At 66.2% G+C, this 87,284-nt stretch carries 74 protein-coding genes, 2 tRNA genes and 5 pseudogenes; 36 read left to right on the forward strand and 45 right to left on the reverse strand.

Features of this window, described 5'->3' with window-relative positions; genetic code table 11:
* Together DIE21_RS27280 and DIE21_RS38315 are read right to left on the reverse strand one after the other, a co-directional pair.
* Nucleotides 1-3,068 (reverse strand): annotated as a pseudogene (locus tag DIE21_RS27280) (hypothetical protein); the annotation flags it as partial.
* A 60-nt stretch (nt 3,069-3,128) separates the two neighbouring features.
* A pseudogene (locus tag DIE21_RS38315) lies at nt 3,129-3,446 on the reverse strand (ESPR domain-containing protein); the annotation flags it as partial.
* Nucleotides 3,447-3,916: 470 nt separating this feature from the next.
* Here DIE21_RS38315 and DIE21_RS27290 point away from each other — a divergent pair.
* From DIE21_RS27290 to DIE21_RS27305, 4 genes are all read left to right on the forward strand, one after another.
* Nucleotides 3,917-5,062, forward strand: a complete 1,146-nt coding sequence (locus DIE21_RS27290) for a homoserine O-acetyltransferase (protein WP_124500601.1) — start codon at nt 3,917-3,919, stop codon at nt 5,060-5,062.
* Nucleotides 5,059-5,667 (forward strand): methionine biosynthesis protein MetW, encoded by a 609-nt coding sequence (gene metW, locus DIE21_RS27295; RefSeq protein ID WP_006755281.1) that lies wholly within the window; start codon nt 5,059-5,061, stop codon nt 5,665-5,667. Before DIE21_RS27290 ends, metW begins: the two co-directional genes overlap by 4 nt.
* A 116-nt stretch (nt 5,668-5,783) precedes the next feature.
* A complete protein-coding gene (locus tag DIE21_RS27300; RefSeq protein WP_124500602.1) occupies nt 5,784-7,205 on the forward strand; it encodes an AmpG family muropeptide MFS transporter in 1,422 nt (473 codons plus the stop codon).
* Entirely contained in the window at nt 7,195-8,229 is a 1,035-nt protein-coding gene (locus tag DIE21_RS27305) for a M48 family metallopeptidase (protein WP_124500603.1), read from the forward strand. The genes DIE21_RS27300 and DIE21_RS27305 overlap by 11 nt, the downstream gene beginning before the upstream one ends.
* A gap of 54 nt (nt 8,230-8,283) precedes the next feature.
* On the opposite strand, the gene DIE21_RS27310 is transcribed toward DIE21_RS27305, so the two are convergent.
* Nucleotides 8,284-9,228 carry an AraC family transcriptional regulator gene (locus DIE21_RS27310; RefSeq protein WP_124500604.1) on the reverse strand — a complete coding sequence of 315 codons (945 nt, stop codon included), beginning with the start codon at nt 9,226-9,228 and terminating at the stop codon, nt 8,284-8,286.
* 229 nt (nt 9,229-9,457) lie between these two features.
* Between DIE21_RS27310 and DIE21_RS27315 the strand changes: the two genes are divergently transcribed.
* Entirely contained in the window at nt 9,458-10,510 is a 1,053-nt protein-coding gene (locus DIE21_RS27315) for an NAD(P)-dependent alcohol dehydrogenase (protein ID WP_124500605.1), read from the forward strand.
* Between the two features lie 102 nt (nt 10,511-10,612).
* Here the strand turns inward: DIE21_RS27315 and DIE21_RS27320 are convergent, their stop codons facing one another.
* The 5 genes from DIE21_RS27320 to gatC form a co-directional block, all read right to left on the reverse strand.
* Nucleotides 10,613-11,386: an exodeoxyribonuclease III gene (locus DIE21_RS27320; protein ID WP_124500606.1), complete on the reverse strand. Its 774-nt coding sequence runs from the start codon at nt 11,384-11,386 to the stop codon at nt 10,613-10,615.
* 50 nt (nt 11,387-11,436) lie between these two features.
* Nucleotides 11,437-12,276 (reverse strand): polyphosphate kinase 2 family protein, encoded by an 840-nt coding sequence (locus DIE21_RS27325; RefSeq protein ID WP_124500607.1) that lies wholly within the window; start codon nt 12,274-12,276, stop codon nt 11,437-11,439.
* Nucleotides 12,277-12,402: 126 nt separating this feature from the next.
* Complete coding sequence (gene gatB, locus DIE21_RS27330; RefSeq protein ID WP_124500608.1) at nt 12,403-13,875, reverse strand: Asp-tRNA(Asn)/Glu-tRNA(Gln) amidotransferase subunit GatB; 1,473 nt, start codon at nt 13,873-13,875, stop codon at nt 12,403-12,405.
* 4 nt (nt 13,876-13,879) lie between these two features.
* The gene (gene gatA, locus DIE21_RS27335; protein ID WP_124500609.1) at nt 13,880-15,370 is read right to left on the reverse strand and encodes an Asp-tRNA(Asn)/Glu-tRNA(Gln) amidotransferase subunit GatA; all 1,491 of its coding nucleotides are present in this window, start codon (nt 15,368-15,370) and stop codon (nt 13,880-13,882) included.
* 66 nt (nt 15,371-15,436) lie between these two features.
* Nucleotides 15,437-15,736 carry an Asp-tRNA(Asn)/Glu-tRNA(Gln) amidotransferase subunit GatC gene (gene gatC, locus DIE21_RS27340; RefSeq protein WP_124500610.1) on the reverse strand — a complete coding sequence of 100 codons (300 nt, stop codon included), beginning with the start codon at nt 15,734-15,736 and terminating at the stop codon, nt 15,437-15,439.
* 368 nt (nt 15,737-16,104) lie between these two features.
* Here gatC and DIE21_RS27345 point away from each other — a divergent pair, with 368 nt between their 5' ends.
* The 5 genes from DIE21_RS27345 (at nt 16,105) to rodA (ending at nt 22,408) form a co-directional block, all read left to right on the forward strand.
* Nucleotides 16,105-17,148, forward strand: a complete 1,044-nt coding sequence (locus tag DIE21_RS27345; RefSeq protein ID WP_004189550.1) for a rod shape-determining protein — start codon at nt 16,105-16,107, stop codon at nt 17,146-17,148.
* Between the two features lie 128 nt (nt 17,149-17,276).
* A complete protein-coding gene (mreC, locus tag DIE21_RS27350; RefSeq protein ID WP_124500611.1) occupies nt 17,277-18,344 on the forward strand; it encodes a rod shape-determining protein MreC in 1,068 nt (355 codons plus the stop codon).
* Nucleotides 18,341-18,853 carry a rod shape-determining protein MreD gene (mreD, locus tag DIE21_RS27355; RefSeq protein WP_009687274.1) on the forward strand — a complete coding sequence of 171 codons (513 nt, stop codon included), beginning with the start codon at nt 18,341-18,343 and terminating at the stop codon, nt 18,851-18,853. The genes mreC and mreD overlap by 4 nt, the downstream gene beginning before the upstream one ends.
* Nucleotides 18,854-18,962: 109 nt before the next feature.
* Nucleotides 18,963-21,248: a penicillin-binding protein 2 gene (mrdA, locus tag DIE21_RS27360; RefSeq protein WP_124500612.1), complete on the forward strand. Its 2,286-nt coding sequence runs from the start codon at nt 18,963-18,965 to the stop codon at nt 21,246-21,248.
* A gap of 11 nt (nt 21,249-21,259) precedes the next feature.
* A complete protein-coding gene (gene rodA, locus DIE21_RS27365; RefSeq protein ID WP_124500613.1) occupies nt 21,260-22,408 on the forward strand; it encodes a rod shape-determining protein RodA in 1,149 nt (382 codons plus the stop codon).
* 108 nt (nt 22,409-22,516) lie between these two features.
* Here rodA and DIE21_RS27370 read toward each other — a convergent pair whose 3' ends face one another.
* The 14 genes from DIE21_RS27370 to def form a co-directional block, all read right to left on the reverse strand.
* Complete coding sequence (locus DIE21_RS27370) at nt 22,517-23,293, reverse strand: tetratricopeptide repeat protein (protein ID WP_124500614.1); 777 nt, start codon at nt 23,291-23,293, stop codon at nt 22,517-22,519.
* Nucleotides 23,290-24,075, reverse strand: coding sequence for an HpcH/HpaI aldolase/citrate lyase family protein (locus DIE21_RS27375; RefSeq protein ID WP_124500615.1), 786 nt, complete (start codon nt 24,073-24,075; stop codon nt 23,290-23,292). The genes DIE21_RS27370 and DIE21_RS27375 overlap by 4 nt, the downstream gene beginning before the upstream one ends.
* Before the next feature lie 312 nt (nt 24,076-24,387).
* Nucleotides 24,388-24,840 carry a 6-carboxytetrahydropterin synthase QueD gene (queD, locus tag DIE21_RS27380; RefSeq protein WP_014895699.1) on the reverse strand — a complete coding sequence of 151 codons (453 nt, stop codon included), beginning with the start codon at nt 24,838-24,840 and terminating at the stop codon, nt 24,388-24,390.
* Between the two features lie 18 nt (nt 24,841-24,858).
* A complete protein-coding gene (gene queE / locus DIE21_RS27385; protein ID WP_124500616.1) occupies nt 24,859-25,491 on the reverse strand; it encodes a 7-carboxy-7-deazaguanine synthase in 633 nt (210 codons plus the stop codon).
* A 75-nt stretch (nt 25,492-25,566) separates the two neighbouring features.
* The gene (queC, locus tag DIE21_RS27390; RefSeq protein ID WP_124500617.1) at nt 25,567-26,301 is read right to left on the reverse strand and encodes a 7-cyano-7-deazaguanine synthase QueC; all 735 of its coding nucleotides are present in this window, start codon (nt 26,299-26,301) and stop codon (nt 25,567-25,569) included.
* 350 nt (nt 26,302-26,651) lie between these two features.
* A tRNA-Phe gene (locus DIE21_RS27395) sits at nt 26,652-26,727 on the reverse strand.
* 62 nt (nt 26,728-26,789) lie between these two features.
* Nucleotides 26,790-27,491 carry a response regulator transcription factor EsaR gene (esaR, locus tag DIE21_RS27400; RefSeq protein WP_124500618.1) on the reverse strand — a complete coding sequence of 234 codons (702 nt, stop codon included), beginning with the start codon at nt 27,489-27,491 and terminating at the stop codon, nt 26,790-26,792.
* Nucleotides 27,492-29,906 (reverse strand): sensor histidine kinase EsaS, encoded by a 2,415-nt coding sequence (gene esaS / locus DIE21_RS27405; RefSeq protein WP_124500619.1) that lies wholly within the window; start codon nt 29,904-29,906, stop codon nt 27,492-27,494.
* Entirely contained in the window at nt 29,896-30,486 is a 591-nt protein-coding gene (locus tag DIE21_RS27410) for a DUF4390 domain-containing protein (protein WP_124500620.1), read from the reverse strand. The genes esaS and DIE21_RS27410 overlap by 11 nt, the downstream gene beginning before the upstream one ends.
* The gene (rsmB, locus tag DIE21_RS27415; protein ID WP_124500621.1) at nt 30,483-31,871 is read right to left on the reverse strand and encodes a 16S rRNA (cytosine(967)-C(5))-methyltransferase RsmB; all 1,389 of its coding nucleotides are present in this window, start codon (nt 31,869-31,871) and stop codon (nt 30,483-30,485) included. Before rsmB ends, DIE21_RS27410 begins: the two co-directional genes overlap by 4 nt.
* Before the next feature lie 176 nt (nt 31,872-32,047).
* Complete coding sequence (gene htpX / locus DIE21_RS27420) at nt 32,048-32,905, reverse strand: zinc metalloprotease HtpX (protein WP_014895693.1); 858 nt, start codon at nt 32,903-32,905, stop codon at nt 32,048-32,050.
* A gap of 99 nt (nt 32,906-33,004) precedes the next feature.
* Nucleotides 33,005-33,643: a LysE family translocator gene (locus tag DIE21_RS27425; protein ID WP_124500622.1), complete on the reverse strand. Its 639-nt coding sequence runs from the start codon at nt 33,641-33,643 to the stop codon at nt 33,005-33,007.
* A gap of 110 nt (nt 33,644-33,753) precedes the next feature.
* Nucleotides 33,754-34,737, reverse strand: coding sequence for a methionyl-tRNA formyltransferase (gene fmt / locus DIE21_RS27430; protein WP_124500623.1), 984 nt, complete (start codon nt 34,735-34,737; stop codon nt 33,754-33,756).
* Between the two features lie 34 nt (nt 34,738-34,771).
* On the reverse strand, nt 34,772-35,275 hold the full coding sequence (gene def, locus DIE21_RS27435; protein ID WP_124500624.1) for a peptide deformylase: 504 nt from the start codon (nt 35,273-35,275) through the stop codon (nt 34,772-34,774).
* A 71-nt stretch (nt 35,276-35,346) separates the two neighbouring features.
* On the opposite strand from def, the gene dprA reads away from it, so the two are divergent.
* From dprA to DIE21_RS27450, 3 genes are all read left to right on the forward strand, one after another.
* The gene (gene dprA, locus DIE21_RS27440; protein WP_124500625.1) at nt 35,347-36,780 is read left to right on the forward strand and encodes a DNA-processing protein DprA; all 1,434 of its coding nucleotides are present in this window, start codon (nt 35,347-35,349) and stop codon (nt 36,778-36,780) included.
* Nucleotides 36,781-36,816: 36 nt separating this feature from the next.
* Nucleotides 36,817-37,197 (forward strand): thioredoxin family protein, encoded by a 381-nt coding sequence (locus DIE21_RS27445; protein WP_124500626.1) that lies wholly within the window; start codon nt 36,817-36,819, stop codon nt 37,195-37,197.
* Nucleotides 37,198-37,391: 194 nt separating this feature from the next.
* Nucleotides 37,392-39,989 carry a DNA topoisomerase III gene (locus tag DIE21_RS27450; protein WP_124500627.1) on the forward strand — a complete coding sequence of 866 codons (2,598 nt, stop codon included), beginning with the start codon at nt 37,392-37,394 and terminating at the stop codon, nt 39,987-39,989.
* Nucleotides 39,990-40,117: 128 nt separating this feature from the next.
* Here DIE21_RS27450 and DIE21_RS27455 read toward each other — a convergent pair whose 3' ends face one another.
* A complete protein-coding gene (locus tag DIE21_RS27455) occupies nt 40,118-41,167 on the reverse strand; it encodes a LysR family transcriptional regulator (RefSeq protein ID WP_124500628.1) in 1,050 nt (349 codons plus the stop codon).
* A gap of 423 nt (nt 41,168-41,590) precedes the next feature.
* On the opposite strand from DIE21_RS27455, the gene DIE21_RS27460 reads away from it, so the two are divergent.
* Complete coding sequence (locus tag DIE21_RS27460) at nt 41,591-42,604, forward strand: D-2-hydroxyacid dehydrogenase family protein (protein ID WP_124500629.1); 1,014 nt, start codon at nt 41,591-41,593, stop codon at nt 42,602-42,604.
* Between the two features lie 47 nt (nt 42,605-42,651).
* Here the strand turns inward: DIE21_RS27460 and DIE21_RS27465 are convergent, their stop codons facing one another.
* Both DIE21_RS27465 and DIE21_RS27470 read right to left on the reverse strand, forming a co-directional pair.
* Entirely contained in the window at nt 42,652-43,518 is an 867-nt protein-coding gene (locus DIE21_RS27465) for a patatin-like phospholipase family protein (protein ID WP_124500630.1), read from the reverse strand.
* An 8-nt stretch (nt 43,519-43,526) separates the two neighbouring features.
* Complete coding sequence (locus DIE21_RS27470) at nt 43,527-43,931, reverse strand: PaaI family thioesterase (protein WP_124500631.1); 405 nt, start codon at nt 43,929-43,931, stop codon at nt 43,527-43,529.
* A 191-nt stretch (nt 43,932-44,122) separates the two neighbouring features.
* On the opposite strand from DIE21_RS27470, the gene DIE21_RS27475 reads away from it, so the two are divergent.
* A tRNA-Lys gene (locus DIE21_RS27475) sits at nt 44,123-44,198 on the forward strand.
* Nucleotides 44,199-44,385: 187 nt separating this feature from the next.
* Nucleotides 44,386-45,435, forward strand: a complete 1,050-nt coding sequence (locus tag DIE21_RS27480) for a DUF3592 domain-containing protein (RefSeq protein ID WP_124500632.1) — start codon at nt 44,386-44,388, stop codon at nt 45,433-45,435.
* A 38-nt stretch (nt 45,436-45,473) separates the two neighbouring features.
* Here DIE21_RS27480 and DIE21_RS27485 read toward each other — a convergent pair whose 3' ends face one another.
* Entirely contained in the window at nt 45,474-46,088 is a 615-nt protein-coding gene (locus DIE21_RS27485; RefSeq protein WP_124500633.1) for a CGNR zinc finger domain-containing protein, read from the reverse strand.
* 81 nt (nt 46,089-46,169) lie between these two features.
* On the opposite strand from DIE21_RS27485, the gene DIE21_RS27490 reads away from it, so the two are divergent.
* A complete protein-coding gene (locus DIE21_RS27490; RefSeq protein ID WP_124500634.1) occupies nt 46,170-46,985 on the forward strand; it encodes an alpha/beta fold hydrolase in 816 nt (271 codons plus the stop codon).
* Between the two features lie 23 nt (nt 46,986-47,008).
* Here DIE21_RS27490 and DIE21_RS27495 read toward each other — a convergent pair whose 3' ends face one another.
* The 3 genes from DIE21_RS27495 to DIE21_RS27505 are packed head-to-tail and all read right to left on the reverse strand — an operon-like array spanning nt 47,009 to nt 49,241.
* Nucleotides 47,009-47,767: an amino acid ABC transporter ATP-binding protein gene (locus DIE21_RS27495; protein WP_124500635.1), complete on the reverse strand. Its 759-nt coding sequence runs from the start codon at nt 47,765-47,767 to the stop codon at nt 47,009-47,011.
* A complete protein-coding gene (locus DIE21_RS27500; protein ID WP_124500636.1) occupies nt 47,764-48,444 on the reverse strand; it encodes an amino acid ABC transporter permease in 681 nt (226 codons plus the stop codon). Before DIE21_RS27500 ends, DIE21_RS27495 begins: the two co-directional genes overlap by 4 nt.
* Before the next feature lie 14 nt (nt 48,445-48,458).
* The gene (locus tag DIE21_RS27505) at nt 48,459-49,241 is read right to left on the reverse strand and encodes an amino acid ABC transporter substrate-binding protein (RefSeq protein WP_124500637.1); all 783 of its coding nucleotides are present in this window, start codon (nt 49,239-49,241) and stop codon (nt 48,459-48,461) included.
* Nucleotides 49,242-49,568: 327 nt separating this feature from the next.
* Between DIE21_RS27505 and DIE21_RS27510 the strand changes: the two genes are divergently transcribed.
* Nucleotides 49,569-49,841, forward strand: a complete 273-nt coding sequence (locus tag DIE21_RS27510) for a hypothetical protein (protein ID WP_124500638.1) — start codon at nt 49,569-49,571, stop codon at nt 49,839-49,841.
* 89 nt (nt 49,842-49,930) lie between these two features.
* On the opposite strand, the gene phnY is transcribed toward DIE21_RS27510, so the two are convergent.
* Both phnY and phnA read right to left on the reverse strand, forming a co-directional pair.
* Complete coding sequence (gene phnY / locus DIE21_RS27515) at nt 49,931-51,385, reverse strand: phosphonoacetaldehyde dehydrogenase (protein ID WP_124500639.1); 1,455 nt, start codon at nt 51,383-51,385, stop codon at nt 49,931-49,933.
* 28 nt (nt 51,386-51,413) lie between these two features.
* The gene (phnA, locus tag DIE21_RS27520) at nt 51,414-52,652 is read right to left on the reverse strand and encodes a phosphonoacetate hydrolase (protein WP_124500640.1); all 1,239 of its coding nucleotides are present in this window, start codon (nt 52,650-52,652) and stop codon (nt 51,414-51,416) included.
* 210 nt (nt 52,653-52,862) lie between these two features.
* Between phnA and DIE21_RS37930 the strand changes: the two are divergent.
* The 3 genes and pseudogenes from DIE21_RS37930 to DIE21_RS27535 all read left to right on the forward strand — a co-directional run.
* Nucleotides 52,863-53,105, forward strand: a pseudogene (locus DIE21_RS37930) (putative 2-aminoethylphosphonate ABC transporter substrate-binding protein); the annotation flags it as partial.
* Nucleotides 53,071-53,292, forward strand: a pseudogene (locus DIE21_RS27530) (2-aminoethylphosphonate--pyruvate transaminase); the annotation flags it as partial. The pseudogenes DIE21_RS37930 and DIE21_RS27530, both read left to right, overlap by 35 nt.
* A gap of 112 nt (nt 53,293-53,404) precedes the next feature.
* Nucleotides 53,405-54,793, forward strand: coding sequence for an FAD-dependent oxidoreductase (locus DIE21_RS27535; protein WP_124500641.1), 1,389 nt, complete (start codon nt 53,405-53,407; stop codon nt 54,791-54,793).
* A gap of 103 nt (nt 54,794-54,896) precedes the next feature.
* Here DIE21_RS27535 and DIE21_RS27540 read toward each other — a convergent pair whose 3' ends face one another.
* Nucleotides 54,897-55,625, reverse strand: coding sequence for a phosphonate utilization associated transcriptional regulator (locus tag DIE21_RS27540; protein WP_124500642.1), 729 nt, complete (start codon nt 55,623-55,625; stop codon nt 54,897-54,899).
* 162 nt (nt 55,626-55,787) lie between these two features.
* Nucleotides 55,788-57,959, reverse strand: coding sequence for a phosphocholine-specific phospholipase C (locus DIE21_RS27545; protein WP_124500643.1), 2,172 nt, complete (start codon nt 57,957-57,959; stop codon nt 55,788-55,790).
* 229 nt (nt 57,960-58,188) lie between these two features.
* Here DIE21_RS27545 and DIE21_RS27550 point away from each other — a divergent pair, with 229 nt between their 5' ends.
* Nucleotides 58,189-59,097: a LysR family transcriptional regulator gene (locus DIE21_RS27550; protein WP_124500644.1), complete on the forward strand. Its 909-nt coding sequence runs from the start codon at nt 58,189-58,191 to the stop codon at nt 59,095-59,097.
* Between the two features lie 121 nt (nt 59,098-59,218).
* Here the strand turns inward: DIE21_RS27550 and DIE21_RS27555 are convergent, their stop codons facing one another.
* Entirely contained in the window at nt 59,219-60,859 is a 1,641-nt protein-coding gene (locus tag DIE21_RS27555; RefSeq protein ID WP_124500645.1) for an L-lactate permease, read from the reverse strand.
* A gap of 378 nt (nt 60,860-61,237) precedes the next feature.
* On the opposite strand from DIE21_RS27555, the gene DIE21_RS27560 reads away from it, so the two are divergent.
* Nucleotides 61,238-61,549, forward strand: coding sequence for a DUF4148 domain-containing protein (locus tag DIE21_RS27560; RefSeq protein WP_124500646.1), 312 nt, complete (start codon nt 61,238-61,240; stop codon nt 61,547-61,549).
* 80 nt (nt 61,550-61,629) lie between these two features.
* On the opposite strand, the gene gshA is transcribed toward DIE21_RS27560, so the two are convergent.
* The 3 genes from gshA to ada form a co-directional block, all read right to left on the reverse strand.
* Nucleotides 61,630-63,243: a glutamate--cysteine ligase gene (gene gshA, locus DIE21_RS27565; protein ID WP_185642847.1), complete on the reverse strand. Its 1,614-nt coding sequence runs from the start codon at nt 63,241-63,243 to the stop codon at nt 61,630-61,632.
* A gap of 477 nt (nt 63,244-63,720) precedes the next feature.
* Nucleotides 63,721-64,695 carry a DNA-3-methyladenine glycosylase gene (locus DIE21_RS27570; protein WP_124500648.1) on the reverse strand — a complete coding sequence of 325 codons (975 nt, stop codon included), beginning with the start codon at nt 64,693-64,695 and terminating at the stop codon, nt 63,721-63,723.
* A complete protein-coding gene (ada, locus tag DIE21_RS27575; protein WP_124500649.1) occupies nt 64,692-65,783 on the reverse strand; it encodes a bifunctional DNA-binding transcriptional regulator/O6-methylguanine-DNA methyltransferase Ada in 1,092 nt (363 codons plus the stop codon). The genes DIE21_RS27570 and ada overlap by 4 nt, the downstream gene beginning before the upstream one ends.
* Nucleotides 65,784-66,212: 429 nt before the next feature.
* Here ada and DIE21_RS27585 point away from each other — a divergent pair, with 429 nt between their 5' ends.
* Nucleotides 66,213-66,626, forward strand: a complete 414-nt coding sequence (locus tag DIE21_RS27585; protein ID WP_124500651.1) for a VOC family protein — start codon at nt 66,213-66,215, stop codon at nt 66,624-66,626.
* A 10-nt stretch (nt 66,627-66,636) separates the two neighbouring features.
* Here DIE21_RS27585 and DIE21_RS27590 read toward each other — a convergent pair whose 3' ends face one another.
* From DIE21_RS27590 to speG, 3 genes are all read right to left on the reverse strand, one after another.
* The gene (locus DIE21_RS27590; RefSeq protein ID WP_124500652.1) at nt 66,637-67,191 is read right to left on the reverse strand and encodes a YaeQ family protein; all 555 of its coding nucleotides are present in this window, start codon (nt 67,189-67,191) and stop codon (nt 66,637-66,639) included.
* 177 nt (nt 67,192-67,368) lie between these two features.
* The gene (sap1, locus tag DIE21_RS27595) at nt 67,369-67,716 is read right to left on the reverse strand and encodes a surface attachment protein Sap1 (protein ID WP_044848669.1); all 348 of its coding nucleotides are present in this window, start codon (nt 67,714-67,716) and stop codon (nt 67,369-67,371) included.
* A 510-nt stretch (nt 67,717-68,226) separates the two neighbouring features.
* On the reverse strand, nt 68,227-68,769 hold the full coding sequence (gene speG, locus DIE21_RS27600) for a spermidine N1-acetyltransferase (RefSeq protein ID WP_124500653.1): 543 nt from the start codon (nt 68,767-68,769) through the stop codon (nt 68,227-68,229).
* A 153-nt stretch (nt 68,770-68,922) separates the two neighbouring features.
* Here speG and DIE21_RS37355 point away from each other — a divergent pair, with 153 nt between their 5' ends.
* The 4 genes from DIE21_RS37355 (at nt 68,923) to DIE21_RS37935 (ending at nt 71,189) form a co-directional block, all read left to right on the forward strand.
* Entirely contained in the window at nt 68,923-69,093 is a 171-nt protein-coding gene (locus DIE21_RS37355; protein WP_006489933.1) for a hypothetical protein, read from the forward strand.
* 103 nt (nt 69,094-69,196) lie between these two features.
* Nucleotides 69,197-69,445, forward strand: coding sequence for a DUF2795 domain-containing protein (locus DIE21_RS27605; RefSeq protein ID WP_124500654.1), 249 nt, complete (start codon nt 69,197-69,199; stop codon nt 69,443-69,445).
* Between the two features lie 110 nt (nt 69,446-69,555).
* Nucleotides 69,556-70,914 carry a diguanylate cyclase gene (locus tag DIE21_RS27610; protein ID WP_124500655.1) on the forward strand — a complete coding sequence of 453 codons (1,359 nt, stop codon included), beginning with the start codon at nt 69,556-69,558 and terminating at the stop codon, nt 70,912-70,914.
* A gap of 149 nt (nt 70,915-71,063) precedes the next feature.
* Complete coding sequence (locus DIE21_RS37935) at nt 71,064-71,189, forward strand: hypothetical protein (protein ID WP_006750105.1); 126 nt, start codon at nt 71,064-71,066, stop codon at nt 71,187-71,189.
* 164 nt (nt 71,190-71,353) lie between these two features.
* On the opposite strand, the gene mnmE is transcribed toward DIE21_RS37935, so the two are convergent.
* Entirely contained in the window at nt 71,354-72,748 is a 1,395-nt protein-coding gene (mnmE, locus tag DIE21_RS27615) for a tRNA uridine-5-carboxymethylaminomethyl(34) synthesis GTPase MnmE (RefSeq protein WP_124500656.1), read from the reverse strand.
* A 337-nt stretch (nt 72,749-73,085) separates the two neighbouring features.
* Between mnmE and DIE21_RS27620 the strand changes: the two genes are divergently transcribed.
* The gene (locus DIE21_RS27620) at nt 73,086-73,523 is read left to right on the forward strand and encodes a helix-turn-helix domain-containing protein (RefSeq protein ID WP_124500657.1); all 438 of its coding nucleotides are present in this window, start codon (nt 73,086-73,088) and stop codon (nt 73,521-73,523) included.
* Nucleotides 73,524-73,643: 120 nt separating this feature from the next.
* Here the strand turns inward: DIE21_RS27620 and yidC are convergent, their stop codons facing one another.
* From yidC to rpmH, 4 genes are all read right to left on the reverse strand, one after another.
* Complete coding sequence (gene yidC / locus DIE21_RS27625; protein ID WP_124500658.1) at nt 73,644-75,305, reverse strand: membrane protein insertase YidC; 1,662 nt, start codon at nt 75,303-75,305, stop codon at nt 73,644-73,646.
* Between the two features lie 8 nt (nt 75,306-75,313).
* Nucleotides 75,314-75,580 carry a membrane protein insertion efficiency factor YidD gene (yidD, locus tag DIE21_RS27630; RefSeq protein ID WP_006750110.1) on the reverse strand — a complete coding sequence of 89 codons (267 nt, stop codon included), beginning with the start codon at nt 75,578-75,580 and terminating at the stop codon, nt 75,314-75,316.
* A 75-nt stretch (nt 75,581-75,655) separates the two neighbouring features.
* Nucleotides 75,656-76,117 (reverse strand): ribonuclease P protein component, encoded by a 462-nt coding sequence (rnpA, locus tag DIE21_RS27635; RefSeq protein WP_124500659.1) that lies wholly within the window; start codon nt 76,115-76,117, stop codon nt 75,656-75,658.
* A 15-nt stretch (nt 76,118-76,132) separates the two neighbouring features.
* Nucleotides 76,133-76,267, reverse strand: a complete 135-nt coding sequence (gene rpmH, locus DIE21_RS27640; RefSeq protein ID WP_004198824.1) for a 50S ribosomal protein L34 — start codon at nt 76,265-76,267, stop codon at nt 76,133-76,135.
* A 421-nt stretch (nt 76,268-76,688) separates the two neighbouring features.
* Between rpmH and dnaA the strand changes: the two genes are divergently transcribed.
* The 7 genes and pseudogenes from dnaA (at nt 76,689) to DIE21_RS27675 (ending at nt 87,012) form a co-directional block, all read left to right on the forward strand.
* Nucleotides 76,689-78,263: a chromosomal replication initiator protein DnaA gene (dnaA, locus tag DIE21_RS27645; RefSeq protein WP_221622400.1), complete on the forward strand. Its 1,575-nt coding sequence runs from the start codon at nt 76,689-76,691 to the stop codon at nt 78,261-78,263.
* A 170-nt stretch (nt 78,264-78,433) separates the two neighbouring features.
* Nucleotides 78,434-79,540, forward strand: a complete 1,107-nt coding sequence (gene dnaN / locus DIE21_RS27650; protein WP_006756934.1) for a DNA polymerase III subunit beta — start codon at nt 78,434-78,436, stop codon at nt 79,538-79,540.
* 193 nt (nt 79,541-79,733) lie between these two features.
* Nucleotides 79,734-82,208 carry a DNA topoisomerase (ATP-hydrolyzing) subunit B gene (gene gyrB, locus DIE21_RS27655; RefSeq protein WP_124500661.1) on the forward strand — a complete coding sequence of 825 codons (2,475 nt, stop codon included), beginning with the start codon at nt 79,734-79,736 and terminating at the stop codon, nt 82,206-82,208.
* Nucleotides 82,209-82,572: 364 nt separating this feature from the next.
* Nucleotides 82,573-83,070 (forward strand): annotated as a pseudogene (locus tag DIE21_RS27660) (tyrosine-type recombinase/integrase); the annotation flags it as partial.
* Between the two features lie 141 nt (nt 83,071-83,211).
* Nucleotides 83,212-83,664 (forward strand): hypothetical protein, encoded by a 453-nt coding sequence (locus DIE21_RS27665; RefSeq protein WP_124500662.1) that lies wholly within the window; start codon nt 83,212-83,214, stop codon nt 83,662-83,664.
* Nucleotides 83,665-84,155: 491 nt separating this feature from the next.
* Nucleotides 84,156-85,856 (forward strand): TIGR04141 family sporadically distributed protein, encoded by a 1,701-nt coding sequence (locus DIE21_RS27670; protein WP_124500663.1) that lies wholly within the window; start codon nt 84,156-84,158, stop codon nt 85,854-85,856.
* Between the two features lie 334 nt (nt 85,857-86,190).
* Entirely contained in the window at nt 86,191-87,012 is an 822-nt protein-coding gene (locus tag DIE21_RS27675) for a hypothetical protein (protein WP_221622401.1), read from the forward strand.
* Nucleotides 87,013-87,284 lie beyond the last annotated feature (272 nt).

Raw genomic sequence — 87,284 nt, forward strand, 5'->3', positions numbered from 1 at the left:
TTCAGGTTGCCCAGGTTCTCGTTCGTCGCGAACAGTTGCGAGCCGTTCACCGCGTCCGTGCTCGTCGACGACAGCTCAGCGGCCTTCACGTTCGTCAGTTTCGTACCGCCAGCGCCCGCCAGCGTCGCCGACTGGTAGTTCGGCGTACCGTCCGCGTTCTTGTCGTAGGTGATTGCAGCACGCGACTTGCCGTCTTCACCGATCAGGCCCGACGACTTCAGCTGCGACACGTTCACCGCATCCAGGTCGGCCTTGCCCGCCGCCACGTTCGACAGCGTCGTGCCCGCCTTGCCCGCCAGCGTCACCTTGTCCTTCGACGTGCTGTCGTACACCACCGCGTTCGGGTCAGAGCCGGCGTTCTTCGACATCGCGTCCAGCGCGTCGCCGACGTTGTTGTACGTCGTGTCGCCAACCTTGTACGTCGGCGCCTTGACGGTGCCATCGACATCGATGCCCGCGCCGCCGCCGAGCGCGTTCGTCACGCCCGTCAGCTGGCTCACGTTCACCACGTCGTTGTTTTTAGTACCCTTTGCGACGTTGACGATCTGGCGCTGGAGCGAATTCGACCCGACGGAGAGCGCATTGCCGCGATCGGCGACGGAATTGGCGCCCAGTGCGATGCCACCGTTATTGCCCGACGCCACACTCGCGTTGGCACCCAGTGCGATGGCGTCGGTTACGTTTTGCTCGATCTTCGCAGACTTGCCGAGCGCCATACCGTTCACGCTCCCGACCGCCGTCGTCGCCTTGTCGCCCATGGCGATCGAGCTCTTGCCCAGCGCCATCACGCCGTTGTTGCCGACTGCCACCGCGTTTTCGCCGTTGGCCTTCGCTCGAGAGCCGATTGCCAACGCGCCGGGACCATTCGTCGTGACCATGCTGCCGATCGCCACCGAATACGGGTGATCAACACCCGTCTGGGCGATACTGCCGATCGCCACCGAGTTGTCCGAACTCGCAACCGCCTGCAGACCGACTGCGACAGTATTGAGCCCGCCGGCGCCACTCCCTACGCCGATGGCCGCAGCCGTACCCAATTTGGGATCGCGCCCGTTCATCGATGCAATGCTCGGCAAGCTGCCGTCCGCGCCCAACCCTTCGATCGCGACGAAGCTGCCCGGCTTCGATTCGACGTCACGCGTCATCCGCGTCATCTTCACGTCGAGCTTCGTATTGGCGGAATTCATCGCGTCGGTCAACTGCTTCATGGTGACGGCATCCGAGTCGTCAATACCCGCTTCGACGTTGACGATCCGACGCTTGGAATCCACGTCGCCTACCGACACGGTATTGGCTGCCATAGCAACCGAGTTGACGCCGATTGCGATCGAGTTGGCCCCCGACGCGCGGGCACCCGACCCGATCGCCAGCGTATCGATGTTCGTCGCATTCGCTTGCGAGCCGATCGCCACGCTGTTCTTGCCCAGCGCATTGGCCTGCATGCCCGTGGCCCGAACCTTGATGTACTTCATGTCGAGCGTGCCGTCGCCGAGGTCCTTCTTGATCTCGTCCTTGACGTCGCTCATGCCGCTCTGGAGCTGGGCCACGTTGACTGCGTCGGTGGCGGCGGTGCCCGTCGCGACGTTCTTCAGCGAGACCGGGTTCGACGCACCCGTGCCGCCCAGCGTCACGCTGGACTTGTTCGTACCGTCATAGTGCACGGCGTTCGCATCCTCGCCGCCAGCCCCGCCCGAGGCGGCCGCGGCCTGAAGTGCGTCGCCGACGTTGTTGTAGGTCTTGTCGCCAACCTTGTAGGTCGGTGTCGACACGGTGCCGTCCGCGTTGACGGCCGATTGACCGCCGAGTGCCGACGCGACGCTCGACGATACGTCGTACAGCTGACTGCCGTTCACGGCGTCCTTGCTGGCCGATACGACCTTGCCGGCCTTCACGTTCGTGACGGTCGTACCACCCGTGCCGCCCAGCGCAACGGTGCTCTTGGTCGCGTCCTTGTACACGACCGCGAGCGACTCGCCGGTCGACGGATCGATCAGGCCGCTATCGGTCAGCGACTGCTCGACCTTGGTCACGCGGTTGTTGGTCGCGAACAGTTGCGCGCCGTTGACGGCGTCCGTGCTGTTCGACGCCAGCGTGGCCGCGCGCACGTTGGTGAGCTTGACCTCGGCCGAGCCGGTGCCGCCGAGGGTCACCGAATTCTTCGCGGTGGAGTCGTACTCGACCGCGTTTTCCGACCCGCCGCCCGACGCGGACGCCGCCAGCAGCGCGTCGCCGACGTTGTCGTAGGTCTTGCTGCCGATCGTGTAGGCCGGTTTCTTGATGTTGCCGTTCGCGTCGACCGCAGCGTTGCCACCCAGCGTGGCGGTCACGTCCTTGAGCTGCGCGATGTTGACGGCATCGGTCGCCTGCGTGCCGCGCCCGACATTGACGATCTGACGCTCGAAGCCGGCGGTACCGACCGATACCGTCTGGCTCCGGTCAGCCTCGGAATACGCACCGAGTGCCAGCGAGTCGGTGGCGCGCGCCGCCGCGCTCTGACCGATTGCGACCGCATTGTCCGCAGCCGCCGCAGCCTGCAAGCCAATCGCCGTCGTGCCGGTCCGCGTCGCCATCGACGAATCACCGATCGCCACCGAGGCGTCCGCCAGCGCCGCCGCCTTCCGGCCCAGCGCGTAGGCGCCCCAACCGGTCGCCTGTGACTCGAAGCCGAGCGCGACCGACGACTTGCCGGATGCATTGGCCGAGGCCCCCAGCGCAACCGCACCGAGTTCGCCCGTTGCCGATGCGCTGCCGCCAAGCGCGACGTTGTTGCCAGCCGCCGTCGCTGCGGTACCGATCGCCACCGCACCGCCGAGACCCGACGTAGCCGAGCGCGTTTTCGCGCTGCTGCCGATCGCGATCGAGTTCTCGCCCATCGCCGACGCGTTATCCGTGCCGTCGCCCTTCGCATTGATCTTCACGTAGGCGCTGTTGTCGGGCACGACTGCCCGGGTATCGGGCCCGCTTCGCTTGAGCGTCAGCGGATCATCCTGCTTGACGTCGGTCAGATGGGTCCGATCGTCGAGCGTCGGGTCTGCCGGGTCGACTTCGTCCGCGTACGCGGACCCCATGGAGGCAACGACCAGCGCAGTGGCCGCCGCGATTTTCGATTTCGCCGAGCGCGATGATTTCGAGCGCCCGCGTGCAATTTCCGATGCCGCGCACCAAGTGCTGGTCGAGGCGTTCCACACGACACGATACGACTTGTTCATACGAACTTTTCCTTTGGTAAACCTCTCCGCGACGCGCATCGAATTTGCACAGCCATATCGATGTGACGACTCGGCAAGAGCGGTGACAAGTAGCTCAACGCTTACGGCTTTCCGGGAAGAAATGCGAAACTGCATTCTGAGAAATCGCATGAACACAGATGAAAGATCATGCCGACAGCGCTGCCAAATCGCGCGTTTCAACCGGATACTGAAAGCTGGTTGAAACTCTATTGACATGCCTTCATCTCAAAAACAGGACGCGAACTAAATCAAATAAAATAAATTTAGAACTTGTACGAATTTCGTTTTATATTGAATAAACGTTACAGAAATTGAAGGATTTACCCGGTCACACCAGGCATCAAATAATTCGATATTTTCTGTATTAAAAAGTCGCGGCGGCAACGCGTTTCACGGGACAGCGGTGCCAGACGACAGGCGTCGGCACCTGCTTGAACGTGGCCTTCCGGACCGCTCGCTCGCCTGGAAAATCCGCTATACTTTGTGCCACCTGCCGCCCGCTCGGCGGCAGGTCGGAAGCGCGCCGATTTGCTGACTCGATTGCGGGCGCGCGAACCGGCCGGGGCCTTGATGCGTCCTTGTCCCGGCGGTTCACTACAAATGCGGCTAAAGAGGTCGTCAGCCGCGCACCTTCGCCTCCGCGCCTCGCCGACACCGTTTAGCCGCCCAGTCATAAGGCGGAACGAATGGAATCGATCGGCATCGTCGCTCCACAGACCATGCACTTCGCCGAACCGCTGCGCTTGCAAAGCGGCAGCGTGCTCGGCAACTATCAGCTCGTCGTCGAGACGTACGGCGAGCTCAACGCCGCGCGCTCGAACGCGGTGCTCGTCTGTCACGCGCTCAACGCGTCGCACCACGTCGCCGGCGTCTACGCGGACGATCCGCGCAGCACCGGCTGGTGGGACAACATGGTCGGCCCCGGCAAGCCGCTCGACACCAACCGCTTCTTCGTGATCGGCGTGAACAACCTCGGCTCGTGCTTCGGCTCGACCGGCCCGATGAGCGCCGATCCGTCGACCGGCAAGCCGTACGGCGCACGCTTCCCGGTCGTCACCGTCGAGGACTGGGTGCACGCGCAGGCGCGTGTCGCCGACGCATTCGGCATCGAGCGCTTCGCCGCGGTGATGGGCGGCAGCCTCGGCGGGATGCAGGCGCTCGCATGGAGCCTGATGTATCCGGAACGCGTCGCGCACTGCATCGACATCGCGTCGACGCCGAAGCTGTCCGCGCAGAACATCGCGTTCAACGAGGTCGCGCGCTCCGCGATCCTGTCCGATCCCGACTTCCACGGCGGCGACTACTACGCGCACGGCGTGAAGCCGAAGCGCGGCCTGCGCGTCGCACGGATGATCGGCCACATCACGTACCTGTCCGACGACGACATGGCCGAGAAATTCGGCCGTGCGCTACGCCGCGCGGACGGCGCGCTCGATGCCTACAACTTCAGCTTCGACGTCGAGTTCGAGGTCGAGTCGTACCTGCGCTACCAGGGCGACAAGTTCGCCGACTACTTCGACGCGAACACGTACCTGCTGATCACGCGCGCGCTCGACTACTTCGACCCGGCGAAGGCGTTCGACGGCAACCTGACGGCCGCACTCGCGCACACGCAGGCGAAATACCTGATCGCGAGCTTCTCGACCGACTGGCGCTTCGCGCCCGCCCGCTCGCGCGAGATCGTGAAGGCGCTGCTCGACAACAAGCGCACGGTCAGCTACGCGGAGATCGACGCGCCGCACGGCCACGACGCGTTCCTGCTCGAAGACGCGCGCTATCACAACCTGATCCGCGCGTATTACGAACGAATTGCCAACGAGGTGGGCGCATGAACCAGCAAGCGCTGAATTCCCTGTCCGCGCGCGCGGACTTCCGCACGATCGCGCGCTGGGTCGAACCGCGCTCGACGGTGCTCGACCTCGGTTGCGGCGACGGCTCGCTGCTCGCGCTGCTGATGGAAGAACTGGACGTAACCGGATACGGGATCGAGCTGAACGACGCGGGCGTGCTCGCGAGCGCGAAGAACGGCATCAACGTGATCCAGCAGAACCTCGAGGACGGCCTGCGCCTGTTCGAGGACCACAGCTTCGACATCGCAATCCTGTCGCAGACTCTGCAGACGATTCACCAGACGGCCGCGATCCTGCGCGAAACCGCGCGGGTCGGGCGCGAATGCATCGTGTCGTTCCCGAATTTCGGCTACTGGCCGCACCGGCTGTCGGTGCTGAACGGCCGGATGCCGGTGTCGAAGTCGCTGCCTTACCAGTGGCACAACACACCGAACGTCCGGGTGCTGACGATCGAGGATTTCGAGGCGCTCGCGCCCGAAGTCGGCGTGACGATCCTCGACCGCGTGGTGCTGCACGAAGGCCAACCGATTCGATGGGGAGCGAACTGGCGTGGTAGTCTTGCTGTCTATCGCGTCAAGCGCAGCTGAGCCGGGGAGCCGTTGACGGACGCCGACGGCCCGCACGCACGTGCGGCCGCGCCCCTGCGCTGCCCGCGCCGCCTGCGCTGCCGCCGCAATCAGTCAACGCTACCCAGTTCCAGTCCATGTCCAAAACGCCACACGAGGCGCCCGCGCTCACCGCCCACGAGGATCACCCCGGCTGGCGAGCCTATCTGAACACGCACATGCTGATCTGCGTGTTCCTCGGGTTCACGTCGGGTCTGCCCCTGTTCACGCTCGTCTACCTCGTGCAGGCATGGCTGCGCTCCGAGGGCGTGAACCTGAAGGAAATCGGCCTGTTCGCGCTGATCCAGTTCCCGTATACGTGGAAGTTCCTGTGGGCGCCGCTGATGGACCGCTACCTCCCGCGCCTGCCCGGCTGGCGGCCGGGCCGCCGGCGCGGCTGGATGCTGCTCACCCAGGTGCTGGTCGCCGGTGCGATCGCCGCGCTCGGTTTCGTGTCGCCGCGCGACTCGATCTGGACAGTGGCCGCGCTCACGACGCTCGTCGCGTTCTTCGGCGCAAGCTCCGACATCGTGATCGACGCGTATCGCCGCGAACTGCTGCGCGACACCGAGCAGGGCCTCGGCAACGCGGTACACGTGAACGCGTACAAGCTCGCCGCGCTGATCCCCGGCTCGCTGGCGCTGATCCTGTCCGACCACCTGCCGTGGGACGCCGTGTTCGCGCTCACCGGCGCGTTCATGCTGCCGGGCATCCTGATGACGCTCGTCGTGCGCGAGCCCGAAGTGGTCGGCGCGCCGCCGCGCAACCTGCGCGACGCGATCGTGCTGCCGTTCCGCGAATTCATCCAGCGCGACGGCTGGGCCGGCGCGCTGCTCGTCATCGCGTTCATCTTCCTGTTCAAGATCGGCGACACGATGGCGACCACGCTGTCGACGTCGTTCTTCCTCGACATCGGCTTCACGCGTACCGAGATCGGCATCGTCGCGAAAACCACCGCGCTCGTCGCAAGCGTCGCCGGCGGCATCATCGGCGGCGTCTGGCTCGTGAAGATCGGGATCGGCCGCGGGCTGTGGATCTTCGGCGCGCTGCAGATGGTGTCGACGCTCGGCTTCGCGTGGCTCGCGCAACTCGGCCCCGGCTCGCCCGTGCTCGCGGTGCTCTACGACTTCACCGTCTCGACGAGCCACGCAATCGCGTCGGCGCTGTCGGTGTTCGGCATCGCCGTCACGCCGCAGTTCAGCCCGATGACGGTCGCGCTCGCGATCGTCTACGGCGTCGAAACCTTCACGACCGGCCTGACGATGGCCGCGTTCGTCGCGTATATCGCGAGCACGACCGACCCGCGCTACACGGCCACGCAGTTCGCGCTGTTCACGAGCCTCGCGTCCGTGCCGCGCACGCTCGCATCGGCCGCGAGCGGCTTCATCGTCGCGAAGATCGGCTGGTTCGACTACTTCATCGTGTGCACCGCGCTCGCGATCCCCGGCATGCTGCTGCTGTTCAAGATCGCGCCGTGGAACGGTGTCGCGCGCAACGGCGAGGCCAGCCGTGCGCAATGATCGATTGCATCGCGTGGCACGCGTCGCCGCCGCACTGAGCGCCGGCATCGCGATGCTCGGCGCGGCCGGAAGCGCGCATGCGTCCGACGCCGGTGCGGCCGCGGCGGGCTCCGCGCCGGCTGCGCCGTCCACGCCGGCGGCCCCGGTTGCGCCGTCCGCCGCCGAAGCCGCGCAGCCGACCGGCGCGGCCGTGCCGGCGAAAGCCTATACGCCGACGCCGCAGCAGGTCCGCTACGGCAACGCGATCGCGTTCCGCACGCTGATCCCGTCGCCGCTGCTCGAGCAACTCACCGCCAACGAATATGCGCAGATCGTGCAGGCGGCCGCCGACAGCGACCGCCTGCTGCCCGCGAACCAGCCGCGCGTGAAACGCCTGCGCGCGATCGTGATGAAGCTCGCACCGTATTCGGTGAAGTGGAACGATCGCGTGAAGAACTGGGCGTGGGACGTCACCGCGATCCGCTCGCGCGACATCCGCGTCACCTGCCTGCCGGGCGGCAAGGTGCTCGTGTACGGCGGGCTGCTCGATCGCGTGCGCCTGAACGACGACGAGTCCGGCGTGCTGCTCGCGCACGGCATCGCGCATGCGCTGCGCGAACACGCGCGCAGCAATTTCAGCGCGACGTCGCAAACGTCACTGCGAGCGGCTACGCTGCCGCCGCTGTTCGGCGTCGGCGATCCGCTGCAGCAGGAGCTGAACCTCGGCGCACGCCTGCAGACGCTGCGCTACGACCCGACCGACGAGACCGAAGCCGACGTGATCGGCGGCGACATCGCCGCCCGCGCGGGCTTCGATCCGCGCGCGGCGATCACGTTGTGGGACAAGCTCGCGGCGGCAACGCGCGCGAACAGGACGTCGGGCTTCATCTACATGCACCCGTACGGCGCGGCGCGGCGGCAGGATCTGCTGAACCGCCTGCCGGACCTGATGCCGCTGTATGCGAAGGCAATCGGCAAACGGGTCGACACGCTGCCCGACTACGCGGGCATCAACGCGCAGCGGCGCAAGGTCGTGCGGCGCTGAGCGCCGCGGCCGGCGGCTTCCTCGTCGGACATCGCCGGCGCGTGACGCCGGGCGCTATGCGCCAACGTCCGATTCGACCGGCCGGCTGCCGCTTTCGTGCATCCAGCGCACTTCGTCACCGGGGCTGCGGCCGAACAGCCGCTTGAACTCGCGGCTGAACTGCGACGCGCTCGCATAGCCGACCCGCGCGGCGGCAGCCCCCGCCCCGACGCCGTCCTGCACCATCATCAACCGCGCCTGGTGCAGCCGCGCGGCCTTCACATACTGCATCGGCGACGTCGCCGTCACGTGCTTGAACTGCGCGTGGAACACCGCGAGGCTCATCCCGGCCTCGCGCGCGAGCGTCTCGACGTCGAGCTCGGCCTTCAGGTCCGCGTGGATGCGCCGCAGCGCCTTCGCGATGCGGCCGAAATGATGCTGCTGGACGAGCGCCGCGCGAATCGCGTCGCCCTGCGCGCCCGTCAGCACGCGGTACGCGATCTCGCGCATGATCGCCGGCCCGAGCACGCACGTGTCGTGCGGCGACGCGAGCGCTTCGAGCAGCCGCACCACCGCGTCGGCGAGCGGCGCGTCGAGCGGTGTCGAATAGACGCCGTGCGGCTCGCTGACCGCCGCGCCGAGGGTCTCGTCGAGCAGGATCGCGAGTTCGGCGATCACCGCCAGATCGACACGGATCGAGATCGCGAGAAACGGCTCGTCCATGCTCGCGAAGGTCTCGCATTCGAACGGCAGCGGCACCGACAGCACGAGATACTGCTGCGCGTCGTAGACGAACGAGCGATCGCCGAGATAGCCGAGCTTGCGGCCCTGGCACACGACGATGATGCTCGGCTCGTACAGCGCCGGCATGCGCGGCGCGGGACGGCTCACGCGGATGAAGCGCACGCCGTCGAGCGCCGCCAGCGTGTCGCCGTCGTTCGGCGCGAGGCGCGCATGCAGCTCGATCATGCGGCGCCGCACACGCTCGCCCGAATCGTCGAAAAGGGGCTGGAAGCTCATCGGCGTCGTCCTGTCCGGCAAGAGAATCTGGCTTGCAATGTAGCACCTTGAAAGCGTTTTGACGGCCGTTCGCACGCAATTCGAGAGGAATAGGCAAATCTTCGAGACCTTCGTGTATTTCGCCGACGCGGCCCGCTCCTTACGATGGGCACCTGTCTCGCCGCGTCGCCACATGATGCGGCGGCAGTCTGTTTCACCGGATGTTTTTCCCGGACAAGGAGCCCCCTGCATGAGCACAACCTACGCTTACGCGGCGACCGATGCGCGCTCGCCGCTCGCCCCGTTCGAATTCCAGCGCCGCGCGCTGCGCGACCTCGACGTCCAGATCGAGGTGCTCTACTGCGGCGTCTGCCACTCGGACCTGCACCAGGCCCGCAACGAATGGCGCAACACGATCTACCCGGTCGTGCCGGGCCATGAAATCGTCGGCCGCGTGACCGCGACCGGCCCGCAGGTGTCGCGCTTCAAGGTCGGCGAGCTGGTCGGCGTCGGCTGTCTCGTTGATTCGTGCCGCACCTGCCCGAGCTGCGCGGAAGGCCTCGAGCAGTATTGCGAGAACGGCTTCGTCGGCACCTACAACGGCCAGGATCGCGTGATGGGCGACGTCACGTACGGCGGCTATTCGACACAGCTCGTCGTCGACGAGGCGTTCGTGCTGCGCGTGCCCGAGACGCTGGACCCGGCAGGCGCCGCGCCGCTGCTGTGCGCGGGGATCACGACCTACTCGCCGCTGCGACAGTGGAACGTCGGCCCCGGCAAGAAGGTCGGGATCGTCGGCCTGGGCGGCCTCGGCCACATGGGCGTGAAGCTCGCGCGCGCGATGGGCGCGCACGTCGTGCTGTTCACGACATCGCCGTCGAAGATCGAGGACGGCAAACGGCTCGGCGCGCACGAAGTGGTGATCTCGAAGGACGAAGCGCAGATGAACGCGCACCTGAACAGCTTCGACTTCATCCTGAACACGGTCGCCGCGCAGCACGACCTGAACCCGTTCCTGCACCTGCTGAAGCGCGACGGCACGATGACGCTCGTCGGCGCACCGGAGCACGACCACCCGTCGCCGCAGGTGTTCAACCTGATCTTCAAGCGCCGCCGCCTCGCGGGCTCGCTGATCGGCGGGATCGCGGAAACGCAGGAGATGCTCGATTTCTGCGCGGAGCACGGGATCACGTCGGATATCGAGACGATTCCGATGCAGCAGATCAATGCCGCTTACGAACGGATGCTGAAGAGCGACGTGAAGTACCGGTTCGTGATCGACATGGCGTCGCTCAAACAATAAGCGGCACCCCAAGCGAAACGGGCCGCATGTTCGACATGCGGCCCGTCTTGCATCCGGCGACCGGATGGCTCGGCAGCTACGCGCGCTGCGTAGCGCCGAAGGTCACTTCTTGTAGTCGTAATCGACCGTCAGCGGCGCATGATCGCTGAACTTGATGTCCTTGAAGATCGACGTGCTTTTCGCGGTGCCGGCCACGCCCGGCGTCGCGATCTGGTAATCGATCCGCCACCCGACGTTCTTCGCGTACGCCTGGCCGCGGTTGCTCCACCACGTGTACTGCTCGGGACGCGGGTCGAGCGTGCGGAACACGTCGACGTAGCCGACATCGTCGAACAGCTGCGTGAGCCACGCGCGCTCTTCCGGCAGGCAGCCCGAGTTCTTCTGGTTGCTCTTCCAGTTCTTGATGTCGATTTCCTTGTGGACGATGTTCACGTCGCCGCACAGGATCACCTCGCGCTTCTTCTTCAGCTCGGCGAGATGCGGCATGAACGCGTCCATGAAGCGGTACTTGGCCTGCTGGCGCTCTTCGCCGCTCGAGCCGGACGGCACGTACACCGACACGACCGACAGCTTGCCGTAGCGCGCCTCGACGTAGCGCCCCTCGGCATCGAATTCGCTGCTGCCGAAGCCGATGATCACGTCATCGGGCTCGTGGCGGCTGTACACGCCCGCGCCGCTGTAGCCCTTCTTCTCGGCGTGGTGGAAATAGCTCCTGAAGCCGTGCGGCTCGACGAATTCGGCCGGCAGGTCGTCGGCCGATACCTTGATTTCCTGCACGCACACGCAATCGGCGCTCTGTTCGCCGAGCCATTCGAAGAAGCCCTTCTTCGCGGCGGAGCGGATGCCGTTCAGGTTGGCGGTAATCACTCGCATCATGTCGGGTTCCGTAGTTCAGTTCAGTTCGATGTGTTTTACAGGATCGCAGCCTAGCTGATCTTCACGCCTTCGAGCTCCGGCTTCGGCGGCGGGAATTCGAGCTTCATGTCGGTCATCGTGCGCAGCAGCAGCTCGGCGATCATCACGTTGCGATGTGTTTTCGAGTTCGCCGGGATCACGTACCACGGCGCATGCTCGGCCGAGGTCGCGGCGAGCGCGTCGCGGTACGCCGACTGGTACGCATCCCAGTGCTTGCGCGCATCGAGATCGGAGATGTCGAACTTCCAGTGCTTGGTCGGATCGTCGATGCGCGCCTGCAGCCGTGCGCGCTGCTCGTCCTTCGAGATGTGCAGGAAGCACTTGACGATCGTCGTGCCGTTCTCCGCGAGCATCGCCTCGAAATCGCGAATCTGCCGGTAGCGGCGCTCGCATTCCTTGTCGTTGATGAGCTCGAGGACGCGCGGCACGAGCACGTCTTCATAGTGGCTGCGATTGAAGATCGCGAGTTCGCCCGCGGCCGGCACCTGCGCGTGCACGCGCCAAAGGAAGTCGTGCGCGGCCTCGATCGGCGTCGGCGCCTTGAACGGCACGATCCGCAGGCCGAGCGGATCGACATCGCGAAACACCGCGCGCACGGTGCCGTCCTTGCCGCTGGTGTCCATCCCCTGCAGCACGAGCAGCACGCGCTTCTTCTGCTGCGTGTGCAGGCGCTCCTGCTGCACGTCGAGTTCCGTCGACACGGCGGTGAGCCGTTCGCGGTCGGCGTCCTTCGACCCCGACGAGAACGGCTTCGCGGCCGGATCGAACGCATCGAGCCTGAATGCGGCAGCTTCCTTCTCGCGCGTGCTGTACGGCACGCGGAAATCGTCGAGCGACGGTTGTTTCGCCATTCGTTCCTCCGTTGGACGGTGCGATGCATACGCTCACACGATAACGCATGCACCAAAACGACGGGCCGCCCCGAACGAATCCGGCGGCGGCCCGTCGTCAGGCGCGGTTCAGGCGCGCGGCCATGTTCAGCCGAGCTTCTTCTTCAGCAGTTCGTTGACCTGCTGCGGGTTGGCCTTGCCCTTGGTCGCCTTCATCGCCTGGCCGATCAGCGCGTTGAACGCCTTTTCCTTGCCCGCGCGGAATTCCTCGACCGACTTCGCGTTCGCCGCGAGCACTTCGTCGATGATCGCTTCCAGCGCGCCGGTGTCGGAGATCTGCTTCAGGCCCTTCGCGTCGATGATGCGGTCGGCCGCGGCTTCGTCGTCGGCCTTCTCGTCCCAGATCGTCGCGAAGATTTCCTTCGCGATCTTGTTCGAGATCGTGCCGTCGGCGATGCGCTGCAGCACCAGCGCGAGCTGCGCGGCCGAGACCGGAATCGCGTCGATCTCGATGCCGTCGCGATTGAGCTGCGACGACACGTCGCCCATCAGCCAGTTCGCGGCGATCTTCGCGTTCGCTGCGCCGGCCTTCGCGACCACGGCCTCGAAGTAAGCGGCCATCGCCTTGCTCGACGTCAGCACGCCGGCGTCGTACGCGGACACGCCGTACTGCTCGGCGAAGCGCTGCTGCATCGCGGCCGGCAGTTCGGGCATCCCGGCCTGCACGCGCTCGATCCAGTCCTGGCCGATCACGAGCGGCATCAGGTCGGGATCGGGGAAATAGCGGTAGTCGTGCGCGTCTTCCTTGCTGCGCATCGAACGCGTCTCGCGCTTGTCCGGATCGTAGAGGCGCGTTTCCTGCACGACTTCGCCGCCGTCCTCGATCAGATCGATCTGGCGACGCACTTCGTAGTTGATCGCTTCTTCAAGGAACCGGAACGAGTTCAGGTTCTTGATCTCGGCACGCGTGCCGAACTTTTCCTGGCCGACCGGGCGCACCGACACGTTCGCGTCGCAGCGGAACGAGCCTTCCTGCATGTTGCCGTCGCAGATGCCGAGCCACACGACGAGCGCATGCAGCGCCTTCGCATAGGCCACGGCCTCGGCCGCGCTGCGCATTTCCGGCTCGGTGACGATCTCGAGCAGCGGCGTGCCCGCGCGGTTCAGGTCGATCCCGGTCATCCCGGCGAAGTCTTCGTGCAGCGACTTGCCCGCATCTTCCTCGAGGTGCGCGCGGGTCAGGTTGACCGTCTTCTCGTACGCCTGCTTGCCGGCCTTTTCGTTGGCGGGCACCTGGATCGTGATCCGGCCGCCCTGCACGACCGGAATCTCGTACTGGCTGATCTGATAGCCCTTCGGCAGATCGGGGTAGAAATAATTCTTGCGCGCGAAGATGCTGCGCGGCGCGATGGTCGAGCCGATCGCGAGGCCGAAGCGGATCGCACGCTCGACCGCGCCGCGGTTCAGCACCGGCAGCACGCCCGGCAGCGCCAGGTCGACCGGGCAGGCCTGCGTGTTCGGCTCGGCGCCGAACTGCGTCGACGCGCCGGAGAAAATCTTCGAGACGGTCGACAGTTGCGCGTGCGTCTCGAGACCGATGACGACTTCCCATTGAGTCATATATTTACGCTCCAGCCGGAACTTGCTTGTGCCAGTCGGTCGCGCGCTGGAACGCGTCGGCGACCTGCAGCATCCGGGCTTCGTTGAAATAGTTGCCGATGATCTGCAGGCCGACCGGGCGCTTCGCGTTCGCGCCCGCGCCGAAGCCGCACGGCACGCTCATGCCGGGCAGGCCGGCGAGGCTCACCGACAGCGTGTAGATATCCGCGAGATACATCTGCACCGGATCATCGCCCTTCGCGCCGAGATCCCATGCGACCGTCGGCGACGCCGGGCCCATGATCACGTCGCAGGACTTGAACGCTTCCTGGAAATCGTTCGCGATGATGCGGCGGATCTTCTGCGCCTGCAGGTAGTACGCGTCGTAGTAGCCGTGCGACAGCACGTAGGTGCCGACGAGAATCCGGCGCTTCACCTCGGGGCCGAAGCCTTCGGCGCGCGACTTCTTGTACATGTCGAGCAGATCGCCGTACTGCGCGGCGCGGTGGCCGAAGCGCACGCCGTCGAAACGCGACAGGTTCGACGATGCCTCGGCCGGTGCGATCACGTAGTACACGGGGATCGACAGTTCCGTCTTCGGCAGCGACACGGGCACGAGCGTCGCGCCGAGCGCCTCGTACTGCTTGAGTGCCGCGTCGATCGACGCACGCACGTCGTCGGCGAGGCCGTCGCCGAAGTACTCGTTCGGCAAACCGATGCGCAGGCCCGCGAGCGGCCTGGCCGCGTCGTTGCCGGCGGCCCACGGCTGGCCGACGTGGCGCGTGAAATCCTCGTCGTCACGCTCGAGGCTCGTCGAGTCACGCTCGTCGAAGCCGGCCATCGCATTCAGCAGCAGCGCGCAGTCGGACGCGCTCTGCGCCATCGGGCCGCCCTGGTCGAGCGACGACGCGAACGCGATCATCCCGTAGCGCGACACGCGGCCGTAGGTCGGCTTGATGCCCGTCACGCCCGCGAACGACGCGGGCTGGCGGATCGAGCCGCCGGTGTCGGTGCCGGTCGCGGCCGGCGCGAGGCGCGCGGCAACGGCCGCCGAGCTGCCGCCCGAGCTGCCGCCCGGCACCGCGTTCGTGTCCCACGGGTTCTTCACCGCGCCGAACGCCGAATTCTCGTTGGACGAGCCCATCGCGAACTCGTCCATGTTGGTCTTGCCGAGCGTGACCATGCCGGCCGCCTGCAGGCGGGCGACGACGGTCGCGTCGTACGGGCTCTCGTAGTGCGCGAGCATCTTCGAGCCGGCGGTCGAGCGCCAGCCGCGCGTGACAAAGACATCCTTGTGCGCGATCGGCAGGCCGGTGAGCGCGCCGCCCGCGCCGCGCGCGAGTTCGGCGTCGGCGGCCTTCGCCTGCGCGAGGGTGAGGTCGGGCTCGACATGGACGAACGCGTTCAGGTCGCGTGCCGCGTCGATCCGTTTCAGGTAGAGCTGCGCGAGCTCGACGGCCGAGCATTCCTTGGCGGCGAGCGCGGCGCGCAGTTCGGTCAGGCTTTTTGCGTGCATTGAGTGGTTTTCCTGGGAATTCTGGGTGGCGCGCGGCGCGGCGCCGGCGCGCTTGTCATCGAATGCTTACTCGATCACCTTCGGCACGAGATAGAGGCCGTCCTGGACGGCCGGCGCCGGACGCTGGTTGTCGTCGCGATCGACGACTTCCGTCACGGCGTCGTCGCGCAGGCGCTGCGCGACTTCCTGGATCTGTTCGATCGGGTGGGCGAGCGGCGCGATGCCGGCGGTGTCGACCGCCTGCATCTGCTCGACGAGGCCGAAGAATTCATTGAGCTGGCCGAGCGTATGCTCGGCGTCGGCGTCGGCCATTTCGAGTCGCGCCAGGTGCGCGATGCGTTTCACATCGGTCAGGGTCAGGGCCATGCGATCACCGGAAAAACAAGGCTGCGCAGCGCATCGAAAGCAGCGCTGCGGCGGGGGGTTGGAGGGTGCGATCCCACCCTCAAAAATCGGGGCCGAAGCGGCAAAAATACCGCCCGTTTCGATTCAAATACCGTGAAATTATAAGGTATCATTACGCGTTCGACCCAAACCCGGCTAGCCTTTTCCCGCACCGTTTCGCCCCGCTTCGGCAAGCCGTGCGTGCTTCGTGCGATCCCCGGTAGACATCACTCGCAGCTTCGTGCGCCGCGGCGGCCGCTTCCGCCACGCTTCCCGAGGCTGTTATTTTTTCCGCTGCCGCCCTCAGCGCTCGCTATGCAGGGCCGGCCCAGAGCGAAACAGGATTCTGAATGTTCGGTTTTTTGCGCAGCTACTTCTCCAACGATCTGGCGATCGACCTCGGCACCGCAAACACCCTGATCTACATGCGCGGCAAGGGCATCGTGCTCGATGAGCCGTCCGTCGTGTCGATTCGCCAGGAAGGCGGCCCCAACGGCAAGAAGACGATCCAGGCGGTCGGCAAGGAAGCCAAGCAGATGCTCGGCAAGGTGCCGGGCAACATCGAGGCGATCCGCCCGATGAAGGACGGCGTGATCGCCGACTTCACCGTCACCGAGCAGATGATCAAGCAGTTCATCAAGACGGCGCACGAGTCGCGCATGTTCTCGCCGTCGCCGCGCATCATCATCTGCGTGCCGTGCGGCTCGACCCAGGTCGAGCGCCGCGCGATCAAGGAAGCCGCGCACGGCGCCGGCGCATCGCAGGTCTACCTGATCGAGGAGCCGATGGCGGCCGCGATCGGCGCGGGCCTGCCGGTGTCGGAAGCCACCGGCTCGATGGTCGTCGACATCGGCGGCGGCACGACGGAAGTCGGCGTGATCTCGCTCGGCGGCATCGTGTACAAGGGCTCGGTGCGCGTCGGCGGCGACAAGTTCGACGAAGCCATCGTCAACTACATCCGCCGCAACTACGGGATGCTGATCGGCGAACAAACCGCCGAAGCGATCAAGAAGGAAATCGGCTCCGCGTTCCCGGGCTCCGAAGTCAAGGAAATGGAAGTCAAGGGCCGCAACCTGTCGGAAGGCATTCCGCGCAGCTTCACGATCTCCAGCAACGAAATCCTCGAAGCGCTGACCGATCCGCTGAACCAGATCGTGTCGTCGGTGAAGATCGCCCTCGAGCAGACGCCGCCGGAACTCGGCGCCGACATCGCCGAGCGCGGGATGATGCTGACGGGCGGCGGCGCGCTGCTGCGCGACCTCGATCGCCTGCTCGCGGAAGAAACCGGCCTGCCGGTGCTCGTCGCGGAAGATCCGCTCACCTGCGTCGTGCGCGGTTCGGGCATGGCGCTCGAGCGCATGGACAAACTGGGCAGCATCTTCTCGTACGAGTGATCGCCTAAGCAGTCCCGTTTGATATGACGCACCCGCGGCGTGGCCGGATCGCTCGTTCAGAACGAACCGCCACGCCGTTTGCGCGTCTGAGCATTATTTAACCGATCACCACGCGCCCGGCGCCGACCATGGAATACAGTCCGCCGCCCCTCTTCAAGCAAGGTCCGCCCGCGCTCGCGCGGCTCATCTTCTTCGTCGCCGTCGCCATCGCGCTCCTCGTGTCGGACGCGCGCTTCAGCACGCTCGAAATCGTCCGCGGCGTGCTCGGCACCGTGCTGTACCCGCTGCAGCGCGCGGCGCTCGTGCCGCGCGACCTGTTCATGGGCGCGGCCGACATCGCCGTCACGGGCGCGTCACTGCGCCACGAGAACGACGACCTCCGCAAGCGCAACCTGCAACTGTCCACGCAAGCCAACCAGGCCGCCGTGCTCACGCAGGAAAACGCGCACCTGCGCGCGGTGCTCGAGCTGCGCCAGCACATCGCGACGCAATCGACGCCGGTCGAGATCCAGTACGACACCAGCGATCCGTTCACGCAGAAGATCGTGATCGGGCAGGGCTCGCAGCAAGGCATCCAGAACGGCGCGCCGGTCGTCAGCGAGGACGGCGTGGTCGGCCAGGTCACGCGCGTGTTCCCGCTGCAGGCCGAAGTCACGCTGATCACCGACCGCGATCTCGCGATTCCCGTGCAGGTGCTGCGCACCGGCCTGCGCAGCGTGATCTACGGCACGCCGAAGGGCGATTCGCTCGATCTGCGCTTCGTGCCGACGAGCTCGGACCTCGTCGCAGGCGACGAGCTCGTCACGAGCGGCCTCGACGGCGTCTATCCGCCGGGCCTGCCGGTCGCGAAGGTCGTGCGCGTCGACAAGCTCGCCGATACCGCGTTCGCGCGCGTGACCTGCGCGCCGGTCGCCGCCGTGCGCGGCGCGCGCCAGATGCTCGTGCTGCATTACCAGAACGACGTCCCGCCGCGCCCGGCCGAGCCCGATCCGGCCGCCGACAAGAACGCGAAGGGCAAGAAGGGCGCCAAGGCCGCCGCGAAGGGCGAGAAAGCCGAGAAGGCCGACGCGAACGCGAAGCCGGCCACCGCGGCCGCACCCGGCGCGAAGCCCGCGCCGGCGGCGCCCGCCGCTCCGGCCAAGCCCGCCGCCGCGCCCGCGCAGCCCGCGGCCGGGCAACCAGGAGCCCAGCGATGAACCGCCCGCAATACATCCTGCAGCCGGTCAACCCGTACTTCATCGTCTTCAGCCTCGCCGCCGCGTTCCTGCTGAACCTGATGCCGTGGGGCCGCCTGCCCGGCGTGCCCGACTTCGTCGCGCTCGTGCTGCTGTTCTGGAACATCCACCAGCCGCGCAAGGTCGGGATGGGCGTCGCGTTCGCGCTCGGCATCCTGATGGACGTGCATGACGCGGGGCTGCTCGGCGAGCACGCGCTCGCCTATACGCTGCTGTCGTACGGCGCGATCACGATCCATCGCCGCGTGCTGTGGATGCCGATCGGCGTGCAGGTGCTGTACGTCACGCCGCTGCTCGTCGTCGCGCAACTGGTGCCGTTCGTGATCCGCCTCGTGATGGGCGCCGCGTTTCCCGGCTGGCGCTACCTGGTGGACGGCTTCGTCGAGGCCGCGCTGTGGCCGATCGCGAGCCACCTGCTGCTGATGCCGCAACGCCGCCCGGTCGACCCGGACGATACGCGCCCCATCTGAGCCGGACCGACCTTGAATACCCGCCGCCCCCACGCCCGCCGCGCGCCGCGCTCCGGGGCAGCCCCTCGCCCGCGCGCGCTCGACGCGCACGGGCCTCGACCGTAACCGCATGACCGAATTCAACGACACCCAACAGCAGCTCTCGAAGTTCCGCCTGCGCGTCGCGGCGGCGGGCGTGTTCGTGTTCGTCTGCTTCGGGCTGCTCGCGAGCCGTTTCTTCTACCTGCAGCTGATGCAGCACGGCAAATACGCGCTGCAGGCCGAGGAAAACCGCATCTCGGTCGCGCCGATCGTGCCGAACCGCGGGCTCATCACCGACCGCAACGGCGTGGTCCTCGCAAAGAACTATTCGGCGTACACGCTCGAGATCACGCCGTCGAAGCTCGACGACACGCTCGACCACACGATCGACAAGCTGTCCGAGATCGTCCCGATCGACGCGCGCGACCGCCGCCGCTTCAAGAAGCTGCAGGAAGACTCGAAGAACTTCGAGAGCCTGCCGATCCGCACGCGCCTCACCGACGCGGAAGTCGCGCGCTTCACCGCGCAGCGCTTCCGCTTCCCCGGCGTCGACGTGCGCGCGCGCCTGTTCCGCCAGTACCCGCTCGGCATGACGGCCGCGCACGTGATCGGCTACATCGGCCGGATCTCGAAGCGCGACCAGGATCGCATCGACGCAATGAGCGACGACAACGACAGCGACCAGGAACACTACGATCCGCGCCGCGACGCGAACAACTACAAGGGCACCGACTACATCGGCAAGATCGGCGTCGAGCAGAGCTACGAAACCGAGCTGCATGGCCTGACGGGCTTCGAGGAAGTCGAGGTGACGGCCGGCGGCCGGCCCGTGCGCACGCTGTCGCGCACGCAGGCGACGCCCGGCAACAACCTGGTGCTGTCGCTCGACATCGGGCTGCAGCAGGTCGCCGAGCAGGCGTTCGCCGGCAAGCGCGGCGCGCTCGTCGCGATCGAGCCGAAGACGGGCGACGTGCTCGCGTTCGTGTCGTCGCCGAGCTTCGACCCGAACTCGTTCGTCGACGGGATCGACCAGCAGACCTGGGACGAGCTGAACAACTCGTCCGACAAGCCGCTCCTGAACCGACCGCTGCACGGCACCTACCCGCCCGGCTCGACGTACAAGCCGTTCATGGCGCTGGCCGGCCTGACGCTCGGCAAGCGCACACCGGGCTGGGGCTTCCAGGATCCCGGCTACTTCACGTTCGGCGGCCACACGTTCCGCAACGACGTGCGCTCGGGCCAGGGCTGGGTCGACATGAACAAGGCGATCATGGTGTCGAACGACACCTACTTCTACATGCTCGCGCGCGACCTCGGCGTGAACGCGATCGCGAACTTCATGAAGCCGTTCGGCTTCGGCCAGATCACCGGCATCGACATCCAGGGCGAGGCGCGCGGGATCCTGCCGTCGACCGACTGGAAGAAGAAGGCGTTCAAGAAGGCCGCGCAGCAGAAGTGGTTCGACGGCGAGACGATCAGCCTCGGGATCGGCCAGGGCTACAACTCGTTCACGATCCTGCAGCTCGCACATGCCACCGCGACGCTCGCGAACAACGGCGTCGTGATGAAGCCGCACCTCGTGAAGGAAGTCGAGGATCCGATCACGCGCGGACGCCATCTGACGGTGCCGAAGGAAAGCGAAACGATCCCGCTCAAGCAGGCCGACATCGACGTCGTGAAGCGCGGGATGGAGAACGTGATCGAGAACCCGTCCGGTACCGCGTACAAGGTGTTCCGCGGCACGCCGTACCTCGCGGCGGGCAAGACCGGTACCGCGCAGGTGTTCTCGCTGCAGGGCTCGAACTACAAGGGCCACCTGCTTGCCGAGCACCTGCGCGACCATGCGCTGTTCATCGCGTACGCGCCGGTCGACCATCCGCAGATCGCGCTCGCGCTGGTCGTCGAGAACGGCGGCTGGGGCGCGCAGGCCGCGGGCCCGATCGCGCGCCGCGTGCTCGACTATTACCTCGTCGAGCGCCAGAACCCGAAGAACGAGGCCGCGGCCGTGGCCGCCGCCGCATCGGCGACCGAGCCGGTGAGCGCGCCCGTGATCGGCGATACCTCGAAGTCCGCCGTCGTCGCGGCCGGCTTCACCGCGCTGCCGCAGCCGGTCGTGCCCAACGCGGCCAGCGCGGCGAATGCGGCATCGGCCGCATCGGCACCCGATGCGTCGGGCGCAGCCGGCGCGAGCGCGGCGCAAGCGTCCGACGCAAGCGCCGCAGCGCCGAGGGCCGCGAGCCTGCCGCCGATCCGGCGCCCGCACCGGCCGCGCCGGCCCGCCAGTGACGCGCAGCCGCTCGCCGCGGCGCCACGCGACGACAACTCCCGTGCCACGGCCGCCGCGAAAACGGCGAACGCCGGCACCGCTCATTAACGGAGAAAGGCATGCAATTCGACAAGCGCGCCTGGCTCGACAAGATCAAGCAGATGTTCGCGGGCTTCGACCGCCCGCTCGCCCTCATCGTGTTCCTGCTGCTGTGCGTCGGCATCGTCACGCTGTACAGCGCGGCGATCGACATGCCGGGCCGCGTCGAGGACCAGTTGCGCAACATCCTGCTGACGTTCGTGCTGATGTGGGTGATCGCCAACATCCCGCCAACCACGCTGATGCGCTTCGCGGTCCCGCTCTATACGTTCGGGGTCGCGCTGCTGATCGCGGTCGCGCTGTTCGGGATGACCAAGAAGGGCGCGAAACGCTGGCTGAACGTCGGCGTCGTGATCCAGCCGTCGGAAATCCTCAAGATCGCGACACCGCTGATGCTCGCGTGGTACTACCAGCGCCGCGAAGGCGGGTTGCGCTGGTACGACTTCGTCGCCGCGTTCGGGATCCTGCTGGTGCCGGTCGGCCTGATCGCGAAGCAGCCCGACCTCGGCACCGGCCTGCTCGTGTTCGCAGCCGGCCTCTTCGTGATCTACCTCGCCGGCCTGTCGTTCAAGCTGATCGTGCCGGTGCTCGTCGCGGGCGTGATCGCGGTCGGCTCGATCGCCGTGTTCGAAGAGCGCATCTGCCAGCCTGAAGTGCAGTGGCCGCTGATGCACGACTACCAGAAGCACCGCGTGTGCACGCTGCTCGACCCGACCTCCGACCCGCTCGGCAAGGGCTTCCACACGATCCAGGCCGTGATCGCGATCGGCTCGGGCGGCGTGCTCGGCAAGGGCTACCTGAAGGGCACGCAGGCCCACCTCGAATTCATCCCGGAGAAGCACACCGACTTCATCTTCGCGGTGTTCTCGGAAGAATGGGGGCTCCTCGGCGGCCTCGTGCTGCTGACGCTGTACATGGCGCTGATCGCGCGCGGGCTCTACATCGCCGCGCAGGGCGCGACACTGTTCGGCCGGCTGCTCGCGGGCTCGCTCACGCTCGCGTTCTTCGTCTACGCGTTCGTCAACATCGGGATGGTGAGCGGCGTGCTGCCCGTCGTGGGCGTGCCGCTGCCGTTCATGAGCTACGGCGGCACCGCGCTCACGACGCTCGGCATCGCGATCGGGATGATCATGAGCGTCGGGCGACAGCGGCGATTGATGAAGAGCTGACGACGCGGCACGCGGCCGCAAGCAGCCACAAGCAGTCGCAGCAACGAAAATCGGCGCCTCGGGCGCCGATTTTCGTTGGACAGGCCGAATGCAGCGGGTATCGCCCGCTCACTGCGGCGTCGCGCCCGGACTCCCGTGGTCCGCACCGGCACCCGAAGCCGGCTCCTGCGTCTTCAGCCGCGCGCTCAACTCCTTGAATTTCAGCCCAGCCGTCTCGTCGCCATGCGCGGCCGCGGCCGCGTAATACGCACGTGCGATGTTCAGGTTCTGCGTGACGCCGTCGCCGCCGCGCTCGTAGAACGACGCGGTCACGTACTGCGCGGTCGGCTCGCCCGCGTCGGCCGCCTGCTTGTACCACGCGAACGCCTGCCGGTTGTCGCGCGGCGTGCCCCGCCCGTCGAGGAACTGGTTCGCGAGCGACAGCTCGGCCTGCACGTGCCCCTGCTTCGCCGCGCGCAGGAACCAGCGGTGCGCTTCGACCGGATTGCGCGCGACGAACTCGCCGTCGTCGAACATCCGCCCGTACACGTACTGTGCATGCGACATGTTCGCGTCGGCCGCCCGCTTGAGCCAGCGCAGCCCCTCGTCGACGTTCGCGGTCACGCCGACGCCAGTGAGCAGCATCATCGCGTAGTTGAACTGCGCGAGCCGGTCGCCGCGTTCGGCCGCGTCGTGGAACTGCACCAGCGCCGCACGATAGTCGCCGGCGTTGTAGTCGGCCACCGCCGATTGCGTCTCGTGCGCCGGGTCCGGTTTCGCGTGCGGCGCATTCTGCGCCGACGCGGCAACGCACATGATCCCCAACCCGAGCAGCGCGCCGATCCGCCCGCGCGCACCGGTCGTGCGCCGCGCGCGTCCCGGACCCGCGCCATCACCGCCGTTCATGACCGCACCTCCTGCAGCGCCTGTCGCGTCGCGCGCAGCAGCCAGCTCACGTCGGCCGACAGCGCGATCATCCGGTAGCCGGCCTCGCGATACTGGCGCGCGGTCGCCGTATCGCTCGCGAAAATGCCGACCGCGACGCCGGCCTGCTTGCCGGCCGCGAGCACGCGCGCCATCGCGGTTTCGACGTCCGGGTGGCGGCTGTCGCCGAGATGCCCGAGGCTCGCCGCCAGATCGGCCGGGCCGACGAACAGGCAGTCGACGCCCGGCGTCGCGGCGATCCGCTCGACTTCGTCGATCCCGCGCGCCGATTCGATCTGCACGATTACCGCGACCTGCGCGTTGGCCGTCTGCAGGTAATCGCGGCGCATGCCGAACGCCGCCGCGCGCACCATGCCGGCCACGCCGCGCAGCCCGTCCGGGGAATCCGGCGACGGAAAGCGCGTAAGCCGCACCGCGTGCGCGGCCTCGTCAGGCGTCTCGATGCCCGGGAACATCAGCGTGCGCGCGCCCGCGTCGAGCGCACGCTTCACGAGCCACGGCTCGCGCCCCGGCACGCGCACGACGGGCTCGCTCGGCAGGTGCGCGGCGGCCAGCGCGCGCAGTTGCGACGCGACGTCGCGGCTGTCGTTCGGCGCGTGCTCCATGTCGATGCAGAGCCAGTCGTAGCCGGCGTGCGCGAGCGCTTCCACGGCCGAGTCGCAGCCGAGCGACAGCCACAGGCCGTACAGCGGCTCGTCGCCGTCGTGCAGGCGTTGTTTGAGGGAATTGGTGAGCGTGCTCATCGATACGGCCTCCTGGACGGAACGGCAATCGAACGGGACAAGCAACGGGCGAAGCGGTGCGCAACACGCCAGGCTGTCGAAGCACGGCGGCCGCGCCGGGCCCCGGAACGTCAGTCGGCCATGAGCGGCAAATCTGACAGCGCGGGCCGCGCGCTGGCGCAATGGCGTGTTTTCCGTTGCCTTGCAACGATCATAGCGCGGCAAAACACGGAATGTGGGAACGGGCGGGCAGCCGCGCCGGCGCGGGACGAGGCCGCGGGGCGCGATGGCGGGCAGCCCGCGCCGGCCGGCGGGGCTGCCGCGAAGGCAGGGTCAGCGGCCGGGCTGGCGCTCGACGTCGGCCCAGCAGTTCGGCGTTTCGTACAGGCGCACGCGTTCCAGGCGCAGGTTCACGCCGTAGTGCGCGTCGTACACGTTCGCGAGGATGTCGAACGCGATCGCCGCGAGGTTCTCGACGGTCGGGATCCGGTCGATCACGACGGTCTTGTGGTCGGCCATCTGCTCGAGGAACGAGCGCACGACTTCGTCGCGCGCGTAGACCAGGAACGCGTGGTCCCACTTGTTGACGAGGTGCTCGACCGCGAGCGCCTTCACGTCGGCGAAATCCATCACCATGCCGCGGTCGGGCGCCCCCTCGGTATCGACGAGATCGCCGCGCAGCGTGACTTCGAGCACGTAGCGATGACCGTGCAGGTTCCGGCACTGGCTGCGGTGATCGGGAATGCGGTGGCCCGCGTCGAATTCGAGTTTTCGGGTAATCAGCACGATGTCAAAAGCCGTGGCTCAGGGAATGTTCAGGTATTTGTGGGTCTGCATCGACAGCCGCCACTGCGGATGCCGCTTGCACCAGTCGATCGCGAGCTTCGTATTGATGTCGCGCGACGGGCCGTCCATCGGCTGCACGAGAAAATACTCGAAATCGAGCTTCGCGTAATCGGCAAGCCGCTGGTTGTCCTGCGGGATCACGACCTTCAGTTCGTTGCCCTTCGTGACGACGAGCGGCGCGTCGGCCTTCGGGCTCACGCAGATCCAGTCGATCGTCTCGAGCACCGGCAGCGAGCCGTTGGTCTCGATCGCGATCTCGAAGCCCGCCGCGTGCAGCGCGTCGACGAGCGGCTGGTCGAGCTGCAGCATCGGCTCGCCGCCCGTGCAGACGACGAAGCGGTGCGCTTCGCCGTCCGGCCACAGGCCGGCGATCGTCGCGGCGAGCGCTTCGGCGTCCTTGAACTTGCCGCCGTTCTCGCCGTCGGTGCCGACGAAGTCCGTATCGCAGAAGCGGCACACGGCCTCCGCACGATCCTCTTCGCGGCCCGACCACAGATTGCAGCCGGCGAACCGGCAGAACACGGCCGGACGGCCCGCGTTCGCGCCCTCGCCCTGCAACGTGTAGAAAATTTCCTTGACCGCGTAAGTCATCGTGCTTCGTCCGGCTCGCGCCGCTCGTTGTCGATCAGAATCCGTTATCCATCAAGCGCCGCCGGCGCAGCCGCGTCACAGCGGCGCTTCGGTCACCCGCTCGCCCTTCAGGTAGGCCTCGTAGCCGCGCTTGCGCAGCTTGCAGGCCGGGCATTCGCCGCAGCCGAAGCCCCAGTCGTGCAGTTCCGCGCGCTCGCCCACGTAGCACGTGTGCGTCTCGACACGGATCAGCTCGACGAGCGCCTCGCCGCCGAGCTGCTCGGCGAGTTGCCAGGTCTGCGCCTTGTCGAGCCACATCAGCGGCGTCTCGAGCACGACGCGCGTGTCCATCCCGAGGTTCAGCGCGACCTGCAGCGCCTTCATCGTGTCGTCGCGGCAGTCGGGGTAGCCCGAGAAATCGGTCTCGCACATCCCGCCGACCAGCACGCGCAATCCGCGGCGATAGGCAATCGCGGCCGCGATCGTCATGAACAGCAGGTTGCGGCCCGGCACGAACGTATTCGGCAAGCCGTTCGCCGCGGTCTCGATCTCGATCGTACGCGTCATCGCGGTGTCGCTGATCGCGCCGAGCACCGACAGGTCGACCATGTGATCGTCGCCGAGGCGGTCGGCCCAGGCGGGAAACTGACTCTTCAGTGCGTCGCGCACGCCTTCGCGACATTCGAGTTCGACGCGGTGGCGCTGGCCGTAATCGAAGCCGAGCGTCTCGACCGTCTGGTAGCGTTCCAGGGCCCAGGCCACGCACGTGGCCGAGTCCTGCCCGCCGGAAAACAACACGAGCGCGCCGTCTTTAGCGTCTGTCCGAATCACCGTGATACTCCGTGAATGTGTAGGCTCGCGTCGCGCTGCGCCCCGGGACCGGCTGCCGCCGGGCGGCCCGACGCGTGCCGGCCTGCGCCGGCTCGACCAGTATAGGCAGCGCGGCCGGCCGCGAACGCGGCGGCGCGCTTATACCGCCCATCGCGCGGCATCGTTGCCGCGCGTCACGGCGGCGCCTGCGGGCAGCCCTGCCGTACGCATGAAGCGATGCGCTAAGTCATTGAGCGGGCACGGATTTTATCACGCCCCGGCGAATGCTGCCGGACGCACCACCGATGCCGCGCAAACCCACCACAAACGAAAAACCCCAAGAACCTTCCGATTCTTGGGGTTGGAACTGCTGGTGGCCTGGGACGGAATCGAACCATCGACACGCGGATTTTCAATCCGCTGCTCTACCAACTGAGCTACCGGGCCAACGAAGAAGAGAAAGTATATCCAGCTCTCTTCACTTGCGCAAGGGTATTCGCGAAATATTTTTATGCGGCGCCTTCCGACGGCTTCTTGCCGAGCTCGACGCCGAGCTGCTTGAGCTTGCGATACAGGTGCGTGCGCTCGAGGCCCGTCTTCTCCGCGACGCGCGTCATGCTGCCGTTCTCGCGCGCGAGGTGATATTCGAAGTACGCACGCTCGAACGCGTCGCGCGCTTCGCGCAACGGGATGTCGAACGGAATCGCAGCCGTCTGGCCCGCAAGGCCGAGCGCCGCGGCCATGTCGTCGCCGAGCGTCGGCAGCGCGGCGGCCGACGCGACCGCCGCCGGGCCCGACGCGTGGCCGGCGCCGGCCTTTGCCGCCGCGTTGACGGACACCGGTGCCGCACCGCGCGCGAGACCGTGCTCGACCGACTTCAGCAGCTTCTGCAGCGCGATCGGCTTCTCGAGGAAATCCAGTGCACCGATCTTGGTCGCCTCGACGGCCGTGTCGATCGTCGCGTGCCCGGACATCATGATCACGGGCATCGTCAACAGGCCCTGCGCCGCCCATTCCTTGAGCAGCGTGACGCCGTCGGTATCGGGCATCCAGATATCGAGCAGCACGAGATCGGGCGCCTGATTCAGACGGTATTCCCGCGCGGCCTGCGCGTTCTCCGCTGCCTCGACGACATGTCCTTCATCGCTGAGGATCTCCGAGAGCAATTCCCGGATGCCCATTTCATCATCTACCACCAGGATGGTTGCCATTTACGCTGCCTTTGTCTGCACACTTGCTTTTGTCTTAGCGGGGGCCGTCCCGCCCTGCGCGCCGGGTTCGGCGCCTGGCGCATCGCTCGCCATCTGCAGGAACAGGATCGACACCTGCGCACCCTCGACGGTCTCGCCGTGCATGCGATTGCGCAGATCGATCCGCGCGCCGTGCTCGTCGACGATTTTCTTGACCGTGGCCAACCCGAGCCCCGTGCCCTTCGCCTTCGTCGTCACGTAAGGCTCGAACGCACGGGTCAGGATGCGTGCCGGAAAACCGGGCCCGTTGTCGGACACGGTAAGACGTACCGCGACGCGCGTTTTGCCCTCGGCGTCGGGATCGCCATATTCTACTGTCTTGGTTTCGATCAACACACGCGGATGCGCGACTTCCGCGACCGAATCCTGCGCGTTCTGCAGCAGGTTGTGAATCACCTGGCGCAGTTGCGTCGCGTCGCCGCGAATCACCGGCAGCGACGGCGCGAGCTCGGCGACGATCGCGCTCTTGCCTTCGCCGACACCATACAGCCCGAGCACCTCGCTCGCCAGTTCGTTCAACTGCAGGTTCGCGAGCACCGCCGGCGGCGTGCGCGCATATTCGCGGAAGTCGTCGACCATCCGCTTCATCGCGGCCACCTGGTTGACGATCATCGTCGCGCCGCGCTTGAGCACGTCCGCATCGTGCGGCGCGAGCTTGTCGGACAGCTTCATCTGCAGCCGCTCGGCCGACAGCTGGATCGGCGTCAGCGGGTTCTTGATCTCGTGCGCGAGCCGCCGCGCAACCTCGCCCCATGCGACCGAACGCTGCGCGGAAATCACGTCGGAGATGTCGTCGAACACGACGACGTAGCCCGATGTCTGCGGATCGTCGGCCTGGCCCTCGACCGTCGAGACGAGGCGCGTGCCGCGCACGAGCAAGGTCAGCGGATCGGCTTCGCCCGGCACTTCGACCGCGAATTGCTGCTGCCAGTGGCCGCGATCGCCGCTGCCGCCGTCGGAAGCCGCCTCGCGATCGGCGAATGCCTTGCGCACCATCGCGCCGAATTCCGCCACGACGCCGATCCGGTCGAGCGCCGTGCCGATCATCGAGCCGAACGGCTGCCGGAAGATCCGCTCGGCGCCGCGGTTGGCCGTCGTCAGCCGGAACTGGCGGTCGAGCACGAACACGCCGGCGGTCAGGTTCGCGAGAATGCTCTCGAGATACGTCTTCGAATGCTCGAGCGCGACCCGGTTCTTCTCGACCGCGAGCCGCGCCTCGGACAGCTGGCGCGTCATCGCGTTGAACGACTGCGTGAGGAAGCCGAGCTCGTCGCGCGACTTGATCTCGCGCTTCGGCGTGTAGTCGCCTTCGGTGATCTCCTTCGTGCCCTGCGCGAGCAGGAACAGCGGCCGCGCGAGCTGCTGGCCGAGTGCGAGCGCGAGCATCATCGCGATGAAGGTCGCGAGGAACAGCGCGAGCGTGAGCGTACCGATGTACATCTTGCGCAGCCCGGTGCGGCCGAGCGACTTTTCCTGGTACTCGCGATACGCGCGCTGCACGGCGTCGGCGTTGTGCGCGAGCGTGGGCGGCACCGGCTGCGTGAGCTGCAGGAACCGCTCCGCGGGCTGCAGCAGCGACGTCGTCGCATCGGGAATCGGCCGCACGACGCGCAGCCGCAACGCGCCCTTCGCGCCGTGCGCGCGCGGGTCGCCGTCGACTTCGCCCTCGATCGCCGCGTACGCGCCGTGTTCGCGCGCCTGGCTCAGCATCAGCGGCGTCGGCAGGTCGTCCGGAATCAGCGCGGCGAAATTGCCCGACGCCTGCGCGACGATGTGCAGTTCGGGCGCCGCGCCCGAGGCGCCGCGGCTCGGCTCGACGATCGTCGCGTCCTGCACGCCGAACTGGTCGCGCAGGCGCAGGAGCGTGAGCGTCGTGCCGTTCGTGTTCGCATCGACGCTCGCGAGCTGGTCGGACATCAGCCGCGCCTTCGTCTGCAGGTCGGACAGCGATGCGTCGAGCATCCCGCGGCCGAGATTCAGGCCGGCCGTCAGCGCGGTCTCGACGTTCACGTCGAACCACGACTCGATACTGCGCGACACGAACTGGTACGACACGATGTAGATGATGCCGCCCGGCACCACGCCGACGAGCGCGAAGAACACCGCGAGCTTCGCGAGCAGCCGCGTGCCGAACTTGCCCTTCCTCAGGCGCACGACGATCATCCCGATCAGCCCGAGCACCACCAGCAGGAACACGAGCGCGACGATGATGTTCATCGCGTACAGCCACGAGTAGTAGCGGTCGAAGAACTCGGTGTTCGCGCTCGCGGCCGCCAGCAGCACGAGCAGCAGCAGCGCAGTGAGCGCGACGGTCGAGACGATCACGCGAACGAGGAGGCTCTTCCCGCTGGCCGCGCGGCGCACTTTATTTAGCACGTTCGGTCACCGTGAAGTTGAAGCGCTTCCAGTCCGAGCCGAGCGTCCAGTCGCGGTTGTTCACCGCGTCGACCTGGAACGGCTTCGGCATCAGCGCCGTATCGAGCTGCATGCGCACCGAGGCCGTATAGGTTTCGCCGGCGCGCACCTGGTTGCGGTCGATCACGTGCCATGACGTGATGTGCCGGACGACCGCAAGCGCGTCCTTCAGCGACGGGAAGCCGAGTTGCAGCCCGCCCGTCGACACGCGGTACTCGCGCGTGAGCGGCTGGAACGACAGGCGGATCGTCTGCGACACCGACACCGGCTGCTCGTCGAACCAGTACCAGCGCGCGCGGCCGAGTTCGAAGTCGGTCGTGAAGTAAAGCGGGATGCCCTTGTTGACGGCATCCTCGAGGTTCGGATTCAGCTCGAAATCGAAGCGGGCATCGAGGCTCCAGCCGCTTCCGTCAGCCTGCAGCGATGCACGCTGCACGGCGATCGACTCGGCGCGCGCCGGCCGAACGACAGCCAGGCACAGCGTCAACGCCACCAGCAGGACGGCCGCGAGCCGAAGTGGAAAAAGGTGTTTGATCGTCACCGTTTCTGAAACCGCGCGTAGAAAAATCCGTCGTGATCGGTGTTCTGGTCAAGTGCGCCGGCCGCCCCGCCGTGCACGCCGCCCGGCAGCAGTTGGCCGGGCGCGTCCAATCGTACCGCATCTTCACAGGACGCTTCAAACCAGCGGGCCTGCAATTCGCCCTCCTCGGGAAAGATCGAGCAGGTCACGTAGAGCAGTTCGCCGCCCGGCTTCACGAGCGGCCACAACGCCGTCAGGATGCGGCGCTGTTCGGCGACGAGCGCGGCGATGTCGGCTTCGCGGCGCAGCCAGCGGATGTCGGGATGGCGGCGCACGATGCCCGACGCCGAGCACGGCACGTCGGCGAGGATGCGATCGAACGGCCGGCCGTCGTACCACGCGTGCGGCGCGCCTGCGTCGCCGACCCGTACGTCCGCCGCGAGCGACAGGCGCGCGAGGTTCTCGCCGATGCGCGCCGCACGGGTCGCGTCGCTCTCGAGCGCGACGACGTCCGCGTCGGCCAGCTCGAGGATATGGCCGGTCTTGCCGCCCGGTGCCGCGCACGCGTCGAGCACGCGCATGCCGTCACGCGCGCCGAGCCATTCGGCCGCGAGCTGCGCACCGGCATCCTGCACCGACACGACGCCATCGACGAAGCCCGGAATGCGCTCGACCGGAAGCGCCGACGCGAGCCGCACCGCATGGCGGCCGATCGCGATCGCGTCGATCCCGTTCGCGCGCAGTGTGTCGAGATACGCGTCGACGGTCGCGCGGCGCGCGTTCACGCGCAGCGTCAGCGGCCCCTGGCGCTCGCCGGCCGCGAGGATCGCCTGCCATGCATCCGGCCACGCGCGCTTCACCGCATCGATCCACCATGGGCGGTAATTCCAGCGGGCGACCGGATCGTCCTGCAGCGCCGCGACGAGCGCGTCGCGCTCACGCTGGAAACGGCGCAGCACCGCGTTGACCAGCCCCTTCGCGAACGCATGTTCACGTCGGGCGCCGATCACGGTGACGGCCTGGTCGACGATCGTGAACGCCGGATACGCCGCCGATTCTTCCGGATCGAGCAGCAGCGCAAGCGCGCCGGCGAGCACCGCCTGCACGTGCGCGGGCGGCGCCTTGCTGACGAGCCGGCCGATCAGCCAGTCCGCGGTGCCGAGGCGGCGCATCGTGCGGTAGGCGACGTCCTGCGTCGCGCCGCGCGCCAGCGCCTGCGCGCCGGCCGGCATCTGCGCGAACACGGCGGCCAGTGCCGCCGGCAGCGCCGTGCCGCGCCGCACCGCATCGACCGCCTGCGCGGCCGCGTCGAGCGCAAAGCCCAGCGAATCGGGCGCGAGATGCAGTGCGGACAGGCGCGCGGGACGGCCGGAGGAAGACGGAGCGGAGGAACGGGTTCGTGTCATCGGAGCAAAATCGGCAAACGGGCGCCGCGAGCGGCGGGAACCCTGCGGCCCGCGTGGCCGCCGCGATTCCAAACCGCGCATTGTAGCGTGAGGCCATGCGGCCCCTTTACGGGATGCACAAATGAAACACCCCGCAGCGCGGGGCGTGCGGGGCGATGTGGCGAGTGCGACGCGACTTAGTCGAAGCGGCCGGTACGCGCCATCTCCATCAGGCGCGCGATGCGCTCCTCGGTCGCCGGGTGCGTGGAGAACAGGTTCTGCAGGCCGCCGCCGTGCAGCGGGTTCATGATCATCATCTGCGCGGTGGCCGGATGCGCTTCGGCAGCCTGGAACGGGATGCCCGCCGCATAGCGATGGATCTTGTCGAGCGCGGTGGCGAGCGACTGCGGATCGCCGGAGATCTGCGCGCCGCCGCGGTCGGCCTCGAACTCGCGCGCCCGCGAGATCGCCATCTGGATCAAGGCGCCTGCGATCGGCGCCAGCAGCGCGACCGCAATCCCCGCGATCGGATTGGCCGGGCGACCGTTCTCGTCGCGGCCGCCGAAGAACATCGCGAAGTTGGCCAGCGCCGAAATCGCGCCCGCCATCGTCGCGGTGATCGTCGAGATCAGGATGTCGCGGTGCTTCACGTGCGCGAGTTCGTGCGCCATCACGCCGCGCATCTCGCGCTCGGACAGCACGCGCAGGATGCCCGTCGTCGCGGCGACTGCCGCGTGTTCCGGATTGCGGCCCGTGGCGAACGCGTTCGGCGCGTCCTCGTTGATCAGGTAGACGCGCGGCATCGGCAGGTTCGCGCGGGTGGCGAGCTCGCGCACCATCCGGTAGAACTGCGGCGCCGTGTTCTCGTCGACTTCCTGCGCGTTGTACATGCGCAGCACCATCTTGTCGGAGAACCAGTACGAGAAGAAATTCATGCCGAGCGCGAACAGCAGCGCGATCGTCATGCCGCGCGAACCGCCGATCATGCCGCCGATCACGATGAACAGGGCCGTGATCCCGGCCATCAGCATCGCCGTTTTGACCCAATTGAACATACCCACTCCTTATCCTCAGGGGACCCGCCGCACATCACCGTGCATAGCGGAAAATTGTAAGTGATTTGTTAGATAAGGTCTTGCCGGAAAAATTCAATTTCAGCGTTGCGCCGCCGCGAGCCGCAGCCCGAGACCGACGAACGCGCTGCCGACCGTGCGGTCGAGCCACTTCCTGACGCCCGGCTTGCCGGAAAAGCACTGCGTGACGCTGCCCGCGACCCATGCAACGATGCCGGTCCAGATCGTGCTCATCACGACGAACACCGCGCCGAGGGCCAGGAACGCCAGCGCCTTGTGCGGACTGTCGGCCGACACGAACTGCGGGAAGAACGACACGAAGAACAGCACGACCTTCGGATTCAGCACGTTGGTCCAGAAACCCTGCATGAACAGCTGGCGCAGCGGCTTCGCGGCCGTGGCCTGCGCCGCCTGCGCGCCTGCCGCGGCGGCCTGCTTCGTGAGAAGCATGCGCACGCCGAGGTAGATCAGGTAAGCGGCACCGGCAAGCTTGATCACCGTGAACGCGGCGGCCGACGCCGCGAGCAGCGCGGTCAGGCCGAATGCACACGCGAGCGCGTGCACGCAGCAGCCGGCCGAGATGCCGAGCGCCGACATCAGCCCCGCGCCGCGGCCCTGCGCGACACTGCGGCCGACGATGTACGCCGTATCGGGGCCGGGCGTGACGTTCAGCAGGAAAACCGCGAGTACGAAGAAGCCGAAATGGGTGATGCCAAGCATGAAAACCTCGAAACCGGAAAGCGCAGGGAAATTCTACGCGCGCCTGCCGCGCCGCGCGACTCGGCCGTCCGGCCGATTGCGTGCAGCCGGCAGGCCGTGTCGAATCACGCTCAAGTCCCGTCGGGCAACCCGAAGCGCTGGCCCGCGACGAGCGGCGAGCCTGCCAGGAATTCGCGCGCGGGCAGCCGCTTGCCGCCCGGCTTCTGCAGTTGCGTGACGCGCAGCGCGCCGCTGCCGCACGCGACGATCACGCCTTCCGGCGCCGCCTCGACGATCGTGCCGGGCGCCGCGTCGCCGCGCGCCGCCACGGGCTCGGCCGCCCACAGCTTGATCGCCGCGCCGTCGAGCGTCGCGACGCCGCCCGGGAACGGGTCGAACGCACGCACTTGGCGCGCGAGCACGGCGGCCGGCTTGCGCCAGTCGAGCGCCGCTTCGTGCTTGCCGATCTTTTCCGCATAGGTCACGCCGTCGGCCGGCTGCGGCGTGGCAGGCAGCATGCCGTCGCGCTCGAGCCGCACGAGTGCGTCGACGATCAGCCGCGCGCCGTCGGCGGCCAGCCGGTCGTGCAGCGTGGCGGTCGTATCGTCGGGCGCGATCGCGAGGCGCGCTTCCTCGATCATCGCGCCGGTGTCGAGGCCGACGTCCATCTGCATCAGCGTGACGCCCGTCTCGGCGTCACCGGCCTCGATCGCGCGGTGGATCGGCGCGGCGCCGCGCCAGCGCGGCAGCAGCGACGCGTGGATGTTGATGCAGCCGGCGCGCGGAATGTCGAGCACTTCCTGCGGCAGCAGCAGGCCGTACGCGGCGACCACCATCACGTCGTGCGGGGTCGTGCGCAGGCGCTCGATCGCGTCGGCCGCCTCCGCCGGGTACTTGCCCGCGCGGCGCAGCGACGGCGGCTGCGCGACGGGCATCCCGTGCTCGACGGCATAGCGCTTCACCGCGCTCGCCTGCAATTTCATCCCGCGCCCGGCAGGGCGATCGGGCTGGGTGAGCACGAGCGGCACCGGAAAACCGGCCTCGTGGATCGCGGCGAGTGCGGCCGCGGCGAATTCCGGCGTGCCGGCAAAAATCACGCGCAACGTATGGGTCATGAAAGCGTTCGGGGTCGGGCTTGGCGCACGCGCGTCACATCGCGCGTTCGAGTTTCTTCATCTTCGTCTTGATGCGGGTCTGCTTCAGCGGCGACAGGTATTCGACGAACACGCGCCCCATCAGGTGATCCATCTCGTGCTGCACGCACACGGCCAGGAGGCCCTCGCAGTCGAGCTCGAAGGTCTCGCCGTGCTCGTTGAGCGCACGCACGCGCACGTGGTCCGGACGCTCGACCTCGTCGTAGATCCCGGGCACCGACAGGCAGCCCTCCTCGTAGACCTGCTTCACGTCGCTCGACCAGATGAGCTCGGGGTTGATGAACGCGCGCAGCTCGTTCTTCTCCTCGGAGACGTCGATCACGATCACGCGCTCGTGCACGTCGACCTGCGTCGCCGCAAGGCCGATGCCGGGCGCTGCGTACATGGTTTCGGCCATGTCGGCGACGAGCTTGCGGATCCGGTCGTCGACCTTGTCGACGGGCTTGGCGACCTTGTGCAGCCGCTTGTCGGGGTAATGAAGAATGTTCAGCAAAGCCATGGTGTTCGGTATTCGGTGGAGCAGCGCGCCGCATCGGCCATCCGGCCGGCTGGCGCCGCCGCCGGGATGCAATGAAGATGAGGCGGACGCGCGGCATGTCAACGCCGCGGGTCATGCCTCCTGCAATTGGCCGGACGCCGGTGCGCGCGGCCCTGTCGAGTATTTCGGATGATGAAAATTTTATCATGGCGCCACGCGGTTCGCTGGCCGTCGCATTCGAGGGGAACCTCATGTCACCGCAAGCGCTGACCACCTCCGCGCTGCGCGCGTGGCTGCAGCTCGCGCATGCGCCGGGCCTTGCCCCCGCCGTGCTGCACGCGCTGCTCGATGCATTCGGCTCGCCGGCGGCGCTGCTGCGCGCGTCCGACCAGGCCATCAGCGCGGCAAGCAGCGCCGCCGCCGCGCGGGCGGTGCGCGCCAGCGAGCGGGACGACCTCGACATGCGCACCGACGACGCGCTCGCATGGCTCGATGCACCGGGCAACGCGATCGTCACGCTCACCGATCCCGCCTATCCGCCGCGGCTGCGCGACCTGCACGATCCGCCGGCGCTGCTATATGTAAAGGGCCGGCTCGACCTGCTGCACGCACGCGGCCTTGCCGTGGTCGGCAGCCGCCACGCGACGCCGCAAGGGCTCGCCGACGCGACGCGCTTCGCGCACGCGCTGTCCGATGCGGGGCTCGCGATCGTCTCCGGCCTCGCGCTCGGCATCGACGGCGCCGCGCATCGCGGCGGGCTCGATGGCCGCGCCAGCACGGTCGCGGTGATCGCGACGGGCGCCGATCTCGTCTATCCGGCGCGGCACCGCACGCTCGCGCACGAGATCGCCGCGCGCGGCGCGATCGTGTCCGAATGGCCGCTCGGCACGCTCGCGCGGGCGTCGCACTTCCCGCAGCGCAACCGGCTGATCGCCGCGCTCGCGCTCGGCGCGCTCGTCGTCGAAGCCGCGCCGCGCTCCGGCTCGCTGATCACCGCGCGGCTCGCGAACGAACTGGGCCGCGACGTGTTCGCGATGCCGGGCTCGATCCACGCACCGCTCGCGCAGGGCTGCCATGCGCTGATCCGCGACGGCGCGAAGCTCGCCGCGACGCCGCTCGACGTGCTCGAGGAATACGGATTGGGCGAACCGGCGGCGCTCGCCATCCACGCCACGACGAATTCGGGTTCGTGCCCCGATAACGGCGACGCAGCCCCCGCGGGGCAACGCGCGGGCGAGCACGTCGCGAAGACGAACTCCACCGTTCCCGTCGCCGCACCGGCCGGAATCGACGACGCGCCACCCGACAACCCGGCCGAACGGTCAGTGCTCGCCGCACTGGGATACGGCCCCGTTACCTACGAGTGGCTCGCCGAGCACAGCGGCCTGTCCGACGACGTGCTGCACCGTGCGCTGCTCGCGCTCGAACTGGCCGGCCGTGTCGCGAGCGTGCCCGGCGGACGCTTCGCGCGGCTTGACGCGGCGCCCACCCCGCCCCCGTCCGGCGTGCTACATTCCCCCGCATAGGGGCGGCCGTGCCGCCGACGATACCCAAGGAATTCCATGCCCGCGCTGAATCTCGACACCGATGCCGATCGGATCGCCGAGCGCCTCGCCGATCCCGACACGCTGCTGGTCGCCTGCCTGTGCGCCGAGTGGTGCGGCACCTGCCGCGACTACCGAACAGCCTTCGACCAGCTCGCCGACGCCCATCCCGACGCCTGCTTCGCGTGGATCGACATCGAAACCCATGCCGACCGGCTCGACGATCTCGACGTCGAGAATTTCCCGACGATCCTGATCGAGGACGCGAACACCGCGCGCTTCTTCGGCACGGTGCTGCCGCACGCGGCGATCGTCGAGCGGATGCTGTCCGACCTGAGCGCGGTGCCCGGCTCGCCGCACGCACCGAAATTGCGCAACATCCTGAACGTCGAGGCGTAAGGCGCGCACCGGCCGGACGGCGGCTTTTCGCGCCGTTGCGCGCGCCGCCGCGCCGGGCGCTTGCCGCCGTTGCGCCCCCCCTCTATGATGAGCCGCTTTTTACACGCCGAGCCGCCGTCGCCGCGGCTTGTGCTATAAAGCCGTCGTAAAAGGGACCCACACCGGCGAACCCGGTCTACCAACACACACCTGTCATGTCCAAAGCTCTGATCATTGCGGAAAAGCCTTCTGTCGCGAACGACATCGCGCGCGCTTTGGGCGGCTTTACCAAGCATGACGAATACTTCGAGAGCGACGAATTCGTCCTTTCGTCCGCGGTCGGCCACCTGCTGGAAATCGCCGCCCCGGAAGAGTACGAGGTCAAGCGCGGGAAATGGAGCTTCGCTCATCTGCCCGTCATCCCCCCGCATTTCGACCTGAACCCGATCGCAAAAAGCGAATCGCGCCTGAAGGTCCTTACCAGGCTGATGAAGCGCAAGGACGTCGATCGCCTGATCAACGCATGTGACGCGGGGCGCGAGGGCGAGCTGATTTTCCGCCTGATCGTGCAGCATGCGAAGGCGAAGCAGCCGGTCCAGCGCCTGTGGCTGCAGTCGATGACGCCGCAGGCGATCCGCGACGGCTTCGCGCACCTGCGCAGCGACACCGACATGCAGCCGCTCGCCGACGCCGCACGCTGCCGCTCGGAAGCCGACTGGCTCGTCGGGATCAACGGCACGCGCGCGATGACCGCGTTCAACAGCAAGGGCGGCGGCTTCTTCCTGACGACCGTCGGCCGCGTTCAGACGCCCACGCTGTCGATCGTCGTCGAACGTGAAGAGAAAATCCGTCGATTCATCCCGCGTGACTACTGGGAAGTGAAGGCCGAGTTCGCGTGCGCCGGCGGCTTCTACGAAGGCAAGTGGTTCGACCCTAAATTCAAGCGCGACGAATTCGATCCGGAAAGGCGCGACTCCCGCCTGTGGAGCCTGCCGGCCGCCGAAACCATCGTTGCCGCGTGCCGCGACCAGGTCGGCACGGTGAGCGAGGAATCGAAGCCGTCGACTCAGCTGTCGCCGCTGCTGTTCGACCTGACGAGCCTGCAGCGCGAGGCGAACAGCCGCTTCGGCTTCTCCGCGAAGAACACGCTCGGCCTCGCACAGGCGCTGTATGAAAAGCACAAGGTGCTGACGTACCCGCGTACCGACGCGCGTGCGCTGCCGGAAGACTACATTTCGACCGTGCAGTCCACGCTCGAGATGCTCAAGGAGAGCCACAACTACCTGCCGCATGCGAAACAGGTGCTCGACAAGGGCTGGGTGAAGCCGAACAAGCGGATCTTCGACAACACGAAGATCAGCGACCACTTCGCCATCATCCCGACGCTGCAGGCGCCGAAGTCGCTGTCCGAGCCGGAGCAGAAGCTGTACGACATGGTCGTGAAGCGCTTCCTCGCGGTGTTCTTCCCGGCGGCCGAATTCCGCGTCACGACGCGGGTCACCGAAGTCGCCGGCCATCACTTCAAGACCGAAGGCAAGGTGCTCGTCGAGCCGGGCTGGCTGCAGGTGTACGGCCGCGACGCCGAAGGCGCGGATGCGAACCTCGTGCCGGTGCAGAAGAACGAGAAGGTGAAGACGGACGAGATCGCAGCCGTCGCGCTCGTGACGAAGCCGCCCGCACGCTACTCGGAAGCGACGCTGCTGTCCGCGATGGAAGGCGCGGGCAAGCTCGTCGAGGACGACGAGCTGCGCGAGGCGATGGCCGCGAAGGGCCTCGGCACGCCGGCCACGCGCGCGGCCATCATCGAAGGCCTGTTGGGCGAAAAATATCTCGTGCGCGAAGGCCGCGAGCTGATCCCGACCGCGAAGGCATTCCAGCTGATGACACTGCTGCGCGGGCTGGGCGTGAAGGAATTGACCGCGCCCGAGCTCACCGGCGAGTGGGAATACAAGCTTTCGCAGATGGAGCGCGGCAACCTCGGGCGCGACGCGTTCATGCAGGAAATCGCCCGCATGACGCAGCAGATCGTCAAGCGCGCGAAGGAATACGATTCCGACACGATCCCCGGCGATTACGCGACGCTCGAAACACCGTGCCCGAACTGCGGCGGCCAGGTGAAGGAAAACTACCGCCGCTTCGCTTGCACGAAGTGCGAGTTCTCGATTTCGAAGATTCCGGGCAGCCGGCAGTTCGAGATCGCGGAAGTCGAGGAGCTGCTGCGGGAGAAGACCATCGGTCCGCTGTCCGGTTTCCGCAGCAAGATGGGCCGTCCGTTCTCGGCGATCCTGAAGCTCTCGTTCGACGACGAAACGAAGAACTACAAGCTCGAGTTCGACTTCGGCCAGGACCAGGGCGGCGAGGAAGGCGAGGCACCCGACTTCTCCGCACAGGAGCCGGTCGGCGCATGCCCGAAGTGCAAGGGCCGCGTGTTCGAGCACGGGATGAGCTATGTGTGCGAGCACTCGGTCGCGAATCCGAAGACCTGCGACTTCCGTTCGGGCAAGGTGATTCTGCAGCAGGAAATCACGCGTGATCAGATGGCCAAGCTGCTCGCCGACGGCCGCACGGATCTGCTGCCGAACTTCAAGTCGTCGCGCACGGGCCGCAACTTCAAGGCATTCCTCGTGAAGCAGCCGGACGGCAAGATCGGTTTCGAATTCGAAAAGAAGGAGCCGAAGGCTGCTGCTGCGAAGAAGACGGCAAAATCGGCGACGAAGGATGCCGAAACCGTGACGGAAGGCGCCGACGAGAAACCGGCACCGGCCCGCAAGACCGCCGCCCGCAAGACGACGGCGCGCAAGACGGGCTCGTGACGCCCCGGCCGCCGGGGGCTCCCCCGGCGCATTGCACGCCGGTCGAACGGCAATAAAAAAACGCGGATCGATCGCTCGATCCGCGTTTTTTTTGGCGCGGGCCGTGTCGGCGCGCGGCCGCCGCGGCGTTACAGCGGCGACGGCACCGCGACGCGCGCGCGCGGCGAACGCGCGAGGCGCGGCTGCAGGTTCGGGTCGGTCGATTCGGCCGGCTCGGCACGCATCTCGACGCCGATCGGCGCAGGCGTCGCACCCTGCGCGGCCCACTGCTCGCCCATCGTCGCGTCGGTCGAGTGGCTGAAATACTCGACGAGGTGATCGATGAACGTGCGCACCTTCGCGGGCAGATGGCGCCGGCTCGGATACGCGATGTTGATCTCGACCTGCGGCAACCGGAAATCCGGCAGCAGCCGCACCAGCGCGCCGCGCGCGATGTCGCTGCCGATCAGGTAGCTCGGCAGGATCGCGATGCCCATCCCGAGCAGCGCAAACTGGCGCAGCATCGCGGTGTTGTTCGCGACGATCAAGTTGGTCGGGCGCACGCGCACTTCGCCGTCCGGCCCCGTGAACACGCGCTCGTCGCCCCAGTATTCGGTCGGCAGGCTCAGGGCCGGGTGCTCGGCGAGCTGTTCCGGGTGGGTCGGCACGCCATGCTTTTCCATGTAGCTCGGCGTCGCGCACACGGTCATGCAGCCCGTGGTCAGCCGCCGTGTGACGATGCTCGCGCTGCGCATCTGGCGCGTGACGACGATGCCGACGTCGAAACCTTCCTCGACGAGATCGACCTGGCGGTCGACCAGCGTCAGATCCGGCACCACTTTCGGGAAATTCTCCGTGTACGACTGCAGGACGGGGGCAAGGTTGTGCAGGCCGAACACGACCGGCGCGACGATGCGCAACGTGCCGACCGGCTCGTGATTGCGCGCGACGACCATCTGCTCGACATCCTCGAGCTCATCGAGAATCTGGCGCGCCCGCTCCAGATAGACCTGGCCCGACTCCGTCAGCGAAAGGCTGCGCGTGGTGCGGTTCAGCAACCGCGTGCCGAGCCGGCCTTCCAGATCGGCGACGTGACGCGTCGCGACCGCGTTGGAGATATCCATTGCACTCGCGGCCCGCGCGAAACTGCCGAGATCCGCAACCTTGACGAACACGCGCATCGACTGCAAATGATCCATAAACGACTCCTGCCGCTGTTACAACTTCAAAAAGTTGAAGCAAATGCGTAATTCTCCTACGACAGCGGAAATGATGCAGAGTTGCTCAACAAGGCGCCGGTTGACGATAAAAATAGTCAAAAATCCTCACTCATTGCGAACGGATGATCCAATTATTCTGATTGGAGCAACAATTGGGTGAACCTCGTCCGGTAAGCGGCTGAATCAGGAAGGACGTGTTTGATGCGACACGGCAGCGCACCCCGCCGCCCCGCACGGGAGCGGCGCGAGGTCAGGCCGGCGCCGATTGCGGCGGAGCGTAACAACCTGTTAAAAAGACACCACGACGTGCGCCGACGTAGCATCATGTCGGCCCCGGCCGGGCGGGACGGGTGCGCGACGTGCGCCGCCGCCGCCGCTTTCAACGCGCGATTCCCGCTGACCATGAAAATTGCCATCCTCGACGACTACCAGGACGCTGTCCGCAAGCTGAACTGCTTCGAGATGCTCGCCGAGCACGACGTGAAGGTCTTCAACAACACGGTACGCGGCCTGGGGCAACTCGCGAGCCGTCTCGCGGAAGTCGAGGCGCTCGTGCTGATTCGCGAACGCACGCCGATTTCGTCGCAACTGCTCGCCAAGCTGCCGAACCTGCGCATGATCAGCCAGACCGGCCGCATCTCGAGCCACATCGACCTCGAAGCGTGTACCGACCGCGGCATCGCGGTGCTCGAGGGCACCGGTTCGCCGGTCGCGCCGGCCGAACTGACCTGGGCGCTCGTGATGGCTGCCCAGCGCCGCATTCCGCAATACGTCGCGAACCTGAAGCAGGGTGCCTGGCAACAGTCGGGCCTGAAGACGTCGGCGCTGCCGCCGAACTTCGGCCTCGGCCAGGTGCTGCGCGGCCAGACGCTCGGCATCTGGGGCTACGGCAAGATCGGCCGGCTGGTCGCCGGCTACGGCAAGGCATTCGGGATGAACGTGCTGATCTGGGGCCGCGAGCATTCCCTCGAGGCCGCGCGCGCCGACGGCTACACGGCCGCCGAGAGCCGCGAAGCGCTGTTCGAGCAGAGCGATGTGCTGTCGCTGCACCTGCGCATGCACGACGACACGCGCGGGATCGTCAAGCAGGAAGACCTGATGCGGATGAAGCCGACGTCGCTGCTCGTCAACACGAGCCGCGCGGAGCTGCTCGAGGAAAACGCGCTCGTCAACGCGCTGTCGCACAACCGTCCGGGGATGGTCGCGATCGACGTGTTCGAAAGCGAGCCGATCCTGCAGGGCTACAGCCTGCTGCGGATGGAAAACGTGATCTGCACGCCGCACATCGGCTACGTCGAACGCGAAAGCTACGAACTCTATTTCAGCGCGGCGTTCCAGAACATCCTCGCGTTCGACCAGGGCGACCTGTCGAGCGTCGTCAACCCGGAAGCGCTGACGCCGCGCCGCGTGCGCTGACCAGCGCGGGCCGCACTCGCCGCGGCCCTGCTGCCGGCCTCCCGCCTTCAGGCCGGCATACGGCCGGCCGTCATCGCGTCGACGCGCGCAAGGAAATGCTCGCCGTCGCGCCGTCCGAGGTCGTATGCATGCCGCATCTGCGACGGACTCGTGTAATCCCAGCTCGAAATCGGCACCTTGCTCGACGGCTGTACATAGAGCCGCCGCTGGTCGCCGTGCGCGACCGTGAACATCTGCGGACGCGGATACAGCCGCGTGACGAGCACCAGCACGTCGCCCGGCGACGGGTCGAGCGCGTCGACCGGCACGTTGTCGACCATCCCGCCGTCGAGCACCGGCCGGCCGCCGCGCCGCAGCACCGGCGTGAACGGCGGCGTGCACGACGACTGCAGGATCAGGTCGGCGAGTTCGTCGACGCTCGTGCAGGCCTGCGCGCGCACGAACTCGGGCCGGAAGCCGAGCGTGCGCCCGAGCGTCGGGTGCAGCGTCTTGCGCACGTACTTTTCGATGTTGTACGCGACGAGGCCCGCGGCGACCGCGCTGCGCGCGCCGAGCCAGCGCGGCACGTGCGATACGCCGATGCGGATCTCCGGCGCGTCGGCGAGCTGCCGGAACGGCTCGCCGTAGATGTCGAGCAGCGCCTGACGGTAGATCCGGTAATGCGGAAACACGGGCTCGCGCCCGAACAGGTTGCCCCAGTACGCGTTCTTGCGATTGTGGCACAGCGCTTCCTCGTAATAGCGCATCACCCAGGCGGCGTCGCGCGTATACAGCATGCAGGCGGTCGCCGCGCCGGCCGAGATGCCGGCGATCACGCGCGGGCGCAAGCCGAGCGCCGGCTGCGCGACGTCCCAGAAGCCGGCCTGCCACCAGCAGCGATTGCCGCCGCCCGCGAAGACGATCTGGTCGAACATCGCGCCGCTCAGCTGACGAGCGCGTAGGTCGACGTCGCGTGAACGGCCATCGTGCCGTCCTCGTCGAACAGCTCGACTTCGCCGAATACCAGGTTGCGGCCCATCCGCAGCACGCGCGCGGTGACGAGCACGTCGCCCTTGCGCACCGGACGCATGAAGTTCGTGTTCAGCGACACGGTCGTCATCGGCCGGAACTCGCCGAGCGCGGCCGAGATCGCCACCACCATCGCCGTGTCGGCGGCGGCCGTGAACACCTGGCCGCAGATGATGCCGCCGGAATGACGGAATTCGCCGGAAAACGGCAGGCGCATCGTGACGCTGTCGTCGCCGATCGATACGGGGACCAGACCGAGCGAGCGGACCCACGGGGCCAGCAGGCGATCCAGCAATTCGCGGACTGCGTTTTCGTCCATCTTCGAATGTCCAGAAAACGTTGCGCGACCGCCGCGCAACGGGTGTGGACGTCATCATACCGGGAGCACGCCAACTGCGATGGCTCGTTGCCGCGCCGACAGACGCCGTTGCCGTGACGAAATATTTTCAGGAAATTTGCAGAAAGGTCTTGCCAAGACCGAAATACCCATGCATAATCTTTCTTCTGTTGGGGGCGTTAGCTCAGTTGGTAGAGCAGCGGACTCTTAATCCGTAGGTCGAGTGTTCGAGTCACTCACGCCCCACCAGGAATTCCGAAGCCCGGTTAGCGAAAGCTAACCGGGCTTTTTCCATTTCCGGCGCCGCCCCGCCCCTGTCGCATCGCCGCGGGCAATCACATACATGCCTCGCCCATATACTTTCCGTTAGAATCGTCCGACAAATATCACACGACCGGCACGGCGATCGCCGCATCGCCGCCGGCACTGAGAGAGCATGGGACGTCAAACATGGAGTCACGTGAGCGAGACGCGACCATTCAGGGAGCATGGTCACGCCGATATCGGCGCGCACGTCGAGTCGCGCCCCGCACCCGATCGCATCCGGCCCCGTCGCACGACGCACGCGGCGGATCCGCTCATGCTGCGTAAAGGCACGCTCGTCGCGTTCGCGCTCGGCGTTGCGCTGCTCGTGATCGCAGCCGCGCTCGCCGTCACCGCGAGCCGCACGGCCGGCCATCTGGTTCGCGCGCCGGGCACGGTCGTGCGCATCGTGCAGGACAGCGACGCGATGCGCGCATACCGCCCGATCGTCGCCTATCTCGCGAACGACGGCCGGCGCCGCGAAGTCGCCGGCAATACCGCCTCGATGGTCCCGGCGTACGACATCGGCGAAAGCGTCGACGTGCTGGTCGATCCGGACCATCCGAACCGTCCCGCGCTGATCGACGATTTCGCGCAACGCTGGTTTCCCGTCGCGGTGCCGGCACTGCTCGCGGTCGCGTCGCTTGCGATCGGCAGCCTGCTGTACGCGAACGAGCGCCGCAGCCGGCAAGCCGGCGTGCTTGCCGCACCGGCCGCCCGCAAGACGGTCCGGCGCCGCTGGAACATCGCGATCGTGCTGATTCCGATCGCGATCGGCACCGGCTTCCTGGCCAGCGCCGGCGCAGTCGGGCTGCGTCAGTGGCAGATCGCCCGCCAATACGCGCACTCGACCGGCCATGTCGTCGAGATCGCCGAAACCGGACACTCGCCCCGCGCCCGCACGTCACTCTATTCCGTGAGCGTCGCGTTCACGACCGACAGCGGCCGCCCGGTCACGTTCACGCAAGGCTCGACGTCATCGCATCCCGAGCTGTACGAAGGCGAGATAGTCAACGTGCTGTACGACCCGGTCACACCCGAGCGCGCGATCGTCGACCGGTTCTGGGATCGGTGGGCGCTCACGGCGATCCTGCTCGCGATCGGCACGCCGTTCCTCGTCGCCGGACTGTTCGTCGCCGGAACACTGTGGCCGGAGCATCGGCCGCTCGAAATCGCCGAATGACGCGCGCGGCGCCGGGCCGTCAACACCGCGCCCCCACCTCACCGCTCCCTGAACGCCTCCACCTTCGCGCGGTTCCCGCACGTGCGCATGTCGCACCAGCGCCGCCCGACGCCGCGGCCGCGATCGACGAAGAACCACGTACAGCGGCCGCACTGCCGCACACGCGCGAAGTCGTCGCCGCGCAGCAGATGCTCGAACCCGAGCGCGGCCGCATCGATCCAGCGGGACGCGGCGCGCGCATCGGGACGCCACGCGAAGCGGCCATCGACCGCGTCGAACGTGCTGCGCCCGATCGCATCGCGAATCGCCACGGCGAGCCGGTCCGCCGCACGCGCGCCTGCGCTGCCGCCGTCGCCGGCCGTCAGGTACGCGAGCGCCGCATACGCATCCTCGCGAAATCCATGCAGCGCGGCGAGTTCGTCTGCTCCATCCTGCCGGGGATGACGCAGGAACCGCGTCAGGTCGGCCTCCTCCAGCAACCCCGACTTCGCGGCCCACGCACGCACGGCCGGCCAGTCGACGAACTTGTCCTCGTTGCGCGTCTTGCCCGTGTCGGCCACCGTGTTCAGGAAGTCGAGCGCCGGGTGGCCGCCGACGAAATCCGCCGCGATCCATGCGTGCGCCTGTCGTGCAGGCTCGTGCCGGGTAACCATTTATCTCCACCTATCGGTTTCATATCCGGATGAACAGGCGTAACCTGTTAATAACCCAAACAGGTTATCACGGAGGCACCGATGCTCGATCTCGCCAATCGCTTCATGTTCGAAGGTCACGGGATCGCATGGGGTACGCTCGGCGAAGGGCCGCCGCTCGTGCTCGTGCACGGCACGCCGTTTTCATCGCAGGTGTGGCGCCGGATCGCGCCATGGCTTGCGCGGCGCCATCGCGTGTTCTTCTACGACCTGCTCGGCTACGGCCAGTCGGACATGCCCGACGCGGACGTATCGCTGGGACGGCAGAACGTGCTGTTCGGCGCGCTGCTCGACGAATGGAATCTTTCGCGCCCGCGCGTGCTTGCGCACGATTACGGCGGTGCGACCGTGCTGCGCGCGCATTTCCTCGACGGCATCGCATATTCGGACCTGACGCTCGTGAACCCGGTCGCGATCGCGCCGCAGGGCTCGCCGTTCGTGCGGCATGTCGCGCAGCACGAAGCCGCGTTCACCGGATTGCCGGCCTACGCGCATCACGCGCTCGTATCAGCCTATATCGGCAATGCGGTCGCGCAGCCGTTGAGCGACGACGTGCTGTCGATCCATCGCTCGCCATGGCTCACGCCCGCCGGTCAGGCCGCGTTCTACCGGCAGATCGCGCAGATGCGCCAGCGCTACATCGAGGAAGCCGAGGCCCGCTATGCGCCGCCGGACTTTCCGGTGCGCATCGTGTGGGGCGAGGACGACGGGTGGATTCCGCTCGAACAGGGGCAGGCGCTCGCCGATCGCATCGCGAACGGCAAGCTGATCAGGGTGCCGCGCGCGGGTCACCTGGTCCAGGAAGATGCGCCGGAAGCGATCGTCGCCGCCGTGCTCGACGGGCACGGCCAAGGTTGATCGCTCCGGCACTGCTTGGCACGTCAGAAGGCCGGCACGCCCTGCGCGAGCGTCGCGACGAACTTCGTGGTGCGCGGGTCGCGCGGTCGCCCGAACAGCTCGCGCGATGCGCCGGCCTCGACGATGCGGCCATCCGCGAGAAACACCGCATCGTGCGCGACCGACGCGGCCAGGCGCAGGTCGTGCGTGGCCATCAGCATCGTCGTGCCTTCCCGCGCGAGCTGGCGCAGCACTTCGACGACTTCGACGGACAGCTCGGGATCGAGCGCCGACGTCGGCTCGTCGCACAGCAGCACCTGCGGCGACGGCGCGAGCGCACGTGCGATGGCGACGCGCTGCTGCTGGCCACCCGACAGCGTCGCGGGCCATGCGTCGGCCTTCTCGGCGATGCCGACCTTGTCGAGCAACGCGAGCGCCCACTGGCGCGCCTGCTCGCGCGGCCAGCGCTGCACGGTCACGAGCCCTTCCATCACGTTCTGCACGACGCTCAGGTGCGGAAACAACTGGAAGTTCTGGAACACCATGCCGGTTTGCCGGCGCACCGCGAACACGTGATCTCGCGACGGCCGATACCCCGCCGCGAAGTCGATGCGTGCATCGCCGACCGTAAGCGCGCCCGTCTCCGGCACTTCGAGCAGGTTCACGCAGCGCAGCAGCGTGCTCTTGCCGCTGCCGGACGGCCCGATCAACGCGGTCACGCTGCCGGGCTGCAATGCGAGGTTGATTCCGGTCAGCACGCGCTGCGCGCCGAACGACTTGTCGATGCGCTCGAGACGGATCATCGCAACTCCGCGTGGAACAGCGCATGACGGCCGAAACGGAGCTCGAGCCGACGTTGCAGCGAGGAGAGCACCGAGCTGAACAGCAGATAGATCAGTGCGGCTTCGGTATAGAGGATCAGCGGCTCGTAGGTGACGGCCGCGATGCGCTGCGCGGCCTGGAAGATCTCGGGCACGGTCAGCACGGCGGCGAGCGACGTGTCCTTCACGAGCGAGATGAACGCATTCGACAGCGCGGGCAGCGCGACGCGCGCGGCCTGCGGCAGGATCGCGCGGCGCAGCGCCTGCGCGCGCGTCATCGCCATCGAGTACGCGGCTTCCCACTGCCCCTTCGGGATCGACTCGATCACGCCGCGGATCACCTCGGCGTTGTATGCACCGACGTTCAGCGAGAAGCCGATCACGGCGGCGGTCAGCGGATCGAGCACGATGCCGACGTTCGGCAACCCGTAGAAGATCACGAACAGCTGCACGAGCAGCGGCGAGCCGCGAAACAGCCAGATGTAGAAACGGACGCCGGCCTGCGCCCAGCGCGGCCCGAACAGGCGCGCGAGCGCCGCGCCGAACGCGAGCAGCAGGCCGATCGCGAACGACGCGAGCGTGAGCGGAACCGTGAACACGAGCCCCGCCACCAGCAGGGGCCGCAGCGATTCCGCCATCAGGTGCAGCCAGGGCGGCATCGGTCAGCCTCGCGTCACGGATGCGACACGTCGCGGCCGAAGTACTTCTGCGAGATCCTCGCGTACGTGCCGTCGGCCTTGATGTCCGCGAGCGCCTTGTCGATCGCGGCGACCAGCGCGGGGCTGCCCTTGCGCAGCAGCACACCCGATGCATCACCGGCACCCGTCGTGTCGGTCGCCGCGATCTTCAGTTTCGCGTCGGGCTTGTGCTTGCGGAAGTCGAGGTACGACAGCGAATCGTTGATCGTCGCGTCGACGCGCCCCGAGCTCAGCAGGTCGATCGATTCGTTGAAACCCTGCACGGGCACCACGTCCGCGCCGTGCGCGGCCGCGAGCTTGCCGAAATTGCTCGTCAGCGTGTTCGCGGATTTCTTGCCCTTCAGGTCGTCGAACGAGCGGATCGACGTGTTGTCCGCGCGCACGATCAGCACCGCGTGCGACGTGATGTACGGCGTCGAGAAATCGTACTTCGCCTTGCGCGCGTCGGTGATCGACACTTCGTTGACGACCGCGTCGTAGCGGTTCACGTCGAGGCCCGCGATCAGCCCGTCCCACTTGCCTTCGACGAACTCCGCCTTCACGCCGAGCCGCTGCGCGATCGCGGTCGCGATGTCGACGTCGAAGCCGGTCAGCTTGCCCGTCGTGTCGTGATACGTGAACGGCGCATACGTACCTTCGGTGCCGACCCGGAACACGCCGGCCGACTTGATCCGCGACAGGTCGTCGGCGGCCAGCGCGCTCGTGACGGCAGTGGCCTGCAGCAATGCGACGACCAGGATGGAGCGAAGGAATTTCATAGTGCGGACCCCGAACGATGGAAGGGAGTGAACCCGCCGGCCCGAGCGGCCGCGCGAGCGGTCCGCGAATTCTACCGACGCGCCGATGCCCGGCAAAAACGCAAATCCGCTAACGATATGAGCGCGTCGAATAACGCGCCGGCCAGCCACGCTCATCCCGCAGATGAAATCCGTCGCGATGCAGCGCGGCGATCGCCCGACGATTCGTTACCGGCGGTTACAGAAGCGACACCGCGGTATCACCCATTCGGCATGCGCTACGTACCATGAAGACAGGTGAACCTATTGCTCGCGGGCCTTGCCCCCCACGAACGGAGTGAACGGCAAATGAAACGCATCCTGTTGTCCTGTGCCCTCGGCATCGCGACCGCCTGCCTGTCGGCAAGCGCGTTCGCGCGCGCCGACATCGGCGTGTACTTCGGCGTGCCGGGGCCGGTGATCGAGGCGCCACCGCCTGTCTACTACCCGCCGCCGCCCGTCGTGTACGAGCCGGCACCCGTCTATTACGGCCCGTACTACGGCGAATATCGCTACCGCCACTATCGGCACGACAACGGCTGGCATCGCGGCTGGCGACATCACCGCGACGACGACGACTGACCGTCGCCTGGCGGCCGTCGCGGCCGCATCCCGCCGGGGGACATTCCGCGCGCCGGCCTTCGAGCCGGCGCGTCCGCATCACGCACCGCTTACCACGGCAGCGAATAGGTCTTCGTGTTCGTGAAGCTCTTCATCGCTTCCTGCACGCCTTCCTTGTAGCCGAGGCCCGAATCCTTCACGCCGCCGAACGGCGTCAGTTCGAGCCGGTAGCCCGGCACCTCGCGCACGTTCACGCTGCCGACCTCGAGCTCCGTGATGAAGCGCGTGATGTTGTCGAAACGGTTCGTGCAAACCGACGACGACAGCGCATAGTCGGTGCTGTTCGACATCCGGATCGCCTCGTCGATGTCGCGAAAGCGCATGATCGGCGACACGGGCCCGAACGTCTCGTATTTCACGAGCGGCATGTCGGGGGTCACGCGATCGACGACCGTCGGCGAATACAGCGCACCGTCACGCACGTTGCCGACCAGCAGGCGCGCACCGCGCGCAATCGCATCGTTGACCTGCTGCTCGCAGAACTTCGCGGCCGCCTCGTCGATCACCGTGCCCATGTCGACCGACGGATCGGCCGGATTCCCGTACGCCCACGCGCGGGTTTTCTCGACGACCAGCTCGGTGAAGCGATCGGCCACCGCCTCGTGCACGAGCATCCGCTTGATCGCCGTGCAGCGCTGCCCGGAGTTCTTGTACGAGCCCGATACGGCGAGCGTGCTCGCCTCGTCGAGATCGGCGTCTTCCATCACGATGATCGGATCGTTGCCGCCGAGCTCGAGCACCGCGCGCCGGTAGCCCATCCGCGACGCGATCGACTTGCCGATCGACACGCCGCCGGTGAACGTGATCAGGTCGATCGCCGGGTTCGTGATCAGCTCGTCCGCGATCTCCTTCGGGTCGCCGGTAATCACCTGCAGCATCTGCGGCGGCAGGCCGGCTTCATACAGGATGTCCGCGAACAGGTAGCATGACAGCGGCACCTTCTCCGACGGCTTCACGACGATCCGGTTGTTGGTCGCGATCGACGGCACGACCTTGTGCGCGACCTGGTTCATCGGATGGTTGAACGGCGTGATCGCGGAAATCACGCCGAGCAGCGGTTCGCGCTGCGTGTATACGCGGCGCTTCTTGCCGTGCGGCGTCAGATCGCACGAGAAGATCTGCCCGTCGTCCTTCAGCACTTCGCCCGCGCCGAACGTGAGCACGTCGGCCACGCGTCCGGCTTCATACGTCGAATCCTTGAGGCACAACCCGGCTTCGGCCGTGATCAGCGCCGCGATCCCGGCGGTGCGCGCACGCACGATGTCGGCCGCGCGGCGCAGGATCGCCGCGCGCTCGTGGCGCGTGAGCGACGGCCGGTATGCGCGCGCGGCCGCGAAGGCGCGCCGCACGTCGTCGAGCGTCGCCTTCGGCACGGTGCCGACGAGCGAGCCGTCGTACGGGTTGCGCACCTCGATCACCGCATCGCGATCAATCCTTTCACCATCGATTCGTAGTGCTTCGCGATGAAGCGCGCGGACCTCCGTCGAGGCTGCAATGGCGTTCATGAGTGTCTCCCTGGCGGATACGTCCGCGTCACTGCAGATGGTTGAGCGCGATGTCGATGATGTCGAAGTTGCGCAGCCGCGTGCGACCCGTGACGTCGGTCGCGACCGGCTTGCTGAAGATCAGCGGCACGATCTGTTCGGAGATCCCGCCGTGCGAGCGCAGCGGCACGTCGAGGCCCGACAGGTCGTGCCTGATGCGGCGCGTGCCGAGCACGACGTCCTGCTTCGAGATCACGATCAGGTCGCCCATCCGGTCGGGCGGCAGCTCGAAGCGCGCGCAGCCTTCGGCGCCGGTCAGCACGACCTCGATGCCGTCCACCGCGGCGAGCCGCGCGCGCAGCGCGTCGGCATCGGCGGAATCCGGCACGTAGACGGTCGCGAACGAGCCGAGTGCGCCGTGGTGCACGACGTACGGATCGGTGATCGGCAGGATCACGCGCGCAGCATCCTGGCCGAGCCACCCGTCGAACAGCTCCTGCAGGTAGATCACGTTCGGCTCGCCGGTCTCGCCGTCGTGCTTCGCGTTCATCCCGTGGTCGGCCGTGATCGCGACGATCGCGCCGAGCTCGTCGAGCCGCTTCAGGTACGTGTCCATCATCTGGTAGAACGCGTTGGCGCCGTCGGTGCCGGGCGCGCACTTGTGCTGCACGTAGTCGGTCGTCGACAGGTACATCAGGTCGATCGGGCGCGTCTCGAGCAGGCGCACGCCGGCCGCGAACACGAATTCCGACAGGTCCGCGCTGTACACGCTCGGCACCGGCTTGCCGACCAGCTCGAGCACGTTGTCGATGCCGTTTTCCTCGACGCTTGCCTCGTCGGCCTTTTCCGACGAGAAGCAGATGCCCTTGAGCCCCTTGCCGAGCAGGCGGCGCAGCTTGTCCTTCGCGGTGACGACCGCGACGCGCGCGCCCTGTTCGGCGAAGGTCGCGAGCACGGTGGGCGCGACGAGGTACTTCGGATCGTTCATCAGCACCTCGGCGCCGGTGTCGCGATCGTAGAAGTAGTTGCCGCTTATCCCGTGGATCGCCGGCGGCACGCCGGTAACAATCGACAGGTTGTTCGGGTTCGTGAAGCTCGGCACCACGCACTCGCCCTTGAGCGCCATGCCCGGCTTCAGCAGCGTGCGCAGGAACGGCGCGACGCCGGCCTCGGCCGCCATCTCGAGATATTCATAGGCGCAGCCGTCGACGCAGACCACCACCACGGGGCGGCTCATCCAGTTGTAGCGGCGGCCGTTCACTTCCACGGATACAGGCGTTTCAGTCATGACGTTCAGTCCTTTCGGTTCGAAGGGGGTTGAGCTGTCGGCGCCCGCGCCGCGCCGAGGAGGTGTTTTCCATGCTTGACATTAAAATTGATGATTTGTAGATTGTCAACAACATGCAGAGAACAGAAAGCAAAAGACGGAAGCACGAGGCAACACGAAGAGGGCTGGTCTCCACTCATCCGCCGCGTGCCGCAGTCAAGGGGTCTGAAGGTGAACGAGGTGCCGGTACACAAGGGTTTCAATGCATGGGCAGCGGGCGCGGCCCGTGTCGCGGCGGTGGCGCTCGGTGCCGCGCAGGCGGCACACGCGAAGACGTCGCTCCTCCTCTACACCGCGCTGGAACACGAGGCGATGAAGCCCTGCAAGGACGCGTTCGAGAAGGCGAACCCCGACATCGAGATCCGCTGGGTGCGCGATCCACGCACCGGACGACCCGAACTACGACTTCAAGCGGTTTTATCAGGAGGTCAAAAAGCGCGGCTACATTCTGTATCCGGGCAAGCTGACCGAAGTCGACACGTTCCGCGTCGGCTGCATCGGCCACTTCGGCGAAGCGGGCATTCCGGGCGCGGTCGCGGCGATCGCCGACACGCTGAAGGCGATGGGCGTGCGCCGCGTGTCCGCCGAAGCGGCGGCGTGACGCGATGCACCCGGCCGCACCGCGGCGCGCGGCCGGACGCCGTGCGGCGGTTTCGTTTTCCTTTCCCGCCGTGCGCGGCACGGCAACCCGACCCTTACTGGCACGACATCCGATGCGACCCTTCTGGATCGAACAAGCCCTGTTCAACGACGGCGATCTCGCCCCCGCGCTACAGGGCGCGACGCAGGCCGATGTCTGTATCGTCGGCGGCGGCTTCACGGGGCTCTGGACCGCGATCCAGGCGAAGCAGCAGAACCCGGCACTCGACATCGCGATACTCGAGGCCGACCTGTGCGGCGCCGGCGCGAGCGGGCGCAATGGCGGGTGCCTGCTCACGTGGTCCGCGAAATTCCTGACGCTGCGCCGCCTGTTCGGCGAAGCGGAGGCGATCCGGCTCGTGAAGGCGTCGGAGGCCGCCGTCCAGCACATCGCCGACTTCTGCCGTGCGCATCGCATCGATGCCGAGCTGCGGCTCGACGGCACGCTGTACACGGCAACGTCGCGCGCGCAGGTCGGCACGCTCGCGCCGGTGCTCGACGCGCTCGCCGCGTGCGGCATCCACAGCTACGAGCCGCTGCCGTCCGCCGAAGTCGCACGCCGCTCGGGCTCCGCACGCAATCTCGACGGTGTGTACTCGCCGATCGCCGCGACCGTGCATCCCGGCAAGCTCGTGCGCGGGCTGCGCCGCGTCGCGCTCAACATGGGAATCCGGATCTACGAGCGCACGCCGCTCGTCGACTTCACGCCGGGGCAGCCGGCCGTCGTGCGCACGCCGTCCGGCAGCGTGCGCGCGGGCAAGCTCGTCTTCGCGATCAACGCGTGGATGGCGAGCCGTTTCCCGCAGTTCGAACGCACGATCGCGGTCGTGTCGAGCGACATGGTCATTACCGAGAAATGCCCGGAGCTGCTCGAGAAGACCGGGCTCGTGGACGGCGTATCGGTGCTCGATTCGCGGATCTTCGTGTACTACTACCGCACGACCGCCGACGGCCGGCTGATGCTCGGCAAGGGCGGCAACACGTTCTCGTGGCGCAGCCGCATCGCGCCCGTGTTCGACCGGCGCTCGCCTTACGAGGCGCAGCTCACGCAGAGCCTGCGCGCGTTCTTCCCGTCGCTCGCCGGCGTGCCGGTCACCGCCAGCTGGAACGGCCCGTCGGACCGCTCGGTGACGGGCTTCCCGTTCTTCGGCCGGCTCGACGACGCGCCGAACGTGTTCTATGGCTTCGGCTATTCGGGCAATGGCGTCGGACCGACCTACATGGGCGGGCAGATCCTGTCGTCGCTGGTGCTCGGCCTCGACAACGCGTGGACGCGCAGCCCGATCGTGCGCGGCCCGCTCGGCCATTTCCCGCCGGAGCCGATCCGCTATGTCGGCGCGCACGTCGTGCGCAACGCGATCCGCCGCAAGGAGCGCGCGGAAGACGAAAGCCGGCGGCCGGCGCTCGTCGATACGTGGCTCGCGAAATTCGCGAGCGCGGCGGGCAAGGCCGACAAGGCGTGACGAGGCGTAGACGACGAGGCGCTGATGCGATGACGTGACGCGCAACGCAAAAGGGACGCTGCGAAGCGTCCCTTTTGCGTTGCGGCGGGCCGGTGCAGCCGCGTTACACGCGCTCGGCTTTCTCGCGCGCCGCCTTGCCCGTGCCCGGCAGCCCCTGCTCGTGGGTGCGGCGCATCCGTGCGAGGCCATGCGCGACGTGCTCGCGCACGAGCGCGACGGCCTTCTCCGCGTCGCCGCTCGCGAGCGCCTGCACGATCTTGTCGTGCTCGGCCGCCGACACCGCGATCGCATCCTCCTCGGCCTCGATCGCGGCCTGGCGGAGCAGCCCGAGCTGGCGCACGAGCCGGCGATAGGTATCGGTGAGGTGCGTATTGCCGACGCCGACCACCATCGCGTCGTGGAACTGCACGTTCAGCTCGGTGTAGCGTGTGACGTCATGCGTCTTCGCGGCACCCTTCATCGACTGGATGATGCCCTTCAGCACCTTCAGCGTGTCGGGCGAAATGCGCTTCGCGAGCGCGCGCGCGACCGACTCGTCGAGCATCGCGCGCACTTCGTAGATTTCCTCGGCCTCGCGCAGCGGCACGACGCGCACCGTCACGCCGCGGTTCTTCTCGTTGCGCAGCAGTCCGGCCTGCTCGAGCGCGCGGAATGCTTCACGCACGGGGCCGCGCGACACGTTCAGCTTCGTCGCGATATCGACTTCATTGAGTTTCTCGCCCGGCGCATATTCGCCGGACACGATCGAGCGCTCGAGCATGTCCTGGACAATCATCGCGAGCGACTGGCTTTGCAGGAGTTCGATGGCGTTGAGCGCGTTCGGGGCAGTCATGGTCGGGCAGGCAGCGCGGCTGCGGGTGAAAACGAGGGCGCCATATCGGCGAATGATCCTTGTATACCCTCGGCCCGACACATTGTCAACAGTTTTCAGTTTCCAAAAATCAATCGCGCGGCCGGCACGAACATGCCGGACCGCGCGGCGCGGGGCCTGCCGTCAGGCCGTCTGCTTCACCGGCCCCGGATCGCTCTGGCTCGGCCGCCCCGTCTCGACGTGGCCCGCGAAGCGGCGCACGACCTTGTCGTCGCCGCCGCGCAGCGTCGTCGCGGTAATCGTCAGATCGTACCAGCCGTGACTCGACGACAGCTCGAAGTGATCCTCGACGCGCTCGCCCGGCTCCAGCGTGTAGGTGCGCGCATGCGCATGGCTGTACGCGTTGTCGACCACGACACGGCACGCCGCGCGGCCGCTGTTGCGCAGCTGCAGGTACACGTGGCGGTTGCGCACGTCGTAGCCGATCTTCGCTTCCGGGTTCGCGTGGCGGCCGTCCGTGGCGAGCCGCGTGTTGCCCTGGAATTCGCACAGATAGCCGTTCGGGCCATAGGCGGCGAGATGGTAGTCGCCGCGCGCGGCCGACGTGCTCCAGGTATCGGCGAAGCGGTCGTGCGAGGACACCGCGTAGCGGCGCGGCGGCGTCGCCGGATTGCGACGGTCGTACACGTAGAACGCGGCGCCCGCGTCACCCGAGTTCGCGAAATCGAGCGACACGCTGTCGTCGCGGCCGTTCACGCGGGCATGCACGAACAACTCGTACGGCAGCGCGCGCGCCGGGCGCGTGCCGGGCTCCTGCGCCGGCATCGACTGCTGCGCGGGCACCTGGTACGCCTGGCCCGCGGTGGCGATGTGCTGCGGCACCGTGAAGCTCACCGTGCGCGTATCGGGGCGCGCGGAGAAATCGAACGCCGACGTGAGGTCGCCGCAGATCGACCGGCGCCACGCGCTGATGTTCGGTTCCTGCACGCCGAAGCGGGCTTCGAGGAAGCGCAGCACCGACGTGTGGTCGAACGTCTCCGAGCAGACCCAGCCGCCCTTCGTCCACGGCGAGATGACGATCAGCGGCACGCGCGGCCCGAGGCCGATCGGCTGGATCCCGCCCGGATCCGCGCCCGGCACCAGCGGGCCCATCTCGCCCGGGTACTTGTTCAGGTCGAGCAGTTCGTCGCCGAGGTTCGACAGCAGGTTCGACGACACGATGCCCTGGCCGCCCACGCCGCTCGCGACCGGCGGCACCGGCGGCACGACGTGGTCGAACAGCCCGTCGTTCTCGTCGTAGTTGAGGATGAACACCGTCTTCGCCCACACCTCCGGGTTCGACGTCAGCGCCTCGAGCACCATATTGATGTAGAACGCGCCGTCGGTCGGCGACGCCTGCGGGTGCTCGCTGTACTTGTACGGCGACACGATCCACGATACCTGCGGCAACCGGTTCGCCTGCACGTCGGCCTTCAGCTCCGCGAGCGTGTGGTTGGATGCGCCCTTGTCGACCAGCGGGCCGCTCGCGCCTTCCTTCACCTGGAAGCGCTTGAAGAACATCAGCGAGTTGTCGGTGTAGTTGTCGGTCGGGTCGCCCGGGATGCCCGTGCCGCCCTGGTACACCTTCCAGCTGATCTTCGCGTTCTCGAGGCGTTCCGCGTAGGTCGTCCACGTGTAGCCGTTCACGTCATTGCGCTCGCCGATGCCGGGACCGTTCGGCTGCGTGCCGTAGACGTTGCGCGAGTCGACCGTGCCGGTCCACAGGTAGATGCGGTTCGGCGCCGTATCGGCGTGCGCGGAGCAGAAATACGAATCGCAGATCGTGAACGCGTCGGCGAGTGCGTAGTGGTACGTGAGGTCCTGGCGCTTCAGGTAACCCATCGTCAGCACGTCCTGCTTCTGGTTCACCCACTGGTCCCACTGGCCGTTGTTCCATGCGAGGTGGCCGCTGCTCCAGCCATGGTTGGTGCCCGGCTGGAATTCGGTCGTCTGCTTCGGGTCGAGATAGAACGGCAGCACGTACGGCGCGGACGGATCGAGCCCGCGCGAATGGTAGTTCTTCGTGAACACCGACGCGGGCGGCTGCTGCCACACCGGCGCGCCGCTCGGCAGCAGGTGGGGGCGCGGGTCGTTGAAGCCGCGCACGCCGCGCAGCCCGCCGAAGTAGTGGTCGAACGAGCGGTTTTCCTGCATGAAGATCACGACGTGTTCGACGTCGCGGATCGTGCCGGTGCGATAGGCGGCCGGTATCGCCAGCGCGTTGCGGATCGCCGGCGGGAAGCCGGCGTAGGCGGCCATCGCGCCGGCCGACTGGGCGGCAAGGCGCAGGAAATCGCGTCGATTGGTGGCGGACATGAAGAGGATCCTGTGGGTCGGTAAGGGTGGCGCCGGTCGAGCGAGGCCGGCGGTCGGTGCGTTGCCGCTATTACTCCGCACCGGCATGTCCCGGCCGTGACCGGTTCCAGCAGGTTTCTTGCGGTCACCCCCAGCTTTTTTTCGAAGCGGCGCACGATGCGCCTTTCATCCGGCCGACACATGCGTACGCTACGCTGACGCGCGATGAAGACGGGGGAGAAGCCGAGTCGTGTTCGATCAGCTGAAGGCGTTCCACGCGACCGTCCGGCAGGGCAGCATCACGCGCGCCGCGCGCCACCTGGGCGTGAGCCAGCCGACGATCGCCGCGCAGATCAAGCAGGTCGAGCAGCTGTACGGCGTCGAGCTGTTCTACCGCAGCGGCCGCAAGCTCGAGGTCACCGAGACCGGCATCGAGCTGCTGCCGCTCGTCGAGAAGATGATCGCGCTCGAGGCGCAGGCCGACATCATGCTGCGCAATGTCGGCGGCCTGTTCGAAGGGCATCTGCGGATCGGCGCGACGGGGCCGTACTACATCATGGACGCAGTCGGCCGCTTCTCGCACGCGCATCCGTCGATCGCGCTCACGTGCCGGATCGGCAATTCCGAGGAAATCCTGCAGGCGCTGCACGAATTCCGCATCGACCTCGCGGTGTCGTCGCAGCGCAATGACGCGGACGGCCTCGAACGCAAGGTGATCTCCACCGATCCGCTCGTGCTCGTCGTGCATCGCGACCACCCGCTCGCGCGCTTCGACGCGATCGACGCCGCGCAGCTCGCCGACGTGCGGCTGCTGATCCGCGAGGAAGGGTCGGTCACGCGCCGCTGCACGGAGACGATCCTCGCGGGCGCTGGCGTCGCGGCCGCGTCGGTGGCCGAGATCGGCAGCCGCGAAGCGATCCGCGAGGCGATCCTGCACGGCGTGGGCGCCAGCCTGTTTCCGCGCGGCGAGGCCGAGCGCCATCCGGACCTGCGCATCGTGGCGCTGCGCGGCGTCGACACGACGATCGACGAATACGTGTATTACCTGAAGGCGCGCCGCCAGAGCCCCGCGATCGATGCGTTCCTCGCGTGCATCCTGCCGGCGCGGCCGGTCACGCACGACACACACGACACGACGCGGCAAGTGAACGCCCGCTGAACCGCCGCGCGTCCACCGGTTTCGCGCATTTCCCGTCGCATTTCCCTGCACCTTCCGGCGCTTTTCCCGCGCCTTCCCTCGTGGTTTTCCTCGTGCCTTCGTTGTTGCTTGCCGCCGTGCATTACTTCGGCAGCGCGGGGATCATCCACGTCAACACGTGCTGCTGCAGGAACACGAGCACGCCGAGCAGCAGCGTGAGGATCACGCTGTGCCAGAAGGTGCGCGCGAACACGACGCCTTCCTGCCCCTTCAGGTCGGTCGTCGACACGCCCGTCGCGATGTTCTGCGGCGAGATCATCTTGCCCATCACGCCGCCCGACGAATTGGTCGCGGCCATCAACACCGGATCGAGGCCGAGCTGCCTGGCGGCGACGACCTGCAGGTTGCCGAACAGCGCATTGCCGGACGTGTCGCTGCCGGACAGGAACACCGCGATCCAGCCGAGCGACGCCGACACGAGCGGGAACAGCGCGCCGGTCGACGCGACGCCGGTGCCGAGCGTGTAGCTGATGCCCGAGTAGTTCAGCAGGTACGCGAGCCCGACGATCATCATCACCGTGATGATCGCGATCCAGGTCTGCCGCCACGTCTTGACCACGCATTCGAGGAACGCGCCGACGCCGGTGCGCGTCAGCGCCGCCGTGATGATCGCGGAGAGCAGGATCGCGGTGCCGGTGCCGAGCGGCTGGAAATCCCAGATCGCCGCATACGGCTTGTGGTACAGCGTCACGAACACCGTGTTGTGCAGGCCCGGCCACTTGATCTTCACGTCGCCGATCGCCGCGACGTTCGCGTGCACCCAGACGATCACGACCACCGACACGACGATCCACGGCAGCCACCCGCCGAAGCCCGTGCGCGCGGCGCCGGCCGTGGCGGGCGCGCTGCGCGCGAGCGCGTATTGCGGATCGGGCTGCGGCTTCCACGCCTGCAGGAAGCCGATCGTGACGATCAGCGACGTGAGCGACGACAGCACGTCGGTGAGCTGGTAGCCGAGGAAGTTCGACGTGACGAACTGCGCGATCGCGAAGCTGCCGCCTGACACGAGCAGCGCGGGCCACAGCTTCGCGATCGAGCGCAGGCCGCCGTACGCGCCGACCACGTAGAACGGCAGCAGCAGCGCGAAGAACGGCAGTTGCCGGCCGACCATCGCGCCGAGCGTCGCGGGCGGCAGCGACGTGACCGCGCCGAGCACGGTGATCGGCACGCCGAGCGCGCCGAACGCGACCGGCGCCGTGTTGAACAGCAGCGTGTAGGTGAGCGCTTCGAGCGCGGGGAAGCCGAGCGCGATCAAGAGCGCGCTGGTGATCGCGACCGGCGTGCCGAACCCGGAGATCCCTTCGAGCAGGCAGCCGAACGAGAACGCGACGACGAGCAGCACGAGGCGGCGGTCGTCGGGCAGGTTGTCGAGCATCCACTGCCGGAACTGGTCGAAGCGGCCCGACTTCACCGCGATGTTGTACAGCAGCAGGGCGTTGAACACGATCCACATCACCGGCACGACCGCGAGCGCCATGCCGGCGCCGACCGCGTTGAACGCGAGACCGGCCGGCATGCCCCAGGCGCCGATCGCGACCGCGAGGCCGGTGACGAGCCCGGCCAGCGACGCCTGCCAGGCCGGCCGGCGCAGCACGCCGAGCGCGATCAGCGCGACCGCGATCGGGATCACGGCGACGAGGAACGACAGGAACAGCGAGTTGGCGACGGGCGTCAACGGCTGCGCGAACAGGATGCCGGGCGGCAGGGCTGCGGTGGGATTCATCGTGTCTCGTGTCTCCGATCCAGTACCAAACGTGCGTTCACGGCCGCAACGATCGTCCGACGCTTGCGCATGCAACCATGCCGCCGTGCGCCGACCGATCGGTCGCTTAAAAGAGGTTAGGAGGCGCATCGCGCTTGCACAAGGAGGGCATGCCCGATCCATGCGGTGCCGATACACGGCATCCGCCGCACACCGAACGGCGGCTGGCGGCCCGCTGACGCGCGCGCCGGCAAGCCGCCGGCGCAATGTTGCTCAGCCGACAAAGGTGACTGACGGCGGGCGGGGTGTTTCGTTTGATGTCCGAAGCCTAGACTGGCTGCATCGATTCCGCCCGCGCCGAAGACGGCGCGGCTGCGGAGACCTCACGGAGCAAACCCGATGAAAACCATGAAACTTGCGGCCTGCGCGTTACTGCTGATCGGCTCGGCTGTCGCCGTCCAGGCCCAGGCCGCGTCGGCGCTGACGCGTGCGCAGGTTCGCCAGGAACTCGCGGAACTGCAGGCAGCCGGCTACCGGACGAGTCTCGCCAGCAGTCCCGACTTTCCGCAGAACATGCAGGAGATCATGCAGCGCGCCGCGCAGGCGCGCGGCGACGCGGCCGGCTACGGCAGCGACGGCCATGCGAACGTGGAATCGGGGAAGCCGGCGCTGCCGCACGTGGTCGATCGCGACACGTACGCGCATCACTGACGCGAATGAAACCGGGCCGGGCGCGTGAATGCGCGGCCACCCGGCCCGCAGCCTGCCCGCCGCGCGGCGGGCTGCTGCCGTCAAACGCTGAAGCGGTTCAGCGTGTATGCACGATAGGCCGCGACGAACGCGTCGAATGATCCGGCCTCCTTCGCTTCCAGCTCGGCCTGCTCGGCCAGCGACTTCGCCGCGAGCGCCTGCTCGGTGCGCATCGTCTCCGCCGACGGCGGGTTCGCACGGAAGTGCGCAGCATGCGCTGCGCTGTGCGCGAGTGCGAACGCGAGGAACGACTGCCCGTTCTCGCGCATCTCGCGCAGCACGCGCGCCGACGGCGTGCGCTCCGGATCGGCGAGCTTCTCGCGCTGCGCGGCGATCGCACGCGCATGCTCGTCGCCGCCGCGGATCTCGTCGAGACGGCGCCCGACGGTTTCGATATCGGTCATCAGGTCGTCCGCCCATGCCTGCAGCGTGACCGGCTGGCCGTCGCGCGTCAGCGTGAGCCCCGGCTTGCGTCCGTCCATCGTCACGCTGCCGAAGTTCGCGTTCGCTTCCTTGTACGCATCGCAGTCGAGCGCGGGGCTCTCGTCGAGCGCGCACGCGAGCAGGAACGCGTCGATGAAGCGGGCGGTGTCGAGCGCGATGCCGGTCGGCTCGAACGGATCGATGTCGAGGCAGCGCACTTCGATGTACTGCACGCCGCGCGACGCGAGCGCATGCAGCGGACGCTCGCCCGAATACGTGACGCGCTTCGGCCGGATCGTCGAGTAGAACTCGTTCTCGATCTGCAGCACGTTCGTGTTGATCTGGATCCACTCGCCGTCGCGATGCGTGCCGATCGCCTCGTACGGCGGATACGGCTCGCTCACGGCCGTCGACAGCGCGTCGAGGTAGCCGGGCAGCGTGTTGTAGTCGACGTGCAGCGCGGCCTGCGCGGTCGTGTTCGAGTAACCGAGGTCGCTCATCCGCAGGCTCGTCGCATACGGCCGGTACAGCGTGTCGGCGTCGAACGCGTCGAGCTTGTGCGGCTTGCCGCGCAGGAATTTCGCGTCGAGCGCGGGCGATGCGCCGAACAGGTACATCAGCAGCCAGCTGCGACGGCGGAAGTTGCGGATCTGCGCGAGATAGCGCTCCGACTGGTAGTCGACGAGCGTCGCCGTCGAGCCTTCGTCCGCATGCAGGCGCCGCCACACTTCCTCGTGCAGCGAGTAGTTGTAGTGGATGCCGGCGATGCACTGCATCGTGCGGCCGTAGCGATACGCGAGGCCGCGGCGATACACCGTCTTCAGGCGGCCGATGTTCGACGTGCCGTAGTCGGCGATCGGGATGTCGTCGTCGGCCGGCAGCAGGCCCGGCATCGAGCCGTTCCACAGCATCTCGTCGCCGAGCGACGCATACACGTAGCGGTGCAGATCGTCGAGACGTTCGAGCGTGATCGACGCGTCGGCTTCCGCCGGCGTGATCAGTTCGATCAGCGCTTCGGAATAGTCGGTCGTCAATGACGGGTGCGTGAGGGCCGAACCGAGCGCGCGCGGATGCGGCGTGAACGCAATCATCCCGTCGCGCGTCACGCGCAGGCTTTCCTTTTCGATGCCGCGCAGGCCGTCGGGCAGACGCTGCCGCGTCGGGCCCGAGCTCAACGCTTCGAGACGATTCAGCAGCAGTTCGGACTGGCGGTGAGTCATGGTGTTCGACATGGAGACGCAAGTGCGTGACGGCCGCGCGCAGAACGCCGCGCGCGGCCGGCTGGATTATTTGGTCGCTTCGTTGGTAGCGGGCACTTTAACATCTCGCCGGGACACGTGCTTGAGGTCGCTCCGGGCAATGCGCGCGGGCCGCAGCGGGCCGCCCGGCGAGCCGATGGCGACGATCGCCGCGTGCGCAGCCGACCGTCGTCGGCCCCGCCGGACGCCGTGATCACGCGACATTCGTCGGAAGGATCGTGAACGGTACGCGAAGCGCCGATCGGTGCAACCCGCGCTGCCGAATCCGCGATGCAACACCGCCGCGGTCGAGTCGACCATGCGTCGAGGGCGACAGACGCCGGATTCGTTCGATCGCCATCAAGCGTCGCAACCATGAGGAGGACGACCGACCGATCGCGGCAACGCCCGCGCTCTCCGCAGGTCGCCCCTCCACCTCGGCGGGCCGCCCCCGGCCGGCCGCGGCGACCGTCATCCGCCGCGCGCGCCGCCGGCCCGGTCCGCCACGTCGTTCCACAGATGAAGCGCCGCATACGCGCGCCACGGCCGCCAGCCTTCGGTGCGGCGCTTCTGGCTCGCGAGCCGGTCGAGCGACGGATCGCGCGCGGTAATCGACTGCATCAGCACGAGATCGGACGCCGGCCACGCGTCGGGGTCGCGCCACGCACGCATCGCGATGTATTCGACGGTCCACGGGCCGATGCCGGGCAGATCGAGCCACGCGCGGCGCAGCGTTCCGAGGTCGGCCTGTGCGGGATCGAGCGGCACGTGGCCGGCCGCCACCGCACGCGCCATGCCCGTCAGCGCCGCGGCCCGCTTGCCGGGCATCCCGATCTTCTCCAGATCGCATGCGGCGAGCGCGTCCGGCGTCGGGAAACGCCAGGCGGGCGCGCCGTCCGGCACCGGCATGCCGTCGTGGTCCACGACCCGCTCGCCGGCCCGCTGGACGAGCCGCCCGACGATCGTCGTCGCCGCCTTCACGCTCACCTGCTGGCCGACGATCGCGCGCACCGCGAGCTCGAACCCCGACCAGGCGCCCGGCACGCGCAGCCCCGGTGCCGCTTGCACGAGCGGCGCGAACCACGGATCGCGCACGAGCCCGCCGCCGATCGCGGCCGGATCGGCGCCGAGGTCGAACATCGACGCGACGCGGCGCGCGAACGCATCGTCGACATGGCGCGCGGCCGCCCCTTCGACCGTCGCGATCAGGCAGTGCCGACGCGGATGCTTCGTGACGGTGAGCCGGCCCGCGTCGCCGTGCAGGTCGACGATGCGGCGATACACGCCGTCGACGACCTGCTCGACACCCGGAATCGCGCGGCCGCTGAAGAAGCGCAGCACGCGCGCCCAGTCGTACGGCGCCTTGAAGCGCAGCGCCATCTGCGCGGACGGCGGCACCTGGCCGCCGTCCGCGATCAACGTAATCGTGTCTGTTTCGATGCTCAAACTTCGTCACCCTCCGCAACGGCTTCGGTTTCATCGTCGTGCACCTGGCGCGCCTCGGACGCGAGCAGCGTCGCCTTGCGGCGCACACCCCAGCGATATCCTGCCAGCGCGCCGCCCTTCTGCACGACACGGTGGCACGGAATCGCGAGCGCCACCGGGTTCGACGCGCAGGCCGATGCGACGGCGCGCACCGCACGCGGCGAGCCGAGCGCCTCGGCGATCTCCGAGTAGCTGCGCGTCTCGCCGTACGGGATGTGCGTCAGCGCTTCCCAGACGCGCTGCTGGAACGCGGTCGGCGCGATGTCGAGCGGCAGGTCGAACGCGTGCCGCGTGCCGTCCAGGTATGCGCGGATCTGCGCGATGAACGGCGCGAGCCGCGACGACGCTTCGACCAGCTCGGCGCGCGCGAACGCGTCCTTCAGTTCGCCGACGAGCGATGCAGGTTCGTCGCCGAACGCGATCCGGCAGATGCCCTGTTCGGTCGCGGCGACGAGCACCGTGCCGAGCGATGTCGACGCGGTCGCAAAATCGATCCGCAGGCCGGCGCCCTGGCGACGGAACGCGGACGGCGCCATCCCCAGTTCGCGCGGCACCGATGCGTAGAGCCGCGACGGCGAATTGAAGCCCGCGTCCACGGCCGCCTGCGTGACCGGCTGCCCGCTTTGCAGCGCCTCGCGCAGCGCGGCACCGCGCTGCGCGGCCTGGTACTGCCGCGGCGACACGCCGACCACGCGCTTGAACAGCCGCTGCAGGTGGAACGGGCTCACGTGCACGGCGTCACTCAGCTGCTGCAGCGTGAGCCGCTCCGGATGCGCGTCGAGCACCGCGCATGCACGATTGACGATTTCGAGCTCGCGCGGCAGCCCTTCCGGCTGGCAGCGCTTGCACGGACGAAAGCCAGCCGCGCGCGCGGCGGCCGGATCGGCAAAGAAGGACACGTGCTCGCGCCGCGGCAGCCGCGACGCGCAGCTCGGCCGGCAGAACACGCCGGTCGTGCGCACGGCATAGAAGAACGCGCCGTCCGCATGCGGATCGCGGGCGGTCACGGCGCCCCAGCGGGCATCGTCGGTCGGATAGGCGGTTTTCATCTGAACCTCGCACGTTCTAGTGTAGATGGTGCCTACTCTAGACATCGGCATGGGCCGTCGCGCCCTGAATCTTGCTCTGTGATTCGCGCCGCCGAAATCGGGGATGCATCGCAGTCGATCAAGCGGACGAAACCCCTTGCGAGCGCTGCTTCAGCGCCGCTTTCGTCATCATCCCGTCACCATTTTGCTGCAGTGCAGCTGCGACAAATCGCCGTCCTGACCATTTTTTACACTCGGAATATTGCAACGCACCATCGCCGTGTGTATAGTTGGAACTGTCTCCTCCATGTCTCCTCCTGATATGGATTAAGCCCGTTCCGCTCTGCGTGAACGGGCTTTTTTTCGTCCGTCGATCGTGACGCGTTCCGGCATCCCTCGCCCGCGCGGTCTACACTCGGTGCACGCCATCCGCGAAGGAGTGCCCCGCTCATGAAACCGACCATCCGCACGATCGATCACGTCGTGCTGCGCGTGACCGACATGGCTGCGATGACGCGCTTTTACTGCGATGCCGTCGGCTGCCACGTGGAGAAGGAACAGCCCGACCTGGGCCTCGTGCAGTTGCGCGCCGGCGACGCACTGATCGACCTGTTGTCGGTCGGTGGCCCGATCGACCGTCCCGACAGCGGAGCGCCCGGCGCCGGCCGCAATCTCGACCATCTCTGCCTGCGCGTCGAGCCGTTCGACCCCGACGCGCTGATCGAGCATTTCGCGGCGCATGGCGCGCGCCCCGGCGCCCCCGCCGAACGCTACGGCGCCGGCGGCTACGGGCCGTCGATCTATCTGTTCGATCCCGAAGGGAACATGCTGGAATTCAAAGGGCCGCCCGCCGCGATCGGCTAAGCGCCGGCCGTCACGCGTCGGCGCGCGCCTTCAGCACGGTCCATTCGACCGCGACCGGATCGTGGTCGGCGCTCGAGATCCACGCCGTGCCGTCCTGCACCGTGCACTGCAGGCGCATCGTGCGCTCGGCGAGGTGCCCGAGCGCCGCCGCGACGCCGTCGGCCAGCGACAGCACCTGCACGTTGCGCAGCCGCTCCACCTTGCTGCGCACGCCCTGCCACCAGATATCCGAGGTCTTGCCGCCGTAGGCGATCACCGTGACCTGCCCGGCGCGGCCGGCCGCCTTCGAGATGCGCCGTTCGTCGGGCTGGCCGGCCTCGATCCACACGTCGATCGCGCCCGTCAGGTCCTTTTGCCACAAATCGGGTTCGTCGACGTCCGACAGCCCCTTGCAGAATTCGAGACGCTCGTTCGCGAACAGCGCGAACGCGACGATGCGCACCATCATCCGGTCGTCGGTTTCCGACGGGTGACGGGCGACCGTCAACGCATGATCGGCGTAGTAGTGCCGATCCATGTCGGCGATTTGCAGTTCGGCTTTGTAGATGGTGGATTTCAGCGCCATGCGGATACGGCCCGGGCGGGCATTCGGTTCGGTCGGGCCGTGATGATACCGAATGCGCGTCGCCCGGCGCGCGACGGGCGCTCCACAGCACGACGGCCCGGCATCGGCCGGGCCGCGTTCGGGGCGCGCCGCCGGCGGTTCGGGCCGGCGCGCGGGTGCGAGAGGTGCGCGTGCGGGTTACTGCTTGACGAAGCGCGAATCGGTCCAGAGACCCTGCTGGTCGCTGTTGTCGGCGCTGACGAACTGGACGTCGCCCTGATCGACCGACACCACGCGGAAGCGCTGGCCTTCCGGCACCGACAGGCAACGGTAGTCGTCGAAGTACTGCTGCTTCGCCTGCGACTTGCCGTCACGCTCGTGACTCAGTACGGAGTCCAGATTGTCTTTCGACAGACAGCCCCACGCATTCTTCGTCAGCTGGATTTCCTGCTTCGGCTGGACAGCCGCATCGCCGCCCGCCTGCGCGATCGACACCACGGAAAATGCGCCGACAAGGGCGAAAAGGACACCGGTTCGCTTCATCATGTTCTGTCTCCAGGCTTGCGGGCACCAGGCTGGGTTAGCTATGTGTTTAAAGATGATCGTGAACCCGCGTTTTTCACTTTAGAAGACCGGCAAACGATATCAAGCACATTTGTTGTGCGATCGCAATAGCGGCGAATTGTCGCACCCTGCGCGCACCCGGTTTTTCGCGTGCCGCGCACGCGCGGCGGCGCCTGCCGTCCGGCGGACCAGGCCGCGCCGCCGGGCGCAAAGCATTGTCCGGCAAGACTTTCAGCGAGGCTGCAATGCGCCCGTTGAACGGTTTGGATAATTCATTTCAATATCGGGATCATTTTGATGCGTTGCACACAAAGTCGTCCGGAACGATATGAATTTACCGCAGTGCGGGACCGGATTTACCTGATACAAGAAAAATGCCAGGTATAAGCGCGTTCGTATTTACCCGTATTTTTTCCGTGCGGGCCGGGCGCCCGTGGCAGCGGGGCCGCAGGGCGTTTTCTCCGTGTTTTCCGTGTTTTCACCCGGCTTCATTCAGACCGGTTGCGGGCGCTCGAAATAATCGCGCTGGAAGATGCACATGCGATATGCGTTGTGATATGCACCATTTCCGAAAAATTCTTCCTTCAATTCGGCCTCGTGCTGGAATCCGCATTTCTCGTACACGTGAATTGCCGCCGCATTCGACGTATCGACGATCAGGTACAGCTTGCGCATGTTCAATACCTTGAACGCATATTCGATCGCGAGACGCGTCGCCTGGCCCGCATAGCCGCGTCCCTGGCATTGGGGCGCGATGATGATCTGGAACTCGCCGCGACGATGGATGTAGTCGAGCTCGATCAGCTCGACGAGGCCGACCAGTTCGTCCTGCGGATCGACCGCGACGAAGCGGCGCTCGCGCTGGTCGTGCACGTGGCGGTCATACAGCTGCGACAGTTCGGAGAAGGTTTCGTACGGCTCCTCGAACCAGTAGCGCATGATCTTCGCGTCGTTGTTCAGCTCGTGGACGAAGCGCAGGTCCTGGCGCTCCAGCGGCCGCAGTGCAAGTGTGTGCTTGTCGTTCTGGAGTTGCATGTTCGTGTCCTTTTTAATGCCCGCGCGCGCGTGAACCCCCGTGCGGCGCCGCCGCGAACGGGGACGCGTTCCGCGCCGTAACAAGTTGACCCGCGGGAGAAGTTCAGAGCCTAGAATGGGAACAAGGGTTCCTGCCGCCGCAAGGAGGCTATCGTGATCGAGCAAGTCATACTCGGCATCTTCCTCGTGCTGCCACTCGTGATCGTGGCTGCGCTGTTCTCCGACGAACTGTGGCAGGAACATCGGCGCCAGCATCCGCGCGACGAAAACGCACCGCATATCGACTGGAAGCATCCGTGGCGCCGGGTGCGACGCGGGCACTGAGTCGATCGCCATCCCGGCACGGCACCCGTCCGTGCGGGTCGCCCCGAACGCTGCAACCGCCTTTTGCCAGAACCGATTCCCGCTCAACCCGCGAGACGCCGACGTGAACGACAAACCCGCTCTCCCTGCACACGACATCCCCAACGAAACGATCGACCTGCAGATCGCCGACGTGCTGGCGGCCGTCCGCTACCCGGCGAACAAGGATGCGATCGTCGACGCTGCACGCGACGCCGGCGCAAGCAACGAAGTGCTGTCGATGCTCGACGGCTTGCCCGAACAGGATTACGCGGACGTCAATGCCGTCACGCGCTGGGTCGCCGGCAACTTCGGCCCCGGCCTCGGTATTTGAGCGCGCACGAATAACACGGTAGGATCGGCCCGCACCGGCCATGCTGCGGCCGGATACAAGCCGCCCGGCGCCAAGACCGGGCGTGACCGCACGAGCGCCCGGGGGAATCCATGGAAGGTATTCTGATCCAGCATACGACGCGTCGTCAGCTGTGGTTCGGCGCGCTGACGGCACTCGTCATCGTGCTCGCGCTCGGGATCGCCGTGCCGCACGCGAACGTCGCGCTGCCGGCCGTCGAGCCGTTCATGCCGATGTGCGCGCTGACCGTGTTCACCACCGCGAGCATCGCCGCGTTCTTCCTCGGCGCGCAGTTCACCGTCACGCGCCAGCCCGTGCTCGGTGCGCTCGGCGGCGCCTACGCATTCACCGCGCTCGCCGTCGCGCTGCAGCTGCTCACCTTTCCCGGCGTGTTCGCGCCGCACGGCCTGCTCGGCGCGCGCCCGCAAAGCGCCGCGTGGATTTGGGTCTTCTGGCATGCCGGCTTTCCATGCTTCGTGATGGCCGCGCTGCTCGCGCGCGAGCGGCTCACGCGTGCGCCGGTCGGCGCGGCGCAGACGCGCTGGTGGACCCTCGCGCTGGTCGGCGGCCCGGCCATCGCGGCCGCGCTGCTGTGCATGCTCGCGCTGAACGTTGCGCTGCCGCCCGCGCTCCATCCGCCGGGCGATGCGGCCGTGCTGCCCGTCAACGGGATCGCGCTGGTCGTATGGATCCTCAACGCGCTCGCGCTCGTTGCGGTGCTGGCCTCCGGCCGGCTGCGCACGACGCTCGACCTGTGGCTCGCGATCGCGGTGCTCGCCTGCCTCACCGACACGACGCTGAACCTGCTGACCACGAACCGCTTCACGATCGGCTGGTATCTCGCGCGCGTGTTCAGCATGTTCACGCCCGGCGTGCTGGTGTGCGTGCTCGCGTGGGAAGTGACGAAGCTGTATCAGCAGCTGTTCGAGGCGCATGCGACGCTGGTTCGATCTTCCGCGCGCGACGGGCTGACCGGTGCATTCAACCGCAGCCACTTCAACGATCACTTCCACACGCTGTTCCTGCAGGCGCGGCGGCAGGGCGAATCGCTGTCGCTGCTGATGGTCGACGTCGATCACTTCAAGGCATACAACGACGCTTTCGGTCACGTGAAGGGCGATGCGTGCCTGATCGGCGTCGCGAATGCGCTGGCCGGCGCGGTGCGGCGTCCCGCGGATATCGTCGCGCGCTACGGCGGCGAGGAGTTTGCGATCGTGCTGCCGAACACCGGTGCGCGCGGGGCGCGGGTCGTGGCCGAGGAAGCGCGCGAAGCGGTGCTGCGGCTCGATCTCGCGATGCCTGCGTCGCCCGCGGGGCGCGTGAGCGTCAGCGTCGGCTGTGCGACCGTGTCGGCCGACGACCTGTCGACACCCGATGCGTTGATCGAAGCCGCCGATGCCGCGCTGTACCGCGCGAAGGATGCGGGGCGAAACCGGGTCGCCGCGGCGTGAAAACGTCTGCGGATTGGGAATTTGTTACGGTCATTGTGACCGGAATAATCCGCCGTTACGGATTGCGGCACCGGGAAACGATCGCTTACAGCCGGTGTTGACGGCGCTCGCTATGCTGGGTTCATGTCGAATCCGAGCAGGTGAACGCGATGAAGAAAACCCTTTTGCTGATTGCCGGTGTGGCCGTGCTGCTGAGCGGCTGCATCGTGGTGCCGGATGGCGGCGGGTATTACGGTGGTGGCGGGTATTACCATCATCATCGGCATTGGGATTGATGGCGGTTGCGGGTTCGAATGCATCGACGAGCAGCCACGTCGATGCAGCATCCACGGCCCGGGTCGCAGCTTGACCGGGCTCCGCGTGCGCCAGAGAGAGCGCAGCCCGCGTTTCGTCATGAAGACGTTCGAGCCGCGCTCCTTTTTCCCGGCCTTGGCCACTGTCACTTCCCGATACAGAATCTGCTGAAAATCACCCCCAGCAGATCATCCGAAGTGAACTCCCCGGTAATCGCATTGAGCTGCTCCTGCGCGAGCCGCAGCTCCTCCGCGAACAGATCGAGCGATTGCGCGCGCTGCTCCGCATGATCGGCCGCCTGAGCCAGATGTTCCTGCGCCGACCGCAGCGCGATCAGATGCCGCTCGCGCGCCAGATAAACGCCTTCGGCACCCGCCTGCCACCCCGCGATCCGCAGCAACTCCGCACGCAGCATGTCGATCCCGTCGCCGCGCTTCGCCGACAGGTGCACCTCGGTCAGATCGCCTTCCACCGCCGGATGCTCGACGCACGCCTGCACACCGGTGAGATCCGTCTTGTTCAGCACGCGCACCACCGGCACGCCGCCCGGGAACCGCGCCGCGATCGTCTCGTCGTCCGCCGTCATCCCCGTGCGCGAATCGAGCAGATGCAGCACGACGTCCGCGCGCTCGATCTCGCTCCACGTGCGTGCAATCCCGATCCGCTCGACCTCGTCCTCCGTCTCGCGCAGCCCGGCCGTATCGATGATGTGCAGCGGAATCCCTTCGACCTGGATCGTCTGCGCGACCTTGTCGCGCGTCGTGCCGGCGATCGGCGTGACGATCGCCAGCTCCGCGCCGGCGAGCGCATTCAGCAGCGACGACTTGCCGACGTTCGGCTGCCCTGCCAGCACGACCGACAGCCCCTCGCGCAGCAGCGCGCCCTGCCGCGCATCGCCGAGCACGTGCGCGAGTTGCTCGCGGATCTTCGCGAGCTTGCCGCGCGCATCGGCCGCCTCCAGGAAGTCGATTTCCTCTTCCGGGAAATCGAGCGTCGCCTCGACCAGCATCCGCAGCGTGATCACGTCCTCGACGAGCGCGTGGATCTGCCGCGAGAACGCGCCGTCGAGCGAGCGCCCGGCCGAGCGCGCCGCCGCCTCGGTGCTCGCCTCGATCAGGTCGGCGACGGCCTCGGCCTGCGCGAGGTCGAGCTTGTCGTTCAGGAACGCGCGCCGCGTGAACTCGCCCGGCTCCGCGAGCCGCAGCCCGAAGCTGCGCCCCGCATCGAGGCAGCGCTGCAGCAGCAACTGCATCACGATCGGCCCGCCATGCCCCTGCAGTTCCAGCACGTGCTCACCGGTGTACGAATGCGGCGCGGGGAAATACAGCGCGATTCCGCGGTCGAGCGGCGCGCCGTGCTCGTCGAGGAACGGCACGTAGCTCGCATGGCGCGGCGCGAGCCGCTGCCCGCACAATGCGTCGATCAGCGGCCGCGCAGCCGCCTCGCCGCCTCGCCCGAACGACACGCGGACGACACCGATGCCACCCCGGCCAGCAGCAGTGGCAATGGCGACGATCGGATCGGAATCGATAGCGAGCATGGAATCGGATGAATCGGGTAAGCAGACAGTGAATGGTGCGCCCGTGCAACAGTTCACGCATCGGGACGCCGGCATTGTAGCGTGCCGGCCCGCACGCCACCGGACGCCCCATCGGATTCGAACTCGCCCGAATTTATCCCGACGGAGCTAAGTCGAGTATCAGTGCCGAACCGCTGCGTACTGTCCACTTCGGACGAGTACGCCTGTCGGAGTGGTCCGACGCTGCGGCCCCCAATTCAGCCATACGCTTCACTGCAGGTTGGGATTCGTCTGAATAGGCTATGTTTATCTTGGATGGTTGTCTGAGACGCGTCGGTGAAATTGCACAATCACCCCCATGCCGACACCCGAAGAAAAAGCAGCGTTCTCGGAACGCCTGAAATTCGCCTTGCGGCGCAGCCCGGAGAAGGTCACCGGTGCGACGGAGCTCGCGAACCGATTCAATCTGCGTCACCGCGGTGCGCAGCCGGTTTCGCCGCAAACCGCGCACAAATGGCTGACGGGCCGCACGATTCCGACGCCGGACAAACTCGAAACGCTCGCCGAGTGGTTGCGCGTCGAACTGCATTGGCTGCATTACGGCCCGTCGCCGAGCGTGACCGAACATACGACCCCGCAACCGCTGCCGCGCGACGAGCGCTATCCGCCGACGCCCGAGACGATCGAACTCGCGTCGAAGATCGAGGCGCTGCCGCCGCATCAGCGCTACCTCGTTCAGGAACTGATCGAGCAGTTCTACGGCGGTGACGCGAAAATCGAAGCGAAGAAGGCCTGAACGGCAGCGGCCAAGCTCCGCACGCGCCGCCCGCCGGAAACGAAAAAGCCGCATGGATCGCACCATGCGGCTTTTTTACGTGCATCGCGGGCGGCTGGCCGCCCGCGTGTGCCACGGGCGTCAGGCCGGTTTCTTGGCCCCGCCGAGCTTGCGCGTGATGTAGTACTGCTGCGCGATCGACAGCACGTTGTTTACAACGTAGTACAGCACCAGGCCGGCCGGGAAGAAGAAGAACATCACCGAGAACGCGATCGGCATGAACTTCATCATCTTCGCCTGGACCGGGTCCGGCGGCGTCGGGTTCAGGCTCGTCTGCACGAACATCGACACGGCCATCAGCACCGGCAGGATGAAGAACGGATCGCGCTGCGACAGGTCATGAATCCACAGAATCCACGGCGCGCCGCGCATTTCGACCGAGGCAAGCAGCACCCAGTACAGCGAGATGAACACCGGGATCTGGATCACGACCGGCAGGCAGCCGCCGAACGGATTGACCTTCTCGGTCTTGTACAGCTCCATCAGCGCGGCATTCATCTTCTGCGGATCGCTCTTGAAGCGTTCGCGCAGCGCCTGCATGCGCGGCGTGATTTCCTTCATGCGCGCCATCGACTTGTAGCTCGCGGCCGACAGCGGGAAAAACACGGCCTTGATCAGCACGGTGAGCAGCACGATCGCCCAGCCCCAGTTGCCGACGAGCCCGTGGATCTTCTCGAGCAGCCAGAACAGCGGCTTCGCGATGATCGTCACCCAGCCGTAGTCCTTCACGAGCTCCAGGCCCGGCGCGATGCCTTCGAGCATGCGCTCTTCTTCCGGGCCGGCGAACAGGCGTGCCTGCACGTCGGCCGACTGGCCCGGCGCGATCGCGGCGACCGGCTGCTTCACGCCGACGCGATACAGCGTCGGATCGATCTTCTCGGCGTAGATGTCGCGCTTCGCGCCCTGCTGCGGAATCCAGGCCGACGCGAAGTAGTGCTGCACCATCGCGACCCAGCCGTTGTCGGCCGACTTCTCGAAGTTCGCCTTGTTCTTGTCGAGGTCGCTGAAGTCGATCTTCTGGAAGTGCTTCGTGTCCGTGTAGACCGCCGGCCCGAGGAACGTATGCGAGAACATCGGCGTTTCGACGGCCGTGTTGTCGCGCACCAGTTCCATGTAGACCGTCGGCGTGACAGGCGCCGTGCCGACGTTGTCGATCTTGGTGTCGACGCCGATCACATAGCTGCCGCGCGTGAACGTGTAGGTCTTCACGACCTTCACGCCGCCCTTCACCGGCGATTCGAACGACAGCTTCAGCGTGTTCTGGTCGCCCGTCAGCGACGTCGGGCCCGCATTGACCTGCGTGTAGACGTCGTTGTGGTTCGGGAAGTCGCCGCCGAGCAGGCCCGAGCGCGCGAGGTACGTGTGGCCGGCCGTGTGGTCGAACAGCGTGATGTACAGGTCGGGCTGCTTGCCGTCGCCCTGCTTCTTCAGCGTCAGCTTCGCGAGCGTGCCGCCGCGCGTGTCGATTTCGCCGTCATACACGTCGGTCGAGAACTTCACGAGCTGCGCTTGCGCGGCCGGAGCCGTCGTCGACGGCGCGGTGCCGGCTGCAGCGGCAGGCACGTCACCTGCCGGCGTCGTCGCGCCCGTGCCCGAAGCCCCGCCTGCCGCGGCCGCGGGGGCCGTCTGCGTGGCGCTCGGGAAGAACATCGACGGGCGTCCATGGTCGCGCTGCCAGTTGTCGTACAGCATGACAGCGGACATGAAGAAGATCACCCATAGGACGGTGCGTTTGATATCCATGCGTTGTCTCAGAGTCGATGGGACCGCGCGTCGGCTTCGCCGCGAGCGCGAGTGTCGGAGTTGGGCGGCGGGACGAGGTCGATGCCGCCCGCGGAAAACGGATGGCATCGGCACACGCGCCTGACGGCGAGATACGTGCCGCGCGCGGCGCCATGATACTGGATTGCCTCGCGCGCGTAATCCGAACAGGAAGGATAAAAACGGCAACGGTTGCCGAGCATCGGGCTCACGGCAACCTTGTAGAAGCGCAGCAAGGCGATCAATACCGTTTCCATACCTTGGGCGGCGCCGTTCGACGCCGCGTCAAAACCGGCCGGGCAGGCGCGAACGCCGCACCGGGCACGGATGCGTCACTCGGACGCGGGCTTCGACGCGCGGCGGGCGATCTCCCGGACTGCCCTGTCGAGCAGTTCGCGGATTTCGGCCGCACACATCGCCGCGAGCGGGGCGGAAGCCGCGCTCGGCAGCGCTTTCTTGTCGAAGCGCGTGTGCTGCCGCAGCAGCAGGTCGTAACCGGCGAACTCGGCCCGGCGCAAGCGAAACGCATCGCGCGCCAGCCGCTTCACGAGATTACGGGTTACCGCACGCGGCGCATACTTCTTGCCGATGACGAGCCCCAAACGCGCGGGCTGGCCGGTCGGCTTGCCGTAGATCACGAAGTGCGCGGAGCGCCGCCAGGGGCGCAAACGAAAAACGGATGAAAATTCATCCGTTTTCAGAAGTCGCGCAGCTTTCGGGAAGGCGGCTTTCGTCTGCGACGGATTCGCACCCGGCTCGACGGTACCTTCCGCAGGACTGCGGACGGCGGACACAGCGCGCAACCTGCCTTAGATGGCGAGGCGCTTGCGGCCCTTCGCGCGGCGAGCGTTGATGACCTTGCGGCCACCTGCCGTCTTCATGCGGACACGGAAGCCATGGGTGCGCTTGCGGCGCGTCACGGACGGTTGGTAAGTACGTTTCATGATGTTCTCACTTGTTCGAGAATGTCGAAATTCAGGGGACCGCGTGCCCTTAACCGGAGGCATTCGGGCGAACGCAATCGCCGGGAATACAGGATTGGTTTTCGCGGAACCCGCTATTTAAACCGTTTTTCTCTTGACGGTCAATACTTTAGGAGTCGTCCGCCTGTGCCGGCCCCGGCCGATCCGGCCCCGCGACCCACAATCACAGCCTGTGGATAAGTCCCGCTGTGGCCGCGTTTGGCGTTAGAATCTCGCCTTATCTCCAAGAATCCCGCACGCCGCTTCGGCTCGCGCCTGCCCCTCCACGACCGTGACGCAGGCGTCCGACGCACGCTCGCACGACCGCTTCGGGCCTTGTTGCGCCACCGCGACAAGGGCGCCGGCGAGCCGCGCTGTGCACGCAAAAAACGACAGTTACTTGATGAACGATTTCTGGCAACACTGTTCCGCACTGCTGGAGCGCGAGCTGACGCCCCAGCAGTACGTGACGTGGATCAAACCCTTGGCCCCGGTGGCCTTCGATGCGTCGGCGAACACGCTGTCCATCGCCGCGCCGAACCGCTTCAAGCTGGACTGGGTCAAGAGCCAGTTTTCGGGCCGCATCTCCGATCTGGCCCGAGATTTCTGGAACGCGCCGATCGAAGTCCAGTTCGTCCTCGATCCGAAGGCCGGCATGCGCAGCGCGGCGGCCGCCGCGCCGGCCGCCCCGCGCGCGCCGCTGGCACCGAGCGGCCCCGCCGCGACGATCGCCGCGATCGCCGCCAACCTGACCGCGAATGCCGCCGCCGCGCCCAGCGCGCCGGCCGACGTGCCAATGACGCCGTCGGCGGCCGCCGCGCACCACCTGAACGCCGACGACGCCGACATCGATCTGCCGAGCCTGCCCGCGCACGAAGCGGCGGCCGGCCGCCGTACCTGGCGCCCGGGCCCCGGTGCCGCCCCCGCGAACGGCGGCGAAGCCGATTCGATGTATGAACGTTCGAAGCTGAACCCCGTGCTCACGTTCGACAACTTCGTGACCGGTAAGGCGAACCAGCTTGCACGCGCCGCCGCGATCCAGGTCGCGGACAACCCCGGCATCTCGTACAACCCGCTGTTCCTGTACGGCGGCGTCGGCCTCGGCAAGACCCACCTGATCCACGCGATCGGCAACCAGCTGCTGCTCGACAAGGCCGGCGCGCGAATCCGCTACATCCACGCGGAGCAATACGTGTCCGACGTGGTGAAGGCATACCAGCGCAAGGCGTTCGACGACTTCAAGCGCTACTACCACTCGCTCGACCTGCTGCTGATCGACGATATTCAATTCTTCTCCGGCAAGTCGCGCACGCAAGAGGAATTCTTCTACGCGTTCGAGGCGCTCGTCGCGAACAAGGCGCAGGTGATCATCACCAGCGACACCTATCCGAAGGAGATTTCGGGCATCGACGATCGCCTGATCTCGCGCTTCGACTCGGGCCTCACCGTCGCGATCGAGCCGCCCGAGCTGGAAATGCGCGTCGCGATCCTGATGCGCAAGGCGCAGTCGGAAGGCGTGAACCTGTCGGAGGACGTCGCGTTCTTCGTCGCGAAGCACCTGCGCTCGAACGTGCGCGAGCTCGAAGGCGCGCTGCGCAAGATCCTCGCGTATTCGAAGTTCCACGGCCGCGAGATCTCGATCGAGCTGACCAAGGAAGCGCTGAAGGACCTGCTGACCGTGCAGAACCGGCAGATTTCGGTCGAGAACATCCAGAAGACCGTCGCCGACTTCTACAACATCAAGGTCGCCGACATGTATTCGAAGAAGCGTCCCGCGAACATCGCGCGGCCGCGGCAGATTGCGATGTACCTGGCGAAGGAACTCACGCAGAAGAGCCTGCCCGAGATCGGCGAGCTGTTCGGCGGGCGTGATCACACCACCGTGCTGCACGCCGTGCGCAAGATCGCCGACGAGCGCAGCAAGGACGCGCAGCTCAACCACGAGCTGCACGTGCTGGAACAGACGCTGAAGGGCTGAGCGCGCGGACCGCGCTTGATCATTCGGCCTCCGCCCCAATTTAAGGGGGGCGGTTCGGTTTTGAGGCACAATACTGGTTTGACCGCCCCGGTGGTGGCGGGCCAAGAGCCCGGCCGGCGGGGCGCTGCGAGGCTGCTGCGCTGCAGGCCGTTACTCAACGAAGGAACTCTATGCAACTGGTCAAGACCGAACGAGACACCCTCCTCAGGCCGCTGCAAACGGTCAGCGGCATCGTCGAACGCCGCCATACGTTGCCGATCCTTGCCAACCTGCTGATCACCAAGAACGGCCCGGACGTTTCGTTCCTGTCGACCGACCTGGAGCTGCAGATCACCACGCGCGCCGATTTCGGCGTCGGCGGCGACCAGGTGGCCACCACCGTCGCGGCCCGCAAGCTGCTCGACATCCTGCGCGCGATGCCTGACGGCCAGGTCACGCTGTCGCTCGCCGACAAGCGCCTCACCGTTCAATCGGGCAAGAGCCGCTTCGCACTGCAGACGCTCGCGGCCGACGAATTCCCGACCGTCGCGCAGGCGAAGGATTTCGGCGCGACCCTGACCGTCCCGCAGAAGTCGTTCCGCCAGCTGCTCGGCATGGTGCACTTCGCAATGGCGCAGCAGGACATCCGCTACTACCTGAACGGCATGCTGCTCGTCGTCGACGGCGACCAGCTGATGGCCGTGGCCACCGACGGCCACCGCCTCGCGTTCTCGTCGATGAAGCTCGAGGGCGGCACGTTCGGCCGCCAGGAAGTCATCGTGCCGCGCAAGACGATTCTCGAGCTGCAGCGCCTGCTCGAGGACATCGACGACACCGTCACCATCGACATCGCGCAGACCCAGGCCAAGTTCACGTTCGGCCAGGTCGAACTCGTGTCGAAGCTGGTCGAGGGCAAGTTCCCCGACTTCCAGCGCGTGATCCCGAAGGCGCACAAGAACACGTTCGAGATCGGCCGTGAAGAACTGCAGCGTTCGCTGCAACGTGCGGCAATCCTGACCTCGGACAAGTTCAAGGGCGTGCGCTGCATCATCGCGCCGGGCCAGCTGAAGATCATGTCGACCAACGCCGATCAGGAAGAGGCGCAGGAAGAACTGGAAATCGCGTACCAGGGCGATACCGTCGACATCGGCTTCAACGTCACGTATCTGCTCGACGTGCTCGCGAACCTGAAGGTCGACACCGTGCAGGTGAGCCTCGGCGACGCCAGCTCGAGCGCGCTGATTACCGTGCCCGAGAACGACGAGTTCAAGTATGTCGTGATGCCGATGCGCATCTGACGCGCTCGACATCGCAACACACACCAGGGGGCGGCAAGCCCCTTTGGCGTTTTTATGGCGAACCGACAACCCGTCCCTTTGGTGCCTTTTCGGCGCCTCGGACGGGCCAGGAAACTGGAGCGGCCCGGCGATTTCTCTCGCTGAAACGCACCGCGCCGCCACGAGAGTGGCCTCGCAGAACCGGAAGATATCCATGAGTGAACAGCACAATACGCAACCCGATAACAGCAGCTACGGCGCCTCGTCGATCCAGATCCTCGAAGGTCTGGAAGCGGTGCGCAAGCGCCCCGGGATGTACATCGGCGACACGTCGGACGGCACCGGTCTGCACCACCTCGTGTTCGAGGTGCTCGACAACTCGATCGACGAAGCGTTGGCCGGGTACTGCAACGACATCCACGTGACGATTCACGCCGACAACTCGATTTCCGTGACCGACAACGGCCGCGGGATTCCGACCGACGTGAAGATGAACGACAAGCACGAGCCGAAGCGGAGTGCTGCCGAGATCGTGATGACCGAGCTGCATGCTGGGGGGAAGTTCGACCAGAACAGCTACAAGGTTTCGGGTGGGCTGCACGGCGTGGGCGTGTCGTGCGTGAACGCGTTGTCGAGCTGGCTGCGGCTCACGGTGCGCCGTGACGGCAAGAAGCGGTTCATGGAGTTCCATCGCGGGGTTGCGCAGGATCGCGTGCTCGAGACGGTGGACGGCGTCGAAGTGTCGCCGATGCTGGTGACCGGTGACACCGAGAACCGCGGCACCGAAGTGCATTTCATGGCCGATCCGACGATTTTCGGTACGGTTGAATATCACTACGACATCCTCGCGAAGCGGATGCGCGAGCTTTCGTTCCTGAACAACGGTGTGCGGATTCGTTTGACCGACCTGCGTTCGGGCAAGGAAGACGATTTCGCGTTCGCCGGCGGTGTGAAGGGCTTCGTCGAGTACATCAACAAGACGAAGACCAACCTGCACCCGACCATTTTCCACGCCAACGGCGAGAAAGATGGCGTGGGCGTCGAAGTCGCGATGCAGTGGAACGACAGCTACAACGAGAACGTGCTGTGCTTCACGAACAACATTCCGCAACGCGACGGTGGCACGCACCTGACCGGCCTGCGGGCCGCGATGACGCGCGTCATCAACAAGTACATCACCGATAACGAAATCGCGAAGAAGGCGAAGGTCGAGACGACCGGCGACGACATGCGCGAAGGGCTGTCGTGCGTGCTTTCCGTGAAGGTGCCGGAGCCGAAGTTCAGCTCGCAGACGAAGGACAAGCTGGTTTCGTCCGAAGTGCGCGCGCCGGTTGAAGAAGTCGTCGCGAAGGCGCTCGAAGAGTTCCTGCTCGAAACGCCGATCGACGCGAAGATCATCTGCGGGAAGATCGTCGAAGCCGCGCGTGCGCGCGATGCGGCACGGAAGGCGCGTGAGATGACGCGCCGCAAGGGTGTGCTCGACGGCGTCGGCCTGCCGGGCAAGCTCGCGGACTGTCAGGAGAAGGATCCGGCGAAGTGCGAAATCTACATCGTCGAGGGTGACTCCGCAGGTGGGTCGGCGAAGCAAGGTCGTGACCGGAAGTTCCAGGCGATCCTGCCGCTGCGCGGCAAGGTGCTGAACGTCGAGAAGGCGCGCTACGACAAGCTGCTGTCGTCGGAGCAGATCGTCACGCTCGTGACCGCGCTCGGCTGCGGGATCGGCAAGGAAGACTACAACCTCGACAAGCTGCGCTATCACCGCATCATCATCATGACCGATGCCGACGTCGACGGTGCGCACATCCGGACGCTGCTGCTCACGTTCCTCTATCGCCAGATGCCGGACATGATCGAGCGCGGCTATGTGTATATCGCGCAGCCGCCGCTTTACAAGATCAAGGCGGGCAAGGACGAGCGGTATCTGAAGGATGACGTGGAGCTCAACGCGCACATGCTGCGGTTGGCGCTGCAGGGGTCGGAGCTGGTGCCGGGGGCGAATGCGGCGGCGATTTCCGGTGATGCGCTTGGCGAGCTGGCGCGGTCGTATCTGCTGTCGAAGAGCGTGATCGAGCGGTTGAGCCGGTTGTATGACCCGGCCGCGCTGGAAGCGGTCATGGACGGGGTGGCGATCGACCTCTCCAACGAGGCTTCGACCGAAGCTTCGGCGAAGGCGCTGCACGCTGCGTTGCATGACGAGGCTTTGAAGAATGAAGTGCGCGTGGTGCCTTCGTATGACCCGGTTCGCGAACAGCGGTCGCTGCATGTCGAGCGTACGCATCACGGCAACGTGCGGGTTTCGGTCATCGACCAGGAATTCCAGCACACGGCGGATTATCAGCAGCTTGTGACCACCGCGAATACGTTCAAGGGGCTCATCGGGGAAGGTGCAGTCATCAAGCGTGGTGAGCGCAGCATGGCCGTGAGCGACTTCAAGAGCGCGATGAAGTGGCTGCTGGCGGATGCCGAGCGGAACGTTTCGAAGCAGCGGTATAAGGGGCTCGGTGAGATGAACCCCGGGCAGCTGTGGGAAACGACGATGGATCCGGCGGTGCGGCGACTGCTGCGCGTGCAGATCGAAGACGCGATTGCTGCGGATGGGATCTTTACGACCCTCATGGGGGATGATGTCGAGCCGCGGCGGGCGTTTATCGAGTCGAATGCGTTGCGGGCGGGGAATATCGACGTATAACGTCGTAGGACACGTAGGGCGCCAGAGTATGTGCGACTGGCGCCACAGTTTTGCGACTGGGTGACGAAGTTGGTGCGACTTACCTACCTGTCGCGCGCCGAGTTTTGTGAGAGACCAGCGGCAGAATCATGAGCCACAGGTCCGGGGTTCGAGTCCTTGATTCGCCACCAAATTAGCGCAGAGGCCCGTCTTCTCAGGAACACGGGCCTTTTGCCTTGTGCGCGCGGTTAGCCACTTATTGAGCCATCCGTCCGATGCACAAGCTGCCCCCTTGTTCAAATTGCGCCACGGCGTGTTCTATCTCTGGCTCGCTCGCGGCGGCCAGGAGGTCAAGTGCTCGCTGCGCACGAAAGACTTCCGACAAGCTAGACTGTTGGCGCTGGCGAGCCTTCGACTTGACCAGTTGCAACGCAAGGGCGACGTTTGGTTCTTCGATATCCAGAAAGCGAAGAACGCGAACTCACAGCGCCAGATTCCCCTTCCCCGGGTCGTTGTCGAATCCGGCTTTCTGGCCTACGTCGAAGACTTGCGCGAGCGCGGCGCGACCCAGCTCTTTCCAGAACTCAAACCAGGGGCGAACGGATACGGGAAAAACGTCACTCGCAGGTTCGCCGACTATCTCGACGAGCGCAAGATAACGGATGACGGCAAAGTCTTCCACTCGTTCCGGCATACGTTCATAAGCAGGATGACCGAGCTCAATGTCCACCCCTCAATGTTGATGGCGCTCGTGGGACACTATGACCAATCAAAAGTTGATTTTAGTTCCCCCTATTTCGTGAACTACCAACACGCGAAGCCACTGGTGGAGCTCAAGGCGGCCATCGATCGATTTGACATTGAGACGCCGATTTGTCTTTAAACGCCGACGGGCCGGAGTCTCTGCGGGATCGAGGATAGAATTCACAATCCGGGCGGGACGAGCCGGCTCGGAAAATACTGCGCGCAACGTCAGCGATTTTTCAATCGGCCAACTCTGCGGCCGGCTCCCTCGGAAAACAGCATGTCCGAATTTAAGCTCACTGCGGAAATCATCGCAAGATCAAAGGCGAATACCTGGAACCTCGCGAAAACCGAATGGTCGTTGGCCGAAGTCTACGAGGCCGAGGAACCGGAGACGTGTCTCTGTGGCCACTTTCCCATCATCGAAATATGCACCCTGAAAAATCGCGTCACAGGACAAACGGCTGATGTGGGCAACTGCTGCGTCAAACGTTTTATCGGACTGCCCTCTGACAAGATTTTCCAGGCGGTCAAACGGGTTCGCAAAGACCCCAGCAAGTCGCTCAATGGGGAAGCTATCGCCCACGCTTTTGAAAAGGCATGGATCAATGAGTGGGAGCGCGATTTCTATTTGAAAATCATGCGGAAACGCGTTCTGACCAGCAAGCAAAGCGAAAAAAAGATTCAAATAAACGAAAAGATAGCCATGCGCATGCAGCGGCCGAAGACTTGACGCAGGCCCAAGCGCTGGGCAGGGTAAACAGGGAGCTAATCGCCAAGGCAAGCGACATCCCTCCGGCTTTCGAGGAGATATAATTAGAAGGCTCATGCTTGAAAAGTAAAGAACATGCAAGGGCGTTTCGAGGCTCCGCATCCGTCGTAACGGCGCTCCGGTGTGCCTTTGCGAAGCCTACATGGTGCGAGACGCCGAATTGGCCTCTAGTTGCCGGATGAATGGCGCATAACTACTTGGACGAGTTCGCCGGACTAACCCGAGCGTTCACGATCGTATACCGAATCACGGATGACAGCGGCGACTCTTGGACCGCGCGCTTCAATCGTTTCAAAACCCTAAAATTGCGCGCCCGAAAGGATCATAAAAAGCTGTTCGACTCAACGTTGGTATTGGCGCACAGCTTGCAAGGCGCAAAATTCGCAAACGCACCATGATGAAATTTCCAATTTCGTGGAAAGCCAACAAGCGTGACTGCGACGGGGGCGGCGATGAAAGAACATCAAGCCAAAAGCGAGCATCTGACCATCTACTTGGCCAAAGATTCAACACTTCGTGACGAGCAGATCATTGACACCAGTGCGGCGAAACGCCCGGTCGATCTGAAAATCGCGTCCGGAAGCGCCCGTTTATACGTCAAGAAGGTGCCTCCTCTCACAAAGCCCGCCTGGTCCAAGTTTTTGATCGATGGTCAGGAAGTGCCTGACGGCCTGTTTGAGGGACGAAGATCAGAAGGCGCCGTTTTGATTTTCCGCAACGACGAGGCAGCCTTCGCCCTGACCTTCGGAACGGGCTTCCATATGGTCGACCTTGACCACGTCGTGCGCGACTTTGGTCTGCGCGTGGCGCTCAGCGCTTCCGATCCAGACAGGTTGCGTAGCTTGGACAAGGCGAGCTACGAGTCAAATCCCTTAAATACGAGAAGCCAAAGCCCGAGGGACGCCGACATTTTCGATTTGCTCATCAACACTGAAACTGACCTAATTTACGCCATTACAGGGACATCGACGGAACCCTTGTTCGGCAGCCACGTTACGGGGCGAGATGCTCTGACCATCTCGCCGGAAATCACACTCGATGACCTGCCAACCGTGCTCGCCGAAGCCGTTCGCCGTTACGAACGAGGCTTGCCAGAGCGGTTCGCGTGGGTCGATGATCTACGGCGCGAAAAGGACAGCGACACGCTGCAAATCCTCGACATGGAGCTCTCGTCGATCCTGCAAGCGGACCACCTTCCCGACAATGTGTGGCTGGGCGAGCCGGAGATCGTCGACTGGGAGTCGCAGATCGGTTATTCGTTCGATTTGCGCGAGCGCACGCTCATCCACAAGACCCTCCAACTGCCGACGTTGCTTGAATACATGACCGAGCACGGGGACGACCCGACGGTTGAGGCTCTGAAAAGGCACCACGTCTATGCCATCGACGACCGATTCACGCCGCTCAAAAAATGGTCGGCCTATCGGTGCCTGTATGCCGAAATCGCCAACGGAGAGCAAACATACATTCTTCGCAACGGCGATTGGCACGAGGTCAAGCAAAGCTTTATCGAGCGAGTGAATGGGCAGCTCTCAACGCTTGAAGTCGACAAGATCGAGATGCCCCTTTTCAAGCATGTCAGCGAAGCCGCATACAACGAGAGCGTGGCGGCAGACTCCGCCGCATATGAACTGCTCGACCGAAAGACGGTTCCGTTTGGCGGCGCTTACGACAAAATCGAGTTTTGCGACTTGGTCCGGGACGGCCGGGACCTGATCCACGTGAAGATCTACAAAAACTCGGCGACGCTGAGCCATCTGTTTGCCCAAGGCAGCGTGGCGGCTGAAACGTTCGTTGCTGACGAAATCTTTCGAACAAAGCTAAACGATCGACTGCCCGCCCGGATCAAGCTTTCCGATCCCTCCGTTAAGCCCAAAGCGGGCAATTATCGGATCGTCTATGCCGTCGTCACCACAAAGGATCTTCCACAAGCGTTGCCGTTCTTTTCAAGAGTGACCCTAAAGAACGCAATCGCAACCCTGAGCGCTCTTGGGTTCGCCGTCGCCATCGCAAAAATCCAGTTCGACGCTGAATTTCTTAACACCACATCATGCAAGCCATCGCGCAGAACGCGCGCAGCGGTGCCTGAACTGGCTAAAATCCCACCTGGCAAGCACAGAAAATCCGAGCCGCCCACCGCGCCGCCGCCGTGAAACGAAAACGAACGCCCACACCCCAGCATTTCCCGGCGCTCTTCGCTGCTCGGATATCGGCGGCGGCCACCAAGTCAGGTCTGATGTCTCAGTTTTCGCGAAGCGAGTAATTACGTGGAGCGGCTCGTCGGTCCACTTTTTATACCGACTCTGGCCGGACATCGGGTACGGTATACAGGTGTAGCGTCGACGAGCTCCGCAATGAGAAAGCACAGTGGATGACGCTAACCGAGGTGCGATCAACCCTGAAAATTTCGCGCAGGCGCGCTCATACTTTGGTCCGTTCCGGCGCACTAAGGCCGATCGGGGGACCATCAGTTGACGGTTCTACCGTATGGAAGTTTTCTGCGACAGAAGTGATGTCGATGATTGCACCAACATTCATGGCAAGGTCGACCGGCGAGCACCCGTTGGTCGGTATGGAAGGCAGCCAGAACGCAGGCGGGAAATGGAAAACATGAACTCAGATGGTCTGCATCCATGCGAGTTGCTGAGGACGATTGACACGCTTTATGAGCCCGACGTCCGACATGGATATTTTCCCCGGTTCGACAGCACCATTGGAAATTTCCAGCCATGTAGCGCAGCCGAGCATCTCGAGGAGGTAGCATCGTTCGCTCTCAGCGCAAACGTGCCTCAGTCGATTCGAATCCACTTCGAGACTGCAAAAAATCTCTACGCGTACGCATGGTTCGTCTATCGCTTCTATCCTGTGGCAGAACAGCAAGCACTGACATCGTTGGAGTTTGCGCTACGCGAGCGGCTAGCCGCCGGGATTGGGCAATCGTTTCCGGCCGCGGCCAAACTACCGCGTGGTCTGAGCAGATTGCTTAAAGAAGCACTTGAGCGAGGAGCGATATCGAACGATAGATTTTCGTGGACGAGGGAACGAGCACTGCGGCGTGCCAGACAGCGAGCCGAATTCGAACAAATTCAAGCCATGCAGCGCTCCGGAGCGACGACTTGCGAGGTCGACCACTCGAATGTTGAACCGTCGCCCGAAGATTTTGACGACTGGATTGACCTATTCATCAACACACTGCCCAAAATTCGAAACATGTACGCGCATGGCTCGAGTGCCCTTCATAACACGGTGTTGCACACATTCGACATCGTCAGCGAGCTGATCAATCAACTATTTGATTCGGCACGGTAGCGAGTCGGTTGCCATTAGCAGTGCAGTAGAAGCAGCGCGCATTGATGAGGCTACCGAAAGCTGCCGAGCGATCAAGTCCCGTTTCTTTCGCCGAGAAACTGTCGCTATGCTTGTCTTCCTTGATTCCGAGTACACCGGCCTTGGCCAACCTACCCCGAAGCTAATCAGTCTAGGGATGGTGACGGAAGACGGACGGTAAGCGGCTAGCCAACCCGTCTTGAGTTTGACCGAGGCGCTTGGGAGTATCGTGTCCACCTAACGAATAAGCGGAC

The sequence above is a fragment of the Burkholderia sp. Bp9140 genome, from assembly GCF_003853425.1.
GTDB lineage: Bacteria > Pseudomonadota > Gammaproteobacteria > Burkholderiales > Burkholderiaceae > Burkholderia.

What these genes read in the sequence shown, in the direction of transcription:
- DIE21_RS27485 (WP_124500633.1), bottom strand. Translation starts at nt 46,088, where the DNA reads ATGGTTACCCGGCACGAGCCTGCACGACAGGCGCACGCATGGATCGCG.
- DIE21_RS27495 (WP_124500635.1), bottom strand. Translation starts at nt 47,767, where the DNA reads ATGATCCGTCTCGAGCGCATCGACAAGTCGTTCGGCGCGCAGCGCGTG.
- DIE21_RS27425 (WP_124500622.1), bottom strand. Translation starts at nt 33,643, where the DNA reads ATGCTTGGCATCACCCATTTCGGCTTCTTCGTACTCGCGGTTTTCCTG.
- queE (WP_124500616.1), bottom strand. Translation starts at nt 25,491, where the DNA reads ATGACTTACGCGGTCAAGGAAATTTTCTACACGTTGCAGGGCGAGGGC.
- DIE21_RS27290 (WP_124500601.1), top strand. Translation starts at nt 3,917, where the DNA reads ATGGAATCGATCGGCATCGTCGCTCCACAGACCATGCACTTCGCCGAA.
- gshA (WP_185642847.1), bottom strand. Translation starts at nt 63,243, where the DNA reads ATGTCGAACACCATGACTCACCGCCAGTCCGAACTGCTGCTGAATCGT.
- esaR (WP_124500618.1), bottom strand. Translation starts at nt 27,491, where the DNA reads ATGGCAACCATCCTGGTGGTAGATGATGAAATGGGCATCCGGGAATTG.
- rsmB (WP_124500621.1), bottom strand. Translation starts at nt 31,871, where the DNA reads ATGACACGAACCCGTTCCTCCGCTCCGTCTTCCTCCGGCCGTCCCGCG.
- dprA (WP_124500625.1), top strand. Translation starts at nt 35,347, where the DNA reads ATGAAGATGAGGCGGACGCGCGGCATGTCAACGCCGCGGGTCATGCCT.
- DIE21_RS27545 (WP_124500643.1), bottom strand. Translation starts at nt 57,959, where the DNA reads ATGTCCGCCACCAATCGACGCGATTTCCTGCGCCTTGCCGCCCAGTCG.
- DIE21_RS27555 (WP_124500645.1), bottom strand. Translation starts at nt 60,859, where the DNA reads ATGAATCCCACCGCAGCCCTGCCGCCCGGCATCCTGTTCGCGCAGCCG.
- DIE21_RS27450 (WP_124500627.1), top strand. Translation starts at nt 37,392, where the DNA reads ATGTCCAAAGCTCTGATCATTGCGGAAAAGCCTTCTGTCGCGAACGAC.
- DIE21_RS27375 (WP_124500615.1), bottom strand. Translation starts at nt 24,075, where the DNA reads ATGAGCACGCTCACCAATTCCCTCAAACAACGCCTGCACGACGGCGAC.
- gatB (WP_124500608.1), bottom strand. Translation starts at nt 13,875, where the DNA reads ATGACTCAATGGGAAGTCGTCATCGGTCTCGAGACGCACGCGCAACTG.
- yidC (WP_124500658.1), bottom strand. Translation starts at nt 75,305, where the DNA reads ATGGATATCAAACGCACCGTCCTATGGGTGATCTTCTTCATGTCCGCT.
- DIE21_RS27325 (WP_124500607.1), bottom strand. Translation starts at nt 12,276, where the DNA reads ATGGCGAAACAACCGTCGCTCGACGATTTCCGCGTGCCGTACAGCACG.
- DIE21_RS27460 (WP_124500629.1), top strand. Translation starts at nt 41,591, where the DNA reads ATGAAAATTGCCATCCTCGACGACTACCAGGACGCTGTCCGCAAGCTG.
- yidD (WP_006750110.1), bottom strand. Translation starts at nt 75,580, where the DNA reads ATGGAAACGGTATTGATCGCCTTGCTGCGCTTCTACAAGGTTGCCGTG.
- DIE21_RS27540 (WP_124500642.1), bottom strand. Translation starts at nt 55,625, where the DNA reads ATGACTGCCCCGAACGCGCTCAACGCCATCGAACTCCTGCAAAGCCAG.
- DIE21_RS27310 (WP_124500604.1), bottom strand. Translation starts at nt 9,228, where the DNA reads ATGAGCTTCCAGCCCCTTTTCGACGATTCGGGCGAGCGTGTGCGGCGC.
- metW (WP_006755281.1), top strand. Translation starts at nt 5,059, where the DNA reads ATGAACCAGCAAGCGCTGAATTCCCTGTCCGCGCGCGCGGACTTCCGC.
- DIE21_RS27300 (WP_124500602.1), top strand. Translation starts at nt 5,784, where the DNA reads ATGTCCAAAACGCCACACGAGGCGCCCGCGCTCACCGCCCACGAGGAT.
- phnA (WP_124500640.1), bottom strand. Translation starts at nt 52,652, where the DNA reads ATGACTGAAACGCCTGTATCCGTGGAAGTGAACGGCCGCCGCTACAAC.
- DIE21_RS27490 (WP_124500634.1), top strand. Translation starts at nt 46,170, where the DNA reads ATGCTCGATCTCGCCAATCGCTTCATGTTCGAAGGTCACGGGATCGCA.
- DIE21_RS27590 (WP_124500652.1), bottom strand. Translation starts at nt 67,191, where the DNA reads ATGGCGCTGAAATCCACCATCTACAAAGCCGAACTGCAAATCGCCGAC.
- sap1 (WP_044848669.1), bottom strand. Translation starts at nt 67,716, where the DNA reads ATGATGAAGCGAACCGGTGTCCTTTTCGCCCTTGTCGGCGCATTTTCC.
- DIE21_RS27505 (WP_124500637.1), bottom strand. Translation starts at nt 49,241, where the DNA reads ATGAAATTCCTTCGCTCCATCCTGGTCGTCGCATTGCTGCAGGCCACT.
- DIE21_RS27345 (WP_004189550.1), top strand. Translation starts at nt 16,105, where the DNA reads ATGTTCGGTTTTTTGCGCAGCTACTTCTCCAACGATCTGGCGATCGAC.
- phnY (WP_124500639.1), bottom strand. Translation starts at nt 51,385, where the DNA reads ATGAACGCCATTGCAGCCTCGACGGAGGTCCGCGCGCTTCATCGCGAA.
- DIE21_RS27620 (WP_124500657.1), top strand. Translation starts at nt 73,086, where the DNA reads ATGCCGACACCCGAAGAAAAAGCAGCGTTCTCGGAACGCCTGAAATTC.
- DIE21_RS27370 (WP_124500614.1), bottom strand. Translation starts at nt 23,293, where the DNA reads ATGAACGGCGGTGATGGCGCGGGTCCGGGACGCGCGCGGCGCACGACC.
- DIE21_RS27675 (WP_221622401.1), top strand. Translation starts at nt 86,191, where the DNA reads ATGGAAGTTTTCTGCGACAGAAGTGATGTCGATGATTGCACCAACATT.
- DIE21_RS27315 (WP_124500605.1), top strand. Translation starts at nt 9,458, where the DNA reads ATGAGCACAACCTACGCTTACGCGGCGACCGATGCGCGCTCGCCGCTC.
- DIE21_RS27470 (WP_124500631.1), bottom strand. Translation starts at nt 43,931, where the DNA reads ATGGACGAAAACGCAGTCCGCGAATTGCTGGATCGCCTGCTGGCCCCG.
- DIE21_RS27670 (WP_124500663.1), top strand. Translation starts at nt 84,156, where the DNA reads ATGAAAGAACATCAAGCCAAAAGCGAGCATCTGACCATCTACTTGGCC.
- DIE21_RS27455 (WP_124500628.1), bottom strand. Translation starts at nt 41,167, where the DNA reads ATGGATCATTTGCAGTCGATGCGCGTGTTCGTCAAGGTTGCGGATCTC.
- gyrB (WP_124500661.1), top strand. Translation starts at nt 79,734, where the DNA reads ATGAGTGAACAGCACAATACGCAACCCGATAACAGCAGCTACGGCGCC.
- rpmH (WP_004198824.1), bottom strand. Translation starts at nt 76,267, where the DNA reads ATGAAACGTACTTACCAACCGTCCGTGACGCGCCGCAAGCGCACCCAT.
- dnaA (WP_221622400.1), top strand. Translation starts at nt 76,689, where the DNA reads ATGAACGATTTCTGGCAACACTGTTCCGCACTGCTGGAGCGCGAGCTG.
- mreD (WP_009687274.1), top strand. Translation starts at nt 18,341, where the DNA reads ATGAACCGCCCGCAATACATCCTGCAGCCGGTCAACCCGTACTTCATC.
- mreC (WP_124500611.1), top strand. Translation starts at nt 17,277, where the DNA reads ATGGAATACAGTCCGCCGCCCCTCTTCAAGCAAGGTCCGCCCGCGCTC.
- DIE21_RS37935 (WP_006750105.1), top strand. Translation starts at nt 71,064, where the DNA reads ATGAAGAAAACCCTTTTGCTGATTGCCGGTGTGGCCGTGCTGCTGAGC.
- DIE21_RS27610 (WP_124500655.1), top strand. Translation starts at nt 69,556, where the DNA reads ATGGAAGGTATTCTGATCCAGCATACGACGCGTCGTCAGCTGTGGTTC.
- speG (WP_124500653.1), bottom strand. Translation starts at nt 68,769, where the DNA reads ATGCAACTCCAGAACGACAAGCACACACTTGCACTGCGGCCGCTGGAG.
- DIE21_RS27500 (WP_124500636.1), bottom strand. Translation starts at nt 48,444, where the DNA reads ATGCCGCCCTGGCTGCACCTGATGGCGGAATCGCTGCGGCCCCTGCTG.
- gatC (WP_124500610.1), bottom strand. Translation starts at nt 15,736, where the DNA reads ATGGCCCTGACCCTGACCGATGTGAAACGCATCGCGCACCTGGCGCGA.
- dnaN (WP_006756934.1), top strand. Translation starts at nt 78,434, where the DNA reads ATGCAACTGGTCAAGACCGAACGAGACACCCTCCTCAGGCCGCTGCAA.
- fmt (WP_124500623.1), bottom strand. Translation starts at nt 34,737, where the DNA reads ATGACCCATACGTTGCGCGTGATTTTTGCCGGCACGCCGGAATTCGCC.
- DIE21_RS27665 (WP_124500662.1), top strand. Translation starts at nt 83,212, where the DNA reads ATGTCCGAATTTAAGCTCACTGCGGAAATCATCGCAAGATCAAAGGCG.
- DIE21_RS27510 (WP_124500638.1), top strand. Translation starts at nt 49,569, where the DNA reads ATGAAACGCATCCTGTTGTCCTGTGCCCTCGGCATCGCGACCGCCTGC.
- mnmE (WP_124500656.1), bottom strand. Translation starts at nt 72,748, where the DNA reads ATGCTCGCTATCGATTCCGATCCGATCGTCGCCATTGCCACTGCTGCT.
- htpX (WP_014895693.1), bottom strand. Translation starts at nt 32,905, where the DNA reads ATGTTCAATTGGGTCAAAACGGCGATGCTGATGGCCGGGATCACGGCC.
- DIE21_RS27445 (WP_124500626.1), top strand. Translation starts at nt 36,817, where the DNA reads ATGCCCGCGCTGAATCTCGACACCGATGCCGATCGGATCGCCGAGCGC.
- DIE21_RS27560 (WP_124500646.1), top strand. Translation starts at nt 61,238, where the DNA reads ATGAAAACCATGAAACTTGCGGCCTGCGCGTTACTGCTGATCGGCTCG.
- ada (WP_124500649.1), bottom strand. Translation starts at nt 65,783, where the DNA reads ATGAAAACCGCCTATCCGACCGACGATGCCCGCTGGGGCGCCGTGACC.
- DIE21_RS27465 (WP_124500630.1), bottom strand. Translation starts at nt 43,518, where the DNA reads ATGTTCGACCAGATCGTCTTCGCGGGCGGCGGCAATCGCTGCTGGTGG.
- mrdA (WP_124500612.1), top strand. Translation starts at nt 18,963, where the DNA reads ATGACCGAATTCAACGACACCCAACAGCAGCTCTCGAAGTTCCGCCTG.
- DIE21_RS27320 (WP_124500606.1), bottom strand. Translation starts at nt 11,386, where the DNA reads ATGATGCGAGTGATTACCGCCAACCTGAACGGCATCCGCTCCGCCGCG.
- DIE21_RS27535 (WP_124500641.1), top strand. Translation starts at nt 53,405, where the DNA reads ATGCGACCCTTCTGGATCGAACAAGCCCTGTTCAACGACGGCGATCTC.
- rodA (WP_124500613.1), top strand. Translation starts at nt 21,260, where the DNA reads ATGCAATTCGACAAGCGCGCCTGGCTCGACAAGATCAAGCAGATGTTC.
- DIE21_RS27585 (WP_124500651.1), top strand. Translation starts at nt 66,213, where the DNA reads ATGAAACCGACCATCCGCACGATCGATCACGTCGTGCTGCGCGTGACC.
- DIE21_RS27480 (WP_124500632.1), top strand. Translation starts at nt 44,386, where the DNA reads ATGGGACGTCAAACATGGAGTCACGTGAGCGAGACGCGACCATTCAGG.
- gatA (WP_124500609.1), bottom strand. Translation starts at nt 15,370, where the DNA reads ATGCACGCAAAAAGCCTGACCGAACTGCGCGCCGCGCTCGCCGCCAAG.
- def (WP_124500624.1), bottom strand. Translation starts at nt 35,275, where the DNA reads ATGGCTTTGCTGAACATTCTTCATTACCCCGACAAGCGGCTGCACAAG.